Source organism: Epilithonimonas sp. (assembly GCF_032055105.1).
GTDB lineage: Bacteria > Bacteroidota > Bacteroidia > Flavobacteriales > Weeksellaceae > Epilithonimonas.
In genome coordinates this window covers 57,672-173,014 of sequence record NZ_DAMBRK010000001.1, presented here as the reverse complement: position 1 = coordinate 173,014, position 115,343 = coordinate 57,672, and the positions used below count along the sequence as shown (strand labels likewise).

The window sequence follows — 115,343 nt, the reverse complement described above, 5'->3', positions numbered from 1 at the left end:
ATCAGAATAACCGCCCATTACTACGGCTACATTTTTTTTGCTCATTTCAAATTTTTCTTAAAAACAAATGTAAAGATTTTATGAAAAAATCTATGATTAAATCTATCAAAATTTAAAGATGCGAAATGAATTGTAAAAATCAAAAAACACGAAGGCGCAAAAGACTATGAAAAATGTAGTTGTATTTAAGGCACAAAGTTTTAGAAAATCAAAGATTTTATAGTGCCTTAAAACATTTCAATCTTAAAAGAAAAACATTGTGTCTTTATGTTAAAGAAGTTAATATCAATAAAAGAATAATTTCAAATACGGCCAATAAATCAAAGCGCCAACACCAATTGAAACAATAACAGAAAGCAGAACCGCGCCGCCAGACAAATCCTTGATGATTCCAATTCTTTGGTCAAATTCAGATTGTATATAATCACAGATTTTTTCGATACAAGTATTAACGGATTCTGTAATTAAAACAACAAAACTTGTAATAAGAATCATGCAAGTTTCAAAAGGGTTAAGTCCAAAAAAAACAATCAAAAAAAGATTAATCATCAAACCAAAAACTTCGATTTGAAAATTGCGCTCGTTTCGCAAGATCCATATCAATCCTTTGATGGTGAATTGTACACTTTTATAAAATGGAGGTTTTTTCATTCTTGATTTTGTAAGATTAAATTTCAGATTTTGTTCTTAAATTCTTGGAGAATTTTGCGTTTAAAAATTCAGCAATTATCAAATTTTCACAAAGTTATTCAAACTTATTTTACTCCAATTCAAAAATTGTTAATAACTAAATAAAATCAACTTTTACAATCGAACCGAAATCATTATATTTGTGGAATTGAAATAAATACAGTTTATGAGATTTATTGTTGCCAGTGGCGATTTGCAAAAAGCTTTACAGACGGTGAGTGGCGTGATTTCAGGTTCACAATCCAGACCAATTTTGGAGAATTTTCTTTTCGAGTTAGACGAGAACTTATTGACAGTTACGGCTTCTGACGGTGAAACGACTTTGATTACTTCTCTTGAAGTGAAGTCTGATGACAAGGGAAAATTAGCAGTTCCAGGTAAGATTTTTCAGGATTTCTTGAAAACTTACGGAGAACAGCCTTTGACTTTAGCGGTTAAAGATTCCGAAGACGGAAACGGAAGCGTTTTGGAAATTTTGGATGAGAAAGACAACTTTGCAGTAGCTTTGGACAATGCGGATGATTATCCTGAGTTGCCGGAATTTGATGCATCTCAGAAAGTAACAATCGGTGGAGGGGTTTTGGCAGAAGCTTTGGCGAACACTTTGTTTGCTACAAGTAATGATTCTCTTCGTCCTGTGATGACTGGTGTTTTATTCCAATTCAAAGAAGATGAAACTAATTTTGTTTCCACAGATTCTCACAGATTGGTGGTTTACAAAAGAACAGATATCACGCATTCTGAAGCTTTGGAATTCATTATGCCAAAGAAACCTTTGTCAATTTTCAAAAATATCCTGAACAATTCCAACGAAGATGTTGTGATTGAATTCAGTGATAATATGGCGAAATTCACATTCGGAAATAACATCTGGATTTGTCGTTTAATTGATGGGAAATATCCAAATTACAACGCTGTAATCCCGAAAGAAAATCCAAACATTTTGACAATCAACAGAAGTTTGCTTTTGAGTTCTATCAGAAGAGCGTCTATTATGTCAAACAAATCTACAAATCAAGTAAGATTCAAATTGTCAGGCAATGTTCTTCACCTTCACGCAGAAGATACAGAGTACGCAAACAAAGCGGATATGCAGATTCCTTGTGATTATAATGGCGATGATATCAATATTGGTTTCAGTTCAAAATTCTTGACAGAGATGTTATCCGTTTTGGCTTCTGATGATATTACAATGAAAATGTCTCAGCCAAACAGACCAGGAATTGTAGAACCAGTTGATGGACTTGAAGACAACGAAAGTATCTTGATGCTGTCAATGCCTGTAATAGGTTTATAATTTTAAAATTAATCATATTTAAAATTTGAGATTTGAAATTCAGGTCTCAAATTTTAGTTTAAAAACTGATTATGATTTTACGCCTTTGTGAACTTAAAAGCAGTTTAATTAAAAAAAATCTTTGCGCACTTTGTGTTCAAAAAATTCAAATATAAAAAAGAATGAAAATTTCTAATAATTGGCTTAAAGATTATATCAAAACTGACCTTAACTCTGAAAAAATCAGTGCTTATCTTACCGATATCGGTTTGGAGGTAGAAGGTGTTGATAAATTCGAAAGCATAAAAGGAAGTCTGGAAGGGATTGTTGTAGGTAAAGTTTTGACTTGCGAAAAACACCCGAATGCCGATAAACTAAGCAAAACAACAGTGGATGTTGGAAACGGAAAAGTTTTGGAAATCGTTTGTGGCGCTCCTAATGTTGCTTCCGGACAAACTGTTCCTGTTGCTGTCGTTGGAACAAAAATCTACGCAAAAGATGGAAGTTCTTTCGAAATCAAAAAGGCTAAAATCCGAGGCGAAGTTTCTGAAGGAATGATTTGTGCCGAAGATGAATTAGGTTTGAGCGATGACCACGCGGGAATTATGGTTTTGGATGATACTAAATATGAAGTGGGGAAACCTTTCTCTGATTATTTTGAATTGACAAATGATGAGGTTTACGAAATCGGATTAACGCCAAACAGAACCGATGCGATGTCACATTATGGCGTTGCAAGAGATCTGCAAGCTTATCTATCTTCCAATAATTTCAAATCAGATTTCAATAAAATTAAATCAGATTCTTTAGAAATTGAAGGTTCTCACGATTTCAAATTAGAAGTTGAGGATTCTGAATTGACGCCAAGATATTTGGGCGCAGTTTTGGAAAACATAGAAATCAAAGCTTCTCCGGATTGGTTGAAAGATAGATTGAAAGCAATCGGACTTTCGCCAATTAATAATGTTGTAGATATTACCAATTATATTCTTCACGGGCTTGGGCAACCGCTTCACGCTTTTGATGCGGATAAAATTGCAGATAAAACAGTGAAAGTTGGAACTGTAGAAGCAGGAACCAAATTCAAAACTTTGGATCAAGTTGAGAGAACTTTGAACGGTTCCGAAATTATCATCAAAGACGGTAAAGATAATCCACTTTGCATTGCCGGAGTTTTCGGTGGAAGTGAGAGTGGTGTTTCGTCTGAAACGAAAACGATTTTCTTAGAAAGTGCTTATTTCAATCCGGTTGCAATCAGAAAAGCTTCTAAATCTCACGGTTTGAATACCGATGCATCTTTCCGTTTCGAAAGAGGTGTTGACCCTAACAATGCAAGAACAGCTTTGACACACGCGATTAATCTGATTCAGGAATTGGCTGGCGGGAAGTTGGTTGGAGAGATTTTGGAACATTATCCAGAGAAAATCAAAGACCATTATGTGGTTTTCAGATATTCTCAATTAGACCAGATTTTGGGGACTAAAATTCACAGAGAAAAAATTAAAGAAATTCTTAAATCTCTTGATATTCAGATTCTTAATGAGATTCAAAACGGTTTAGAATTGTCTGTTCCTGTTTACAGAGCAGATGTTACAAGAGAAATCGATGTGATTGAAGAAGTATTGAGAATCTACGGTTACAACAAAATCGATGCACCGAAGAAAATCTCTTTCACACCCGTGAAATTGAGTTTTGATGACCAAGATGCTTTAGAAAATTCTTGGGCAAGAACCTTGCAATCCAACGGTTTTAATGAAGTGATGAACAATTCACTTCGCTCTGAAAAAGACGAAACCAACGCTGTGAAATTGCTGAATCCTTTGAGTAATGATTTAGCATTTATGAGAAAGTCTTTGCTAGAAGGACTTTTGGAAAATGCGATTTACAATATCAACAGAAAATCTTCTGACATCAAGTTTTTCGAATTAGGGAAAATTTATCATAAAAAAGAAAAATACGAAGAAAGAAAGCAATTAGCGATTTTGACTTCAGGAAGAGAAGTTGCGGAAAACTGGCTTCAACCAAAAAGCGCAACAGATTTTTATTATCTGAAATCTTACGTCAAAGTTCTTTTGGAAAAACTGAATCTAGATTTACAAGAATCAGCATTGGTGGACGAGCGTTTTTCTGATGCTTTGGAAATCAAATCTGAAGGAAAAACTGTTGCAAGAATTGGAAAAGTAGCGCCTCAAATGTTGAAAGATTTCGATATCAGCCAAGAAGTTTTCTATGCTGAAATAGAGTTAGAGACTTGCCAAACACTTAGAACAAAAGAAAATTTGAAGTTCATCGATATTCCGAAATTCAACAAAATCAGACGAGATTTGGCTTTGTTGGTTGACAAGAAGATTACTTATGCAGAATTGTATGAGTTGGCAAAATCCAACAAATCTCCTTTCTTGAAACAAGTGAATTTATTTGATGTTTACGAAGGGAAAAACCTTCCGGAAGGCAAAAAATCTTATGCATTAAGTTTTGAACTTCTAAACGAAGAAAAAACCTTAGAAGACAAAGACATCACAGAAGTAATGAACTCTCTTATCAAATCTTTCGCAAAAGAATTCAATGCGGAGTTGAGATAAATTAAGAGGATTTCCCATACAAAACGCTTTCAGAGTTTCAAATCTCTGAAAGCGTTTCTCTTTTTCAGTCTGAGGTTCTCGAAGCTTCCTAGCATTGTCAGTCTTAGGCTCTCGAACATATATAAAAAATAAAACTCCTTATAAATTAAAACAAGATTTAAGTAAATGAGTCAAATTTTTAGGAGCTTAATCCCGCTATCCGCTATATCTTTTTGTCATTGCAAACGAAGAGAAGTAATTCTTAGATGTTTTCACTGCATTGGCAAAAGGGGACGACTCTACTATGGGCTATAAAATAAAAAATCTCAGAAATTTTTCTGAGGTTTTTTTGGTTAAAAATTGACCAAATTATTTTCTAAAAAAGTGTCCAATCCCAGCTGATTCAAAATTGAAATTAGAAGCATTCTCAGACTTGTCCAATTTTTTACTGATTGTCAAAGCCCAAAGAACCAATTCTTTGCAAAAGTTTTTATCGTTATCGTCTAATTCAGAAACGTTTTCTTCAATTAAAGTCGTTAGAGGTTTTATGCTGTCTAATTTCTTATAAAATTCTTTATCTGTATCAGAATAGTTCAGTTCCAGATGATTGTTGTTGAACCATTGGATGATATCGGTGTAAGGTGTTTTCAGACCTTCTTTTTCTAATTTAGAAATTCTTGGGAAAAGACTTTCAAACTGAACCATAATAGCATCATCAATCAAGATTTTTGCAACATAATCAGCACCTTCCTGTTCACCCTCATAAACCAACTCTATTTTACCGGTAATAGACGGAATAATCGACATAAAATCCAACAAACGAACTTGGGTTTTATCCGAATCAGATTCCAAAAGTCTCAATTTTGCAGCTGCAATAAGATTTTCCATTGCACTGATTGTCAATCTTGCACTCACGCCACTTTTCGCATCAACATATTCACTTTCTCTGGCGGCAAAAGCCACTTCTTCCAAAAGATTTCTTGCCAAATCTGGAACTTTGATTGTAGCTTTATCATCTTCAGAAATCAAAGCTTCTTGTTCCGTGATTTGTTTCGCCAACGCGATTGTTTTTGGATAATGTGTAAAAATCTGAGAACCAATTCTATCTTTTAAAGGCGTTACGATACTTCCTCTGTTGGTATAATCTTCAGGATTCGCAGTAAACACAAACTGAATATCCAAAGGCATTCTCAACTGGAAACCTCGGATTTGAACATCACCTTCCTGCAAAATATTAAACAAAGAAACCTGAATTCTCGCCTGCAAATCTGGTAATTCATTCAGAACGAAAATAGAACGGTTCGCTCTTGGAATCATTCCATAGTGCAAAACACGCTCGTCAGAATATGGTAATTTCAAAGTTGCTGCTTTGATTGGGTCGATATCTCCAATCAAATCTGCAACATTCACGTCTGGAGTTGCCAGTTTTTCAAAAAATCTTTCTGAACGATGAACCCAAGAAATTGGTGTTTCATCTCCTAATTCAGTAATCAAATCTCTAGCAAATTTAGAAATCGGCTGAAATGGACTGTCATTGATTTCCGAACCTTTCACAATCGGCATATATTCGTCCAAAAGATTGACCATATTTCTGGCGATTCTGGTTTTTGCCTGTCCACGCAAACCTAAAAGATTGATGTGATGTCCTGCCAAGATTGCTTTTTTTAATTGTGGAATCACGGTGTCTTCGTAACCCCAAAGTCCTTCGAAAACTGGTTCTTTAGCTTTGATTTTTGCAATCAGGTTCGCTTGGATTTCCTGATTGATTGTTTTATCTGTATATCCCGATTTTTTTAATTCTTTGAATGTTGTATCGTTCTTCATTTTATAAATGATAATTTTATTGATTGTCTTTTATCTATTAGTCTATAATCTTAAAGTCTAAATCCTTTTAATTCTGTTTTTCTCGTAATCTTCAAATATCATTTGTCCCAAACCAGAAAGTCCGGTTAAGAAAGCTTTTCCTTTGTTTTGAGCGGTGAAGGCTTTCACAAATTGTCTCAGGTATGGGTCTTGTGCAATCATAAAAGTCGTGATTGGGATTTTGAGTTTTCTGGCTTGTGCCGCTCTGTTGAGACATTCGGAGACTATTTTTTCATCCAATCCAACGCTGTTCATATAATATTCGCCGGTTGGAAGTTTTAGGCAACTTGGTTTTCCATCGGTAATCATAAAGATTTGCTTGTTCGTATTTCTTTTTCTTCGGAGAATATCCATTGCTAATTCTAATCCTGCAACCGTATTAGTATGATAAGGTCCAACTTGCAGATAAGGTAAATCTTTAATCTGGATTGGCCACGCATCGTTCCCAAAAACAATAATATCAATGGAATCTTTCGGATATTTTCTTTTGATGAGTTCCACCAAAGCCATCGCTACTTTTTTGGCAGGCGTGATTCGGTCTTCGCCGTACAAAATCATCGAGTGGCTGATGTCAATCATTAAAACCGTGCTCATCTGCGCTTTATGTTTGGTTTCTTCTACGATGAGGTCATTTTCTGTTAACCTCAAATCCGAAATTCCATTGTTGATTTGTGCGTTTTTGATGCTTTCCGTTAGATTGACGGTTGCTAAGTCATCACCAAATTGGAAATTTCGGTTTTCACCATCTTTTTCATCTCCCACACCGCTTTTGTTGGTTCTGTGATTTCCAACGCCGCTTTTTCTCAACTTTCCAAAGATTTGGTCCAATGCATAATCCCGCAAAGCAGCTTCCAGTTTTGCTGTCAGGATATTTTTACCATTTCCAGAACCAGTATTCCCATCTTCTGGTTTGATTTCTTCCATGATGTAACCTCGTTTTTTAAGGTCTTCGATAAAGTCATCTAAACCATATTCTTCATTGAAGATGTCGTATTCTTTATCCAACATATCCAGCCAATCAAAAGCCTCGTCCAAATCTCCCGAAGTGTGGATGAGCAAGTCTTTGAAAATTCCAAATACTCTGTCAAAATGTGAAACCTCTTCCGGAATATGCTTACTGAAAGTGAATCCCGTCTGGAAGTTTTTATTTTTATCTGTCATAGATTGATTTCAAATTTGAGATACAATTTAGGCATTATTAGCAAAATCTGAACCTTAAGGAAATAGAAAAAAGTAATGACAATGATAAACTTATACATTAAACACAAAGACACAAGGTTTTAATTTTACTCAATAATTCTTTTAAGGCACAAAAGTTTTCAACTTTCTTAAAGTTGAAAACTTTTGTGCCTTAAAAACGAATCGAAAAAAAATATTTTGTGCCTTTATGTTTAACTTAAAACTACGAAACTAAAATTTTATCTTTGCAAAAGATTTACCGCTATGAAAGACCTAATGGGACGCGCAATCTGGGATTATTATTACAACGATAATCCTGAAGATTTGCAGACTGAAACTTCGATTTCTGAACTGGATGAACTTCCAGTGGATTATCTTTTTCGAGATTTTGATGAGATGAATAAAATCGAACAAAAAGCTTTAAAATTAGCCAACGGAAAAGTTTTGGATATTGGAGCAGGAGCAGGTTCGCATTCTCTTTATCTTCAGAATGAAAAAAAACTCGAGGTTACAGCATTGGATATTTCACCAAAATCAATTGAAGTTTGTAAACTTAGAGGAATCAGGAATGCAATTACGGAAAATATGTTACATTTTTCAGAAGGCAATTTTGACACGATTCTATTATTAATGAATGGAACAGGGATTTTCCAAAGTTTGAATGTTATTGATATTTATCTTAAAAAACTTTATTCGTTATTGAGCTCAAAAGGACAAATCTTAATTGATAGCACCGATATTCTCTATATGTTTGACGAAGATGAAGATGGTGGTTTTTATATTCCTGCGGACGGTTATTATGGCGAACTAGATTATATTGTTCATTATAAAGGCGAATCTGAAGAACCAATAAAATGGTTATATCTTGATTTTGAGACTTTGAAAAATGCGGCTGAAAATAATGGTTTTAAAATTGAAAAAGTTCTTCAGGATGAAGATGCTTATCTGGCGATATTGACCAAGAAATAATAAAAAACCTCGGAGAAATTAACTCCGAGGTTTTTATTTTAGTCTTTAGATTTTCTTTTTCGATTTCTCCATTTTCTGAATAATATTATTAGAATCGGGATGATTAATAAGAATGGCCAATAAGATATCAATCCTAAAATGAAACCAACAAAATTGTTCCAACCTTCTGCCACCGAATCTACAAACTGGCTTCCAAAACCTATTTTAGAGGTGACAGAATTTCTCGGCTTGTTTTTGATTAAAGTTAATTCGATTGTGCTGTATTTTACCTTGTCATCTATGAATTTTAGTCTGCCTTTTGATGATTCTATTTCCTCTTCCAGATTACGGATATTCTCCTGAATTTCTAAAATATCCTTTGTGTTAGTACTTTTTTTTAGAAGGTCTCTATATTTTTCAAGATAGGTTAACTTGTTCTCTAGTCTTATGGAAACATCCGTGTATTCTTCTGTAACATCATCGGTGCCTACGTTTTTTGAAATGACATTTCCAAGTCCTTCATCCATTGATTGCAAAAGATTATCAAAATTCTCATTAGGAACTCTGATAGTCATTTTCAACATTTCTTGTTCTTCGCTATTGCTGAAAAATTCGGCTTGTTTGTAAGCATTTAATTTTTTGAGATTATCGATAATGATTTTTTGAGCTTTGTTGATATCGCCAACTTCAATTTCTATTCTGCCACTCTTGATTATTTTCTGAGCAATTTTTTGAGAATCATTGGAAGGTTCTTTTTCTTGAATTGAATTTGGAGGATTAGGAAGTGCTATCTCTGCTTCACTTTTTTCACTTATCACATTTGTTAAAGCTGCATCTACTGATATTGCTTCGTAGTTGTTATTTTGCTTTCCACAAGAAAGAATTGTTGCGAAAAGAAATAGAAAATATAATTTTTCTCATAAATAGGTTGAATTTTTTTTAAGTAGTATCAAAAATTATGCACAAAAAAAATCTTTTAGATAATTTCTAAAAGATTTTTTATTGATAAGGTTATTTCAATTTTTATCCAATCTCGATTCCGTTTTCCACCGTTTCATCAGGTGTTACGAAAGATAATTTTCCATCTGGTTTTGTGTCAATAATATTCTTGTCTGGTAATTCTCATTAATAAATATATAAACATCTAGAAGTTGTCATTTTAAGAAAATATGAATTTCAAATTTCTCCCAAAACTGAGTAGAAAATTAGTTGAAAACCATCCATTAGGATTGATTATTATCAAAGCAATCATTCCCAAAGAAATCACCAAAGGAATTATATAGGAAGCTGCTCTGTAGGGTAGCTTTTTTGGTACAAAGGCAACCCAGAGTAAAAATAGAACTAATGCTCCGACTGCGGAAACAAAGAATTCTGGACTTTTTTTGTAGGTATAAAAGTTTCTGGAATTCGAATCATACAAAAATGGAACAATCAAGTTTTGTAATAACAAGAATGAAAATCCAAAAATAAAAGTAAGTAAAGCTGGAAAATATTTCTTTAATTTAATGAAATTGAGACCTAAAAGAATACTTCCTGGGATTGTTCCTAACAATACAGCGATAATAACAATTAATTCTCGTGGAAATAGTCGTATAGCGTTCGGGTCTTCTGTAATGTAATCTTTCCAGACTTCTTGTTCTTTAATCTTTTTCTGTTCTTCAGTGTCTTTTTTCTTTATAATAATTTTTTGAATACGAAGTTTGTCTGCATCAGAAAAGTGTTTGCCTCTTTCTTCTAGTATTTCAAAAGCAATTTGGACTGCTTGGGGAACAAAGCGGTTATCTTCTTTCAGATATTTTTCAAGCTCGTTACCGGAGAGCTTTTTTAAGACGTTTCTATTAACCATTGTGTAAGAAAAATGGGCACTAAAAAATGCCCATTTGTATATTTGAAATTAAAAATTATCCAATCTCGATTCCGTTTTCCACCGTTTCGTCAGGTGTTACGAAAGATAATTTTCCGTCTGGTTTTGTGGTTAATAAAAACATTCCTTGAGATTCTATTCCACGGATTTTTCTTGGCGCAAGATTTAATAAAATCATTACTTGTTTTCCAATCAATTCTTCCGGAGAAAAGCTTTCTGCAACACCGGAAACAACCGTTCTGATATCAACGCCTGTATCTACTTTGAACTTCAATAATTTGTCTGCTTTCTCTACTTTTTCAGCTTCAAGAATGGTAGCAGTTCTAAGGTCGATTTTAGAAAAATCATCAAATTGAATTTCGTCTTTCATAGGATTGGCGTTAGGATTTGTTTTCTTGTTATTTTGTTTGGTGTTTTCTAATTTTTGGATTTGAACTTCAATCACGTCATCTTCGATTTTTGAGAAAAGAAGAGAGGCTTCATTGATTTGATGTCCGCTTTCAATCAGGATATTTTTGGTTTCAACATCGTTCCAGTCAGATTTTTGAACATTGAACATATTCAATAGTTTTTCTGAACTGAAAGGCATAAACGGTTCTGATAACTGAGCCAAAGCTACAGCAATCTGCGCTCCAATGAATAGAGAATTTGCAGCTTTTTCAGGATTGTCTTTAATCGTTTTCCAAGGTTCTTCTGTCTGAAGAAATTGATTCCCAAATCTTGCCAAATTCATCAACGCAGATAAAGCATTTCGGAATTCGAAGTTATCTAGGAAAGTTCCGATTTCTTTTGCTGCTTGTTTGATTTCGTTCAATTCCTCAGCGTTATTGTTTCCTTCTGGAACAATTCCGTTGTAATATTTGTGAATCAAAACCGCCACTCTGTTGATGAAATTTCCAAAAATTCCTACCAATTCTGAGTTGTTTTTGGTCTGGAAATCTTTCCAAGTAAAATTGTTATCCTTAGTTTCTGGAGCAGACGAAAGCAACGCATATCTCAAGACATCCTGCTGACCCGGGAAATCTTCAACATATTCGTGTGCCCAAACCGCCCAATTTCTTGAAGTTGAGATTTTTTCATTTTCAAGATTAAGGAATTCGAAAGCAGGAACATTTTTCGGCATAATATAATCGCCGTGAGCCTTCATCATACTTGGGAAAATAATACAGTGGAAAACAATATTATCCTTTCCAATGAAATGAATCAAATCAGAATTCTCATTTTGCCAATAATCTTTCCAATCTTTTCCGTTTTTTTCTGCCCATTCCTGAGTAAAAGAGATGTAACCGATTGGAGCATCAAACCATACATAAAGTACTTTTCCTTCTGCATTTGGAAGAGGAACAGGTACGCCCCAATTCAAATCTCTGGTCATTGCACGAGGTTTCAGTCCGTCATTCAGCCAAGATTTTACTTGTCCGTAAACGTTGGTTTTCCAGTCGTCTTTATGACCTTCGATAATCCATTCGTTTAGGAAATCTTCATATTCATTCAATGGAAGATACCAGTTTTTGGTTTCCTTTAGAACAGGAACATTTCCACTTAACATTGATTTTGGATTGATTAGCTCCGATGGAGAAAGGGTAGAACCACATTTCTCGCACTGGTCACCGTAAGCATTTTCGTTACCGCAATTCGGGCAAGTTCCAACGATGTATCTATCTGCCAAGAATTCGTTGGCTTGCTCGTCAAAATATTGTTCTGAAACTTCTTCCGTGAATTTTCCTTTATTATATAGTGTCTTGAAAAAATCCTGACTTACATCATAATGTTTTTTGGATGTTGTTCTAGAGTATTCGTCAAAAGAGATTCCTAAATCCGAGAAAGATTGTTTGATAATCCCGTGGTATTTGTCCACGATATCCTGCGGTGTTACGCCTTCTTTTTTTGCTCTGATGGTAATCGGAATCCCGTGTTCATCCGAACCGCAAATAAAAGCGACATCTTTTCCCGTTCTTCTCTGGAATCTTGCATAGACATCAGCCGGAATGTAAACACCCGCCAAATGCCCTATATGAACCGGTCCGTTGGCGTAAGGCAAAGCGGCGGTAATCATTTTTTTGTTTGACATTTTTTAATTGAAAATTTGAGATGCAAAATTACGATTTTTCATTTTAAAAATAAGATAGATGTTAAATATATATAGAGAGTTGTAATAGCTGTTTTTTCTTGACGTATTAGATTCTGTTTTTGTTTATAAATCGAAATATCGAAATTGTAATATTTCTATTAGACTTTATTAAGTCTTTCCTGTACTCTATGTTTATCCATTGTTGGATCAAATTAATATTGTTTTATTTTAATTGTTTTGATTGGATTGGTTTATAAAATTATTTAAATTAATCTCTTTGTAGAATATTTTTAGTTTTGTTAAAATCACGAAAATATTGAGGTTTTTGAGTTTTTAAAAAATTCGAAAAAAAATAAATTATTTCATTTTTGATTAATATAGGATTAATATTGGTTAATTTAGAAGAAGAAAAAGGGGTTAAAAATGTTCAAAAATAGGTTAAAACTGATAATTGTTACTAAAATTAACATTTGATTATGTTATTGATTATTAGTTTATTGTGTTTTTGTGGGTGCGTTTTTATAGTTAAAAATAGTACTAAATTAACCGTTTTTAAAAATTTTTTAACACAATGTTGTTTTTTTTATAAATTGCGAATCTAGATTAAGTGTTGTCTAGAAACAAATAAGAAAATAATATAAACCTTAAAAATTTATTTTTTGTGAGAAACTATAATGTATTAAAAATTGCTCCTGCGTTTCTATTGCTCGGATCAATGTTACATGCACAACAAAACGATACGGTGAAAAAAGAAACCGAGATTGAGCAAGTTGTGTTGATTGGTTATGGTAAGCAAAAGAAAACAGATCTTACTGGGTCTATTGCTTCTATTACTTCAAAAGATTTTAACGGGGGCTCTACTTCTGCGGATCAATTGATCCAAGGTAAGGCGCCTGGAGTTACTGTTACAGGTAATGGTGGAAATCCTGGCTCTGGTTCTACAATCCGTATTAGAGGAGGTGCTTCTCTTAATGCAAACAATGATCCTTTGATTGTTATTGATGGTATTCCAATGGACTTCGGTGGACTTTCTGGTGCGTCTAATGCTTTGGCATTAATTAATCCAAATGATATAGAATCTTTTGATGTACTTAAGGATGCTTCAGCTGCTGCAATTTATGGTAACAGAGCTTCAAATGGAGTTATTTTGATTACCACAAAAAAAGGTGCTGCAGGTAAGGTTAAGGTAAATTTCTCTACAGTGAGTTCTGTTTCTACAAAAATGGGAAACATGGATGTTTTGTCTGCTGATGCATTTAGAAATTATGTAATTAATAATGCTACTCAGCAAAAATATATTGATATGTTGGGTACCGCTAATACTAATTGGCAAGACAAAATTTATCAAGCAGCTTGGGGAACAGATAATAATGTATCTATCTCTGGTGGTATTAAAAAATTACCTTATCGTTTATCCTTAGGATACACAGAGCAAAATGGTATTGTGAAAACTAATGAATTTAGAAGGTCTTCTTTTGGATTAAATTTAACGCCTAAGTTTTTTGATAATCATTTAAGTGTTACTGCGAATCTAAAAGGATCAATGACGGAAAACAGATTTCCTGCAAGTGTAATTTCTGCAGCGCAATTTTTTGATCCTACAAAACCTGTTTATGATAATAGTGCGCAAGGTAATCTTGTAAATAATTATTGGGAGTGGTTCCTATATGATACTAGTGGTGCAAGAACCAATAATATCAACGTAAACGCAACACAAAACCCTTTAGCTTCTTTATATGGAAGAAGAGATGTTTCTACAGTTTTTAGAAGTATTGGTAATTTGCAATTAGATTATAAATTCCATTTTTTGCCAGATTTGCATTTTAATATCAATGGTGGTTTCGATTATCAAAAAGGCACAGGTGCAGTTACAGAATATCCAGGTTATGCACAAATGTTAGAAACAGGTAATGTAAGTTCCAGAAGAGATTATGAGCAAGAAAAATCTAATAGGTTATTAGAAGCTTATCTTAATTACACAAAAGATATAAAGGCGATAGATACAAAAGTAGATTTGATGGCAGGTTATTCTTATCAACAATTCAAAACTTTTACGCCGGCTGCAACAACTTATTACGGGAATCCAGACAGAGTGCCATTACCAACTAATAGATATGAAGGTAAATTAACCTTATTAGGTTTTTATGGTAGGGGTATTTTTACTATTGCGGATAAATATATCTTAACTGGATCTATAAGAAGAGATGGTACATCTAGGTTTTACAATGGTACCGAAGAGACTGGTAATATGTGGGGAACCTTCGTAGCTGCATCTGGTGCTTGGAAAATTAAAAATGAAAATTTCTTGAAAGATGTTAATTTCATTTCTGATTTAAAATTGAGAGGCGGTTGGGGACAAACTGGTCAACAAGAACTTGGAGATGCTAATAACAATCGTTGGTATAATTCTTTTCCTTCATACAATATTTCTGAGCAATCTGCACAATATGGATTTGCAGAGCAATACTATCTAATGTATCGTCCTACCCAATATAATCCAAATTTGACTTGGGAGACAACAGAAACAATCAATGCGGGATTGGATTTCGGTATTTTAAATAATAGAATAACAGGTTCATTTGATTGGTTTAAGAAAAAAACTAAAGATTTGTTGGGTGATGTTTCTGTACCAGCAGGGGAGTTCAGCAATAGAAATATAAAGAATGTTGGAGAAATGGAAACCAACGGGCTAGAGTTTCTAATTAATGTAAAAGCTATCAAACAAGAAAACTTTACTTGGGATTTTAGTTTCAATGTTGCTCATTATAATCCTGAGATTACTAAATTAAATGATGTTGCGGAAGGTTATAAGATACAAGTAGGAGGTATAGCTGGAGGTACAGCTAATACAGTACAAGCTCACACCGTAGGATATACTCCATATAGTTTTTATGTGTATCAACAAGCCTATGATTCTAATGGGAAGGCTCTAGAAGGTGTATATGTAGATAGAAATGGTGATGGTAAAATAAATACCGATGATAAATACCTTTATAAATCTACAACTCCCGATGCAACATTTGGTTTTTCTACCAATTTTAGATATAAAAATTGGGATTTGTCTACAACGTTGAGAGCTGTTATTGGTAATTATGTTTATAACAATTTTGCATCTCAGTCTAATGTGCAAAATATTGCAACTAATGATTATATCCAAAATATATCAAGCGTGGCTGCAAATTATGGTTTCAAAAATGTACAATATTGGAGTGATATTTTTGTAGAAGATGCTTCTTTCCTTAGAATGGATAATTTAACTTTAGGTTATACATTCAAAGATATTTTTGCAAAAGGGAGTAATCTAAGAGTTTACGGTATGGCACAAAATGTATTTGTAGTCACAGATTATTCTGGTGTAGATCCAGAAATTTTTGGAAATATCGATAATGGTTTTTATCAAAGACCAAAAATTTACTCTTTAGGTCTTAATTTTAATTTTTAATGATTGGTAATAATGAAAAAATTTAGAATAAAAAATATATCATTGGCATTAGTATTTTTAGGGGCTTCTTTTACAATACAATCTTGTACAGATGACCTAAAACAAGAGCCAATAACAGATGTAACTTCTGCTAGTTTATATAAAGATTTCTCAAAATATAAAGGCTTATTAGCAAAGTTATATGGAGGTCTTGCAGTGGGAGGACAATCTGGAGGTGATGGTAATGGAGATATTGCTGATATTGATGGTGGATTCTCAAACTACATGCGTTTGCTTTTTACGTTAAACGAGATTACGACAGACGAAGCTGTTATTGGATGGAATGATGGTACACTTCACGAGTTTCATAAAATGATTTGGACTCCTGCTAACGAATTCAATAATGCAATGTATTATAGATTATATACAGAAGTTGCTTATTGTAATGAGTTTATAAAAAATACTACAGACGAGATGCTCTCTAGCAATGGTATTACTGGATCTAATGTAGATGAAGCAAAAACGATGCGTGCAGAAGCAAGATTTTTAAGAGCTCAAGCTTATTTTCACCTATTAGATATGTATGGTAATGTTCCTTTTGTAGACGAAACAACTTTTGGAACCGTTCCTAAACAAATTAACCGTTCAGATTTATTTAATTATGTTGAATCAGAGTTGCTTGCTGCAGAGTCAGAATTAAAAGCGGCTCGTTCTAATGAATATGGTAGAGTAGATAAAGCAGCAGCTTGGACATTATTAGCAAGGTTATATCTTAATGCACAAGTTTATACAGGAACACAAAGAAACAGTGATGTAATTACTTACTGTGATAAAGTAATTGCTGCTGGTTATTCTCTAAATACAACATATGCTAATCTATTCTTAACAGATAATAATGTTAATAATCCGGAGAACATATTTTCAGTCGTTTACGAAGGAACATATACACAAACAAATGGTGGTACTACCTATCTTGTACATGCAGCTATTGGTGGTACTATGGATCCTCAAGATTTTGGTGTAAATGGAGGCTGGGGAGGTCTTAGAACTACCAAAGCTTTTGTAAACAAATTTGAAAACACTGATTTAAGAGGTCGCTTCTATAAAGATGGACAAACATTAGAAATTAACGATTTAGGAAACTTCAATGATGGTTATGCATTCATCAAGTACAAAAATATTAGTAGTACAGGAGCTGCAGGAGTGCATGATAATTTTGTAGATACGGATTTGCCAATATATAGGCTAGCAGATGTTTATCTAATGTATGCAGAGGCTGTTGTTAGAGGTGGCGGTGGTAGTATGAGTACAGCTTTAGGTTATGTTAATGCTATTAGAGCTAGAGCAAAAGCTTCATCTATCTCATCACTTAATTTAGATTTTATTCTTGATGAAAGATCTAGAGAGTTATCTTGGGAAATGACAAGAAGATCTGATCTTATTCGTTTTGGTAAGTTTACAACAGCAGCTTACCTATGGCCATGGAAAGGAAATGTAAAAGATGGAACATCCGTTGGAGAATACAGAAATCTTTTCCCAATTCCCAATAATGATTTGGTTGTGAATCCAAACCTGAAACAAAATCCTGGTTATTAATCCATTAATTTTAACAACAATGAAAAATAATATATTCAAACACTTTTTTCTTGCAGTCGGGTTGTTTTTAGGAATCACGTCCTGTGAGGATCGTGAGATTGTGAACATTGATAATCAAACTTCATCTGTAATTATTGATTTATCTAAAAATGATTTGATTCTGGATTCAAACTTTCCTTCAAATCCTGCTTTAACAATTAATTGGTCATCTGCTACCTATACTGTGCCTGTAGAAGTTAAGTACGAATTGCAAATGAGTGCCACGGAAACGTTTGAAACCTCAGAGGTTTTGGCTAATACAACACAATCTCAAACTGTAGCGACATTTACAACGCTTGAGATGAATAACGCAGCGAAAAAAGTGGGCTTGGTTCCGGATGTTGCACAAAAAATGTACTTTAGAGTAAAGTCTTTTGTTGGAGATAATAGTTTGTCTCAGTTTTCTAATGTTACGGCGCTTACTATTACACCATATATAGCAAAACCAGATTATGATTATACAGATCTATTCTTAATCGGAAGTGCAGCTATTGGAAATTGGGATAACTTGTTGACAAATAGTTCTTTGTTGCCGCTTCTTAAAACCTCTACAGTAGGTGTTTATACGCATACTGGTTTATTCAAAACTGGGACTGATGTTGGCTTTAAGATGATTCTAGTAAAAGGTTCTTGGGATGCTCAATTCGGAAAAGGAACTGTAGATGGTCAACTAAGTTCTGATGGAGGATCTGGCAACATTACTGTACCTTCAGAAGGATATTATAAGTTGACTGTTGACACAAACAATCTTACTTATACTTTGGTGAAAATTGATAATCCCGTTGCAACTTATGATGTTGTTTCTCTATATGGAACAGCAACAGGAGACACAGATATACAACTTACCAAATCTACTTTTGATTCACACTTGTGGATTGCTACAGGAGTTAGTTTGAAAACGGGTGTGTTTAAATTCAGAGCTAATAATGCTTGGGATGTGAACTGGGGAACTAACGCTGAATTTTTTGGCGTAGCAACCAGCAACGGTGCAGACATTCCGGTATCAGCAGATTGGAAATACGATGTTTATTTCAACGACGTAAGCGGTAATTATACACTTATTCCTATTGATTAATTTTTAATTAAAAAAAATCATGAAAAATATATTTAAATTTTTTCTGGCGTCATTAATTCTTTCAGCGATATTCATTGCTTGTGATAATGATGCAGACAGAGATTGGACAACTCCTGAAGCTAGTTTTACCCTTGCTGATACATCTTTGGGTGCAAATAATGTGTTGTATAAAACAATGGAATCCAATCCATTCACTTTGACTTGGGAGTCTGCAGGTGCTGGAGAATATTCAGTGGTTTTATCTGCTACCGAGGATTTTGCTTCAAAAACAGAGTTAGGAAAATCAAATGAAACAACTTTTACAACAACAATTGGAGAGCTTAATACCAAATTGTTACAAATAGGTTTTTCTCCATTTACATCTCAAACTGTTTATGTTAGAATAGAAAAAGGTTCAGAAGTTTCTAATACTATTAATTTTGGAGTTACTGTTTATCCTTTAGATGGTCCCGTTATTACAGCTCCTACAAGTGGAAGTGTACTTACGCTTAATTCTGCAGATCAGTTAGCTATTGCAACCACTGTTACTTGGACAGACTATACCAATTATGGATCTGATGTAGTTTACAAAGTAGAAATTGCTAAAAAAGGAGGTGCAACATTCCTATCTTTAGGAGAAGTTACCAATGTGAAATCCTTGGAAGTTAGCAACAAAGATTTAAACACTGCAGCTTTAAATGCAGGAGGAGTGGCTAATCAAGAAGATGAATTTGATTTTAGAGTGACTGCAATAACCAATTTTTCAACACCAGCTATTGAGTTGAAATCCGCAGTTTCTACTGCTAAGGTGACACCTTACAAAGTAGAATTTGTTAATTTATATTTAGTAGGAGATGCTACAGCAGGTGGTTGGGATAATCTTGCTACAAATGACAATATGTATCCATTGTTAGGGAATCATAATATCAATGCATCTTATACTTATATAGGATATTTCAAAGCTGGAGGATTTAAATTAATTAAAGTAAAAGGCAGCTGGGATACGCAATATGGAGCAGGGGCATCAGCAGGAACGTTAAGTGCTGATGGAGGTTCTGGAAATATCAATGTTGCTGAATCTGGTTATTATAAATTCACAGCAAATGTTGCTACTTTGACTTATACATTAGAGCCTGTTTCTCCTCCTACAATCACATATCCAACGGTAGGAATTATCGGAGATGCTACTCCTAATGCTTGGAACTCAAGTACAGCAATGGTAAAATCTACTTTTGATCCTCATGTTTGGTACATTACAAATGTAACACTTACCAATGGTGAACTAAAATTCAGAGCCAATGATGCTTGGGATGTAAATTGGGGAAGTGCTGATGCAGATTTTGGTACAGCTAGTTTAGGAGGTGCAAATATTCCTGTAACGGCTGGAACCTATAATATCTATTTCAATGATTACTCAGGAGATTATGTTTTGATTAAACTGTAATAAATCATATTTAATAAAGAATAACCAACGTAAAAGTTGGTTATTTTTTTGCTTGACGAGCACAATTTTTATTATCTTGTAACCAATATATAAACCTTAGAAAAAAATGAAAAAATTCACCATTGGAGCAGCTTTGCTTACTATGATGTTTAACGGAGTTTATGCTCAAAGTCTAAAGTCTCCGGACGGAAAATTCGAGATGAATTTCCAGCTGAAAAACGGAGTTCCTGTTTATAATCTGAAATATAACGGAAACGTAGTTGTAGAAGATTCTAAATTAGGATTAAGACTTTTCAAAGATTCTTCTATCAAGTTTGCTTCCGAGATTGCAAAACCAGAAGATGCAAGTTTTGACCTCAATAACGGCTTCACAAAAACAGCCGAAAAAAGAGATTCAAAAAATGAAACTTGGCAACCAATTCTTGGAGAAAAGAAAAACTATATCAACAATTACAACGAGTTAGCTTTAACACTTAATCAAACTTCTTCTGATAGAAGCATCGTTGTCAAATTCAGATTGTTCAATGATGGATTAGGATTCAGATATGAATTTCCTCAACAAAAAAATCTTAATTATTTCGTAATCAGAGAAGAGGATTCAGAAATCGACTTTCCAACTGATATGAAAGCTTGGTGGATTGTTGCCGATTATGATTCTCAGGAATATCAATACCAAACCACAAAAATTTCCGAAATTCCGACTAAATGGTCAAAAGCTTTTGATTCTAATGCTTCTCAAACACTTGTGAAAAATGCAGTTCAGTCACCTTTGATGCTCAAAAAAGAAGGTAAAGAACCTTTGTATGTTAACGTTGGTGAAGCGGCAGTTTTGGATTATCCAGCTTCACATTTGGAAGTTGATGCACAGAATTTCAAATTCAAAACGCATTTAACAACCGACAGACAAGGTGCGAAAGGTTACATCCAAACGCCTTCTGTAACACCTTGGAGAACAATTATTATTTCACCAAAAGCAGAAGTGGTAATGGATTCTAAAATGATGTTCAACCTAAACGAACCTACAAAATATAAAGACACTTCTTACATCAAACCAACCAAATATATGGGCGTTTGGTGGGAAATGATTATCGGAAAATCTCAATGGGCATATTCTACAGCAGAAAATGTTCACATCGGAAAAACTGATTTTTCAAAATTAACACCCAACGGAAAGCACGCTGCCAACAATACCAAAGTTAAAGAATACATAGACTTTGCTTCGGCAAACGGTTTCCAAGGTTTGTTAATCGAAGGTTGGAACATAGGTTGGGAAGATTGGTTTGGACATTCCAAAGAGTTTGTTTTTGATTTTATCACGCCTTACCCAGATTTTGATATCAAAATGTTGAATGAGTATGCGCATTCAAAAGGAGTTGATTTGATTATGCACCACGAGACTTCGGGTTCAGCAACCAACTATGAAAGATGGGCTGACAAAGCTTTTCAATTGATGCACAAGTACGGTTACAAATCGGTAAAAACCGGTTATGTTGGCGACATCATTCCAAGAGGAGAGCATCATTATTCCCAATGGACTATCAACCATTATTACAGAATTGCAGAAAAAGCGAATGATTATAAATTGATGGTCAATTCCCACGAAGCGGTTCGTCCGGGAGGAGAAAGTAGAACATATCCAAACTGGATTTCAGCAGAAGCAGCTCGTGGAACAGAATACGAAGCTTTCGGAGGAAACAAGCCAGACCATCAGACGATTCTTCCTTTCACAAGATGGATGGGCGGTTCTATGGATTACACGCCGGGGATTTTTCAAACCAAGTTAGACTACTATTTCCCAGGCGATAAGAGATTTGTTCAGACCACTTTGACAAAGCAACTTGCACTATATGTAACGATGTATATGCCATTGCAGATGGCAGCTGATTTACCAGAAAATTACGCAAAACATATGGATGCTTTCCAGTTTATCAAGGATGTAGCAGCAGATTGGGACGACACCAAAATCCTTTCCGCAGAACCGGGTGAATATGTTCACACCGCGAGAAAAGCTAAAGGAACCGATAACTGGTTTGTTGGAGGGATCACCGATGAGAATGCAAGAGATTTCACAGTAGATTTTTCTTTCTTGGACAAAGGTAGAAAATATGAAGCGACCATTTACGAAGATGGAAAAGATGCAGATTATGTGAACAATCCACAGAGTTATCATATTTACAAAAAGACCATTACTAACAAAACAAAATTGCCAGTTCATTTGGTAAGAAGTGGTGGTTACGCTATTTCTGTGAAGCCTGTTAAATAAATTTTTTAGGAGCTTAATCCCGCTATCCGCTATATCTTTTTCTTTTTTTGCAAAAAAGAAAAAGGATGCCGCTACTATCGGGGCTATGGGTTTCTCAATACAAACAACACTTTGTCAAAGATGTGATGCTTTGACAAAGTGTTTATTTAGTTTAACACTATCAACTATCAACGCTCAACCATCAACCAAAAATGAATTGGATTTCCAAGATTTTCAACAAACAAAACACATTTCTCTTTTTACTAATTTCTATGGTCATCTTGGCCAAAGTTATTCCTTTCCACGAGTCTTACAATCAGTATTTTAATCTTGCGGGATTTATAGATTGGGGAATTGCGGGAATTTTTCTGTTGTATGGATTGAAACTCAATCTCAAAGAAGTTATAAAAGATGTCTCCAACTGGAAACTGCATTTGCTGATTCAGTCGGGAACATTTGTTATTTTTCCTTTGTTGACATTGATGTTTTATCCTTTCTTGAAAGATACATCGTATTATAATATTTGGCTTTCGGTTTTCTTTTTAGCAAGTTTGCCTTCTACAGTTTCATCATCCGTTGTAATGGTTTCTATTGCAAAAGGAAATGTCACTTCGGCCATTTTCAATGCTTCAATTTCCGGAATTATAGGGATTGTGATGACGCCACTTTTGATGAGTTTTTTCCTTACAGCTAACGGAGAATCCGGCAATCAATCCGAGATTATTCAACAGTTGCTACTCAAAGTTTTATTGCCAATTATTTTAGGAATTATTCTCAATCCAATCTTCAAAAAATGGGTGACAAAATATGCAAACATCATTTCAGAATTTGACAGACTGATTATTTTGCTCATTGTTTACGAAAGTTTTTCAACTGCATTTATTGAGAACATTTTTGTAGCCGTGCCTTCATTTGTGTTTGTTGCATTGGCTTTTAGTGCGGTCTTTTTGTTTTTTGCAACCTATTATATCTTAAAATTCATAGCAGAAAAACTGAATTTTAAAAAGAAAGATGTCATCACGACAACCTTCTGCGGCTCAAAGAAATCCTTAGTTCACGGGAGTTTGTTTCTTTTGGTTTTAGGAATTCCGGATGACCAGAAAGTTTTGTTTCTGTTACCAGTAATGATTTACCATAGTTTTCAATTATTCTACGTAAGTTGGCTAGCTAATAAAATTGCAAAAAGACCAGATGCTGAAGTAGTTTGATATTGACAAATATTTGGAATTAATAATTCATTTTAAAAGTGATTATATGAATAAAATAATGACACTTCTGACTTTTTTTATTTTCATTTTTGGATTTTCACAGACGCATCGTTTCATCTATGAAGTGAATTACAAAAAAGATTCTACAGAGAATAATCTTACTAAAGAATATTATCATTTGGATATTAATCCCAAAGAAACTTTGTTTTATGATAGAACTTTTTTTGAATCAGATTCTATTATAAAATCCAATCCTAATGGAGGATTTCCTGCTCCAAATATGAATAATATTGTTCTTCATAAAAAAGGAACAAAACTTTTCGAAGATTATGAGTTTATCGGTTGGGATGTAATTAAAAGAGCATCAGAGCCTGAACAAAGTTGGACTCTTACTGATGAAAAAAAGAAGTTAGGTAATCTTGAGATTCAAAAAGCAGTCAGTAATTGGGGCGGAAGAAAATGGACAGCTTGGTTCGCAAAAGAAATACCTTTTTCCGAAGGTCCTCAAAAATTTCACGGATTGCCTGGACTTATTGTAATCTTGGAGGATGAACGTCACAATTATTCTTTTAAGTTGGTTAATTCGAGAAATTATTCCAAAACCAATTCCATAGACTTTTTTCAAAATATATTTCCTAGATCCTTATTTTTGGATGAAGCTAAGTATAAAAAATTTAAACTCAATTTTTATGAAGACCCCTTGGCATATGCTAAAAATGGAAGAATAGAAATCACCTCAGAAAATAAACTTGCTTTAGATGACGGAACTATTGTAACGCCGGATAATATAAGAGAAGTGACACTCATACAACAAAAACGAATCAAAAAATATTATAACCCAATTGAATTAGATAATGCGATTCATTATCCTTAATTTTTAAAAAGACCATTATTAATATATAGACCTTAAAAATTAACCTTATGAAAAAAATATTCACGATTTCTTCCATCGTATTTTCTTCTATTTACTATTCTCAAGTTCAGAAAGTAGAACCTGCATTTTGGTGGAGCGGAATGAAAAATCCTGAACTACAACTGTTAGTTTATGGAAAAGATATCCAAAATCTTCAACCTGAATTCTCAAACGGAATCAAAATCAAAGAAGTCATAAAAGTTGAAAATCCGAACTATCTTTTCGTAACAATCGACACCAACGGAGTTCAGCCACAAAAAGCAAAACTGAATTTCAAAAACGGAAACAAAACCGTTAAAACCATCGATTACGAATTCAAGCAAAGACAACAAAACTCGGCTAACAGAGATTCTTACACATCTTCTGATGTAATGTATCTGATAATGCCTGACAGATTTGCGAACGGTAATCCTAAAAATGATAATACGCCAGACACAGCGGAAAAAGCAGACAGGACCAAAACAGGAGGACGTCACGGTGGAGATATTGCCGGGATTGTAAAGAACTTGGATTATCTTCAGGAATTAGGAATTACAACGGTTTGGAACACACCTTTGTTAGAAGATAACGAACCTGGTTTTTCATACCACGGTTATGCGCAAAGTGATTACTACAAAATAGACCCTCGTTACGGAACCAATGATGATTATAAAAACTTGGCGGACGAACTTCACAAAAGAAAAATGAAACTTGTGATGGATTATGTGACCAATCATTGGGGTTCAAAAAGCTGGATTATCAAAGATTTGCCTTCGAAAGATTGGATCCATTATTGGGAAGGACAGGAAAATGGTTTCCAGAGAAGCAATTACAGAATGACAACGCAGTTTGATATCAATGCAGCCAAAGTGGATGAAGCGGCTTGTATGGACGGCTGGTTTGATACTACAATGCCGGATATGAATCAGAGCAATCCGATGGTTGTGACTTATATGGCGCAGAATGCGATTTGGTGGATAGAATATGCGGGTTTGGACGGTTTCCGTGTGGATACTTATTCTTACAATGACAAAAAAGGAATTGCAGATTGGACAAAACGAATCACCGACGAATATCCAAAATTCAATATCGTGGGAGAAGTCTGGATGCAAGATCCCGCTCATATGGCTTATTGGCAGAAAGATTCTAAAATTGGCGCAATAGAAAACTTTAATTCTTACTTGCCATCCGTAATGGATTTTTCACTTTATGATGCCATTGGTCAGGCTTTCAAAGAAGAGCCGGGTTGGAATTCGGGAATGCAGAGAGTTTATGGGAATTTTACTAATGATTTCCTTTATCCTGATATCAATAATATTTTGGTTTTTGCTGAGAATCACGACACGAATAGATTCAATCAAATCTATCCGAAAATCGAAGATTATAAATTAGCAATGAGTTTGATTCTGACAGTTCGAGGAATTCCTCAATTGTATTACGGTTCTGAAATCGGAATGGCTGGCGACAAAAACAACGGTGGCGATGGCGAGATTCGTAAAGATTTCCCAGGCGGCTGGGCTGGAGATTCAAATAATGCTTTCACAAAATCTGGAAGAACAGCTTCTCAAAACGAATATTTCGATTATACCAAAAAATTGCTGAATTGGAGAAAAACAAACGAAGCAGTTCACTCCGGAAAAACTTTGCATTACATCCCGAATAACAACGTTTATGTTTATTTCCGATACACAGATAGCAAAAGAGTAATGGTTGTAATTAATAACAACAAGGAAACTCAAAACTTAGATTTGAAACGTTTTTCTGAAGGTTTGAAAGATTTCACAAAAGGAAAAGACATCGTTTCTGATAAAGATTTTGATTTGAAAACTAATTTGTCTGTTCCTGCAAAATCTTCATTAATTTTAGAACTGAAATAAAATTAAAATGAAAAAAATAATTTCCATTGTCCTACTATCATTTTTAATCTTTTCGATTCCACTTTCTGCTCAAAAGAAAGGCTTTTACGAAAATGTTCAGAAAAAGAATATCAACAAATTGTTGGATGACCTCAATACGTTGGCTGCCAATGCTGACTTCGAAAAATACTTCGATTGTTTTGCCGAAGAATCTCAATACATCGGAACAGATGCAACGGAAGTTTGGCAAAAACAAGAGTTCAAAGATTGGGCAAAACCTTATTTTGACAAAAAAACAACTTGGAATTTCAAATCCCTGAAACGAAATATCTATTTCAGCAAAGACGGAAATTATGCTTGGTTCGATGAGGTTCTTGATACACAGATGAAAATCTGCAGAGGTTCGGGTGTTCTTCAGAAAATTGGTGGAAAATGGAAAATCAAACAATACGTTCTTTCCGCAACTATCCCAAATGAAGTGATAGATGAAGTCACCAAAATCAAAACACCAATCGAGGATGCTCTCATCCAGAAATTAAAAAACAACTAAAAAAATGAATTTAAATAAAAGAGATTTACCTTTCTCTCAACTATGGAATATCAGTTTTGGATTTTTCGGAGTTCAGATTGCTTATTCTTTGCAAAGTGCCAATATCAGTAGGATTTTTGCAACTTTGGGTGCAGATCCGCATAACCTCAGTTACTTCTGGATTTTACCACCTTTGATGGGAATGCTTGTCCAGCCAATTGTTGGCGTAATGAGTGATAAAACTTGGACGAAATTGGGGCGTAGAGTTCCTTATTTATTGATTGGTTCTATCATTTCGGTGATTGTAATGTGTTTACTTCCCAATGCAGGAAGCTTCAAACTAGCAGTTTCTGCAGCAATGATTTTTGGATTGATTGCATTGATGCTTTTGGACACGTCCATCAATATGGCAATGCAGCCATTCAAAATGATGGTGGGAGATATGGTAAACGAGAAACAGAAAGGAAAAGCTTATTCTATCCAGAGTTTCCTATGTAATGCAGGAAGTTTAGTTGGTTATCTTTTCCCGATTATTTTTACTTGGATTGGGATTTCAAATGTCGCAGATTCGGGTGTAGTGCCAGATTCTGTGATTTACTCTTTCTATGTAGGAGCAGCAATCCTTATTGGTTGTGTGTTGTACACGATTTTCAAAGTCAAAGAAATGCCTCCGAAAGAATATGCCGAATTCCACGGAATAGAAGGCGCTCCTGAAACTAAAAAATCAACCAATGTTTTCCAGTTATTAGCAAAAGCGCCATCAGCATTTTGGTCGGTAGGTTTAGTTCAGTTTTTCAGCTGGGCGGCGTTTATGTATATGTGGACTTACACCAATGCAGGAATTGCCGAAACAGTTTGGAATACAACAGATGTCAAATCCGCAGCATATCAGGAAGCAGGCAACTGGGTTGGTGTTGTGTTTGCAGTTCAGGCCATTGGTTCTTTGATTTGGGCTTTGGTGATTCCTCAGTTTAAGTCTTATAAAATGGCTTATTTTGTTAGTTTAATTTTAGGTGCAGTTGGTTTTATCTCAACAATGTTTATTCACGACCAATATCTGCTTTTCGTTCCTTATTTATTGATTGGATGTGCTTGGGCAGCTATTTTAGCTTTACCATTTACATTATTGACCAACGCTTTGAAGGGAAATAATATGGGCGCTTATCTAGGATTATTCAATGGAACGATTTGTTTGCCTCAGATTGTTGCAGCAGTTTTAGGCGGTGTTATATTTAAAACTATCGCGATGGAAAGTTCTATTGCAATGTTGGGAATCGCTGGAGCATTGCTTGTTTTAGGTGCATTCAGTGTTTTTATTATTAAGGATAAGAAAACAATTGATTAATTATAAGACCAAAATTATCACAAAAGATAAATTTAAAATCCACCAATTTCGGTGGATTTTTTTGTTTTTCTTATAATTGACTCTATAATATAAACATTTTTTAGATTGTTTTTAAATGATTTATATGGGTTAGATAATTTTTTATGCATCATTTTATAGTCTTAATTTTGATGTAGTTTTTTAAAGTAAAATACAATCCGATTAAAAAAAATTAGTAAAATGGAAAACCATGAACTTACCCGATTTGGAAATTTCAAATTACCGTTCCGTCTTATTCCAGCGATAATTTCCTTTGCAACTTTTGTTATTATTTTATTGATTCCTCATCCAGAATCGCTTACAAGCAAAGCATGGTTGATGCTGGCAATTTTTGTTGCATCTATTGTTGCTATTATTACCAAGACTTCTTCCGTGGGCGTTGTGTCTGTTATTGGGATGTGTCTTGTTGCGGTTCTCAGAGCTTCTACGCCGGTAAAGGGACCAGATGGAGAATTGGTTCCCGTTGGAGTAAAAGAGGCGATTCAAGCCACTCTTGCAAGTTTTTCAAATGATCTTATATGGCTTATTGTGATCGCGGTGATTCTTTCCCGGGGGATTATCAAAACGCACTTAGGCGAAAGAATTGGCTATTTTTTCATTACTCTTTTTGGAAAACGTTCCTTGGGGATTGGTTATGCGCTTGCTTTTTGCGAAACTATTTTAGCTCCTCTTACGCCTAGTAATACAGCCCGAGGTGGTGCTATTATCCATCCAATAATGAAATCTATTGCGCTTGCTTTTGGTAGTGATCCCGAAACAAAAACTGAAAATAAAATAGGAAAATATTTAGCTTTGGTTAATTATCACGCTAATCCTATTTCCTCTGCGATGTTTGTCACTGCAACAGCGCCTAATCCACTTGCTTTGGAATATATTAATCAGGTGGCAGGAACCTCGTTTCATCTTACTTGGGGAACTTGGGCACTTTCCCTCTTTCTACCTGCTTTTGTTGCCATGATGTTGATGCCTTTGGTTTTATACAAAATTTTCCCACCAGAAATTAAAGTAACGCCAGATGCGCAAAAATTTGCCAAATCCAAAATGCATGATTTAGGACCTATTTCTCTTAACGAAAAAATCATGATTAGCATCTTTATCCTTTTGCTTTTGCTGTGGGCAGACGTTCCTGGGATGCTGTTGGGAAGCATGTTTTCTTTCAATCCAACGACAGTTGCTTTAATTGGTTTAACGTTACTAATTCTTACGGGGATTCTCACTTGGGATGAGATTTTGGCTCAAAAAAGTGCTTGGGATACGCTAATTTGGTTTGGTGCGCTTGTTATGATGGCAGGAGAACTCAACAAGCATGGGGTTATTTCTTGGTTTTCGGATAGTTTTCAGGGTTGGCTAATTACCATGCATCTTAATAGTTTAGCCGTGTTTTTTATTTTAGTGTTGGTGTTTTTGTACTCACATTACTTTTTTGCCAGCACAACAGCCCACGTATCGGCCATGTTTTTAGCATTTTTAATGGTAGGAGTAAAAGTGGTAGAACCTGCTTTACTTATTCCATTTTATTTGATGATGGCAGGTGCTTCTACGTTGATGATGAGTTTAACCCACTATGCAACGGGAACCTCGCCAATAATTTTCGGTAGCGGTTTTGTAAGCATGGGAGAATGGTGGAAAGCTGGTTTCATCATGAGTGTTGTTAACATGATCGTATTTACAGTTGTTGGATTTTTGTGGTGGAAAGTCTTAGGGTACTATTAAATTGATTTTTTTGTTTTCTATTTTTAATTTTCATGATTTGATCTAATGATTGATGAACTTTTAGACATCGTAATTTCTCAAGCTTCCACAAATTGAAAATCAATACTTTATGACTGTTTTTTATTTTAATGAATATCGTATAAAAATCAAAATTTTGTAAATTTTTGATAGTGTTAAAAAGAATTTTTCATGAAAACATCAAGATTTATTGAAATTAGTTTATACATTTGTACCGTTCAAAACAAACAGATGCATAACTCAATAATTATTATTGTCATTCTTGTCATTATCGGATTCCGGTGGTGAGTGATGGCTTGTGATAGTTTTTGAAATTGAAATAATACAGACCATTCTCATCACGAGGATGGTTTTTTTATTTAAAAACAAAATATTTAATAAAATATAAAACCGATACAAAATGTATTACAATGACGACAGTGTTCTCTTCTTTGATGGGGAATATATGAAAGCAAAAGAAGCCAAGACCGACTTGTATGGTCAATCGTTACACTACGGATATGCTGTTTTCGAAGGAATTAAATCTTACAAAACAGCCAATGGAACTAAGATTTTCAAAGCAGAGGAACATTATGACAGATTAAGAAAATCTGCCGAAACAATGATGATGCCTTTCGATTATTCTACCGAAGAAATGGTGGAAGAAACCTACAAGCTTTTGGAAATTAATAATTTAAGTAACGCATACATTCGTCCATTGGTCATTTGTTCTCCAAATATGGCTTTATCAAAAGGTCAAAAAAGTTATCTCGTAATCGAAGTTTGGAATTGGGACAACGGTTATATGGCCAACAAAATGAGAATTATGACGTCGTCATTTGAACGTCCAAACCCGAAAGCGTTTAAAGTAGAAGCAAAAGTAAGCGGTCATTATGTTAACTCCATTTTGGCTTGTCAGGAAGCGAAAGATAAAGGTTTTGATGAAGCATTGGTTTTGGATGCCGATGGAAATGTAGCAGAAAGTTCAGGAGCCAATATCTTCTTCGAAAAAGGTGGAAAACTTTTCACACCGGCAAAAGGTAGCATACTTCCCGGAATTACCAGAGCTACAGTTTTTGAAATCTGCGAAAATCTTGGAATTCCTTACGAAGAAAAATTCTTCAATCCTGAAGAAATGCACGGCGCAGATGCAGGATTTTTCTGTGGAACAGCAGCTGAAATTGTAGCATTGGATTCTTTGGATAACATTTCTTTCAAACTGAATTGGGAAGAAAGTTTATCATCAAAAATTCAGACAGCTTATCGCCATCTCGTGTTAGAAGAAGATTACTCTTATTTAAAATCAGACTTACAATATGTGTAACGTAGAACTTAATAAATATTCCAAAACACTCACGAAAGACCCGACTCAACCTGCAACTCAGGCGATGTTTTATGGGATTGGATTTCAAAAAGAAGATTTCGACAAAGCACAGATTGGAATTGCAAGTATGGGCTACGACGGAAATACTTGTAATATGCACCTAAATGGTTTGGCTGAAATTGTAAAAAAAGGAGTCAAGGAACAAAACTTAGTTGGATTAATGTTCCATACCATCGGAATCAGTGACGGAATGACCAACGGAACCGACGGAATGCGTTATTCACTTGTCAGTCGCGACATCATTGCAGATTCCATCGAAGCGGTTTGTGCGGGACAATATTACGATGGATTAATTACAGTTCCGGGTTGTGACAAAAATATGCCTGGTTCTCTGATGGCGATGGCGCGTCTTGACCGACCTTCGATAATGGTTTATGGAGGAAGTATTGCACCTGGACATTACAAAGGTGAAGATTTGAATATCGTTTCTGCTTTCGAAGCGCTAGGAAACAAAATTGCAGGTAAAATTTCTGAAGAAGATTTTCAAGGTGTGATTCAAAATTCCTGTCCAAGCGCAGGCGCGTGTGGAGGTATGTATACAGCTAATACAATGGCTTCTGCAATTGAAGCTCTGGGAATGAGCTTGCCTTATTCTTCATCATATCCCGCACTTAGTAAAGAGAAAAAAGAAGAATGTCAGTTTGCAGGTCATTACGTTAAAATTCTTCTCGAAAAAAATATCAAACCATCTGATATTATGACGCCAAAAGCTTTCGAAAATGCTTTAAGACTGATTATGATTTTGGGTGGAAGTACCAATGCAGTTCTTCATTTTATTGCCATTGCAAAATCCATCGGATACGATTTGACTTTGGATGATTTCCAAAAAATCAGTGATGAAACACCATTTTTAGCCGACCTTAAACCAAGCGGAAAATACTTGATGGAAGACCTTCACAAAGTAGGTGGAGTTCCTGCGGTAATGAAATATTTGTTGGATTTAGGCTTGCTTCACGGCGATTGTTTAACGGTTACCGGAAAAACCATTGCGGAAAACTTAGAACACGTGACTTCAATTATCGACAGACAGCAAAATATCATTCACGATATCAAAAATCCAATCAAAGAAACCGGTCACATCAGAATTATGTACGGAAATCTTGCAGAAAAAGGTTCTGTTGCAAAAATTACAGGAAAAGAAGGCGCATATTTCAAAGGTACAGCAATAGTTTTTGACGGCGAAAAAGAATTTATCAAAGGCATCGAAGACAAAAAAATTCAGGAAGGAAATGTTGTGGTTATTAAAAACGAAGGTCCAAAAGGCGCACCCGGAATGCCGGAAATGTTGAAACCAACTTCTGCTTTGATGGGTTCAGGTTTAGGTAAAAATGTTGCCTTGATTACAGACGGAAGATTCTCAGGAGGAACACACGGTTTCGTCGTTGGTCATATAACACCTGAAGCTTTTTCCGGAGGATTGATTGGATTAATTAAAGATGGCGACGTGATTGAATTGGATGCCGAAAAAAATACTATCAACGCATTGTTGTCACACGAAGAAATTACTAAAAGAAAAGCCGAGTTCCAACAACCCGAATACAAAGTGAAAAGTGGCGTGTTGTACAAATACGCCAAATCTGTGGCAGACGCCTCACAAGGTTGTGTAACCGATTTATAATTAAAAAGTAAAATTGAAAATAATATGAGTACGCTTGAAGTAAAGGAAAATAAAGATGCAGAACAGCAGAAAGCGGTAGAAATCTCCGGTTCAAAAGCTGTTTTAGAAGCTCTGTTACAGGAAAATGTTGATACGATTTTCGGTTATCCCGGTGGAGCAATTATGCCGATTTATGATGCATTGTATGACTATTCCGAAAAACTGAAACATATTTTGGTTCGTCACGAGCAAGGTGCGATTCACGCTGCGCAGGGATTTGCGAGAACTTCCGGAAAAACCGGAGTTGTATTTGCAACCAGTGGTCCTGGTGCAACCAATTTGGTAACAGGTTTGGCAGATGCGATGATAGACAGCAACCCGATTGTCTGTATTACAGGTCAGGTTTTTGCCTCGCTTTTGGGAACCGATGCTTTTCAGGAAACTGATGTTATCAATATTACAACACCAGTTACAAAATGGAATTATCAGGTTACCGATGCAACAGAAATTCCCGAAGCTATTGCGAAAGCTTTTCATATTGCAAGCACAGGTCGTCCAGGCCCGGTTTTAATTGATATTACCAAAAATGCTCAATTACAATTATTCGAATATTTAGGCTATAAAAAGTGTAATCATATTAGAAGTTATCGTCCGGAACCAGAAATCCGAAACGAATATATCGAGCAAGCCGCAGTATTGATTAATCAGGCAAAAAAACCATTTGTTCTGTTTGGACAAGGTGTGATTCTAGGAAAAGCCGAGGAAGAGTTCAAAGCTTTTATTGAAAAAGTTAATCTTCCTGCTGGAGCTACAGTAATGGGGTTGAGTGCGCTTCCAACCAATCACAAGCTACACGTCGGAATGTTGGGAATGCACGGTAATTATGCACCAAACGTAATGACCAACGAATGCGATGTCTTGATTGCTGTAGGAATGCGTTTCGATGACAGAGTTACAGGTCGTTTGGACAAATATGCGAAACAAGCAAAAATAATTCATCTTGATATTGACCCTGCCGAAATCGATAAAAATGTGAAGACGACAGTTCCTGTTTGGGGAAATTGTAAGAAAACTTTACCAATGTTGACGGCACTTCTTAAAGAAAATGACCATTCAGCTTGGTTGGAAAAATTCCGAGAATTAGAAAAAGAAGAAATCAAAGAAGTCATTCAAAATGAACTTAATCCAACAACCGATGTAATGACAATGGGAGAGGTTATCAAAGTTCTAAATGAATTGACAAATGGCGACGCCATCATCACAACCGATGTCGGTCAGCATCAAATGGTTGCTTGTCGATATGCGAATTTCAATAACTCTAAATCCAGCGTAACATCAGGAGGATTGGGAACAATGGGATTTGGTTTGCCTGCAGCGATTGGAGCTTGGTATGGCGCACCTGAAAAAACGGTTGTCGCAATTATTGGTGATGGCGGATTTCAAATGACATTGCAGGAATTGGGAACGATTATGCAGTTTGGAGCAAAGGTTAAAATTTTGATTCTCAATAACGAATTCCTTGGGATGGTAAGACAATGGCAGCAGTTGTTCCACGACAGACGTTACTCTTTTGTGAACATTACAAGTCCTGATTTCGTAGCAGTTGCAAAAGGTTATTACATCGACGGACAAAAAATATCTGAAAGAAAAGACCTGAAGACTGCTTTGGAGACAATGATAAATCACGATGGCGCTTATCTTTTGGAAGTAATGGTTGGGAAAGAAAATAACGTTTTTCCAATGGTAGCACAAGGAACTTCGGTTTCAGAAATCAGACTTAAATAAAAGAAGAAAATGGAAAAACAAGAATTTACCATCACATTATACACAGAAAATTCGGTTGGATTAATCGGCAGAATTTCAGGGATTTTTTCACGAAGAAAAATCAATATCGAGAGTTTGAATACATCTCCTTCTGAGGTGGAAGGTATTCACAGATTCACAATTCTTATTAATGAAACCGAAGAGGTTGTAAGAAAACTTTGCAGTCAATTAGAAAAACAAATTGATATTCTGAAAGCTTATTTCAATACCGATGATGAGATTGTCTGGCAGGAACAGGCACTTTACAAAGTGCCTACAAAAGTAGTAACAGAAAAAGTTTACGTAGAACGTTTACTCCGCCAATATGGTGCATCTACGGTTGTTATTCGGGAAGATTATATTGTTTTTGAAACAGCAGGACATCGTGAAGAAATCGACCGATTAACAGAAGAACTCAACAAATACGGACTCATCGAATTTGTCCGTGGAGCAAGAATCGCAATCATTAAAAACAGCGCAGGAATCCACGAAAAAGTCCTTGAATTTGAAAAAAGAGAACCTTCTCCCGAAATTGTGGAAAACGAATACCTCGACAAACGCGACGATGTCTTCACAATGTAATTTTCAAATTCAAAATTCAAAATTCAAAATCAAAAACAATATTAATCACTAAAAAGTTAAGTAATACTTTTTACTTCATACTTTTTACTTTTTACTTAAAAATATGGCAAATTATTTCAATACCTTATCACTCAGAGACCAGTTGCATCAGTTAGGACAGGCGGAATTTATGGACAGTTCAGAGTTTTCTGATGGCGTTTCTGCGTTGAGAGGAAAGAAAATCGTGGTTGTAGGATGCGGAGCTCAAGGTCTGAATCAGGGTCTGAATCTTAGAGACAGCGGATTGGATGTTTCCTACGCATTACGTCAGGAAGCAATCGATCAAAAGAGAGATTCCTGGAAAAACGCAACCGAAAATAATTTCAAAGTCGGAACTTATGAAGAGCTCATTCCTACAGCAGATTTGGTGATTAATTTAACGCCCGACAAACAACATACTTCTGTGATTAATGCGGTTCAACCATTAATGAAACAGGGTGCGACCTTATCTTATTCTCACGGGTTTAATATTGTTGAAGAAGGGATGCAAATCCGTAAAGATTTGACGGTAATTATGGTGGCACCAAAATGCCCGGGTTCAGAAGTTAGAGCCGAATATCTTCGTGGTTTCGGTGTTCCCACGCTTATTGCCGTTCACCCAGAAAATGATCCTCAGGGAAAAGGCTGGGCAGAAGCAAAAGCCTACTGCGTGGGAACGGGTGGTCACAAAGCGGGTGTTTTGAAATCTTCTTTCGTTGCAGAAGTTAAATCAGATTTGATGGGAGAGCAAACTATTTTGTGCGGACTTTTACAAACGGGTTCTATTCTTTCATTCGATAAAATGGTAGAAAAAGGTATTGATGCAGGTTACGCTTCCAAGTTGGTTCAATACGGTGTTGAGGTCATCACAGAAGCCTTGAAACACGGCGGTGTAAGTGGAATGTTGGACAGACTTTCCAATCCTGCAAAACTAAAAGCATTTGAACTTTCAGAGGAATTGAAAGACATTATGCGTCCACTTTTCCAAAAACATCAGGATGATATTATCTCGGGAGAATTCTCCAAAACAATGATGGAAGACTGGGCAAATGGCGACGCAAACTTATTGAAATGGAGAGCAGAAACAGGTGAAACCGCTTTCGAAAAAACGCCTGCAGGTGATGTGAAAATCGATGAACAGGAATATTTTGACAATTATCTTTTGATGTCGGCGTTCATCCGAGCGGGCGTTGAATTGGCTTTCGAAACAATGGTTGAAGCTGGAATTAAACCAGAATCTGCTTACTATGAATCTCTTCACGAAACGCCTTTGATTGCCAACACCATCGCAAGAAAAAAACTGTTTGAGATGAATCGTGTAATTTCTGACACGGCAGAATACGGCTGTTATCTTTTCGACCAAGCTTGCAAACCTTTGTTGGCAGATTTTATGAAATCGGTGGATACAGAATTGGTTGGAAAAGATTTTAATGAAGGCAAAGACGCTTCGGTTGACAATGCTCAATTGGTTCACGTGAACGATGTTTTGAGAAATCATCCGGTAGAAATTGTTGGCAGAAAACTTCGTCAGGCAATGACGGCGATGAAATCCATCAAAACAGTTTAAAATAATAATGATTTGGGCAACTTAATCCGCCTTCCGCTCCCAATCTTTTCACTCCACTTCGTTGCGTAAAAAGGATTTCCGCTCAAGTCGGGTTGCAGATTCAGTGTAAAAGAAAAGTTGTCCAAAAATTCAAATTTTGTCATTCCATAGAAAACCTAGCGAATTGGTTTATAAATGCTGAGTTTCCTGCGGAATGACAAATTGAATGTTTATTCTTTGCAGAGCGAAGCGCCTTTATCTCAATACATTTATTGATTTTAAAGGAATCGATGAATCTTTGATTTGTGAACCTTAAAATATTTTCAATAAGATTATAAAAACCTTTGCGCCCTTTGCGTTCAAAATTGATTCAAAAAATAAAAATGTCAACCCCAATCATCCAAATTTCAAACCTCAATTTCCAATATAACAAACCAATATTGGAAAATTTAAACTGGGAAATATCTTCCGGAGAATGTTGGATGTTAGGCGGATTGAGCGGAAGCGGAAAAACAACTTTAGCCAAAATTATTTCTGGAGAAATCAAGAATTTCGAAGGGAAAGTTGAGGTCAATTTTAATGAAAATTCAGAATTGCCAAAGAAAGTTTTGTATGTTTCCAATTGGTTTCAATTCAGAAACCTCGAAGGCGACCGCAATTTTTATTATCAGCAACGATATAATCAATTTGCCAAAAATGATACACTAACTGTTTTTGCAGAACTGATTCATTTTGGAAAAGAAGAAAATCTGGATTTACGACTATTAGAATTGTATTTAGAACCTTTTGGATTTGAAAATTTTAAAAATCAGCAATTAATAGAATTGTCGAGTGGCGAACACAAGAAATTGCAATTACTGAAAGCACTTTGGTTAAAACCTCAAGTTTTGATTATAGACCAGCCTTACACAGGTTTAGATGTCAAATCGAGACAGTTTTTGAATCAGGCTTTTGATGATTTGATTCAGGAAAATGTCACTTTGATTTTAATTAATAATGATGAGGAATTTCCTGAAAGTATTCAGTATTTTGTTGAAATAGAAAATGGAAAATTAGTTCATAGAAATTCTCCAAAAGACTTTTCAAAAGGCGAAGAAAGAATTCCGAAATCGCTTCCTTTTTTCTTGCAAAATAATCAGAAAAACGAACAGGAAAGTCTTATCAAACTGGAAAATATCAATATTTCTTATGGTGAAAAGAAAGTCTTGAAAAACATCGATTGGAAAGTTAATTCCGGAGAACAATGGCTCTTGCAAGGACATAACGGTTCGGGAAAATCTACATTGTTGAGTTTGTTAAATGGCGACCATCCGCAAGCTTATGCCAATGAAATTCATCTTTTCGGACAAAAGCGGGGAAGTGGTGAAAGTATTTGGGATATCAAAGAAAAAATCGGAATGATTTCGCCCGAATTGCATTGGTATTTTGATATGAATGCGAATGTTGGACAAACCATTGCTTCCGGTTTTTTTGATTCGATGAGTTTGTATCAGAAACTAAGTTTTGACCAGCAACAAAAGTTGGAACAGATTCTATATTTCTTCGATTTAAAAGATGATAAAAACAAAAAGTTGAGCACACTTCCTTTAGGAAAACAACGTTTGGCTTTGCTTGCAAGAACATTGATTAAAAAACCAAAACTCCTGATTCTGGATGAACCTTGTCAGGGAATGGATAATGAGCAGACTAAATATTTTAATCAAGTTATTGATGATTTGGCAAGTCAGGGGCAATCGTTGATTTATGTTGGACATTTTGAATCTCAATTACCAAAAAAACTCAGTCACAAACTCGTTCTGGAAAACGGAACAACAAGAATTAAAGAAATGATTTGACCACAAATCGTAGATTCGACGAAGTCAAAAGGCACAAAAGTTTTTTTAAGCTTTAAAAAGATGTGTTTAAAGTTCACAAAAAGAATGTCGAAAATGATGAACATTTTGTGAGCTTCTTATTTTCAACTATTTAAACTTTAAGAAAAATAATATCTTTTGTGACTTTTGTGGTTTTAAAAAATAAAAATTATAAATGAAGATGAACGAAACGCTTATATTTCCAACCTTGGAAGCGGTTAAAGAAGCCCGAAAAAGTATAGAAAATGTCGTGAATTACACGCCTTTGCAATACAATGCGAGATTATCAGAAAAATTTGGAGCGAATATTTTCCTCAAAAGAGAGGATTTACAACCTGTAAGGTCTTACAAATTACGAGGCGCTTACAATAAAATCAAAAGTCTGTTCAATGAAGAAAAAGTTTCGCAAGGAATTGTTTGTGCCAGTGCGGGAAATCACGCGCAAGGTGTGGCTTTTTCCTGTAAACAACTCCAAATCAAAGGAACGATTTTTATGCCCGTGACGACTCCAAAACAAAAGTTGGAACAAGTAGAAATGTTTGGCGGAAAATTTGCCGAAATCAAGTTGGTTGGGGATACTTTTGATGCTTCAAAAAACGCGGCTTTGGAGTTTGCAAAAACTTCGGGAGCGGCTTTTATTCATCCTTTTGATGATGTTCAGATTATCGAAGGACAGGCAACTTTAGCTTTGGAAATTTTAGAACAACAAAAAGAAACTATTGATTTTGTTTTCGTTCCGATTGGCGGTGGCGGCTTGGCTTCTGGAATTTCAACAGTTTTTAAAGAATTGTCGAAAGAGACTCAATTAATTGGAGTTGAGCCAAAAGGTGCGCCTTCTATGAGAACTTCCATCGATAATAATCTTAATACAGAGCTTTCAGAAGTCGATGGTTTTGTTGACGGAGCGGCGGTGAAAAGGGTAGGAGATTTGACTTTTGAGATTTGTAAAAATTCACTTGCAGATTGTATTCCTGTGGATGAAGGGAAAATTTGTGACACGATTCTTCAATTATATAACAAAGATGCAATTGTTTTGGAACCAGCTGGGGCTTTATCTATTTCGGCTTTGGAACAATATCGAAATCAGATTAAAGGGAAAAACGTGGTTTGCATTGTAAGTGGTAGCAACAATGACATTACGAGAATGGAAGAAATCAAAGAGCGTGCTTTGCTTTACAATGGTTTGAAACATTATTTTATGGTGAAATTTCCGCAGCGTCCTGGTTCTTTGAAAGATTTTGTTCTCAATGTTTTAGGCGAAAATGACGACATTACGCATTTTGAATACACTAAAAAAAATTCACGGGAAACCGCTTTGGCAATCGTCGGAATTGAGCTTTCCAATATTTCTGATTTCAATGGTTTGAAACAGAGAATGCAAAACCTCGGTTATTTTGAATCTTATCTCAATGATAACCCTGATGTGCTAAGTATGCTTGTTTAAAATAAATTTTAACGAAGTTAAAAATCCTTGTGCCTTAAAAACTCCAGATTAACTAATAAATCTTTGTGCCTTTGTGTTAAAATATTTCTAACTCCGACACTCGTCGGAGTTTCTCGTTCTTACCGTATATCAATGCATAAGGATTTTGAAAGTTGGAAATTTGTGTTAATAAAAAAGCCTAAATTTTAAAATCAATTAAAATGAAAACAGTATATCATAAATCCGACAGCAGAGGTTACGCTAATCACGGTTGGTTGAAGAGTCATCATTCTTTTAGTTTTGCTAATTATCATAATCCAGAAAAAGTACATTTCGGCGTTCTTAGAGTGTTGAATGACGATTATGTAGAAGGCGGAATGGGATTCGGGAGACATCCGCACCGCGATATGGAAATTATTTCGATTCCTTTGGAAGGCGAATTGAGACACGGCGATAATATGGGGAATTCTGGAATCATCAAAAAAGGAGACATTCAAGTAATGTCTGCGGGTACTGGAATTATGCACAGTGAAGAAAATGCAACTGAGCTACCAGTAAAGTTTCTACAAATTTGGATTATCCCAAACAAAACAGATGTGACGCCAAGATATGACCAAATCAACATTGAGGAAAACTCAGTCAAAAATGATTTTCAGCAGATTCTTTCACCAAATCAAGATGATGCAGGCGTTTGGATTCATCAGGATGCTTGGTTCAACTTAGCAAGATTTGATAAAGGATTTTCCAAAGAATATAAAATGAAAAAAGAAGGAAACGGAGTCTATGTTTTCGTTATCAAAGGAAAAGCAAAAATTGGTGACCAAATCCTTAATGACAGAGACGGTTTCGGGATTTGGGATACAGAAAGTTTCGTATTGGAAGCTGAAGAAAATTCAGAAATATTATTGATGGAAGTTCCAATGGTGTTACCGAAATAAAAACTTTTTAATAAATTTTTAAGAAAAATACATTAAAATAGGTATAAGATTTGTCCTCAAAAAAACTTAAATTTGGCACTTTAAAAAGTAAAACTGAGAACAAGTGAAACTTAGGACTAAGGGTCTACAGAAATAGCAATATTCTGGCGTTTCATTTGATAAAAAAACATTAATATTTTACAGATGAGATTACTTATTGTAGGAAACGGTGGTCGTGCTTCAGCTCTAGCAACTAAACTAAGTGAAGACAGCAGAATTACAAAGATGTTTTTCGCACCCGGAAACGCTACTACTGAAAAATTAGGAGAAAATATCAACGAGACGGATATCATCGTACTTAGAGATTTTGCAATCAAGAACAAAGTGGATTTGACGATTGTCGGTCCAGAAGCACCTCTTGTAGAAGGAATCGTAGATGAGTTCAAAAAAGTTGACCTCAAAGTTTTTGGTCCTGCAAAAAAAGCGGCTTCATTAGAAGGAAGTAAAGCGTTTTCTAAGAAGTTTATGAAAACTTATGGAATCAAAACAGCTGAGTCTGTAACTTTTGATTCTTATGCAGATGCCAAAGAATATCTTCAAAACCAAACATTCCCAATTGTTATCAAAGCAAGCGGTCTGGCTGGTGGAAAAGGTGTAGTGATTGCGGAAGATTTGGAAGAAGCAGAAGGTACGATTCACGATTTTATGATTAAAAGAATTTTCGGCGATGCTGGGATTCAGGTGATTATAGAAGAGTTTTTAGAAGGTTTCGAAGCTTCAATCATTGCGGTTTCCAACGGAGATAAGATTTTCCCTTTTATTCCTGCGAAAGATTACAAAAAAGTAGGAAACGGAGACAAAGGATTGAATACTGGCGGAATGGGTTCTGCGGCGCCAAGTCCAGAATTCAAAGACGAGCATTTCCAGGATTTCGTTAATAATATTCTGAATCCAACAGTTCAAGGTCTTAAAACAGAAGGTCTTAGCTTCAAAGGGTTTATTTTCTTTGGATTGATGGTGACTGAAAAAGGCGCTTATCTGTTGGAATACAATATGAGATTAGGTGACCCGGAAACTCAGGTTCTTTTGCCACTTTTAGAAAACAATTTGGTAGATGTTATCGAGGATTGTCTTCACGGAAAAGAATTGGAATTGAAATTCAAAAATCAAAAAGCAGTTTGTTTGGTGGTTTGTTCAGGAGGTTATCCTCAGAATCACGAAACAGGCTATGAGATAACAGGAGCTGAAAAAGTTAAGAACAGCACATTGCTTTATGCAGGTGCAGATTACCGAGGAGAAAAAGTAGTTTCCACAGGCGGTCGAGTTCTGAATCTGGTAGCACTTGGAGACACGTTCGAGGAAGCTCGCAAGAAAGTTTACGAAGACGCTAATATTGTGGACTTTGACTACGGATTTTTCCGAGACGATATTGCGAAATTTTAAAATAACGAGAGATGTTGGGCGACCAATGTCTCTTTTTTTTTAGGAGCTTAATCCCGCTTTCCACTATATCTTTTTTGTCATTGCGAACGAAGTGAAGTAATCTGTAGAACCATTCAGCAATCGCAATAACAAAAAAGGATGCCGCTACAATCGAGGCTATGGGTTTCTACAAAAGTTGAAGATTTGTCAATCATTAGGAGATTTTTGAAAATAAGGATACTATAATTTAAACACCAAGTTTGTCATTCCGTAGGAAACCTAACGAAGTGGTTCGAAGAAGTCAATCTCAGTATCGTTTAGATTCCTACGGAATGACAAAAGTGAAAATAAAAAGACTTTACAAACTTTGATGAGCTTAAGTGCCTTTGTGAATCTTAAAATATTTTCAATAAAGTCAAAAAAATCTTTGTGAACTTTGTGTTCAAAAAAATAAAAAAATATTACAACATTATATGCAAAACGGAATTATCATTTTAGACTTCGGTTCACAGTACAACCAACTCATTGGAAGAAGAATCCGTGAAATGGAAGTCTATTCGGAAATAGTACCATTCAACACGCCATTATCAGAAATTCTGGAGAAAAAACCAAGAGGAATTATCCTTTCCGGAGGTCCAAGTTCTGTAAACGCCGAAAACGCGCACCTTGTAGAAAAAGAACTTTATGAGCAAGGAATTCCGGTTTTGGGAATCTGCTACGGAATGCAGTTAACTGCACATATTTTGGGCGGAAAAGTAGCAAAAGGTGAGAAAGGCGAATACGGAAAAGCACATTTGGAAATCGTTAAAGAAAACGAATTGTTGAAAGGTGTTTATCAAAATTCAATAGTTTGGATGAGCCATTTTGATGAGGTGGCAGAATTGCCGGAAGGTTTTGAATTGAATGCAAAATCAGGCGTTATCGCTTCGATTTCCAATCCTGAGAAAAAGATTTATGCTGTACAATTTCATCCGGAAGTTTCTCATTCAGAAGAAGGTGGAAAAATGTTGGAGAACTTCGTATTCGGAATTTGTAAGTCTGATAAAAACTGGAAACTGACTAATTATATTGAGAAAACTGTTGCTGAAATCAAAGAAAAAGTAGGAACTCAAAAAGTGATTCTTGGTCTTTCTGGCGGAGTAGATTCTTCTGTAGCGGCGGTTTTGATTCATAAAGCAATCGGTGATCAACTGAATTGCATCTTCGTGGATACCGGACTTTTGAGAAAAGACGAAGGCAAAAAAGTAATGGAAAATTACGGAAAGCATTTCGATATGAATATCAAAATGGTAGATGCTTCCGAAAGATTTCTTTCCAAATTAGCAGGAATCGGCGACCCTGAAGAAAAACGTAAAATCATCGGTAACGAGTTCGTTCACGTTTTTGATGAAGAATCTCATTCAATCGAAGGGGCAAAATTCCTTGCTCAAGGAACAATCTATCCAGATGTTATCGAATCTCAATCCGTAAAAGGGCCTTCAGCAGTTATCAAATCTCATCACAATGTAGGCGGACTTCCGGAAGAAATGGAGTTCGAACTTCTTGAGCCTTTGAGAGAATTGTTCAAAGATGAAGTGAGAAAAGTAGGAGAGGAATTGGGGATTCCGCACGAGTTAGTTTACAGACATCCGTTTCCAGGTCCAGGTTTAGGAATCAGAGTTTTGGGAGAAGTAGATGCAGAAAAAGTTAGAATACTTCAGGAAGCTGACGATATCTTCATCGAGGAATTATATAAAAATGATTTGTACGAAAAAGTTTCTCAGGCATTCGTGGTTCTTCTTCCAGTAAAATCTGTTGGTGTAATGGGAGACGAAAGAACTTACGAATACACTGCGGTTGTTCGTTCTGCCAATACAATTGACTTTATGACGGCAACTTGGAGCAGATTGCCTTACGAGTTTTTGGATACTGTTTCCAGCAGAATCATAAATGAAGTTCGTGGAATCAACAGAGTAGCTTACGATATCAGTTCAAAACCACCAGCAACGATTGAGTGGGAGTAATTATAATAAATAATAAAATATCAAAAATCCAGTAATTTATTGCTGGATTTTTTAATTCCCAACAAACAACTCCTCATATTGTTCTCCAAATCTTTTTCTTAGTCTTTGTTTAGATTTTTTTACAGCGTCAATAGTGATTCCTAATAAAGATGAAATTTCTTGGTTAGATAATTCCAGTTTCAAAAGTGTTATGATTCTTAAATTAGATTCTGTGAGATCCGAAAAATCGCTCATCAGTCCATTGTAATATTCTGGATATTCCTCTTGAAAAGCTTGTTTGAAATTGACCCAGTTTTCATCGGTCATCAGATGAGAATCCAACAATTTTTGTAACTTTTGTTTTTCTTTTTCTATAGAAGATAATGATGAATTTTTTATTTTTAGGAGTTCTTTATTCAACAGTTCGATCTGATCATTTTTTTCAGAAAGATATGTGCTGTAAGAAGACAATGTTTTGTGGGTTTCAGAAAGTTTTTGTTCAGACTTAAGTTTCTCCAATTCTAGTCTCAGAACCGTTTTATCGTATTTGTCTTTTCTGATTTTGAGCTGTTTTTTGTTGAAGATAATTAATAAAATAATTATGAAAAATAGTAAAATTGAAACAACTATAATAGCTCTGTTTTTCAGTTGCTCTTTTTCAAATTGTGCACTAGCCAAGTTTAATTTATTAGCATAACGCTCTTTTTGAGCGAGAATATTACTGCGTTCTAGATTTCGATCTCCATCGCTATCAGTTAGTTCTTTTTCTAATTGATTAAGTTTTCTTAAACAGAATAATTCCTGCTGTGTATCACCTTCTTTTTGAGCAATTTTCAATTTTAATTCTTCAATTTGAAAAACATTTTTTTTGAGATGAACTTTGGATTCTGCAAATTTTTCTGCTTCATTGAGCATTTTTTTAGCTTCCTCAATTTTGTTGTTTTCAATCAGGATTTTACTTAATAGGAATCTGGCGAAACTTGAGTTATGATCGCTATGAAGATTGGTAGAAATTTTAAGATCTTGCTTTAGATAAGTTTCCGCTTTGTAAAGATTACCTTTTTTTAATTCCAAAAAACCAAGATTCCCCAAAGTCTTTGCATAGCGGATTTGATCATTAATCTTCAGAGCAATATCTTTAGCTCCAATGATGTATTTTTCCGCATTATGTAGCTGATTAAGTTCCAAAAAATAATAACCAATATTATCCATTATCGCAGCTAATTCTTTGGAGTTGGGTACTGCATATTGTTCTGCTTTTTTTAAGTAATTGATTGCTTCATTTTTATCACCAATTGTCCCCATAAAATACCCAATCTTTTTGAAGCAATCGCTTGGAAGTATAATCTTGTTGGCTTCCGTATATCTAATTTTGTTGTCAGCATCCAAATAAACCTGAAGAGCTTCTGATGTTTTTTTGTAATCGTAGAGATAGAATGCATAATTACATAATGCCCAGATCTCTAATCCCGAATTTTTATTGGCTTTTGCAATTTCTATAGATTTAGCAAAAAATAGATCACTGCTCTGATTGAGTTTTTCATTAGCAGATGCAAAACCACTTCCCAAAAGGTTGTAATAAACCGCGTGTAGATTTTTATCACTGGATTTGATGAGCGGATCAAGATAGGATTTTAAAGCAATTGTGTCTTTGCCAAAATTTTTGTTTTGGAGAATTACAGATTCTATTTTTTTCTTATAATCTTTACTTCCATCAATCGTAATTTTCTGAGAAAATAGATTTTCGCAGAAAAGAAATAATAGAATTATAATGTAAAATTGTTTCAATTATATTTTTATAATTACGCAAATTACATAAAAAACAATGATTTTTGTTACTTATTATAAAATTACATTTCCATTGGTGTAATTTTAAAATACTCAATTGTTTGATTTTCAATTGTGTTTATTTGTAAAATAATTTGTCCACCCGATGTCCACCCCTGTTTTTTGCTTTGGGTTTTAGTAAACTATAAATTTGAATATTCAATAACCATAAGAGCTTAATCATTAATAAAGCAAAAGTAAATTTCCTTTAAAAACGAAAAAGACCTATTCATTTTTAGAATAAGTCTTTTGTTTTTATGACTTCTGATATTATTGATTAGAATAATTGATGTAATAATTCTTATCAAACTCAACAGGCTTATCGGATCTCAAAGTTGTTGTCTGTTCTTTTTCTGTAGGCTTCAACTCTTGACCATCAGCTAATCGGATTGGTAATTTCAAATCAGGAATTACATTCGTCCATTTATAAGTCAATTGATTACCGTTTTGCTTATATTCCAAAGTCGGGATTTTCACCGTTCTCAAATATTGATTGAAAATACTTGATAAATCAATTCCGGATTTTTCAGAAAAATACTTTTCTATTTGTTCTGTTGTTACAGTTTGATGATAAAAGTCTTTATTAATTCCTCTTAGGATTTGACGGAACTTCTCATCATTATTAATGACCTGACGAATTGTATGCAACATGTTCGCACCTTTTGGATACATATCACCACTACCTTCGTTTCGGATTCCGTATTTTCCGATAATTGGCTTATCATTAGAAATTACTTTTCGTACACCTTGGATGTAAGTTTCAGCAGAAGCTTTGTCCATATATCTTTCCACAAATAATGGTTCAGAATACATCGTAAATCCTTCGTGAACCCACATGTCGGCTTGGTCTTTTGCCGTGATATTGTTTGCAAACCACTCGTGTCCGGATTCGTGAACGATGATGTAATCCCATTTCAGACCAACACCTGTTCCTGATAAATCTCGTCCAAGATAGCCGTTTCCATAATTGTTTCCATAAGCTACGTTACTCTGATGTTCCATTCCAAGATGTGGAGATTCTACGATTTTGTAAGAATCTTCATAGAAAGGATAAGGACCGAACCAATATTCGAAAGCACTAAGCATTGGTTTCACTTGCTCAAATTGCTTTTTAGCTTTGTCAAGATTATAATCCAAAACCCAATAATCAAGGTCGAGTTTTCCTTTTTCACCGTCAAAAGTATCTTTGAAATTGACATATTTTCCAATCGATGGGATGATAGAATAATCATTGATCGGATTTTTAACTTCCCAAAGCCAAGACTTTTTATCGCCAAGATTTTCTTTTTTGATTAATCTTCCATTTCCAACACCTACAAGGTCTTTCGGTGTAATGATTTTGAAAGTAATTCCGTTATCAGGCTCATCACTCCAAATATCTTTTACAGGTAACCAAATACTTGCACCAATTCCTTCATCTGCGGCTGTCATCCAAGGATTTCCGTTTTTATCCTTAGTAAACATCCAACCGCCGTCCCAAGGTGCGCGTTTTGCGATTGTTGGATTTCCAGAATAATCGATGTCAATTGTATATTTTTCTCCTTTTTTGAAGTTCTTTTTCGTATTCAAGAAAATGAAATCTCCATCTACTTTTTTTTCAGTAATAGGAAAACTAGCCGTTATTTTATCAGCTTTCATCGGCTTTTGCAAATCGATTTGAAAAGTTGGATTTTTCACATCTTTCTCAATTGTCAAACTGATTTTATTACTTCCTTTGATGCTTTTCGCTTCAAAGTTCGGCTCCACTACGATATCATATTTCTTGATATCCCAAAAGTTCCTGAATTCTGTATTAGAACCTTTTAAGGTATCTATTTTTGTAGGTTTTGCATCCTCAAAAAACTGAGCTTGTGAAACTCCCGATATTAATATGGAGAGAAGTAATAATTTTTTACTCATTATAATTTTATTTTTTTTGGAATTCGTGAATTTCCAATTTCATTTTTTAATTTTTCTTTAGAATTAGTTTCACTTATTAAATGAAACGTTACAAAATTAATTAAAAGTATGTTACAAACCATTATTAGTAACTTAATCTCGCATGTCGAAGGACTATATCTTTTTTTTTGTCATTGCGAACAAATTGAAGCAATCTGTTGAATTCTTTGGTAATCATAATAACAAAAAGGATTCGTGGCTATGAAATTTGTCTTCAATAGAAATTTTGACATCTATTATAGAAACTACCAATCAAAAGTTATCCTAATTCAAAATCATTCCAAACATACTTTTCGTAACTTTGCAACAATGAATTCGTTAGTTGATAAATACAATATTCCAGGTCCACGTTATACATCTTATCCTACAGTTCCTTATTGGAATGAAGCCGATTTTACCGCAGATCTTTGGAAAAAATCAGTCATAAAATCCTTTTCAGAAAGCAATTCTGGAGAAGGGATTTCCATTTATATTCACTTGCCTTTTTGCGAGGCACTTTGTACATTTTGTGCTTGTCACAAGAGGATTACAAAGCAACATTCTGTAGAAGTTCCTTATTTGGAAAGTGTTTTGAAAGAATGGAAATTGTATCTCGAATTATTCGATGAAAAACCAAAACTGAAAGAGCTTCATCTGGGAGGAGGAACGCCAACTTTCTTTTCACCTGGAAACTTGAAAACACTTCTTCAAGGCATTTTTGATACAGTAGAGATTGCAGAAGAACAAGAATTTAGTTTTGAAGGTCATCCGAATAACACCACTCGTGAACATCTTCAAACTTTGTTTGATTTAGGTTTTAATAGAGTGAGCTTTGGCGTTCAGGATTATGACCCAAAAGTTCAAAAAGCGATTAATAGGATTCAGCCTTTCGAGAATGTGAAAAACGTGACTGAATGGGCTAGAGAAATTGGATATAAAGGAATCAGCCACGATTTGGTTTTCGGATTGCCTCACCAAACTTGGGAAGCCACCGAATTTACCATCAGAAAAACCTTGGAACTGAAACCAGACCGATTGGCTTTCTATTCTTATGCACACGTTCCTTGGGTAAAAGGGGTTGGTCAAAGAGGTTTTGACGAAAGTGATCTGCCAAGTGGTGATGAAAAAAGACGACTTTACGAAGACGGAAAAAAATTATTAGAAGAACTCGGTTACATCGAAATTGGAATGGACCATTTTTCTCTAGAGCACGATGACCTTTATCAATCCTTGACTCAGAAAAAATTACACCGTAATTTTATGGGTTACACATCCAGCAAAACTCAATTAATGGTAGGTTTGGGAATGTCGGCAATCTCTGATTCTTGGTATGCATTTGCTCAGAATGCAAAAACTGTTGAAGAATATCAGAAGATTGTAGAAGAGGGTGAGATTCCTGTTTTCCGTGGACATATTTTAGATGAAGAAGATTTAGTCATAAGAAAACATATTCTGAATCTAATGTGTCAATTGGAAACAAGTTGGGACTTGCAAACCTCTTTCCCAGAAATCGAAAATGCTATAGAGAAATTGAAAGAAATGGAAACGGACGGTTTGGTAGAAATCTCCGACAATCAAATAAAAATCACTGAAAAAGGAAGAGCTTTTACACGAAATGTAGCCATGGTTTTTGACCTTAGAATGATGAGAAATAAACCAGAAACTCGTATTTTTTCGATGACAATATAATTTAGACTTTTAGATAATAGAGAAAAGATAAAAAACTTTCAAGCATTTCGCGTTTTGTTCTTTGCTGAGTTTTACGCCTTTGCGAACCTTAAAATATTTTCAATAAGATTAAAAAATCTTTGCGGACTTTGAGTTTAAATAAAAGAATCAGAAATGAATTTAATCAAACAAAAAAATATCATTCTCAAAAGTTCAAGAGAATTTTTAACCGATGCGATTTTTCTAGAATCTGAAGAGAAATTGCCGTTGATTATTTTCGTTCACGGTTACAAAGGTTACAAAGATTGGGGCGCCTGGGAATTGATGGGAGAGAAGTTCGCAAAAGCTGGATTTTACTTTGTTAAATTCAATTTTTCTCATAACGGGACTACAATTGATAACCCAAATGATTTTGCGGATTTAGAAGCATTTGGACAAAATAATTATTCCAAAGAATTGGATGATTTGGAAATTGTTATCAATCATTTCAAAAATCAAAAAGAAGTTGACTCCAACAAAATAATTTTGCTTGCACACAGTAGAGGTGGAGGGATTTCTATAATCAAAGCTTCTGAAAATAAATCGATTTCAAAACTAATTACTTTAGCAAGTGTTTCTACTTTGGATAGATTCCCTAAAAATGAAGCTTTTGAAAATTGGGAAAAAGAGGGTATTTATTTCATAGAGAACGCAAGAACGAAACAAAAAATGCCACACTATTTTCAATTTTACCAAGACTTTGAAATTAATAAAGAAAGATTTGATGTTGAAAAAGCTTGTGAAAATCTGACAATTCCAACTTTATTCATTCACGGTTCTGATGATGAATCTGTTCCTTTAAATCATTCTAAAAATCTAAATGAATGGACAAAAGATTCTCAACTAGAAATAATCGAAAATGCTAATCATACGTTTGGCGCAAAAGAACCTTGGGGCAATGATTCTCTTCCAAAAGAACTGGATGAAGTTATAGAAGTTTGTATTGGATTTTAAAGAAAAATTAGAGATTCGGTTACAATTATTTAAAAACTTAATTCCATTAACTGGCAACTAAAAATTATCAACTAATTATTTCTTCTTTTTAATCAGATTGTTATTCTCAATCCAACGTTTGCTGTTGTTGATATCTTTCAAATACCAAACATCATTGGCATTCATAAGATACAGGCTGTAAACCAACGGAATTGGAATTTGTTTACCTTCCAAGAAATTGGCTCTTACAGAGATAGCATTTTTCTTTCTGATGTAATCTCCTGTGAAAATATTAGAAAAACTTTTTCCGGTAGATTTGTCATCAATCAATTCTATCATCGTCAAACTCCCATCTATATTGAATTCTAGGATATGACGTTCTCCATGATCTTCAAAATCTTCTACCAAAACAAATTTTTTTCCTTTGAGATCGTAGTTGGTCGCGTCTTTCATTTTTTTCCCTTTTTCCTCAATTTTTTCAAGGATTTTGTTGATGCTGGAAAAGTCTTGGGAATAAAAATAGACAGATAAGATTAGGCTGAGGAAGAGGAATGTTTTTTTCATTATAATATTTGTGTCTTTACTTAACAAAAATAGACATTCCAATACACGACAACAAATCTTTAACTAAATTTATAAAAACAGATTTTTAATTATCTTTGCACCATGATAAGAATTACCAAGATTTTCACTTTCGAAACCGCTCACGTCCTTTATAATTATGATGGTAAATGCAAAAATATGCACGGCCATTCCTATAAGTTATTTGTTACGGTAAAAGGAAATCCCATCAACGACCTCGATAATCATAAGAACGGAATGGTGGTAGACTTTGGTGACATCAAAAAAATCGTAAAGGAAGAAGTTGTGGATGTTTGGGATCACGCTGTTTTGGTTAATGGCGCTTCTCCGCACAAGATTTTAGGAGAAAATTTACAAAATGAAGGTCATAAAGTAATTTTTTGTGATTATCAGCCAACTTGTGAAAATATGCTTTACGATATTGCTTCAAAAATAAAATCCAAACTTCCAAACCATGTTCAGTTGGCTTACCTTAAACTTCACGAAACCGAAAACTCTTACGGAGAATGGTTTGCTGAAGATAACTAATGATGTAGTTTTTTATTGTTTTGAAGTTTGTTAAAATTTTCTTAAAATTGCAGGCTTAAAATTATAAACTATGAAAAAACTATTTTTAGTTGGTGCTTTGGCACTTTTTGGAGCTATGAATGCTCAAACAGAAAAAGGGTCTTGGGTTATAAGTGGATCCACAACAATAGGATTTAATAATACTTCTAGTAAAGTTAAATATAATGGTAACTCAGTTGATGGTCCAAAAACTACTTCTTTTAATATTAAGCCTTCAGCAGGATATTTTGTAGCTAACAATATTGCAGTTGGTGTTGACTTGTCATTTACAAGTACAAAAAATGAAAGTACACAATATTTCTTTGATCAAGAACTTAATTTTGAAAGCAAAAGCAATACAGTTGTAGTAATGCCTAATGCAACATATTATTTTAAGTCGGCTTCGAAAGTAATGCCGTACTTGGGTGCAGGTATTGGATATTTTTCTAACACCATTAAATATCCGTCTGATTTTTCTAGTAACGAAGAAGTTAAAGAAACTATTGATGGATTGGCGTGGGGAGCAAAAGGTGGAGTTGTTTTTCTTGTAACTCCTTCTATTGGAATCGACCTTGGTTTGGCTTATGTTAATACTTCAAACAAAGAAAATGATGTTAAAAATGTAACTAACTCATTTGGAGTGAACGCAGGTTTTTCTTTTTTCTTTAAATAATAAGCACTTTACTTAAAACAAAAACCTCGCAATTGCGAGGTTTTTTTAGTTCGGATAGACAATATATTTCTGTCTTATTTTTTCAAAATTCTCAAGATCTTTTTCCCAGCTATCTTTAATTTCTTTTTCGGATTTTCCAGCGATGATTTGTTTTCTGAGTTCATCACTCCCGGCTAATTTATCAAAGAAGAGATTTTTCAGAAAGAAATCCTGCTGAGGATTTTTATAATTTTTATATGCTTTCAAAAGCCATTCTAGATTCAGTTCTATTAAGTCTTCAGAATAATTACTAAGATTTTCTCCGTAACACAACTTCCCATTTAAAAAAGGATCTTTTGCACCATCAGTTGGTTTCGGGGTGAATTGATAATTTAAATCTTTTGTCCAAGGCGAACCATAGATTTGAAATGGCAAATCTGTTCCTCTTCCCACAGAAACTTGAGTGCCTTCAAAGAAACAAAGACTTGGATAAAGATTAATGGATTTATCATTAGGAAGATTGGGAGATGGTTTATCAGAGACACCATAGCGTTTTTGCTTGTGATAATTCAGCATTGGAATCAAAGTGTATTTTGCCTGAATTTTATTTTTTAGCCATTTTTCTCCATTTACCATTTTACCATATTCGCCGATTGTGAGTCCATAAACAACCGGAACATTATGTAATCCTACAAAGCTTTTCCATTGATTTTTCATCATTGGTCCATCTGTATAGCCATCGTGAGGATTTGGTCTGTCGAGAACAATCACTTCAATATTATTCTCAGCTGCGGCTTCCATAATATAAGAAAGCGTAGATATATAAGTATAAAATCTCACGCCAACATCCTGTATATCAAACAAAATAATATCTGCACCTTTCAGGTATTCCGCTTTTGGTTTTTTGTTGTCTCCATAAAGGGAAACAATCGGCAAACCTGTTTTTTTATCAATACCACTTTTTACATGTTCACCAGCATCAGCAGTTCCTCGGAAACCGTGTTCTGGAGCAAAAATGGATTTGATTTTAACATTGTTTTCAACCAAAAAATCAACCAGATGTTTTTTATTTTTTAAAAGACTGGTTTGATTAGCAGCAACAATGACGTTTTTATTTTTAAGTAAAGGAAGATACAGTTTTGGTCTGTCAGCTGCAGTTTCAAAACAATCTGATGAGCTACTCTGAGTTTTAAAAAAAGTGATTGAACTAAAATAAATTAGCAGGATAAAAACTAAAGTTTTATTTTTGAAGCCTAATATCATTGATTTGAATTTTCCGTTATATTTCTCGAAAAAAATAGCGTTTTCCAAAGATAACAAAAATAATCTCTCCAAGGTGATTGTCTATATTGGTAGGCTTTCTGTGGCTTTGGGGATTATAGTTTCTTTGATTACGATTTCTACAGGTATAGGTTCCAAAGAAGCGATAGAAGACAGGATTTCTAATTTTAGCGGTGATATTTCCGTGAGATCTACACGTTCCAATTCTTCTTACAATTCCTCTGTTTTAGAAACGAATGGTTTAGATACAAAAAAAATTAATTCTATTGATGGTGTTGCTGGTTTGCAATCTTATGCTACAGTTAGTGGGATTTTGCGAACAGAAAATAATTTTGCAGGTGTTATCTTAAAAGGTGTTGGGAAAGATTTTGACAAAGCACGCTTCCAGCCTTTTATGATTTCGGGTTCTATTCCGGATTATAATGAAGATGGTTATAATAACGAAATCATCTTGTCTGAGAAAATTGCCAATGATCTTTCTCTGAAAGCGAGTGATAGTATTGTGGCGATTTTTTCAAAGGAAGATCAAAAGCCAATTTACAGGAAGTTTTTGATTAAAGGGATTTATAAAACGGATATCAAACTTGTGGATGATCTTTATATGATTGGCGATATCAACCACGTTCGCAAAGTGATGAATATGGATGAAAAACAAATTGGCGGACTAGATATTTTTTTAGATGATACAGATAAAATCGATGAAGCTTTTCCTCAAATCGAAAAATATATTGGTTATAAGAATTACGCCGAAAAAGTAACCGAAAAATACCCGCAGATTTTGGATTGGATTAATATATTCAATCAAAATATTTCGTTGATTATCACAATTATGCTAATTGTCGTGGTTATTAATATCATTATGGTTCTCCTTATTTTAATCATCGAAAGAACCAATTCCATCGGACTTTTGAAAACAATGGGAGCTTCCAACGCACAAATTAGGTCTATTTTTATTAATTATACATTAATGATTATGATTCCGGGACTTTTGGCAGGAAATGTGATAGGCATTGGACTGTTGCTTATTCAGAAATATACAGGAATCATCAAGCTGGATCCAGAAAATTATTTCATCAGTACAGTTCCGGTAGATCTTAATCCGTTATATTTTATTTCCGTATCGGTTGGGATTTTTATCGTATCGGGAATTGCGATGATTCTTCCAAGTTATTTGATTAGTAAGATTTCACCTGTAAAATCGATTAAGTACAGTTAAGTAATTTTTAGATAATCAAACAAACTAATATGATATTAAAAAACCTCAACTATCCGCTTGATTTTAAATTCAAAATCACAACATTGGCCAGCGACTTTAATATTACCGACAGAAATGGTAATTATGTGGCGTATGTGCGTCAAAAAATGTTTAAGCTAAAAGAAGATGTGATCGTTTTTAATGACGAAAGCAAATCTCAGGAATTGTTTAATATTAAGGCTAATCAGTGGATAGATTTCAATGCATCATATATGATGACAGATCTTGTGAATGGTAAAAAGTTCGGGAGGTTGGCTAGAAAAGGGGTGCGTTCTATCTGGAAATCGCGATACGATATTATTGATGAAAATGACCAACCAAAGTATCAGATTAATGAAGATAATGGCTGGATAAAAGTATGGGATTCTTTTATTGGAGAGATTCCTATTATAGGATTATTTACAGGTTATTTTCTTAATCCTTCTTATACTGTGAAAGATTCTGAAGGAAAAGAGTATTTTAGACTCAAGAAAATGCCTTCATTGATTGGCAGAAGATTCCAGCTGGAAAGATTAATTGATATTGATGATGAAGATGAATCTTTGGTGGTGTTGAGCTTTCTGATGATGGTACTATTGGAAAGAGCAAGAGGGTAAACGCCTTAAAAATAAAATTAAAACATTTGTTTTATAACAATACGATATGAAATATTATAATAATATTATAGAAACGATTGGTAATACACCTTTGGTAAAACTAAATAAAGTTTTGGGAGATGATTTTCCAGCTTTGGTTTTAGCGAAGGTAGAAACGACTAATCCTGGAAACTCTGTTAAGGACAGAATGGCTCTTAAGATGATTGAAGATGCAGAAAAAGACGGACGTCTGAAACCTGGAGGAACAATCATCGAAGGAACTTCCGGAAATACAGGAATGGGGCTGGCATTGGTAGCCATCCAAAAAGGTTACAAATGTATTTTTGTTACCAACTCAAAACAATCCAAAGAAAAATGTGACATTCTACGTGCTGTTGGTGCAGAAGTCATTGTTTGTCCAACGGATGTAAAACCAACTGATCCGCGTTCTTATTATTCAACTGCTAAAAGATTGACACAAGAAACCGAAAATGCTTGGTATGTGAATCAATATGATAATTTGTCCAACCGACAAGCGCATTACGAAAGTACAGCGCCTGAAATCTGGGAACAGACAGAAGGAAAACTAACACACTTTGTAGTTGGAGCTGGAACTGGCGGAACTATCACGGGTTGTGGAACTTTTTTCAAAGAAAAAAATCCTGAGATCAAAGTGATTGGTGTAGATACTTACGGCTCAATCTTAAAAGAAATCCACGAGACGGGAGAGATTCATTTGGACCACGCTTATACTTATATCACAGAAGGGATTGGCGAAGATATTCTTCCTGAGAATTACGATATGAGCGTCATCGACCATTTCGAAAAAGTGACCGATAAAGACGGTGCAATCTACGCTAGAAAATTGGCAAAAGAAGAAGGGATTTTCTGTGGTTATTCTGCGGGAAGTGCAATTTCTTCTTTGGTTCAGATGAAAGATCAGTTTACAAAAGATGACATTATTGTCGTTTTGCTTCACGACCACGGTTCTCGTTATGTAGGAAAAATCTACAACGATGAATGGATGAAGGAAATGGGTTGGCTGGACTAATAATGAACTGTTATTGATAAATTATAAATTACCGTTTTGTTTGAAAAAATAAGACGGTTTTTTATTTAATGAAAATTAATACAGATAAATTGACTCTGTAACTAATTGATTTTTAATAAAATGTACTTTATTGCCTCGGGTAAGTAATTGATTGCCTCAACTAAATGGTTGATTGTTTCAACGAACCGGTTGATTCTCTCTACAGAATTGTTGGATGGTATTACTTAATGATAAAATGGGATAACAAAGCAGTTTTCTGTATTGAATAAATAATTGAATTATTAGTTTGAAATTATTGTTGGTGCTTTTTTGTAGCTATCCATTTGGTTTTTATTTCCAATAATTTGAACATTTTCATCAATGTAAAGAATATTCATTTTTAAATTTATATTTTTTCTTATATCAACTTTATTGATGTGATTCTTATTGATTGTGATTTGTATTAATTCGGGATTTTTTGTCAAATCGATGCTAGTAAGTTTATTATTGTCAACAACTAAGTATTTTAATTTAGTAAAATTTTTCAAATCAATATCCGAAATTTGATTATCCATTAAATTTAGAGATTCAATTTTGGGACAATTTTTAATAATTACTTTATTAATTTGATTTCTACCGCAACCTAATTCTTCCAATTTTGGAAGGTTTGAAATTTGTAATGTTTTGAGATTGTTTCTAGCACAATAAAATTTAGTGAGATTGGAGAGGTTCTCGATTTTAAGTTTTTCAATTTTATTGTTTGTTAATACTATATATTCAAGGTTTTTAAATAGAGTTATATCGTTAGCATTTGTAATATTTTGTCCCATTAAATCTAACTCTTTTACTTTTTCAGCCTCATTTTTATCAATTTTCCCATTGTGATTTGAATCTATTTCTGGGTATTTTTTTAAGACAGCTTTTTCGAAGTCAGGATTTTCAAATTTTAAATCTTGAGAACAAGCAAGTGTAGTAAAAACTATGAATATTAAGAAATATATTTTTTTCATTTTCAAATCAAATTTTCTACCCAAAAACCTCAAAATCAACCCCATCAAAACTTGTAAAAACCATTGTTGGATAAGAATCCTGATGAAAAATATTTCCTTCAGAATCAATTCCAATTGCGCCTGCAAAACCGTCAATTTCTTTTAGTTCTTCAAAAGTTCTGTCAAAAGCATTTTCTATGCTTAATCCATCTGTAACTCTGGTCACGATTTTAGTTGCAGTTGCATTGCTTACGATATCTTCACCAACACCTGTACAACTTACTGCGCAAAATTGATTGGCGTAATTTCCTGCAACAGTCGCCGAATCAGAAATTCTTCCGGGGATTTCAAAACCTTTTCCACCGGTTGAAGTAGCAACAGCTAGTTTTCCGTGTTTGTCAATGGCGACTGCACCAACAGTTCCTTTTCCTCCGTTTTTCAGTTTTTCTTCGTATTCTTTTCTTCGTTGCGGGATTTCTGTCGAGAAATCTTCGAAACCATTTTCTGTAGCATAAATTTTTGCACCATTTCCACCGAGAACACGGTCGTTTTCTTTCATCAATTCCTTAGCAACAAAAATCGGATTCTTCACATCTTGAATATTAATCACACCGCTCATTTTCTGAGTTTCGCTATTCATAATTGCAGCGCTCATTCGGATTACACCGTCACTTTGGATTTGAGAACCAATTCCGGCATTGTACAGTTCATCATCTTCCAAAAGCGAAACCGCATAAGCAACTGTATCGAAAGCTGAATTGTCTTTTAGAAATTCATAAGATTTTTTCGCAATGTCTTTCAGTGAGTTTTGTTTTGCCAATTTCACTTCATTGCTTTGACTGCTTTCGGAGAAAAATCCGCCGTGGATGATTATTTTCATAGATTTATTTTTAATGGAATAATTGAAAATAAACCACATAGTCACATAGTTTTATTGAAATTTTAAGGATAAATAGATTTGATTCTATGTTTCCTTTTTATAGAGATTTTTCTATGTGTCTATGTGGTTGAAAAAGTTTTAGTTATTCAGAACTTACCTGCGGAATCGGATTATACTGAGAATTAACAATTGTCATCTCTCTAGTTTTCAAATCGAAAGTATCATTCATAGAAAGCACATCCACAATTAGATTTTTAATAGAAATTGGTTGACCCAATTCTACATTTGTTAAGTTGGTATCTTTAATCTGAAGTCCATCTACCAAAATCACAAGACCAGATCCAATTGCGGTCATCGTATCACCTTCAATGAATAAACCGGTGTCTTCACCAAGACCAATTCCCAAAGTTCTCGGATTATTCACAACAGCTTGAAACAATCTTCCAATTCTCCCTCTTTGAACAAAATGTGTATCAATAATGACATTTTCTATGAATCCAAGACCTTGAGTCGTTTTGATTTCACCTTTCAAAAGGGCTTCCGAGCTGGAACCTTGATAAATCATATTTTCCGATGCAGCAGCAGCTCCGGCAGAAGTTCCTGCGTAGATAAAATCTTCGGTTTGATATTTAGTTAAAATCGCATCGTGGAATCTAGTTCCCCCAAGAATTGAGGTCAGGCGGAGTTGATCGCCACCAGTAAACATTACAACATCTGCGGCATTAGCTCTTGCAACAATCGCATCACTATTTGCTTGTTCACGATTCTGAATATCAAGAATATTGCAATGTTTTGCACCCAGATATTCGAATGCTTTTTTATATTCAGGGCCCACGATGTCTGGGATTTGTGATGCAGTCGTGATAACTTCTATAACAGAGTTTTCTTTATGTTTGGACTCATCGATTATTTTTCTGAGGATTCCTCGTTCAAAAAAGTTGAGGTTTTTTTCTACATTTTGGTCAAACTCGATTTCTGTAAAACTTCCTTTGTTTACAGCGCCTCCGATGATGACTAATTTTCCATTTAACTTCATAGATAACAAAAATAATAAATCATTATAGAATAAACATAATCTTAACAGTGTAAAAATCCTTAAATAAGATTTAAACTTTTAATAATTAATGACTTATTTGAATTGTTTTGTGTTTTAAAATTAACGATTTGTTAATTGTTTTTACAAATTGATGAAAAATTCATTTTATGTTAAAATAATTATTTCTGATTTTTATTGATTTTGAAGCTTTTCCGTTATCTTTGATAAAATAGAAATGTGATATAGCGAAAAAAGGATATGAAAATAGAAAAAATACAAGTCTTGAGAGGTCCCAACATCTGGAGCATCACAAGAAAAAAATTAATACAAATGCGCTTGGATTTGGAAGAAACCGAGCATTTTCCAACCAACAAAATTGAAGGTTTCCGAGAAAGAATCGAACAGCTTTTACCATCGTTGATTTCTCACAGATGTTCCGAAGGGGTTGAAGGTGGTTTTTTCAAAAGAGTAGAAATGGGAACGTGGATGGGACACGTTATAGAACATATTGCTTTGGAAATTCAGACTTTAGCAGGAATGGATGTTGGGTTTGGAAGGACTAGAGAAACCAAAACACCAGGTGTTTACAATGTCGTTTTCAATTATCTTGAAGAAAGTGCAGGCGTTTTTGCAGCAGAAGAAGCGGTAAAAATTGCCGAAGCATTGATGAACTCCACAGAATATGATATTGAAAAATGTATTCATAATCTTAAAGAAATCCGAGAGAGAGAAAGATTGGGACCTTCTACAGGAAGTATTGTGGAAGAAGCTGCCTCGAGAAGAATTCCTTGGATAAGATTAGGGAAAAATTCGCTAGTTCAGCTGGGTTATGGAATTAATCAACAAAGATTTCAAGCGACTATTACAGGAAATACAAGCAGTATTGCGGTTGATATTGCCTGCAACAAGGAACTGACAAAAAAGATGCTGGAAGATGCAGCGATTCCTGTTCCGTCAGGAGATTTGGTTGTTGACGAAGAAGATTTGCAATATGTCATCAAAAAAATCGGTTATCCTTTGGTTCTGAAACCGTTGGATGGGAATCACGGTAAAGGCGCTTCCATCAATGTCAAGGATTACGAAACGGCGGTTATTGGTTTAGAACACGCTCAGAAATATTCAAGAAAAGTCATTGTTGAAAAATATATTACAGGTTTTGATTTCCGAGTTTTGGTCATCAATCACAAGATGGTTGCAGCGGCGAGAAGAGTTCCTGCTCACGTAGTCGGCGATGGCGAACTGAATATCCAGCAATTAATTGATAAAGAAAATCTAGACCCAAGAAGAGGTTACGGACACGAGAATGTTCTGACGGAAATTGATGTTGATAAAGACACCAACGAACTTCTTGAGAAATTAAATTATACTCTTGAAACTGTTCCACAAAAAGGAGAAATCGTTTATTTAAAATCAACAGCGAATCTCTCAACTGGAGGAACGTCGATTGATGTGACAGATATGATTCATCCCGAAAATGTTCAAATGACTGAACGTGTTTCAAGAATTATCGGATTGGATGTCTGCGGAATCGATATTATGGCAGAAAATCTAACTCAGCCTTTGAAAGAAAGTGGCGGCGCTATCTTGGAAGTTAATGCCGCTCCGGGATTCAGAATGCATCTTGCGCCGAGTGAAGGTCTGCCGAGAAACGTAGCTGCGCCGGTTGTTGATATGCTTTATCCTCAAGGAAAAGAATTTAGAATTCCGATTATTGCGGTGACTGGAACTAACGGAAAAACGACAACGACCAGACTATTGGCTCACATTGTTAAAAATAATGGGAAAAGAGTTGGCTTTACTACATCAGACGGGATTTACATTCAGAATACATTATTGGAGAAAGGAGATACAACAGGACCGATGTCAGCTGAATTTATTCTGAAAGACCCAACTGTTGAATTTGCAGTTTTAGAAACAGCTAGAGGCGGAATTCTGCGTTCAGGACTTGGTTTTGGAAGCTGTGATATTGGTGTCTTGACTAATATCAAGGAAGACCATTTAGGATTGAGTGATATTCATAATCTTAAAGATTTGACCAGAGTTAAACGGGTGGTTTTGGACAGCGTTAAAAAAGATGGTTGGTGTATTTTGAATGCTGATGACGAATATTCGATGAGATTAGCGGATGATTTGCGTCCAAAAGTGGCACTTTTTAGTTTGGATGAAAATAATCCTCATATCAAGAAATTTGCTAAAGAAGGAAAAATTACCTGCGTTTATGAAGATGGATTTGTGACGATTAAAAAAGGAGAGTGGAAAATCAGAATCGAGCGTGTTAAGAATATTCCGATTACGATGGAAGGCAAAGCGAAGTTTATGATTGCGAATGTTCTTGCAGCGTCTCTTGCAGCCTATGTTTACGGTTTCGAAATTCCGAATATCGCTTTGGCTTTGACAACGTTTATTCCAAGTGCACAATTGACTCCGGGCAGACTGAATGTCTTCAAATTCAAAAACTTCAAAGTGATGATTGATTTTGCGCACAATCCAGCAAGTTATGAAGCAATTGAAGATTATCTGAAAAATGTAGAATCCAACAAAAAAATCGGAATCATTTCCGGTGTGGGTGACAGACGTGATAATGACATCCGAGAATGTGGAAAAATTGCTGCGAGAATGTTTGACCATATTATCATTAGAAATGAAAAACATCTGCGAGGGAGAACCGAAGACGAAATCAACGGGTTGATTATAGACGGAATTCAAAGCGTAGATAAAAATGTGAGTTACGAAATCATTCCAAAAGAAATTGATGCGTTGAAACATGCTATGAGCTTGGCAGAAGAAGGTACTTTTATTACAGCACTCAGTGATGTCATACATAATGCGATTGAATTGGTTCAGGATTATCAGAACAAAGAATTGCAAGACGAAGGGAATTATTAAACTTCAAATATTTCAATCGAAACCGCTCAACTTCGAGCGGTTTTTATTTAACATAATTGAGACAATAATCCTTAAATTGCATTCTTTAAAACGGATTCAATGCAAAGCTTTAAAATCATAACTTCAATTCTTGTTCTAAGTTCAACCTTATTATTTTCACAGAATTATAAAACCTCTTCAACTGCAAAAGCAGGAAAAGAGTTTCCGAAAATAAATAAAGATAGAAAAGCTTTGTTCAAAGTTAATTTTCCAGATGCTAAATCTGTGATTTTGGAAGGCGGAGATGGAATGCAGAAATTGGCTTCAACTTCCTCAAAAGATAAATATGGGAATTGGCAAATCACTACTTCATCTTTAGAAATTGGCTTTCCTTATTATTGGTTCAATGTGGATGGAAAAAGAACTAATGACCCAAACACAGAACTTTATTTCGGTTATGGACAGCCCACAAGCGGAATTGAAGTTCCTTCCGGTGAAGATTTCTTTTTTGAGAAAAATGTAAAACACGGAAAGATTGTTGATGATAGTTTAGATTCTGAAATTACAAAAGGAAAAAGAAACTTCAAAGTTTATCTGCCACCAAATTATGGAACAAAGAAATTTCCTGTTCTATATCTCTATCACGGAACCGGTGAAGATATCACAGGCTGGGAAAAGCAAGGTTACATCGGTAATATTTTAGATAATCTTTTTTCAGATAAAAAAGCAGAAGAAATGATTGTCGTATTGGATTACGGCGTTGCTCTGAATCCTGAACAAGAAAAATTACCCGATGATTATCCAAGAACAGTTCTCTCAACAAAAAATCTTGAGAAGATTGTGGTGGATGAACTGATTCCTTACATCAATAAGAAATATAAGACTAATAAAAAACAAGCAATTGCGGGACTTTCCCGAGGAAGTTATCAGGCGATGTTCATCGGGGTAGATTATCCAGAATTGTTTTCTGCCATTGGTTCTTTCAGTCCGGTGATTTATGAAGGAACGGAAAGTCAGCCTTTCAAAGAATTGCCTATTGATAATCTTTTGAAATCGAAATCAAAACCTTTTTTTTTTTATGGGAATTGGTGAAAAAGAAGACCAGCGTTTCATTAATTATAATAATTTATTGAATGATTATTTAATTCAAAATAAATATCCTTTTGTACAATATAATTCCGTCGGAACTTACCACGAATGGCTGACTTGGAGACGTTGTCTTTATGAATTTGTGCAGAAGATTTTTTAATAATAAATTGATGATAAAGAAAGAGATTCGTTATTCGCTTTTTCATTTGGTATATTTGCATTCAAACTCACGGTTGTGAAGATTCATACTAGAAAAAAATACCTTAGCTTTTTAAAATTCAAAAGAGACTTTCAACAGTTTGGTCTGGAAAAAGCACGCAGTTATGAATTGATTCTGCATTGGCTCAACACCCGTTTGAGCAGAAATCAGTTTCTACTTTTGTCAGGTATTTTGGTGGGACTTACAGCAGGAATGGCAGGCGTGATTCTGAAAACATTGGTTCATAATATCCATTATTTCATCACGCACAAAGTTCATTTCGAATATCAGATTCTGTTCTACATTGTATTTCCGTTTTTAGGAATCGTTTTAACAACTATGGTTGTTCAAGCTATTTTCAAAGGACAGGATAGGAAAGGAATCAGTGCAATTTTATATGAGATTGCGCAAAATTCTAGTATTGTTTCTTCTGTAAAAATGTATTCTCAGATTGTTCAGAGTGCAATTACTGTAGGTTTAGGTGGTTCAGCTGGTTTGGAAAGTCCAATTGCTGTAACCGGAGCTGCGATTGGTTCCAACTACGCACAGACTTACAGACTGAGTTACAAAGAAAGAACATTACTTTTGGCGGCAGGTGCAACTGCGGGGATTGCTTCGGCTTTCAATGCGCCGATTGCGGGGATGATGTTTGCCTTCGAGATTCTGCTGACTGGTGTGGTTTTTACAGATTTTATTCCTTTGGTTGTAGCTGCGGTTTGTGGAAGTTTGCTGTCCAGGATATTATTGCAGGAAGATATATTATTTAGGTTTTATACAAGAGAAGCTTTTGATTATAAGAATATACCGTATTATCTTCTTTTAGGTGTTGTTACAGGGTTATATGCACGATATTTTGTTATTGTTTCTCAGAAAGTAGAACATTTTATTCAGAAACTCAAGATGTCTCCAATTAGGAGAGCGATGTTTGGTGGAGCGGTTTTATCTTTATTATGTGTATTATTTCCACCATTGTTTGGTGAAGGTTATGATACGATTAAAGCTTTTACGAATGGCGATACACTTGAGATTATCGAAAACAGTTTGTTCCGATATTTTGAATTCAAGAATTTTACGATTATTATCTTTTTGATTTTAGTCTTAATTCTGAAAGCTTTCGCTACACCTTTCACGATTTTCAGTGGGGGGAATGGGGGGAATTTTGCACCCTCGCTTTTTGCGGGCGGAACTGCAGGTTTTCTGTTTGCGGTAGTTTGTCAACAATTGGGTTTCAAAGATGTTCCTTTGACCAATCTTGTTTTGGTAGGAATGGCAGGAGCAATGAGCGGAATTCTGTACGCACCATTGACAGCGATTTTCCTAATTGCCGAATCCAGTTTTGGATATGACCTTTTCATTCCGTTAATGATTGTCTCGGTAATTTCTTATCTAATGGCAAAACGTTTCTCTCCAATTTCTCCGGAACTAAAATCTCTTGCAGACCAAGGAAAAATCTTCACCAACAAGCACGATAAAAACCTTTTGTTTTCTCTACGTACCAAAGATTATATTGATTTTCAATCTCAAACGATTAATGTCAATGCATCCATTACAGAGTTATTCGAAATGATAAAAAACGGTAACAAAAATACCTTTGCCGTTATTGATGATCTTGGTAAACTCAAAGGAATTCTTAATCTGGATGATATCAGACCTTATCTTTTTTCAAAAGAAACTGACTCACTATCAATTGTTAAAATTATGAAAGCGCCGCCTGCTATTATTCATCAGGAGAATAAAGCTCTGGAAATACTTCAGATTTTTGATGATACAGGCTATTGGAATCTGCCGGTTGTAGATGAGAATAACAAATTCATTGGTTTTATCTCAAAATCAGCAATCCTCATCGGGTATAGACAATTACTGAAATTATATTCTGAATAATTAATAAAACAAAAACCGTTCTGCTGAAGAACGTTTTTTTTTATGTAAATAGATTGATTGTTATTTCTCAGTCTTTTTGGTGTAATGTCTTATCAAAACCCCGACAGCAAATATAAAAGTCACAGCATAAAGAGCCGATAAAGCCTGCTTTTCCACTGTAAAGGTTTTAAAATCGATTTGCTTGTATAACGCAGCTCCCACAATCAGAGCTACAATCCACATTGTGAATACGGGTGCTTTTCCTTTTTCCATAGAATTTAGTTTTTAATGAGTTATTGTTGCTAAAATAAGAATTTGTTTCTTCAAATCATCAATGATTGTTGTGAGTTCTCTTTTTATAATTAATAAGATACTGACCTTTTGAAGAATTCTTAGAAAAATTACCACTCAATTCCCAAAGATAACGCGCATTAGCTCTCGCATCTTCATTAGAAAAATTCTCATACTCTATTCGGTAAATAGAACTGAAAAAACGCGAACGTCCCACACTGTGATGATAATGGATGAGAGTAGGATAATTGGCTTTGTTATCAATTGTTTACCTTATTTTCAATACCTTGAAAGTCACGTGCATTTTCGTAGAATGTGTTGTTACGTATTTGTTGGTTTTGATCTGTTACTAACTCAAGATAATTAGCAAAATCAAGATAACCAATATATGAGCCTGAAATATCTTTAATTGAATCTAATTCTAGCTTTTTATCAAATTTTATTTTTACAGTGTAGTTATTTGCTAAATCGTCGTATGTACCATTTATGCAGTCACTTCCAAATAGATTGCATTTAATTTCTGCTATATCAGTAATTGAGGACTTTATATTTTTTCTATTTGTTTTGCCACCCTACTGGTAACTTCATCTGGTTGATGGCTTGATGTAGTCATAAAAATTCAAATCAAGCTCTGGAAATTTCTTTCTATCTATGAATCTTATATTATTAGGTTCAAGGACTGTGTTGTATAAAGCTTTTAAATCAATTAATTCTTGGCTAAGTGCAATTGAAGAAGTTTCTTTAAAAAAAAATTGAACAGCGCTTCCAAACTTTGAAATATCTCCAGAGTTAAAACTAGCAGATGTTTTTGATTGATTAAAAACAATTATTACCTCAAGTTTTCTAGATTTAGAATATAGTTCTATATCTGATGGGTTACTTAATAAATTTCCATTTATTAATATTGCACCTCCATCTATTCCATAGTTTGAGCCTGAGTTCATATCAACGCTTTCAAATACTTCAATCGAATCAAATGCTTCAGGATGATGTTTTGAAATAGTTAAATAATTACTTAAATGCTCAAACTTTTTTAAATTCTTCTAAGTTCTCTAGACCATTGTTTTCTGAAAACTCTTGAAGAATTGACTCAATAAATTTATTCGATATTTTCTTATGTGTCATATCATTATTTTATTAGGGATTAGTTATTAAAGTTAAACGTATTACAAAGTATTATACTTGCTTTCTGATATCGAGGATTTATTATCCGCGACTATCAATTTTCTTTACTGATAAACATATTGAAAAATTCCTATCTGGTAGAATCGGGTATAGGATATCTCTGCAAGATATTCCTTTTCTGGGCAGTTGTTTAGAAGTTCGTGTGTATAGCTAAAAGATAAGATTGCTAATAGAAATCTAGTAAATAGAAATTTAATCATTTGTTTTCAGTAGAAGATTAGTTTGAAACCAAATTTAAAGAATATCCTCATATTCAATAAATTAATGATTACTATTTAAAATCATTTTCAGTCAAAATATTTACTTAACTTTACAATACAAACATTGCTCAATATCTCCAATTCTACAAGAGCAAGTCCAATACAAGTCCAATAGAGTCCAATAAAACAATGGACTAGTAATAGACCAGTACTGGAACAAAATTAGAGTTAGATACTACAATGGGTACAGAAAGAGTACACAAGCGCTACTCAAATAACTCCAACTCTCTCTTCAATTGATTTTTTATTAAAACATCCTATAAAAAATGTATCTTTAATCTTAGAAATATCCCGTAAGTCCGAATGATTTTTCGCGGCCCAGCGGAGAAAAATTGTATCGATAATCTTAGTAACCTCAAACCCCAACTTCTCTATATGATGGATCACTTCAAGTGACAAATTGGTACATTGAAAATGACAAAGACCATCCGATTTTGGATGGTCTTTGCTTTATAATTTAAGGTCTAAAGTCATTGTCAGGCTGAGGCTCTCGAAGCCCAAAAATATAAAACTCAGCTCCAAGCCCACAGATTAGTAATGCCTATCATCTCTCATCTATCCGTCTCCCATCTGAAATTAGATTCTCTCATTCTTAATCTCATCCACAATCTCTGGATTCAGTAGAGTAGAAGTATCTCCAAAGTTAGAGTAATCGCCTTCCGCAATCTTTCTCAGTATTCTACGCATAATCTTTCCGGAACGGGTTTTCGGCAACCCAGACACAAACTGGATTTTATCCAACTTCGCAATAGGACCTATCTGGTCAGAAATCAACTGGTTGATTTCTTTTGTCAAGTTCTCTTTGTTTCTTACCTCTCCGGATTCTTTCAGAATCACGAAACCATACAAGGCGTTTCCTTTAACGTCGTGCGGGTAACCCACAATTGCAGATTCAGCCACCGCAGGATGTTCGTTGATGCTGTCTTCAATAGGAGCAGTTCCAAGATTGTGACCGGAAACAATCACCACATCATCCACACGACCCGTGATTCTGTAATAACCCACCTCGTCTCTCAAAGCACCATCCCCTGTGAAATATTTCCCAGGGAAAGCCGAGAAGTAAGTCTCCTTGTAACGTTGATGATCTCCCCAAATCGTTCTCGCGATCCCCGGCCAAGGAAAACGGATACAAAGATTTCCGGTTACCTGATTTCCTGTGATTTCGTTACGCTTATCATCCATCAAAACCGGCTGAATACCCGGTAATGGAAGTGTCGCATAAGTTGGTTTGGTAGGCGTAGCAAATGGAATTGGAGAAATCAGGATTCCACCAGTTTCGGTTTGCCACCAAGTATCTACGATAGGGCATTTCTTCTTTCCAACGTGGTCGTTGTACCAATGCCAAGCTTCATCATTGATAGGCTCTCCAACCGAACCAATGACTTTCAAAGAACTAAGGTCGTGCTTCTCTACCCATTCCACACTTTCTTTCGCCAAAGAACGGATAGCAGTTGGAGCAGTATAGAACTGAGTCACTTTATGCTTCTCAATCACTTCCCAGAATCTCCCTGCATCAGGAAAAGTCGGTATCCCTTCGAAGATAACAGTCGTTGCGCCATTCAATAATGGACCATAAAGAATATAAGAGTGTCCCGTAATCCAACCAATATCCGCCGTACACCAATAGATGTCATTCTCTTTGTAATTAAAAACATTTTTGAACGTGTAAGCCGTGTAAACCATATAACCGGCGTTGGTGTGAAGCATTCCTTTTGGTTTCCCTGTAGAACCTGATGTATAAAGAATAAACAACGGGTCTTCCGCATCCATAATTACCGTAACAAAATCCGAAGAAGCCTTGTCATAATACTCCGACATCCAGTGGTCTCTGCCTTCTTTCATCTTCACATCGTTGTGGGTTCTTTTCACCACCAAAACAGATTCTACGGTTGGTGTTTTTTCCAAAGCTTCATCCACAATGCTTTTCAGGTCAAGAACTTTATTTCCTCTGTAACTTCCGTCTGAAGTGATGACCATTTTCGCTCCACAGTCATTCACTCTGGATGCCACAGCAGAAGCAGAAAATCCAGCAAATATCACCGAGTGAACAGCTCCTAATTTAGCACAAGCCAACATTGTGACAGCCAGTTCAGGAATCATCGGCAGATAGATACAAACTCTGTCTCCTTTCTGGATGCCCATTTCCCTTAGAACATTCGCGGTTTTATTAACTCTTTCGTAAAGTTCGTTGAAGCTGATATGTTGTGCTTCTTCTTTCGGGTCGTTGGGTTCCCAGATGATAGCGGTTTTGTCACTTCTTACGGAAAGATGTCTGTCTAAGCAGTTTTTGGTGATATTAAGTTTAGCATTCTTGAACCATTTGATGTTGGCTTCCTCCATATTGTAATCCACGACTTTGGACCAACGTTGATACCACACAAAATTCTCATCCGCTACTTTATCCCAAAACTTCTTGGGATTCTTGATTGACTTTTTGTACTCCTTGAAATAATCCTGTAAATTCTGAATGTGATAATTTCTCATATTATTAATATTTTTAATTTTAAATCTTTATTACTGTCAGGCTGAGGCACTCGAAGCCTTCTTTATCTTTTCTCTTTCTTCTTGTGTCTTTTTACTTTTGCCTTGTATCTTTTTACCCAAGCATCTCTTCAATCTGCTGAATCAATTTCTTGATAGAGTAAGGCTTTGTGACATAGGCATCTACACCTAATTCTAAACCTTTTTCGATGTCTTTCGGATTGGTTTTCGCACTTAGGAAAATCACTTTGGTGTGGTTGAGGTTTTCCATTGTTTTGATTTCGTTCAGTGTGCTGTAACCGTCGAGATTTGGCATCATAATATCGAGTAAAATGACATCTGGAGTTATGGTTTTTAATAAGTCCAAAACTTCGGTTCCGTCTCTTGCGATGAAGACTTCGTAACCTTGTTTCCTAAAGCTGTATTCCAAAGACATCAGGATTTTGTGTTCGTCGTCTGCTATTAATATCTTTTTCATTGTTGTTTTTGTTTGTTTAAAGGGAGTTTCAATACAAAACTTACTCCTAAACCATTGTTTTCAGCAGAAATATTCCCTTTATGCGCTTGCATTATTTTTCTACAAATCGCCAATCCCAATCCGCTTCCCAAAGGTTTTCTGATATTCTGATTTCTGGATTGATAAAATTTATCGAATATCAGATTGAGGTCATCTTCTGGGATTTGTTTTCCTGTATTGAAAATTCTTATGATCAATTGATTATCTTTTTCCTGAAACTTTGCCTGGATTGTTCCTTGCTCATCCGTGAATTTCAAAGCATTTCCTAAAATATTCTGAAAAACCTGAATCAATCGCGCTTCATCATATTCGAATTTTGTTTCTGTTAAAAGATTGACTTCGCTCAGATGAATATTCTTTTGATGTAAAAGATGGCTGATTGGATTCAGGGCTTTTTGGTAGGTTTCAATGATGTCATTGGTTTCGATATTCAAAGTGATTTCTCCGTGTTCAAGCTTGTCGAGGTAAAGAATATCATTGATGATTTCATTCAATCGGTCAGATTCTGTAATGATATTATTGAGGAATTCTCTCTTGATGTCTAACGGAATATCATCGTCGTCAGCCAAAATCTCACCAGCAGATCGGATGGCTGTTAGAGGTGTTCTGAGTTCGTGTGCAACAGAATCCAAGAAATCATCTTTCTGTTTATCCTTGAAGATAAGGTTTTCGTTGGCAGAGCTTAATTCATCAGAAAGTTGTTTCAGTTCTCTGCTTTGTTCTGTCAGTTTTTTATTAAGACTGATATTTTCTTTGGATTCTTCTAGGATTTCCAAAACTTCCTTCAAAGAGATTTTGTCTTCATAAGTCACACCTTCAATCAAGATTTTTGCAGAAGCGGTTCCAATTCTTCCCGATAAAAGATTCTCTGAAAACTTAATAAATCTCGCATCAGCAGTTTCAGTTCTAGTATCAATGTTATATTTGAGATTGAAAATCCGCATTGCCTGTTCGGTTTTCTTTTCGCCTAGGAATTTGACTAAGATATTTCGAATATCAGAAACATAAGCTTTCCCTCTCCAGATAAAAGCGTTCTCGTGATTTTGAATATATCTGTCAACGTCAACATAGATTTCGGCAAAATTTCTTTCTCGATAATCGCCTTTTTGACTCAAGGAAATCACTGTAAATAAAATCATATTGATCAAAATCGACCAAAAGAAAATCTGAGAAATACTATCTAAATAAGGAATGTTGAAAAAGCTGAACCAATCGTACATTTCGATCAAAAATCCTTTGAATTCCTGATTGTAAGAGAAGTAATACTGCGGAATAATTAATCCGAAATAACAAATAATCAATCCGCCAATCAATCCGAAAACAGCTCCTTTGTAACTTCCTCGTCTCCAAAAAATCGCTCCGAAAAATGAAGGTCCTAGTTGAGAAATCACAACAAAAGAAATCAATCCTACAGAATATAAACTGTTCTGTAAAATGAAAAATTTATAAAAAATAAAAGCGGTTACAATCAGAATGAAAATACTTATTTTTCTAATGTTAGTAATACTTTTGGTGTTTTTTATATCATTATCGGATTTGAATTTATCCAGCCAACCATAAGGAATAATAAGGTTGTTGGATAACATAATTGATAAAGTAATACTTGAAATAATAACCATCGAAATTGATGAACTCAATCCGCCAAGAAAAACCAAAACAGTAATCAATTGATTACCGAAATGCTGAGGAATCAATATCGAATAAAACTCAGGATTGACCGAATGTCCATCAAAAATAATTCGTCCACCCCAAGCAATCGGAAATACAAAAACATTGAAAATCAAAAGATATAGAGGGAAAAACCAAATCGCTGTTTTCAAATGTTTTTCCTGTCTGTTTTCAACAATAGTCGTGTGAAATTGTCTCGGTAAAAGGAAAATCGCTGAAGCTGAAATTAGACTTAAAATAATCCAATTAATACTTCCTTCCAATCCCGAAAAAGTGTTTTTAGCTTTAAAATCTGAAAATTGACTTGCTTTTTGATAGATGTCAGAAAATCCGTCAAAAACAAAAAACGTAACGAAGATTCCAAGAACAATTAGGAAAATTAATTTTAGAAAACTTTCTAGCGCAACAGCAGAAATTATTCCTAATCTTTTCTCGGATGCGTCAACATAACGCGTTCCGTAGTAAGACGAAAATAATGCTAATAAAACTACTACATAAGTCGCATTATCTGAAAACAAATCCTTCGAAATAGGAGTTTTTGTGACCAAATGAAATGTCTCGGAAATGGCTTTAATCTGAAGTCCGATGTAAGGAATAATCCCAAAAATGCAAACCAAAGTAATAATCGCTCCAAACGAACGACTGTTCCCGTAGCGCAGAGAAATAAAATCCGCAATACTGCTGACTTTGTTGATTCGCGCAATTCGGATAATTTTTCTATTGATATAAATCCAAGCAGGAATAATGATAATCGGACCAACATATATCGGAAGATAATCAAGTCCATCATTCACCGCAACGCCAATACTTCCGTAGTATGTCCAAGCCGTACAATAAACCGCCAGCGACAATGCGTAGATGTAAGGATTGTTCACCCAAATCTTGCTCTTCTTTTTTTCTGCGTGATGTGCGACCAAGAAAAGAAGGGCGAGATAGAGAATTACAACTGCAAATAAGGCGTAGCTATTCATCGTATTTTTTGAAAATGACAAACGAAATGATAATCGAAAGCATCCACACTCCAAAGATGTAGATATAAATCATCGGAAAACCGAATAATTCTTTCTCGCTGTTGAACAAAAGAATCATCGGAGCGCTGAATAAAATAAATAATCCAAAGCTCAAGAGAATCAGTTTTTGTTCGTGTCTCTTTTTCATTGTTAATTTTAAAACCACACAAAACAAAATTTGAAATGTGTGGTTTTTGTAATTATAATTTAGTGATTTGTTTACAATTTTTCTTCGGAATAATCGCCACTCAAAGCATAATACCCGAATACACCCAATCCTCCGGAAACAATTGGTAATAGGATAAATACAATAATAATCCCGAATACCAAATCTTCCTGTTTTCCTGATGTAAGTTTAGGAATTCCCATTATTGTCAGTCCGAAGTATAGAACTACCAATGCAAGTAGAATCCAAACGATGCCTAATATTTTTTTTAATCCGTCCATTTTTTTGTTTGATTTAAAGTTAATTAATAATTCTGGATTTAATCGTGAATACTATTGTTTTTATGTTTCAAATAGATTAATCCGATGATGAGACAGACTGCAGCAACGCCAATCGGGTACCAAAGTCCTTCCAAATACCAGCTCACGTGTCCTGCATCTTTTGCGGTTGTCACGAGATAAGTCGCAACTGCAGGTAGCAATCCACCGAAGACTCCATTTCCAATGTGATAAGGTAAAGACATAGATGTATAACGGATTCTGACAGGGAACATCTCAACCAAGAATGCTGCAATAGGACCGTAAACCATCGTTACAAAAATCACCTGAATGAAAACTAAGAATACCAAATACCATCTCGTATCATCACTTATTTTGATTGATTTTGAAAGTTTTGGTTCCTCAATTTTTCCATCTTTCATTACAGGTCCGGCTGCTGACCAATGAACTACGCTGTCTTTTTTCATAAAGGTTCCATCTGTATAAGCAATTTCTTTATGGAAAGTAATCAAGCTGTCTGTTGCTACTTTATCGTGAATTTTGGAGCTTCTGGTTTCTGTGATTCCGCCTGCTGCAACTTCTTTTTTAGAAAGATCAACAGAATTAAACATTGCGCTGTAGATAGGTCTATAGGCAAAAATGGCGATTACCATTCCTGTCATCATCACGGCTTTTCTTCCGATTTTATCAGACAGCCATCCGAAGAATACAAAGAAAGGTGTTCCAAGGAACAATGCTAATGCCATTAATGAGTCGACTTGAGTTCCATCGATGTTCATTACTTTTTGCATAAAACTCATCGAGTAAAATTGTCCAGTGTACCAGATGACACCTTGTCCCATCGCAGCTCCGAAAAGTGCAAGCAAAACAAATTTGAAATTGAATCTATTTCCAAAACTTTCTTTCAGTGGGTTGGTAGAAGTTTTTCCTTCGCTTTTAGCTTTGGCAAAAAGAGGGGATTCTTTCATGTTCTTTCTGATGAAATAAGAAACAACAACCATCAATATTGAAATCCAAAACGGAACTCTCCATCCCCAAGTGTCAAATTCCTCGGCGGAAAGTGATGTTTTTGTAATCAGGATAACAATTAATGAAATAAATAAACCTGCCGTTGCTGTTGTTTGGATCCAAGATGTCCAGTAACCGCGTCTTCCTGGTTGTGCATATTCTGCAACATAAGTCGCTGCTCCTCCATATTCTCCTCCAAGTGCTAAACCTTGTAAAAGTCTAAGGATTAAAACTAAAAGCGGAGCCATAAAACCAATCGTCTCATAACTCGGGATACATCCGATAAGGAATGTCGAGAATCCCATAATCAAAAGCGTTACAAGAAAAGTGTATTTTCTTCCAATGATATCGCCTAATCTTCCAAAGAACAGCGCTCCGAAGGGTCTCACTACGAAACCTGCTGCAAATGTTGCTAAAGTTGATAAGAATGCTGCGGTTGGATTATCAGCTGGGAAGAATTTTGTGGCTAAAACAACTGCCAAGCTTCCGAAGATATAGAAATCATACCATTCGATAAGGGTTCCAAGTGACGAAGCCATAATCACGCTCCAAATGGTGCGGTCTTTCTGCTTGTCGCTCAGGTTTTCGTACTGTTCGTGATGTGAATCGCTCATTTTATATTAAGATTTGATGTTAAACATTTTTATAAATAAATCTGGAATTGAAGAATGAATTCGCCTTTAGATTTTGGTTCAGCAGAAGCGCTTGTGTAAGTTGGTCTTGTGGAGTATTGAGTTGTCAATTTTGCATGATGACCGTCAATGAACCAATTCGCTCCGATATCAAACTGCGAAGAAGAATTTTCCAAAGCTTTGAAGTTCTTATTCGTATAAGCTGCAAAAGGCTGAATTCTGATTTTCGGTTTATCAGCATTACTTGGTAAAAGTAAACCTGCTTGAACATAGTAGATGTTTCCACTTCCAATCATTGGCTGAAGATTTCCTGCGCCTGCAATGGCTTTGTCTCCAATGAAATTCGGATCGTTGGAGCCAACGTTCATAATTCCTAAATTTCTCAGATAATTTGGTCCGAAGTTGTAATTGTAGAATCCTGCGTAAGCGGAAAGTGCCATTTTGTTTTTCACATTTCCTAAAGGTAAATCTGCAAAGGCATCAATCGCATAAAGAGCAATGTCGTGTTTCTCGATTTGAGAATTAACAGAAGTTCTCGTTCCATCTTTCTGATGATAAAAACCTGCTCCTAGATTGAAAACTCTTTTAGTCCCCAAATAAGAACCAACTTTAAAAGGGAGTAGATTAGATTCCGAATCCAAGAATTGATATTCCACATAACCCGCTTTTGAGAATTCGGGATTTCCGTTGTTGTCAACTGCAGCTCTCGCTGCAGGATTTGTAACATCAACAGGAGCAAGATTGGTTGAGAAAGGTTTGTTTAAACTAAAACGATATTCGAATTTTCCGTATTTTCCTTTGGCGAACATTCCCATTTGTCTTGCGAATTGGTCAGAATTGTCAATCAATGGCCAAGTGAAAATAGGAGAATCAACAGTCAGGAAATTAAGTGTCGAAGCCATTGTCATTCTGGAAAGTCCCATATAATAATGAAGACCTGCTCCCAAACTCAAACTGAATTTTCCCGCTTCTCCAGGTAAAACCACCGCATATTCGTTCCAAGCATCGTGAAAAAACATCTGAGGTTTTTTACCGTTTCCATAACCTCCGGTTCCAGTTGTTCCTGAACCGCCACCGTTGATAAAAGTTTGATTATTAATTCCGAAATGCATCAAAACCATATATCTTTTGGTGATTTGTGCATAAGCGAGTGCTCTCAATCGTCGGTTTCCGATGTTCCAGGAATTTTTGGTAGCTTCATCAGAAACCATCGTTCCGGGATTCATTTCTGTATTTCTTAACCAGATTTGGTTCCAAAGTATAAATCTTACATACTTATCGCCTTCCGGAGTTAGATTTAATTTTAATCCATTCCCATAATCAGGCGAACCTTGCGAATATAGGCTGGTGCTTAAAAGCGCTAATCCTATAAAAGTGAGAATTTTCTTCATAAATTAATAATAATTTGGTGTTTATTTTGTGATTGCCAAATTGTTATTAATATTTTGTTTACAAAAATTTAATATATATTAATGCTAATAGTATAGTTATGAATTATGAGTGAATAATTGATAGTTTAATTTTAAATAAATTATAACTCATAACTTATAATTCATCACTGAAAAGTTTACTTTTTAAATCTTTCCCACTTAATCAGCATATATTTATCAGCGAATTGAGTGATAATCAATCCTGAATTTTCAAGATTATTTTCTTGTGAAATATATTCAATCAATTCATTTTGTTTCAATACTTTATATACAGGATGGAATTCTGAATGTGGGGGTCTTGTAATATTGTATTTCTTAATCCAAGAACTGATACTCACGTGAGAAACACCGATAATTCTTTCTATTTCACGATAACTTAATCCTTCAAGATAGAGTTGTAAAGCTTTAGTTACATAATAGTCATCAATTTGTTTTCCTAATTTTTTAACTGTGAAATAATAGTTGCAATTCTTGCAGTAGAATCTTTGTTTTCCTTTGATAATTCCACTTTTTGAAACATTTTGATTATTGCATTTAGGACACTGATTTTCCATAACTATACCTTTTTAGCAAATGTATAATAAATTAGCAATATTGTAATTTTGATTAAAGATAATATTATTGTTAAAAATTATTTAACAGATAAAATTATCTTTTTAATTTGGTTTATAAAGATAATTATTTTTAGTTTTGCACCTTAATTTAGATAATATCAATGAAATTAGAAGTTTCTTCAGAGAAACATTTGGTTTATGTAGAAGAAATCAGAAACGAAATGGAGGATTCTGCGAAAAAACGCGGAACAGGTATCGCAAAACGTTCTTCGGAATATCTGGGCAAAAAAATCTCAGAAGGAAATTCCATTATTGCAATTGACGAAAATGGAACTTGGGCGGGCTTCTGTTATATAGAAACTTGGACAAATGGAGAATATGTAGCCAATTCAGGATTGATAGTTTCGCCTCAATTTAGAAATGCTGGTTTGGCGACTCAGATTAAGGAAAGGATTTTCCAATTATCACGAGAGAAATATCCAAATGCTAAAATTTTTGGATTAACAACAGGAATGGCGGTGATGAAAATCAACAGCAGTTTAGGTTATAAACCAGTCATTTATTCCGAGTTGACTCAGGACGAGCAATTCTGGAATGGTTGCAAAAACTGCGTTAATTATGATATTCTGATGATGAAAGAACGTAAAAATTGCCTTTGTACAGCAATGCTTTTCGTTCCCGAAAATCTGAATAAAGAGAAAGAGAAAAATTTTGAATCAATAAATAACAACAATGAGTAAGAAAGTAGTTTTGGCATTTAGCGGAGGTTTAGACACGTCTTATTGCGCAAAATATCTAAGTGAAACTTTGGGTTACGAAGTTCACGCAGTCACGATTAATACAGGAGGTTTTGATAAGGAAGATGAGGTTTCGCTTAAGGAAAAAGCGGAAAAATTAGGCGTGGCTTCTTACAGGTTTGTTGATGCTTCGGAAAAATATTATAATGATTGTGTTAAATATTTGATTTTTGGTAACGTTCTGAAAAACAATACTTATCCGTTGTCGGTAAGTGCAGAAAGAACGATTCAGGCGCAGACGATTGCGGAAGTTGCTTTGGAAATTAGAGCGGATGCGATTGCTCACGGTAGTACAGGTGCGGGAAATGACCAGGTTCGTTTTGATTTGATGTTCCAGGTGATGTGTCCGAAAATAGAAATTATTACACCGATTCGTGATTTGAGTTTGTCGCGTGAAGACGAGATTCAATTCCTGAAAAATCATAATTACGAAATGGATTTTGATAAGGCAAAATATTCGATTAATAAAGGACTTTGGGGGACTTCGGTTGGAGGAAAAGAAACTTTGACTTCGCAGAATTACCTTCCTGAAGAAGCGTTTCCGTCGCAAATAGAGAAAACGGAACCTTCTCAATTGGAAATCGAATTTAAAAATGGAGAGCTATTTTCTGTGAACGGCGAGACGTTTTCGCATCCGGTTTTGGCGATTCAGAAGATTGAGGAATTGGCTTCACCTTACGGGATCGGTCGTGATATCCACGTTGGAGACACGATTGTTGGAATCAAAGGTCGTGTAGGTTTCGAAGCTGCAGCTGCGTCAATCATCATCAAAGCGCATCATTTGCTGGAGAAACATACATTGTCAAAATACCAGCAGACGATAAAATCGCAGTTGTCAGATTGGTACGGAAACTGGCTTCACGAAGCACTTTTCCTTGACCCAGTGATGAGAAATATCGAGTCGTTTTTACAGGATTCTCAGAAAACTGTGAATGGCAAAGTTTTCATCACGCTTCATCCGTATCGTTTCATTTTGAATGGGATTGAGTCTGCCAACGATTTGATGTCTTCAAAATTCGGAAGTTACGGTGAAGAGAATCTGGCTTGGAGTGGGGAAGATGTGAAAGGTTTTACCAAAATCCTCAGCAACTCGCTCAATATATATCATCAGGTCAACAAATTGAATTAGAATCAAAGAACTCGAAGAGTTCAATATCAGTAGCCGTAGGTGAAATCGAGGAATGAGATTCGGCGAAGCCAAACCTACGGAAAGAAAGGAATTAGAGATAACAGAATCCGAAGGATTTAATGTTTAACCAAACTTTTGCTGAGCGTAAGCGCCTTTGCGAACTTAAAATATTTTCAATAAGAATAAAAAACTTTGCGCTCTCTGCGTTCAAAATATTAAAAAATGAAAAAATCAGTCGGAATCATCGGAGCCAACGGTTACACAGGAAGCGAACTTGTTCGATTGCTGGCTTTTCATCCGAATATAGAATTAAAATTTTTGTACAGTCGTTCCAATTCCGGCGTTAAGATTTCGGATTTGTATCCGGATTTAGATTCCGTTTGCGATTTGGTTTTAGAAAATACATTGCGTCCGGTTGATATTCTTTTTCTTTGCTTGCCTCACACAGAAAGTGCAAAATGGCTTGCAGAAAGACCAGCAGACGATGAGGTATTAATAATAGATTTAGGAAACGATTTCCGACTTTCTACCCATTTTGGAAGCAGAGATTTTGTTTATGGTTTGCCAGAGATTCATTTCGATCAAATCAAAAAAGCAAATAGTATTGCCAATCCGGGATGTTTTGCGACGGCAATTCAGTTAGGTTTGTTGCCGTTGGCGAAAGAAAATTTGCTAGATGAAGTTTACACAACAGGAATCACTGGTTCAACTGGAGCTGGGCAATCGTTGCAGCCAACAACACATTTCACTTGGCGAAATGATAATATTTCGGCTTACAAAACTTTGAATCATCAGCACGTAGACGAGGTTGTTAAGCAACTTAATCTACTTAATAAAAACGAAGTGGAGCTTAATTTTGTTCCTTGGCGGGGCGATTTTTCCAGAGGAATTTTTACGACATCAGTTATCAAAACAGATTTAAGTTTGGAAGCGGTTTATGATTTATATGAGCAATTTTATAAAAACTCACCATTTGTCAAGATTTCTAAAAAAGCAATCGATATGAAACAAGTTGTAAATACCAATTTTTGTACGATTCAAATAGAAAAGAAAGGAAATAAAATAGCAATCCATTCTACAATTGACAACCTTTTGAAAGGCGCATCGGGACAAGCTGTTCAAAATATGAATATCGCAAATGGCTGGGAACAAAATTTAGGTTTGAACTTAAAACCCTTGGCATTTTAAAAATTAATAGGCTTCAACAACCTCAGACTGATAATGTTTACCATTTAGAATTGTCACGCTGAGCGGAGTCGAAGCGTTTGTGAAATATAACTAATTGATGATTTAATCTTATCTAAGCGAAGCGGCTTAGTGAACTTAATACATTTATTAAAATAAAAACCTTTGTGGACTTAGTGTTCAAAATGAAGTTTAATCAATAATCATTTATCGATTATCAATTATTAGAAATATGAATTTATTCAACGTATATCCACTCTTCAACATCAATCCTATAAAAGCTCAAGGTTCTTTTCTTTGGGACGAAAACGGACAGCAATACCTTGATTTTTATGGCGGTCACGCTGTGATTTCAATTGGACACAATCATCCACATTATGTTGAAAAACTGAAGAATCAACTGGATAAAATCAGTTTTTATTCCAATTCTGTGGAAAACAAAATTCAGGAAGAATTAGCTGAAAAATTAGGGGAGTTGTCGGGTTACGAAGATTATTCTTTGTTCTTATGCAATTCCGGAGCGGAAGCGAATGAAAATGCTTTGAAATTAGCTTCATTCCATAATAATAAAAAGAAAGTCGTTTATTTTTCTGAGTCTTTTCACGGAAGAACTTCGGCTGCAGTTGCGGTAACAGATAATCCAAAAATTGTAGCACCAGTTAATGAATCTGAGAATTTCATCAAATGTGAATTCAATAATTCAGAAGAACTGAAAAAGATTTTTGCTGAAAATCGGGATGAGATTTCAGCAGTGATTGTGGAAGGAATTCAAGGTGTTGGAGGAATCAATTTGTTGGAAAAAGATTTCGTTTTAATGATTGAAAAATTGTGCAAAGAAAATAATACAGTTTTGATTTTAGACGAAGTTCAGTCTGGTTATGGACGTTCAGGGAAATTCTTTGCGCATCAGGAATTCGACATCAAACCGGATTTGATTACGGTTGCAAAAGGAATGGGAAATGGCTTTCCGATTGGTGGTGTTTTGATTAGTCCAAAATTCCAAGCGAGTTACGGATTGTTGGGAACAACGTTTGGCGGAAACCATTTGGCTTGTGTCGCTGGATTAGCTGTTTTGGAAGTGATTAAAAATGAGGATTTAATTGAAAATTCTGAAAAAATCGGAGCTTATATCGAGGAAAAAATTAAAAATTTTCCTCATATACAAAATATCAAAAGGCGTGGTTTGATGATTGGAATTGAGCTCGACCAAGCTTGCGCAGATGTAAGGAAAGAATTGTTATTTGAACATTTTATTTTCACAGGAAATGCGAATGATAAAAACGTTCTTCGGATTTTACCTGCGCTTAATATTTCGGAAAAAGAATCCGATTTATTTATCGATGCTTTAGAAAAAACTTTGAAAGCAATTGATGAGAAAAAGGAAGTTTTAACAGAAAATTAAAAACTTGCTTAGCTGAGCGTAAGCGCCTTTATCTCAGTTTATTATTTGATTTTAAAGGGATCGATGAATCTTCGATTTGCGAACCTTAAAATATTTTCAATAATTAGTAAAAATCTTTGCGCGCTTTGCGTTCAAAAAATCTTCAAAATGAAAAATTTCACTTCGGTTTACGATATAGATAATTTGCAAAATATCATTGCAAAAGCTTTAAAAATAAAAGAAAATCCGTTAGAAAATCCAACCAAAGGGAAAGGAAAAACAATTGGTTTGGTTTTCCTTAATTCAAGTCTCAGAACTAGATTGAGTTCACAAATCGCAGCTCAGAATTTAGGACTGAATGTTTTAGTTCTCAACGCTGCACAAGAAGCTTGGAACTTAGAATTCGCTGATGGAACAGTGATGAACGGCGATACGGTTGAACATATCAAAGATGCGATAGAAGTTCTGAATCAATATTGTGATATCATTGCTGTTAGATGTTTTGCGGGAATGAAAAGCAAAGAAGATGACGTGAATGAGAGTATTCTTAGTCAATTTCTGAAACACGCTAAAGTTCCTGTGGTTTCGCTAGAATCTGCGACTCGACATCCGTTGCAAAGTTTGGCGGATTGCATCACGATTACAGAAAACTGGAAAGAAAATAGAAAACCTAAAGTAGTTTTGACTTGGGCACCTCATATCAAACCGATTGCACAGGCTGTTGGTAATTCTTTCACAGAATGGATGCAGGAAATGGATGTTGATTTTGTGATTGCCAATCCTGAAGGTTATGATTTGGACAAAAATTTCACCAAAGACACGCCTGTGATTCACAATCAGGATGAAGCTCTGAAAGATGCAGATTTTATTTATGTGAAAAACTGGTCATCATTTGATGATTATGCGAATATGCCGAAAGTTGAAGGCGATTGGATGTTGACGAATGAAAAATTAGAATTGACCAATCAAGCGAAAGTAATGCATTGTCTGCCGGTTCGTAGAAATCTCGAATTAAGTGATGAAGTAATGGACGGAGAAAACTCAATCATTTATCAGCAGGCAAAAAACAGAATATTTTCTGCTCAAACAGTTTTCAGCGAAATTTTGGATGAATTAAAATAAAAATTAGAATAAATATTTGTTGAGCGTAAGCGCCTTTATCTCAATTTGCTATTTGATTTTAAAGGAATCGATGAATCTTCGATTTGCGAACCTTAAAATATTTTCAATAATTAATAAAAACCCTTGCGGACTTTGCGTTCAAAAAACAAAAAATGCAAAAACTACACATCATAAAAATCGGCGGAACTCTTATCGATGACAAAAAAGCATTGAAAGCTTTTCTTGCTCAATTTTCTGAAATTGAAGGCGCTAAAATCCTGATTCACGGTGGTGGAAAAATTGCTGAAACTTTAGCCGAAAAGCTAAAAATAAGGCAAACAATGATTGAAGGACGAAGAATCACGAATAAGAAAACGTTGAAAATTGTAACGATGGTTTATGCCGGAAGAATCAATAAAAATTTGGTGGCAAAACTTCAAAGTTTCGATTGTAATGCGATTGGATTTTCCGGAGCGGACGGTAATGTTATCAAAGCTGAAAAAAGACAACATCCGGAAATTGATTTTGGATTTGTTGGCGACATCAATGAAAAAAGTATCAATCACGAATTGATTATAAATATGATAAATCTGGGTTTGGTTCCGGTGTTTTCTGCAATCACTCACGATAAAAAAGGAAATCTGTTCAACACCAACGCAGACACGATTGCCGGAACTATCGCTCAGGCTTTATCAAAACATTTCGATACAGAATTGTTGTTCTGTTTCGATAAAAATGGTGTTTTGGAAAATATTGAGGACGAAAATTCAAATTTGAAAACACTTAACAAACAAGGATTTTTAGAATTAAAATCAGAAGGAAAACTTCACAAAGGAATTTTGCCAAAACTTGAAAATGCTTTCCGAGCCAAAGAAAATGGCGTTCAGAAAGTGGCATTAATCAAAGAAGAAAAATTATCAGACCAAATAAAACTAGGAAATGAAGGAACTGAAATCTGTCTTTAGCAGAGAAGAATTAACGGAAAACGCAGTCAAATTACTGAAAAAACTTATCGCTACGCCGTCTATGAGCCGGGACGAATATAACGTTTCGCTCATCATAGAAGGATTTTTCAATGAACATCAGTTGACTGTGAACCGATTCAAAAATAACATTTGGGCAACCAACAAATATTTTGATGCAGGCAAACCTTCGATTCTTCTAAACACGCATCACGACACGGTAAAACCGAACAAAGCTTATACTTTGGACCCGTTTATTCCTGTGGAAAAAGACGGGAAATTATTTGGTTTGGGAAGCAACGATGCAGGTGCGTCTTTGGTGGCAATGGCGCAAACGTTTCTTTATTTTTATGAAGCCGAAGATTTGACTCATAATTTGGTAATTGCTTTGACAGCTGAAGAAGAAATCTCTGGTTTGGACGGAATTGAAGCTTTATTTCCTCAACTTCCAAATGTAGAATTAGCAATTGTTGGCGAACCAACCAAAATGAATCTTGCAATTGCAGAAAAAGGTTTGCTTGTTATTGATGGTGAAATGACGGGAACGCCTTCTCACGCAGCGCATCCGAACAACGATAATGCGATTGTGAAATGTATGCAGGATTTGCAGAATATTTTGAACTTCAAATTTCCAAAAGTCTCGGATTATCTGGGCGAAGTGAAAGTGACTTTGTCGGTTATTAATGCGGGAACTCAGCATAATGTGGTTCCTGAAAAATGCAATTTCACTCTGGATGTGCGTGTCACAGACGAGTACACGAATCGGGAAGTTTTCGAAATCATCCAATCTCAGATGAAATCGAAACTCACGCCGAGGTCATTCCGTCTCAATTCCTCAAAAATCGAGGTCAATCATCCGTTTGTTCAGGCTGGATTGGCTTTGGGAAGGACAACTTACGGTTCGCCGACATCTTCCGACCAAGCGATTATTCCGTGCACGTCGGTCAAGTTGGGCGTTGGCGACAGTTTGCGTTCTCACACAGCGGACGAGTTTGTTTATATCGACGAAATCCGAGAAGGAATTGATATTTACATCAAGATTTTAGAAAAAATTCTTTAACAGAAGCTAGAATTGAGATTTTAGAAATTAGACAACCAATTGGAATCTAACTTCTAATCTCTAAAATCTAATTTCTAAAAATTATTAAAATGAAAAAAATTTGGCAAAAAGATAATACGAAAACCAATGATTTGGTTAACAAATTCACAGTTGGGAAAGACTTGGATTTTGATGACAGATTAGCAAAATACGATGTGTTGGGTTCTATTGCTCACGCAAAAATGTTGGCGGAAGTTGGTTTGATTCGTTTGGATGAAGAGCAGGCAATTGTTGCGGTTTTAGAAGAAGTTCTTTCTGACATCGAAAAAGGAAGCTTCGAAATCGATAAAACAGCAGAAGACATCCATTCACAAATCGAAACGATTCTTATCGAGAAACTTGGCGAAACAGGAAAAAAAATCCATACAGCAAGGTCAAGAAACGACCAAGTTTTAACGGATATCAAATTATATCTTTTAGACGAAATCAGAGAAATTACTGAACGAACAGATTCATTTTTTCAAATATTGAAAGACAAAGCGAATCAGCATAAAAACGTTTTATTGCCTGGTTATACACATTTTCAGGTTGCAATGCCTTCGTCTTTTGGACTGTGGTTTGGCGCGTATGCAGAATCTTTGGTTGATGATTTGGAATTGTTGTTTGCAACTAAGAATATCATTAATAAAAATCCACTCGGTTCTGCTGCTGGTTACGGTTCCTCTTTCCCGATTGACAGAGAAAGCACAACTTATAAATTAGATTTCAGAACCCTGAATTATAACGTTGTTTATGCGCAAATGACACGTGGAAAATCCGAAAAATTGTTGGCTAATTCGCTTTCGGTTTTGGCTGGAACCTTGAGCAAGTTTTCTTATGATGTTTGTCTTTATTTGAGTCAGAATTTTGATTTCATAAGCTTTCCGAAAGAATTCACAACGGGAAGCAGTATTATGCCTCACAAAAAAAATCCTGATATTTTCGAATTGGTGAGAGCGAGATGTAACAGAATTCAAGGTTTGCCAAACGAATTGATTTTGTTGACCAATAATCTGCCTTCAGGTTATCATAGAGATTTGCAGTTGACAAAAGAAATCCTTTTCCCTGCAATCGATTCTTTGAAAGAATGTTTGGAAATATTGATTTACACGCTTCCAAATATCGAAGTGAAAGACAATATTCTGGACGATGAGAAATATAAATACATCTTTAGCGTAGAAAAAATCAACGAAGAAGTAAAGAATGGAAAATCATTCCGCGATGCTTATATCCAAATCGGTCAGGAAATTGAAAATAATGTTTTTGAATACGATTACAAAGAGCTCAATCATTCTCACCAGGGCAGTTTAGGGAATCTTTGTCTCGATGAAATCGAATATCAATTCAATAAAGTTAGAGATAAATTGTTGGGTTAAATATTCTCGCTGATTACGCTGATTTTGTAGATAATTTAAATCTGTTGAATTTGCTAAATCTGCGAGTGATTTGAAAATTAATCCAACTTAAATTTAGTCGTCTTTTTGACTTCGGCAAGAACAATAGAACTGTGATATTGCCCAATGTGAGGACTGTTTGAAATGACTTTCACGGCAAATTCGTTGTAAGAATTGATATCATTAGCCAGAATTTTTATCATATAGTCGTATTCGCCGGAAAGACTTGTAATTTCCTGAATTTCATCATATTTGGAAATGTAATCTTCAAATTCTTTCAATGTTTTTTGAGATTGCTCTTTGAGGCGGACATTACAATAAACAACGATGTTGATTCCGAGTTTTTCTCGGTTTAAGATAGCAACATATTTTTCTACAACACCTTGTTTTTCAAGGTTTTTGATGCGTTCGTAAGTTGGCGTAAAAGTTAGTCCGATTTTTTCGGAAATTTCTTTTACAGATAGCGTAGAATCCTCTTGTAGAAGCGAAAGAATTAATTTGTCTTTTTTATCCAAACTCATAATGGGTAATCATTGTTTCAAATGTAAAGAAAAAAAATGAAGACAACAATTCGAGAAAAGAAGTTCATTGATTTAATAAAAAATATTTTGAATAAGATTTCATAATTTCAAAAATATTGGTATCTTTGCACCCAATGAATCTGGTACAGAATTTAGCGATAACAACAATTGGCAAATTTGCCGACAACAACAATATTTTTTATATTTAACGAAGTCTTTTAGGCTTCGTTTTTTTTATTTAAAAATTTGAATTATGATTAAGCTTTCACGCGTTTCTACGGACAGTATAGAGAAAATTTTAAAAGAAGCTCAGGCGTTTTCGGAAGGGAAGATTAGCAAGATTGAAGGCGATGTTTTCGCCGCGAACCTGTTTTTTGAGAACAGCACGAGAACCAAAACAAGTTTTGAAGTTGCAGAAAAGAAATTGGGACTTAAAGTTATCGATTTCGAAGCGGATAAAAGTTCAATTGCAAAAGGAGAAACACTTTTGGATACCATCAAAACTCTGGAAGCGATTGGAGTAGAAGTAGCAGTTATCAGACATTCTGAAAAACGTTATTACGATGCACTGAAAGATGCTAAGCTGAGTATCATCAATGCAGGCGATGGTGTAGGAAGTCACCCTTCACAAGCTATTTTGGATGCTTTGACAATTACTCAGGAATTCGGAAAGATTGAAGGTCTTAAAATAGGAATCGTTGGTGATGTAAAACACAGTCGAGTTGCAAATTCTGATGCAGGCTTATTCAGAAGATTGGGAGCGAAAGTTTATTTCTCTGGACCAGAATTTTGGTTCGATGAAGGAATGTTGGTGAACGGAACTTATATGCAGTTTGATGATTTGGTGAAGGAAGTTGACGTTTTGATTTTATTAAGAATCCAGCACGAGCGTCACGAGAAAAGCTTCAATTTCAAATCGGAAGATTATCTGAAGAAATTTGGTTTGACAAAAGAGCGTGAAGCGAAAATGAAACCAACATCCATCATTATGCATCCTGCGCCAATCAATAGAGGTGTGGAAATTGATTCAGAATTAGTTGAATGTGAAAGGTCGAAAATCTTCAAGCAAATGCAGAACGGCGTTTTTGCGAGAATGGCAATCCTTAAATATGATTTGGAAAACAAAGGATTCAAATTCATCGATTCCAAAAATTAAAATATTGATTCACGCTTTCGGGCGTGTTTTTTTTGAGATAAAAAGTCCAATGTCAGAAGTCTGATGACCGATGATAGAAGATGAAATAAATAATAATAAAACTTCGGACTTCGGACTTCCGTTTTCCGACTTAAAAGTAAAAATGAAAAAGAAGTTAATATTAGAATCCGGCGAAGTTTTTTACGGAACGGGATTCGGAGCAGAGCAGGACACTGCGGGAGAAGTAGTTTTCAACACGGGAATGACGGGTTATCAGGAATTGATTTCCGACCCAAGTTATTGCGGACAAATCGTTTGTATGACTTATCCTTTGATTGGAAATTATGGAATTAATCGTGACGATTACGAAAGCATCGAGCCTGCAATCAAAGGTTTGATCGTGAAAGAATTGTGTGATTTGCCTTCCAATTTCAGAACTCAAATCACCTTGGACGAATTATTCCAAAAGAAAAACTTGTCAGGAATCTCTGGAATTGATACTAGAAGATTGACAAGAATCCTTAGAAACAAAGGAGTTGAAAAAGGAAAAATCGTCAACGCAGATGCAGATGAAAAAGCTGTAATTGAAGAACTAAAAGCTACTAGTTTCCCTACAAATCAAGTAGAACAGGTTTCCACAAAAACATCTTACGCAAGTCCGGGAAGAGGTTTCAAAGTGGTTTTGGTAGATTTCGGTTCCAAATTGGGAATCATCCGAGAATTGTCTCAAAGAAATTGTGACATCATCGTAGTTTCTCACGACACAACTGCAGAAGAAATTCTATTAATGGACCCGGACGGAATTATGCTTTCCAACGGTCCCGGCGACCCTGAAGATAATGCGGAGGCTTTGGTAATGATTCAGAAATTACTGGGAAAAGTTCCAATTTTTGGAATTTGTTTGGGGCATCAGCTGATTGGTTTGGCTTGTGGCGCAAAAACTTACAAACTAAAATTCGGACACAGAGGTGGAAATCATCCGGTTTTGGATTTGGAGAAAAATAAAGTCGCTATCACTTCACAGAATCACGGTTATGCCATTGACCAAGAATCTTTGAAAAATACAGATTTAGTAGAAACTCATATCGCTCTGAATGACCGAACAAACGAAGGTGTAAAACATAAGATTCATCCTTGTTTCTCAGTTCAATATCACCCGGAAGCAAGTCCAGGTCCGGAAGATGCGAATTATCTTTTTGATAATTTCATCACTTTGATGGAAGATTTCAAAAAATAGAATTTTAAAGTAAAATTTGTCATTCCGGAGGAATCTAAACATAGAATTAAATTCAATAATGGAGTTTAAAATACAAGAATATAGAACAAAATTAAAATCAGAAAATCCATTTGTAAATTTTCTGACGCAATATGTTTTATTTCCAATTCTAATAATTGTATTTGTAATCGTTGCTATTTTATTCTGTTTGATTATCCTACCAATTTTATATTTGAAAAATTTATTTACAAAAAAAGATAAAATTGAAAAGATTGAAAATGAGTTTGAGAAAGTATTTGAATCTAAGAATTTGATTATTGAAACTAAGTTTTTATACTATTATGTAAGAGAAATTGAAGATTTAAAACTTGATGTTCAATTATGTGATTTTGTATATAAATTCAGAACTGTTCCAAGAATTAAAGAAATTGAAGAGCTCTTTTTTGATATGAATTTTTTTGAAACAGAGATTGGATTTTTCCTTATTTCAATTAATCAAATTCCAAATGGAATGTCATTATGGTTTTTAGATAAAAACAAAATTGAATTTAAAAAAGTGAGAGATTTAGTTTCATCAGATTGGGATTTTAAAAAGGAAAATGATAACGTAATATTGTTTACGAAAACTGAAAAAGAAGAAATTAATTTAGAAATTCAAATATAGTTTTTGTCATAGAATCCGTCAAATTTCTGCAGAAATCTAAATTGTTGAGATTCCTACGGAATGACAAAGCAACGTAAAAAATAAAAATAAAAAATCATCCGACTTCCGTCATCGGATTTCGGACAAAAAAGTAAAAATGAAAAGAACAGATATACAAACAATTTTAGTAATCGGCTCAGGTCCAATCATTATTGGTCAGGCTGCGGAATTTGATTATTCGGGAACACAAGCTTGTCTTTCTTTGAAGGAAGAAGGTTACAAAGTGATTTTGATTAATTCCAATCCAGCAACCATAATGACGGATGTGGAGATTGCCGACAAAGTTTATATTGAACCGATTTCTTTGGAATTCGTTTCCAGAATCATCCGCAAAGAACGTCCGGATGCGCTTCTTCCAACTTTAGGAGGACAAACCGGACTGAATATGGCAGTTGAATTACAGAAATCCGGAATTCTTGAAGAATGTAAAGTGGAAGTTTTAGGAACGAAACTTTCTGCCATCAATCAAGCAGAAGACAGAGACCTTTTCCGCGAATTGATGCGCGAATTGAACGAGCCTGTTCCAGAATCCGATATTGTAAACACAGTTCAAGGAGCTTTGGATTTTGCCGACAGAATTGGTTATCCTGTGATTGTTCGTCCTGCTTTTACAATGGGAGGAACCGGTGGAGGAATAGCTTCTACCGAAGCAGAACTTAAAGAAATTGCAGAATTAGGACTAAAATATTCTCCTGTAACACAATGTTTGATTGAGAAATCTATCGCAGGTTTCAAAGAAATCGAATATGAAGTAATGCGAGATTCCAACGACAACGCTATCGTTGTTTGTAATATGGAAAATATCGATCCAGTTGGAGTTCATACGGGAGATTCCATTGTAGTTGCGCCTTCACAGACACTTTCTGACAGAGAATATCAATTGTTGAGAAATGCTTCTCTTAAAATCATAAGAGCTTTAGGAATCGAAGGTGGATGTAATGTTCAGTTGGCATTAGACCCGCATTCATTCAATTATTATATCATCGAAGTGAATCCTAGAGTTTCGCGTTCATCGGCTTTGGCAAGTAAAGCAACAGGTTATCCGATTGCAAAAATCGCTGCAAAAATCGCCGTTGGTTTGACATTGGACGAAATTAAAAATCCAGTTACAGGAACTTCTTACGCTTGTTTCGAACCGGCTTTGGATTATGTTGTGACTAAGTTCCCAAGATTCCCTTTCGATAAATTTGAAACTGCTGACAGAAGATTGTCAACGCAGATGAAAGCAACAGGCGAAGTAATGGCAATCGGAAGAAATTTCGAAGAGTCTTTGCAGAAAGCGATTCGTTCTTTGGAAACAGGAATCCGTCATTTAGGATTAAAGAAAAAACAAGCCGAAGCTTTAACAGCAGAAGAAATTGAAAGAAGAATCCGAGTTTGTGATGACGAAAGATTATTCATCATCGGTGATGCTTTACGAAGAGGTTACGATTGGGAACAGATTGTAGAATGGAGTAAAATTGATAAATTCTTCATCTGGAAAATCAAAAAACTGATTGATTTCGAAACGACAATCAAAGAAAATAAATTCGACAAAGAAATTCTTCTCGAAGCTAAGAAATTAGGTTTCGCAGATTTGAATATTGCTCATCTTTGGGAAACGACTCAGAAAGAAGTGTTCCAGTTCAGAAAAGACAACGGAATAATGCCGGTTTACAAAATGGTGGACACTTGCGCTGCTGAATTTGAATCGGAAACGCCTTATTTCTACGGAACTTATGAAGAAGAAAACGAAAGTGTAGTTTCTGAAAAAGAAAAAATCATCGTTTTGGGTTCAGGTCCAATCAGAATTGGTCAAGGAGTCGAGTTCGATTATGCAACCGTACATTCGGTTTGGGCGATTCAACAGATGGGTTACGAGGCGATTATCATCAATTCAAATCCTGAAACAGTTTCTACAGACTTCTCGATTTCGGATAAATTATACTTCGAACCTTTGGCGGAAGAAGATGTGATGAACATCATCGAACTTGAAAAACCAAAAGGAGTTGTGGTTCAGTTCGGAGGACAAACTGCGATTAATTTAGCAGATAAATTAGCAGCTCACGGTGTTCAGATTTTGGGAACTTCCCTTGAAGATTTGGACAGAGCTGAGAACAGAGATAAATTCGAAAAGGCACTTCAAGATTTAGGAATTCCACAACCGTTGGGGAAAACTTCGACTTCAAAAGAAGAAGCAATTGTGATTGCTAATGAAATTGGTTATCCGGTTTTGGTTCGTCCGAGTTATGTTTTGGGAGGAAGAGCGATGGAAATCGTTTACTCAGAAAAAGAACTCGCTCATTATATGGAAAATGCGGTAGATGCAAGTCCGGAACATCCGGTTCTGATTGACCGTTATTTAACCGGAAAAGAAGTGGAAGTGGATGCGATTTGCGATGGTGAAACAACGATAATTCCGGGGATTATGGAACATATCGAAAGAGCAGGTGTTCACTCTGGAGATTCGATTGCAGTTTATCCGCCTCAGACTTTGACGGAAACTCAAATCAAAACATTAGAAGATTATACTCAGAGACTAGCAAAAGGATTGAATGTTATTGGATTAATGAATATTCAATACGTGATTTCAGGCGGAGAAGTTTTCGTAATCGAAGTGAATCCGCGTTCGTCCAGAACTGTTCCTTTCTTATCGAAAATCACTGATGTTCCAATGGCAAATCTGGCAACAAAAGCGATTCTTGGAACAAAACTGAAAGATCTTGGTTACCAATCAGGATTGGTTCCGAATAAAGATGGAATCTTCGTGAAAGTTCCAGTTTTCTCTTTCAGTAAATTGACGAAAGTTGACATCCAATTAGGACCTGAAATGAAATCAACAGGAGAAGTGATGGGGAAAGATTCAACCTTTGAAAAAGCTTTATACAAAGGATTAATCGGAGCAGGAAGAAAAGTTCCAACGCACGGTTCTATCTTGTTTACAGTTTCAGATTCAGATAAAGAAGAAGCTTCTTTGTTGGCCAAAAGATTTCAGGAAGCCGGTTTCAGAATCTGGGCAACAGAAGGAACGGCGAAATACTTTGAGGAAAAAGGAATTCATACGAAAATCGGATATAAAATCGGAGAGGAAGATGTTAACCTTATTGATTTGATTCAAAAAGGAAAAGTTCAATACGTTGTGAATACGACTACGAAAGGAAAACAAGCCGAAAGAGACGGTTTCCAAATCCGAAGAATGTCGGTAGAAAACGGTGTTCCTTGTTTGACTTCAATGGACACAGTTGAAGCAATTTTGAAAGTGATTGAAAGTATGAGTTTCAAGATGGAGACGATGTAGTTTCGAATTCAGATAAATAAAAACGCATCTTAATTTTAAGGTGCGTTTTTATTTTATATCTTTAATTCAAATAAATTTTAGAAATGAAATCAACAAACATTTTATTATTAGGACTTTTCTCAACACTACTATTTTCCTGCGCCACTGTTCACGACAGATTACAAACAGGAACCATTGTAAGAGACTGCACCGGAACTTACCTCAGAGTTGGAGAAAACGAAGATTATCTGGTTTGTAATTACGACATTCTGGAATCTAAAAAAGAGGGCGAAAAAGTATCACTTGTTTATGACTATACCAAAGAATGCAAAGAACGCGATGGTAAAATTATGTGTATGATGTATCACGAAAACAAAGGAATGATAAGAGTCAAAAGTGTAAAATAAAACAAAAACTCCTCATCAATCGATAAGGAGTTTTTTATTGATTCTAGTAAATTCTACTTCTACAATAGGAAATATTTTGGAGGGATTTTCAAAAAAAAAAAAAATTATAAAAAAAGAGCACTCTTCAAAAGAAGAAATGCCCTTTAAAAATAAAAACCTTAAAATTCAAAAAAATTATAATGACACTCCTCGTTTCCAAGGAATAAATACATCCTGTTTCAGTTGGTCAGCTTTTGTTTCTACGTTTCCGCTTGCCAATTCGATAATATAGTCTACGATTTCTTCGCCTACTTCTTGGATGCTTTTTTCGCCTGTGATCACAGTTCCAGCATTCACATCGATGATGTCTGTCATTCTGTTGATAAGCGCTGTATTAGAAGATATTTTCACAACAGGTGCGATTGGATTTCCCATCGGATTTCCTAAACCTGTCGTAAACAAAACTACTGTTGCTCCAGCTCCGACTAATCCTGTTGTACATTCGGCGTCGTTTCCTGGTGTGTTCAAGAGGTTCAAACCCGGTTTCGAAATGTATTCGCCATAATCCAAAACATCTACAATTGGTGCTGTTCCACCTTTTTTGGAAGCGCCTGCAGATTTCATTGCATCGGTAATCAAACCGTCTTTGATATTTCCTGGCGAAGGATTCATATCAAACCCTGAACCTGCATCTACAACGGATTTTTCAAAAGCTTTCATTAATGATAAGAACTTATCCGCTTTTTCCTCATCTACGCATCGGTTCATCAATTCTTGTTCTACACCGCACAATTCAGGAAATTCTGCCAAAATCGTTTTTCCGCCCAATGCTGCAAAAATATCCGAAACAACACCTAAAGCTGGATTGGCCGAAATACCCGAAAAACCATCAGAACCACCACATTCTAAACCAATGCTAAGTTTAGAAATAGGCGCAGGTTTACGTTCAATTTTGTTGGCTCTTTTGATGGCTTCAAAAGAATCTTTGATGACCATTTGGAACATTTTATCCGTAGTTCCTATTTTCTGCTGTTCAAAAATTAAAATTTCTTTATCGCTATTCGGGCTCATCTCTTTCAAAGCATTTTGAAAAATATCAACCTGAAGATTCTGACATCCTAAACTCAAAACTGTTGCACCGGCTACATTCGGATTATTCACATAACCAGCAAGCAATTTTGCCAATAGCTCCGAATCTTGACGGATTCCGCCACAACCACCTTGATGATTGATGAATTTCACTTCGATATTATCCAGAAGATTTTCGTTTCTGGATTTATCTTCAATTTCTTCCACACTTTTTTCTTCAATCAAAGAACGTAAGAAATTCTTGTAAGAAACTTCTTTCTTCGGTAACAATTCGTTTTCGAAAATATCTTTCAGTTTCTCGATATTCTTGTTTTCACAAAACACCAATGGGAAAAACAACCAGACATTTTTGGTTCCCACTTGTCCGTCAGCACGATGATAACCATTGAATGTTTTATCCTTCCATTTATCCACATTCGGCGGAGTCCAACCCAAATCTCCTGTCTTTTTGAAAACCTCTTCACTCTCGTGTTTTACGTTTTCAGTCGTAATAACTTCGCCCTTTTGGATAGGCTGATTCGCTTTTCCAACGATTACGCCGTACATAATGATATGGTCGCCAACCGCAAAATCTTCCGCCGCGAATTTATGTTTTGCTTTCGTATCTTTCAGAACCGTGTAATCTGCACCGTCAAGATGCACAATTTCTCCGGCAGGCAAATCCGTCAGCGCAACAATGATGTTGTCTTTCGGGTTTACTTTTAATACTTTTTTTTGCATAATTTTCAGATTATAACTTTATTCTTTATAATAGTTTGACTTTGTCGAACCACTTTGTTAGGTTTGGGCAGCTTAATCCGCCTGTAGTTTATCCTGAGCTTGTCGAAGGGCTCCCAATCTTTTTTGCAGACGATTTCAGTCTAAATAGAACTTGAAGGTTGGCAAAAAAGGATTTCCGCTCAAGTCGGGCTGCAATTTTATTTGTTAATCTTTTGAACTATTTAGATTAACAACAATTTATCAACTTTGTCAGGCTGAGGTTCTCGAAGCCAAATAAATACTATTGAATGAAACTTTTATACCCTTCCTTAATTCCATTGGAATCGATTGCACGCAAAGCTTTAGTTACAGATTCAGTTAGTCCATTAATCTGAGTCAAATCTGTATCCCAGAAACTCACTTCGGATAAGGCATTTTTCGCCACTTCTCCAAGGTCGTTAGTTAACCAGATTTCTTTGAATCTCTCCAAAACCGGTGCATCATCGCTCACAGGAAGTTGTTTTCCGTCGAATTCACCTTGATAAAATCTAATCAACGCTGCTAACGCAAAAGTCAAATTAGTTGGTAATTCGTTCTTGATTTCAACATATTTCAACAAGCTTGGTAACACTCTCACTTTGAACTTTGAAACAGAGTTTAAAGCTATACTGGAAAGCAAATGTTTCAAGAACGGGTTTCTGAATCTGTCAAAAACTTCATCCGAAAAAGCTGTCAATTCTTCTGTTGATAAATCAAGGGTAGAGATGATTTCGTTATAAACCGTTTCTGAAATCCATTTTCCTGCAAAGTCTGCGTCAATGGCTTCTTTCACAGTTTCTTTTCCGTCAAGGATAGAGAACGCTAACATTGCTGTATGAGCACCGTTCAGGATTCTCACTTTTCTGGTTCTGTAAGGCGTGATATCATTCACGACCAAAACTTGGTCATCGATTTTATCAAACGGAATCAATGCTTTCAATTTCTCATCACCTTCGATAACCCAAAGTAGGAACGCTTCACAAACTACCATTAGATTATCATCATAATCCAATTTAGCTTCGTACTCGTCTTTTTCTTCTCTCGGGTAACCCGGAACAATTCTGTCCACCAAAGTATTGTGGAAATAGTTGCTGTTTTCTATCCAATTAGAAAACTCTGAACCTAGATTCCAAAGCAAAGCATATTTTAGAATATATTTTTTTAGAGTCAATGCATTGTTTTCAATCAATTCACAAGGAATGATGTGAAGACCTTTCTCTGAATCTCCTTTAAAATGTTTGAATCTTTCGTAAAGGAAAGCCGTCACTTTCGCAGGAAAATTCTTATGAGGACCTGAATCTAAAGAAGTTTCAGAATCATCAAAAGCAATTCCCGCTTCTGTTGTATTAGATAAAATGAATTGTAAATCTTCACCTTTTGCCAATTCTAGATATTCAGCATAATTTTCATAAGGACTGAATGAACGCTGGATTGCAGAAATCACTCTCTGGTCATCCACGATTTGTCCTTTTTTCACACCTCTTATGAAAAGCGTGTAAAGATTATCTTGCTCTTCCAACATATCAACAAGACCACCAACAGTTGGCTGAACAACAGCTACACCAGCATTGAAGTCAGCTTCTTTGTTCATCTTGTCGATAAGGTAATCTACAAATGCACGAAGGAAATTACCTTCCCCGAACTGTAAAAATTTGATTGGCAGTTTCTCAGTCAATCCCGAGTTTTCACGGTTAAGTTTTTGTTTAGTTTGATATTCCATTGTTTTATTCTTTAATAATTTTATATTTCGGAACTAATGATTTCATCACGAACCACGCAATCAGATAGGCTACTGCGCAGATTGAGAAAATAATCATATATCCTTTGTCGATACCGTCTGAAACTACAGCTCCGGACGCTTTTAATTGTTCAAATAATCCATCGGGAAGACGCTCTTCTGCATATTGTGGGAATTTTTCCAAAAGAGGAACGCCGTCAACAGTTGTCCAAGCTTTGTGTGCGTGGTCAAATAATAATCCTGAACCTTTATTAATAAGGAAAGAACCTATTCCGCCAGCCATTCCGCCAATACCTGTAATAGTTGCAATGGCTTTTTTCGGGAACATATCGCCAACTGTAGAGAAAATATTAGCAGACCAAGCCTGATGCGCTGCTCCTGCAACCCCGATAATCAAAACCGGAATCCAATAACTGATACTTCCCGCAGGTTGCGCTACCAAAGCTAACAATGGAAAGAAGGCGAAAATCAGCATTGCACGCATTCTTCCTGCGTAAGGATTCATTCCTTTTTTGTCCACGAAATATTTTGGAAGCCAGCCTCCGACAATTGAAACTAAGGTTAACATATACAAAACGAACAATGGTAATGCACTTTGCGTGCTGTCCATTCCGTAAACTGAACTTAAGTAGGCCGGAGTCCAGAAAAGATAAAACCACCAAACGCCGTCTGTCATAAATTTACCAAAAATAAAAGCCCAAGTCTGTCTGTATCCGAAAGCTTGTTTCAAAGACATTTTTTTCTGAGGTTCATCAGACGTAGTTTCTACAACATCATCTTGGTCTTGTTGGATATAAGCTAATTCGTGCTCGTTAACTTTTGGATGTTGATGAGGTTTTTTGTAATAGAAAATCCAAAGCCCCATCCAAACAAATCCAAGTGCACCAATGATGATAAAAGCCATTTCCCAACCCATCGATTTGGCGATGAAAGGAATCGTAACTGGCGCTGCTAAAGCTCCAACAGTCGCTCCCGCATTGAAAATACTTGTGGATAATGCTCTGTCTTTTTTAGGGAAATATTCTGCAGTGGTTTTAATTGCTGCAGGGAAGTTTCCTGCTTCACCAACCGCTAAAACAAATCTCGCAAAGATAAAAAGCGTTACACTTGTGCTTGTAACCAAGGAAATATTATTAATAGTTCCAATGATTTCTTTTGATTCTGCAAATCCTACAAACCAGTTTCCTGTTAAGATTCCAGAAGTTGCAATACCACAAAATGCGTGTAAAATAGCTCCAATCGACCAAATGAAAATTGCCCAAAGAAATCCTTTTTTCGTATCCATCCAATCCACAAATTTCCCAGCGAATAACATACTTACCGCATAGAAAATCGAGAACAACGCCGTGATGTTTCCGTAATCATTATTATTCCAATGGAACTCCGGCTGGATAAAGTCTTTCCAAGTCAAAGAAAGAACTTGTCTATCAAGATAATTGATAGTCGTAGCAATGAACAAAAGCCCACAGATGGACCATCTGAAATTACTAGGTTTAAAGGATTTAACTGAACTCATATTGGTTTTAGGAATTTAGTTTTCAATGATTATTTAATAGATTGGATGATTTCCAATACTTTTTTAGTTTCGTTTTCGATGATTGCATAATCTTTGGAAGCCATCAATTCTTTGCTGATTAATTTGCTTCCCATTCCAACTGCTGAAACACCAGCTTTGAACCAGCTTTCTATGTTTTCTTTGGTTGTGTCAACTCCGCCTGTTGGCATAAATTTCAGATTTGGAAATACATCTTTGATGGCGCTCATAAATCCTGTTCCGAGTGCATTTCCAGGGAATAACTTTACGAAAGTCACACCTGCATTTTCAGCTTCGATGATTTCTGTCGGTGTCATACAGCCTGGACTGTAAAGGACATCTTTTGGAATCAGGAATTCCGCAACTTCTGCCACAAATCCGGGACTGATGAAAAAATCAGCGCCAACTTTGTAGTATTCTTCCGCTTGTTTTTGATTCTTAATTGTTCCGATTCCAAGTAGCATATCCGGCATTTCTGCATTTCGGATTTCTACCATTTTTGTGAAATTGCTCAATGCAGATTCTCCTCGGCTTGTATATTCTACTGCTCGGATTCCTGCTCTGTAAAGCGATTTCAGTATTTCTAAAGTTACAGTTTCATCAGCATTATAATACAAAGGCAAAAGTCCTTGCTTGATGATGGCGTTCGTAACTAATTGAATCTTTGTCATTTTTTTAAAATTTTACTTTAAAAACTATCTTTCTAATGAAGTCATTTCCAATCATTGGTGCGTGGACATCATTTGGATAAAAAATAGCAAACTGATTTTCGTTTAATTGGAAAAACATATCCGGATTATCATTGTAAAAAAGAACATCTTTTTCTGCATTGTATTCTCCGATTGGGTTTGTGCATTTTTGCCTTGATTTCCAACCAATATTTTCTATTCCCTTCAGACAAATTTGAATATCAATATTTTGATTATGACACTCGAATTTGGAAAGACTTTCTTCTTTTGTTTTGGCCATTTCATCAAAAACAATCATTCGAAGACCTTCTTCAATCTCTGTAACTCCAACTTCTAAAGAATCTAAATTCTTGTCTTTTAAATAGTCGAAAGCTTTTTCAAATAATGGATTTAACAAAGAATATTGAGAAGCATTTTCTAATGTGTCTATAATCATTTTTTCTAAATTATCTTTTAATTCTTCCTCCAGAATTGCCGTTCATTACTTCCAGAATATCGTTCGCGCTACTTAAATTAACATCGCCCAAAATCGTATGTTTGATGGCGCAGGCTGCATTCGCAAACTTCAAAGCTTTCTCATCATCGAAGTTGATTAATCCATAAATCAGTCCTGCTGCAAAAGCATCTCCTGTTCCTATTCTGTCCACAACGGGATTCACTTCCAGACTTTCTGTTTCGAAATATTGTCCGTTGACCAAAGCTCTTCCCTGAGTTGCCTGATTACTTGCTGTAACTCCGATTCTGGTTTTATCAAATACTTTTTTGATAGAAGGAATTTCTTTCATTAATGTTTCTGCAGCTTGGATAAAACTGTCTTTATCATATCCGAAAGATGTTCCTAGGATTTCATTGATTTCGTTTACACCGCCGATGAAAATCGTAGAGTAGGAGATGAGTTCCTTAAGAACCGTGAATCCTTCTTTTCCATATTTCCAAAGATTGGAACGGTAAGCAGGGTCAGCTGTGATTTCGATTCCTTTTGAATAGGCTAATTGTAAACCTTGCTTCAAAGTCTCGTAAGCACCTTCCGAAATTCCCGGAGAAATTCCTGTCCAGTGGAAATATTCAGCACCTTTCAATGCTTTTTCCCAATCCACTTGTTCGGGTTTGATGTTGGAAAAAGAACCATTTAATCTATTGTAAGAAATACGACTGGCACGCATCGCAGAACCAACTTCCAAAAAGTATAATCCAATCGGATGTTCTGTTCTATTGACGAATTGTGTATCAATCCCGTAACTTTTCATTGTTGCAATGGCTGATTCTCCGATGAAACAATCGGAAACATTCGTGATATGTCTGGTCTCGCATCCCATAATGGCTAAAGACGCACCGACGTTCATTTCTGTTCCCCCGAAGAAGAATTCCATTTCACGGCTTTGTCTCAGCATTTTGCTGTCGGACGGAAACAATCTCATCAATACTTCGCCAAAGGTTACAACTTTGCTCATTAATCTATCTTTTTGTTTTAGAATCAGGATTTAAAAATCGAGATTCTTGATTTTTATTTTTTTCTGAACGCAAAGAGCGCAAAGATTTTTTATTTAATTCTATGTTTTTAAGTTCACAAAGGCGTAAAACTTAACAATGTTCACAGAGAGAAACTAATTACTTTATAAAATCTTCTCTAAATGGACTGAAAACATCTACCAAAATCCCATCTTCTAGACATTCGACGCCGTGAAGAACATTGGAAGGAACGAAGAACGAATCGCCTTTTTTCAAAATTGAAATATCTTCTCCGATGTTGACTTCAAATTTTCCTTCCGCAACATAAGTCACCTGAATATGAGGATGTTTGTGTTTGTATCCAATTCCGCCTTTTTTGAAACGGACGTTTACCATCATTACAGATTCGTCGTAGCCGACGATTTGGCGGTCGATATAGTCATCTATTTTCTCCCATTCTGTTGAATCGGATTTGTAATATATTTTGGATGTTTGTTTTGTTTCCATTTTATTTATAATTGCATAGGTTTTTGTCCTATTGTCCATAGGTTTCACCTACGGCTACTAATATTCAACCCTTCGGGTTTCCTAAAAAGTGAAATAGTCTTTTGCGTTTTGATAACAGATGTCCGAAACTATTTTTCCTACCAAATCCAAATCTTCAGGAAGTTCGCCAGACTCGATTTCGTTTCCTAAAAGGTTGCACAATACACGTCTGAAATACTCGTGTCTTGGGAACGAAAGGAAGCTTCTGGAATCGGTCAACATCCCAACAAATGTGCTTATGAGTCCCATATTGGAAAGCGCATTCATCTGTTTTTCCATTCCGTCTTTTTGGTCCAAAAACCACCAGCCAGAACCGAATTGTACTTTTCCTTTTACTGAACCGTCGTTGAAATTTCCAATCATTGTTGCCATAATTTCGTTATCGGCAGGATTCAGATTGTAGATGATTGTTTTTGTCAATTTATCTTTAGAATCCAATGTATTAAGGAATCTTGAAAGGTTCGCAGCCTGACTGAAATCGCCGATGGAATCCCAACCTGTGTCTGGTCCAAGAACTTTCAACATTCTTGCATTGTTGTTTCTCAATGCGCCCAAGTGATATTGCTGAACCCACCCAAATGAATGGTAAGTCTCACCCAAAAACAACAAAATTGCTGTTTTGAACTGCTCAATCTGATGTGGCGTCAAAGTTTCTCCTTTTCTTTTAGTTTCAAAAATTGAGTTGATTTCTGAATCTGTGAACGTTTCAAAAGAAATGTTATTCAATCCGTGGTCACACAATCTGCATCCGTTGGCGTGAAAGTATTCAATCCTTTTAATTAGCGCATCCTGTACATCCTTGTAAGAGTTGATTTCGATTCCTGCAGATTCGCCTAATTTATCGATGTAAGAATTATAATCCTCGTTATCAATCAAAATGGCTTTGTCAGGACGGAAAGCTGTACTAACTTTGATTCCGAAATCATCATTTTTAAGAGCCTGATGATATTCTAAAGTGTCAATTGGGTCTTCTGTGGTACAAATCGTTTCCACGTTTCTCATTTTCAACAATCCGTGAACAGATTTCTCCGGCTTTTGAAGTTGAGCTGAAACATTTTCGTAAACTTCATCAGCATTTTTTTCGCTTAATAAATCATAAACGTCAAAATATCTAGCCAATTCCAAATGTGTCCAATGGAACAAAGGATTTCTCAACGTATTCGGAACTGTTTTTGCCCAAGCTGCAAATTTTTCTTTGTCAGAAGCGTCTCCAGTAATGAATTTTTCGTTCACTCCCATTGTTCTCATCGCTCTCCATTTGTAATGGTCGCCACCAATCCAAACCTGAGTAATATTCTCAAACTGACGGTTTTCTGCAATCTCTTTCGGAGGCAAGTGGTTATGATAATCGATAATCGGTTGGTTTTCAGCAAATCTGAAATACAACTCTTCAGCGAATTTGTTCTTTAATAGAAATGTATCTGTGATAAATGGTTTTGTACTCATAAGACTAATAGATAATAGACTGATAGATGATAGACTTAATTATTCGTTTGAAGGTTTTCCGATCGTTGCTAAAATTCCGCCGTCAACATAAATAATTTGTCCGTTGATGAACTGACTTGCTTCGGAAGCTAAAAATATTGCTGCTCCTGCCAAATCTTCAGGATTTCCCCAACGACCTTCCGGTGTTCTGCTGATAATGAACTCGTTGAAAGGATTTCCGTCAACTCTGATTGGTTCTGTCTGAGACGTTGCAAAATATCCGGGACCGATTCCGTTCACTTGGATGTTATGTTTTGCCCATTCTGTCGCTAGGTTTTTAGTCAACATTTTTAATCCGCCTTTTGCAGAAGCGTAGGCTACCACATTGTCGCGACCTAACTCACTCATCATAGAACAAATGTTAATGATTTTACCTGATTTTCTGGCAATCATACTTTTTGCAACTAACTGGGACATAATAAAAGGTCCTGTTAAATCCACATCAATTACTTTTCGGAAATCGGAAACTTCCATTTCCAAAGCCGGGATTCTTTTGATGATTCCTGCATTGTTAATAAGTATATCGATTTGTTTGTGATTCGCTTCGATTTCTGCAACTTTTTCAGCCGCAATTTTTTCATCCGTTACATCAAAAATATATCCTGTTGCTTTGTATCCTTTTGACTGGTAATAAGCAATTGCATCTTCCAATTTGGATGGAGTAGTGCTGGTTACGACCAATTCTGCTCCTGCCGAAGCCAAACCTTCTGCCATTGCCAAACCTAAACCGTGTGTTCCACCAGTTACAAGAGCTACTTTTCCAGTTAAGTCAAATAAATTTTTCATTTAAATATCTTTATATAGAATATTTCAAATATTTTGTTTCTCGCTGATTTTGCTGATTTAGCAGATTTGAAATTCGCGTAATTTGCTAAATCTGCGAGACTTTGTATATTTATTAAGTTTTACTTTAATTCGTCAGTTTTTACAGCATCCATATCTCCGTAATCCATATTTTCTCCTGCCATTCCCCAGATAAAGGTATAATTGGAAGTTCCAACACCGGAGTGAATAGACCATTCCGGAGAAATTACAGCATCTCTGTTTTTAAGGAAAATGTGTCTCGTTTCCTGAGGTTGTCCCATAAAATGTGAAATCGATTGTCCTTCTTCCAAATCGAAATAGAAATAAGCTTCCATTCTTCGGGTATGCGTATGAGAAGGCATTGTGTTCCAAACGCTTCCTTCGTGCAACTCTGTCATTCCCATTTGAAGCTGGCAAGTTTCTAAAACGCTGTTTACTAATAACTTATTGATAGTTCTTCTATTAGCATATTTAGAATCCCCTAATTCTACGATTTCAGCTTCAGCTTTTGTAATTTTTTTTGTTGGAAAAGTGTGGTGAGCTGGCGCAGAATTGATATAAAAATATGGTTGTTCGCCATTCGAAGCTTCGAAAGTCACTTCCTTATTTCCTTTTCCTATATATAAAGCTTCCTTATTATTAAGTTCGTAAAAAGTTCCGTCAACCGTTACTTTTCCTTTTCCACCAACGTTGATGATTCCGATTTCTCTTCTGTCTAGGAAGTTTTCGGCTTTTAATTCATCAATTGTTTCAAGCGTTAAAGCTTTGTCAGTAGGCATTGCTCCACCAACAATTAATCTATCATACATTGTATAGACTAATTTGATTTGTCCTGCTTGAAATAAATTGTTGATTAGAAATTCTTCTCTAAGTTTTTCTGTAGTGTAATTTTTGACATCGTTCGGGTGATGCGCATATCTGAATTCTGATTGGGTCATTATATCTATATATGTTAACTTAAAATTAATTTTGCGTAATCGATTGCATTAAAAAATGCTCTTTTTGAGACAAAAAATAATCTTTGTAAATATATATATAAATATTAACCAAGAAAGAAAAAATTTAAATATTTTTTAAATTAAAGAAAAACAGTTGGTTATGCTTGTCCTGTAAACCTTTTTTATGTTTTTTTTATAAGATTTTTATGCAATATTTTGCTTTTGAAACTCAAAATTTCTATAGATTTCAAAATTTCTTTGTTTCTAGTAGTTTAGTATTATTATTTTTAATTGTTATTATTAATATATTGATTAATAACTTGTTATGGTTTTGTCTCTTATTGTTTTTTTTGATTTCAATTCTGTGTTTAGAAATTAATGATTTGAACTTAAAAAAATCCAATTTTGAAAAAAAATTGAATCTTAAGTTAATTTTTGGTTAATTGAATTTTGAAGAAAATAACTTTTTGAGCTAAAAGTGAATAGTTATAAATGTTAAAATTATGTTAATTTGGTTAATGTTGTCTATTTTTGCTTTTTATTTAATTATCAGTTATTCAAGGCTTTGTGTTTATTTTTGGTTTTAATTTATTATGTGTGTTAAATTAATATTAATGAAAAAAAAGAATCTGCATTTGTCAATTGAAAAATATTGCTAGTTTAGTCGAGTTGAGAAAATCTAAAAAAAATAAGTGCAATCGATTGCATTTTTTAATGAGAAATCAACATATTTATTAAGTAAAGAATAAATTACTAATTATAAAAACTAACAAATATCAATGAGTGGTTTAAAACTAGGAATTCATAGTGCTTTTATTAAAACGACAATTGCATCTGTTTTTTTATTACCAGCATTTGGATTAGCTCAAGAATTAATCAAAGTTTCCGGAACTATTACTTCTGATCAAAAGAAGGCTGTTCCGAATGTGGAAATCACTGTGAAGGATTCCAAATTCTCTACAGTGACAGACAAGTCTGGAAGATATGAACTGAATGTTCCTAAAAATGCAACTTTGCTTGTCCGTGCAAAAGGCTATGAAGAAGAAGACATAGCTGTCAACGGAAATAGTGTTATCAATATCACTTTGACTAAGCATGATGCAAGTAAAGAGAAATCGATTGACGAAGTTGTTTTGGTTGGTTATACAACTGTTTCTAAAAAAGATGTTACCAATTCTATCTCCTCTGTAAAAGGAGATCAGCTGAATGATATGCCGGTGAATAGTGCGGCAGAAGCTATCCAGGGAAGAATGGCGGGGGTTCAGGTGACTTTTGGAGAAGGTTCTCCTGGTTCTGATCCAGAAATTAAAGTAAGAGGTGGAACATCTATCACTCAGGATAACGCTCCGCTTTACATTGTTGATGGGATCCAAATGGATAATGCATTGTCATTAATCTCACCAAAAGAAATTGAATCTATAGAAGTTCTTAAAGATGCTTCGTCTACATCTATCTATGGGGCGAGAGGAGCTAATGGTGTAGTTTTGATAACGACAAAAAGTGGTAGAAAAAATGCAAAAACGACTGTTAATTATAACGGATATACGGGTGTAAGATCTATTGCAAAGAAATTGGATGTCATGAGTCCTTATGATTTTGTCCTTTATCAATATGAACTTTATAATAGAGATGGTTATTCGGATTTGCATGATAAATTTATTAGTTTATATGGTAATTACGAGGAAATAAGAGATAATAATGGAACTATTATTGATCCAGGTATCAACCGTTATAAAACAATCCAGACAAGAGATTGGCAAGAAGAGGTGTTCGGAAAAGAAGCTTTCAACTTTACTCATAACTTGAACATCTCTGGTGGTAATTCTAATTCTGCCTTCACATTGTCCTTAAACCATGTTGAGGAAGATGGGATTATGATTAATTCGGGTTATAAAAGAAATATGGCTAACTTCAAGTATGATTTTGATATTAGTAAAAAATTGAAAGTTGGAGTCACAGCAAGATATAGCCAAACTTTTATTAATGGTGCAGGAACTACAACTGCCGGTTCTCAAAGTACAAACAGACTTAGAAACGTTATCCGATACAGACCTTTTGAAAATGGAATAACTACAGGAGCTGGTTCTGACGAGTTTGATACAGATGATTTTGCAGCAACTAATCTAGTAAATCCTGTATTGCTGTCTAATAATGAAATCAAATATAATAATACAGATAACTTATTCTTAAACGGAGTTATTACATATAACATTATTAAAGATTTGACTTTCAAAAGTACAATTGGATATGTACAAAATGATCAAGAGATTAAACAATTTTCTGGCCCTAAAACATACTTGTCCAGAATCAATTCTGATATGTCTGTTGTACAGTTGACAAATAATCAAACTAGAAGAATAACTAATACCAATACACTAGCTTATAAAAAGAAATTTGGTAATCATAAGATGGATTTCCTTTTAGGACAAGAGATTGTGCAGACAGATGGTGATAAAACAGATATGACTATCAGATGGTTACCGACTTCTATGGATGCCAATCAAGCTTTTGCCAACATTATTCTTGCTGCCCCACCAGCAGGAATGGTACAAGATGCTCCTTATGTAGGTGTTTTGCCTCCATATAGATTGGCATCATTCTTTGCAAGAGCAAATTATATCTATAATAATAAATATATTGCAACATTCTCTTTCAGAAGAGATGGATCTAGCTCTTTTGGACCAAGAAACAATTGGGCAAACTTCCCATCGGCTTCATTGGCTTGGAAAATAGGTGAAGAGAATTTTTTGAAAGATTCTAAAATTGTGAATGATCTTAAGTTGCGTGTAGGTTACGGACAGTCTGGTAATGATAGAATTGCATCATTCCTATTCGATACATTCTATAATCCTTCCAGTACATACGGGTATACAGGCGGAGTTGGGATTATTACAGGTTCAGCACCTGGAAATATAATGGCAAATCCTAATATTAAATGGGAAGCAACAGTTTCAAAAAATGCAGGTCTTGATTTTACACTTTTCAATAAGAGAGTTTATGGAGCTATTGATGCTTATGTAACAGATACAAAAGATTTGTTACTGTTAGCAAAAATTCCTCAGACTTCTGGATATGAATATCAATTTCAGAATTCCGGGAAAACTCAAAACAAAGGTTTAGAATTTAGTTTAGGGGCAATTATCGTGGGTAATGAAAACTTCACGTGGAAAACAGACTTCAACCTTGCTGCTAACAGAAACATGATTAAAAGCTTGGGTTCTGTGACAGAATCTGGAACAGATTTTTATCTGCAGCCCTCAGGATGGGTTAATAACTTATTTGATTTCAAAGTTCAAATTAATCAGCCTGTTGGGATGTTCTACGGTTATGTAACAGAAGGCAGATATGAGGTTAGTGATTTTGATTTTAATCCAGCTAACAATACTTATAAATTAAAAGATGGGATCCCATCAACTAGTTCTGTAGCTTTAGGAAACAGAGCAGCTCAACCGGGAGATCTTAAACTAAGAGATATCAACGGAGATGGAGTAATCGATACTAACGATCAAACAGTTCTTGGAAATGCGCAACCAAAATTCTATGGAGGTTTCAACCAAACTTTCAAGTATAAAAATTTTGATATGAGTTTGTTCTTCAACTTCTCCGTTGGAAACAAAGTTTATAATGCTAATAAAATTGAATTCACGACCAAGTATCAGTACACAGATCAGAATATGTTAGGAGATATGGCTAACAGATGGAGATGGTTCAATGACGAAGGTGTAAAAGTTACAGATCCTACAGCTTTGGCAGCTCTTAACGCTGGTACTACAATGTGGACACCAACTGCTGGTAACTATTTCCTACATTCTTATGCGATAGAAGATGGATCTTTCTTGAGATTAAATAACGTAACTATCGGTTATTCATTAAGTAAAGATGCTCTTAAAGCGATTGGTATTACCAATTTGAGATTATATGCTACGGCAAATAATGTATTTACAATTACCGGTTACTCGGGATATGATCCAGAGGTAAGTACTAGAAAAAGTACACTTACTCCAGCTGTAGATTATGCAGCATTTCCACGAAGCAGATTTTTCTTAACAGGTATTGATATAACTTTTTAATTCGAAAAAATGAAAAAACATAGACTTTTAATTGCAATATTAAGTTGTACACTTACTTTATCTACAGTTACATCTTGTAATGACTTTTTAGATGCAGAAAACATTTCTAATGCTAATGAAGAACAACAATTTGACAGTACTGCAGATACCTTTACAGCTTTGATTGGTGTTTATAATCAGATCATTGGTGATGACGGTTACGGACAAAGACTGAGCTTATACTTTCCTCAATCAGGAGATGATTTTAAAACATCTGGTGACTACAATTGTAATGACAGAAGAGGACTCAGTACTTATGGCGCTTGTACTTCTAATCCAGATCTTAACAAACCTTTTCTTAAATTATATTCTGGGATAGAAAGAGCTAATCTTGTTATCAAAAATATCCCGTTATCAAAAGTAATGCAAACTGGTTCTGATGCTGATAAAAAGCTAATGAACCGTTATTTAGGAGAAGCTTACACGTTGAGAGCTCTTTTTTATTATGACTTGATCAAAAACTGGGGAGATGTTCCTATGCAAATGGTACCATCGTCAGATTTAGAGTCGGTGTATTTGCCAAAAACAGATAGAGATGTAATCTACGATAAAGTTATAGCTGATTTGGAAACGGCGTCTGCTTTGGTTCCTTGGAGATCAGAGGCTAATAGTAGTAATACAAGAATTACGAAGGCTGTTGTGAAAGGACTTAGAGCAAGAATAGCTTTGGCTAGAGCAGGTTACTCTTTGAGAAGAGATCCAAGAACGATGGCAAAAGGGTCTAACCCAGAAGTGTATTATAAAATTGCTTATGATGAGTGCAAATCAATCATTACAGCAGGTCAACATGGTTTAAATGGAAGCTTTGAAGCTGCTTTCAGAGCATTACACGATAATACAGAAGATGCAGCACACGAAGTAATTTTCGCAGTTGGAGCTTTTGGAGGTAATGCGGCAACAGATAGTAAGATAGGTTACTACAACGGGATGAGACACAGTGATGGGTCTAACTGGAAAAGTAGTGGAGGTATCAACGCTATCGCAACTTATTTCTATGAGTTTGGAAAATATGATGTTAGAAGAGACGTTACTATAGCGTCTATGCAAATTAATGATGCAAACCAAGCAATTCTTTCAACTGGAGTTTTGTGTACAGATGGAAAGTTCAGAAAATCGTGGACCAGTATTACAGGAACAGCTCAAAACCTTGCAATAGACTGGCCTTTGTTAAGATACTCAGATATCCTATTGATGTATGCAGAAGCTGATAACGAACTGAATGGCTCACCATCAGCAGATGCTGTAAATGCTGTAAAACTTGTAAGAAATCGTGCTTATGTAGGTCACTTAGATCAAGTAGGAACTATCCCAACCGATAAAACTGGATTCTTCAACTATATCGTAAAAGAAAGATTGTTGGAGTTTGGAGGCGAAGGACTTAGAAAGTATGACCTTATCCGTTGGAATCTTTTAGCTACAAAAATTGCAGAAACCAAACAGAAACTTTCTGATTTGTTGAACGGAACTGGCCAGTACGCAAACGTTCCTTCGTATTTATATTACAAAGCTTCACCTTATGACAGAACCAAAACAGCGCAAGCTGCACTTCAAGGTGTAGATGTTTACGTTCAGCCTGGTACAACTAGGGAAGATGTTTATTACACACCATCAGTGGCAACTACTCCTGCAGGCTATACAAGACTCAACTGGAGAGCGGCTATGACGGCTACTTATATCAATGATCCGGCAAAAGGTTATGCTCAGTATTTTGAGGCAAACAGAAAAGAATTGTTCCCGATCTATGATGATATTATCTTATCTAATTACAATCTGAAACAAGATTACGGATACTAGAAAATCAAATTCTCTTTCCTAAGGATTTTTAAGTTATTATATTTTTAATTTTTTTTGAAGACTCACTTTGTCAGGATTTTATATCCTGGCAAAGCTGAATCTAAGGATTCTTTTGGCTTTATTCCAAGAAAAAATAAAGCATGTTATTTAAAATTAGTTAATGAAAAATAGGTTTGTAGAAGACGCACTAATTAAATACTATTTACCAAACAATTAACTCAATTAAATAAATTATAGATGAACAAAATTAAATTACTTTATGTTTTACTAATGCTTGTCTTCATACAAGTATCAGGACAATCCGTGACTTTCAACGATGCGAAAGGATGGATCGAAACTGCTTTTGTAAAATGGCAACCAGTTGTTAATGCTGGGAGATATAATGTTTACTATTCTGGAGAAGGCGTTGTAAATAAACAGATTGACGATTATTTGATTCGTAGTTACGGATCATATTTCAGAGCTGATGTTTTAGGACTGAAAGCTGGAAACTATACAATTACTGTAAAGCCTGTAGTTTTAGGAGTAGAAGGAGCTGGCTCTACAACAAGTACCTTAACTGTGCTTCCTCAAGATAGAACAGGTTTTGCTTTTCACGGAGATAGAGTTCCTGGAGGTTACAAAGCGGATGGTACACCAAAGGATAATGCCGTTATTCTTTATATCACTCAAAAATCTAAAGATTCGGTCTCATTCAATGTGATTACAAAAAGTAATGGTGGAACAACTGCTTATGTAGGATTTCAGAACATCTTATCTGGTATCAAAAAAGGATACGACACTAGACCTTATATTTTTCGTTTTGTAGGTAATGTTACAGATGCTACAACTATGGAAAATGGAGATTTTGTTGTAGAAAATGATAACAATGTAAATAGTTATATCACTGTAGAAGGAGTCGGCGATGATGCAACAGCAAACGGTTGGGGAATCCGTATCAAAAATGGAACTAATATCGAGATCAATAATCTTGGTTTTATGAACTGTGATAGCGGAGAAGGCGATAATATTGGAATGCAGCAAAACAATTCTTACATCTGGGTTCATAATAATGATCTTTTCTATGGACATGCAGGTGGTGATGCAGATCAAATCAAAGGAGATGGAGCTCTTGATAACAAAGGAACTTCTTATGCAACTTATTCTTACAATCACTTTTGGGATTCTGGGAAAGCAAGTTTGCTAGGTCTTAGTGAGAACACAACGTCTGGTCTTTATGTCTCTTATCACCACAATTGGTTTGATCATTCAGATTCTAGACATCCTAGAGTGAGATTCTATTCTGCTCATATTTATAATAATTATTTTGATGGAATTGCAAAATACGGCTCTGGTTCTACAGAAGGTTCATCTCTTTTTTTAGAAGCTAATTATTTCCGTAATGCAAAAAATCCAATGATGATTTCTTTACAAGGAACAGACGTTTGGAGTCCTTCAAAACAAATGAATGATCCTGCTAACCAAGGGACTTTTTCAGGTGAAGTTGGCGGAATAATCAAAGCTTTTAATAATACTTTTGACGCGGATATTGCGACTAATTCTATGCGGTTTGTAGCTTATAACGATCCAAATCCAGATTTTAATATTCCTGGAAAGATCAGTTCTTTAACAGATTTTGATGCTTATTTAGCAACAACTCGTGGAGAAACAGTTCCTGCAACGGTAAAGTCAAAAGTTGGAGCAAAAACTTACAATAATTTTGATACAGATGCAGCACTGTATATTAAAAATTTAGTAGTAGAGAATCCAACTGTTGCTAGAGATAGAGTGAAATTATTTTCTGGAAGAGTAGAAGGTGGAGATTTCAATTGGACTTTTGATAACGCTGTTGATGATAAATCTTATACAGTTATCACGGCTCTTAAGTCTTTGCTAACTAACTATGAGACCAATATGGTTTACATTCAGGCAGAAGGAAGTTCTCAGACGTTGGTTAATACTTCTGGTAACAAAGATCAAACAGTAACTTCAGGTGTTGCTATTGCTCCAATCGTATTTACATGGGGTGGAGATGCAACAGATGTTACATTAACGGGTGTTACAAACGGATTGTCTTTCGCAAAAGATACAACTGCCAAAATAGTAACAATTACAGGAACGCCAACTCAGACTACAGCTTATACAGTTACAACAGTTGGTGCTGCTGGAACTTCTGCTTCTATCAACGGAACTATTACCGTTGGAAATACGGGAAATCCTGGTTCTACAGACGTATTGATTCACAACTTTACAACTTCTGAAAAACTAAGTACATTCTATACTATTACAGGTAATATGAATTCTACAGACGGTTCTCAGACTTATGATGGATTGTCGTTGACTAAGCGTTTCAAGATGGAATCTGCTACAAGTATCAATTATACAACAACAGACGTATCTACTCTTACTTTAGTTTTTGATGCAGATTTTGCTAAGAAGGTTAAGTTTGATGGGGTAAACTATACTGCTGTAAACGGAGTTGTGACAATTCCAAATGTTGCTGCTGGAGCTCATAGTATTACAAAAGGAGATACGACTAATTTATATTATATCAAAACTGCTTATGCAACAACATTGGCAACAAGAGATATCAATAAGTCAGAAGTAAGTCTATATCCTAATCCAGTTTCAGACTATCTTTATTTCAATGTTAATGGTCAGAAAATAATAAACATTAAAGTTTACAATTTTGCTGGATCTCTTGTGAAAAATAATGCTCTTGTGAATGGTAATTCAATTGATTTGAGAAGCTTAAACACAGGTAACTACATTGTCAGCATTACCACTGAAAATGGAACGGTAACCAAAAAGATTATTAAGAAATAATCAATAAAATATAATTAAGTTTTCTAATTTTATTTAGATAACATTATATAATTAATTAAATACAAGTTTTCATCTCGAATGGGATGGAAACTTGTATATTTAAAAAAGATAAAAAAAATATTTGACGAAGTCAAAACGCTGGTGACCTTAAACATTAATTATTAAAATAAAACTTAGTGACCTTTGTATTGAAAATAAGTTCAAAAATTTAAAATGAAGATGCCAAAATTCAAAAACCTTATATCGTTTTTTTCTTTTATTCTGGTTTTAATTTGTATCAATTCTTTCAGTGTTAATGATATTAATTCTGAAAAAGTTTATACAGTTTCTCAGGATGGAAAAGGAGATTTTAAAACAATTCAGGAAGCAGTTAATGCAGTTGAAGATGATTTAAACTCTAAAACAAAAATCATTATAAAAGAAGGAATATATAGAGAAAAAATCATAATTCCCGTTACAAAAGGAGCTATTTATTTTGAAGGTGAGAGTGCAAATAAAACAATTATTGTAAACAATGACTTTGCTTCTAAAAAAAATGCTGACGGAAAAGAAATGGGAACAACAGGTTCTTCTACGATTTTCATTTTTTCCGATAATTTCTCAGCAAAAAATATCACGTTTCAGAATGATGCAGGAAAAGTTGGACAAGCGGTTGCAGTTCTAATTACAGGTGATAAAGCCATTTTTGAAAATTGTAAATTTCTTGGATTTCAAGATACACTTTATCTGAAAGGTGAACAGGATGTTCCAACTACTAAAAGAGAAATTCGCCATTATTTCAAAAATTGTTACATCGAGGGAACTACAGATTTTATCTTCGGGGCAGCAACTGCAGTTTTCGAAGATTGTACAATCTTCGCGAAAGAAAGTGCAACTTATCTTACAGCAGCTTCAACGCCAGAAAAGAAAAAATTTGGTTTTGTTTTTATTAATTGTAAAATTAAAGGAAATGCTAAACCAGAATCAGTTTATCTAGGAAGACCTTGGCGATCTTTTGCAAAAACTGTTTTTATTAATTGTGCAATCGATAACACGATTAAAGCAGAAGGTTGGCACAATTGGAATAAACCTGATGCTGAGAGGACAACTTTCTATGCCGAATATAATTCTAAAGGAATTGGAGCAAATTCAGAGAAGCGAGTTTCTTGGTCTCATCAGTTGACTAAAGAGCAAAGTAAGGAATATACCATTAGAAAAATCCTTTCCGGAGAAGACCAATGGAATTTAAAAACCAATTAAGTCTAAACTTTTTTTGAAATCGCAAATCCAATTTAATCATATAATTATGAAGTTGATTAATCATAAAATGAATTCCGTCCTGTCGGTAGCCTTGGTTGCAGGACTCTTTTTTTCTTGTTCTCAGCAGAACAAATCCGTGGCAAATTCAACAGAAGTTGCTACATCAAAAACCAATATTTCTACCCAATTACCATGGTCAGAAAGAATGATGCAATCTGAGATGAAGCGTTTTCCTGAAGCTTGGCAACTAGATTTTTTCAAAACACCAAAATGGAGTTATCCAAATGGTTTGGTTTTGAAATGTGCAGAATTGTTGTTCAAGAAAACCGGAAAAAAAGAATACTACGATTATATCAAAGGTTATGCAGATGAACTGGTAAACGAAGACGGAACAATCAAGACTTATGATATCAAAAAGTATAATCTTGATATGTTGAATTCCGGAAATGTTTTAATTTATCTCTATTCGGTTGATAAGAAGGAAAAATATTTCAAAGCTTTACAGTTATTAAGGTCACAGATTGATGACCAGCCAAGAACTTCAGAAGGCGGATTTTGGCACAAAAAAATCTATCCAAACCAAATGTGGTTGGACGGTTTATATATGGGTGAACCTTTCTACGCGAATTATACAAAGCTGTTTTCAACGGGAGCGGAAGCTGATAAAGCTTACAACGATATTGTTAATCAGTTTGATGTGATTCAGAAACATATGGTAGATTCTAAAACGGGATTGTTATATCACGGTTGGGATGAAAGTAAAGAACAACAATGGGCTGACAAACAAACAGGACTTTCTCCTAATTTCTGGGGAAGAGCAATGGGCTGGTACGGAATGGCAATCGTAGATGTTTTGGATTTTTTGCCTGAAAATCATCCGGGAAGAGCAAAATTGATTGATTATCTTAAATCTTATTCCGAAGCTTTGGTAAAAGTTCAGGATTCGAAAACCGGAATTTGGTATCAGGTTTTAGACAAAGGCGGAGAAAAAGGAAATTATCTGGAAGCTTCTGCGTCATCTATGTTTGTTTACACATTTGCAAAAGCTGCGAGAAAAGCTTATTTGCCAGATTTTTACAAGGCAA

The 115,343-nt window shown here is 35.1% G+C and carries 89 protein-coding genes (2 of these 89 cut by a window edge); 53 read left to right on the top strand and 36 right to left on the bottom strand.

What is annotated here, in order from left to right:
- Window positions 1–45, bottom strand: partial view of a D-alanine--D-alanine ligase gene (locus RTY06_RS00700; RefSeq protein ID WP_312822067.1) — the 5' portion only. Its footprint begins 939 nt before the window's first position; 45 of the gene's 984 nt are visible here — the first part of the coding sequence; its start codon is at window positions 43–45; its stop codon lies off the left edge, out of view.
- Between the two features lie 240 nt (window positions 46–285).
- Complete coding sequence (locus RTY06_RS00695; protein WP_312822066.1) at window positions 286–651, bottom strand: diacylglycerol kinase; 366 nt, start codon at window positions 649–651, stop codon at window positions 286–288.
- Window positions 652–856: 205 nt separating this feature from the next.
- Between RTY06_RS00695 and dnaN the strand changes: the two genes are divergently transcribed.
- Together dnaN and pheT are read left to right on the top strand one after the other, a co-directional pair.
- Entirely contained in the window at window positions 857–1,987 is a 1,131-nt protein-coding gene (gene dnaN, locus RTY06_RS00690; RefSeq protein WP_312822065.1) for a DNA polymerase III subunit beta, read from the top strand.
- Window positions 1,988–2,148: 161 nt separating this feature from the next.
- Entirely contained in the window at window positions 2,149–4,548 is a 2,400-nt protein-coding gene (pheT, locus tag RTY06_RS00685; protein WP_312822063.1) for a phenylalanine--tRNA ligase subunit beta, read from the top strand.
- Between the two features lie 348 nt (window positions 4,549–4,896).
- On the opposite strand, the gene RTY06_RS00680 is transcribed toward pheT, so the two are convergent.
- Window positions 4,897–6,351 carry a sigma 54-interacting transcriptional regulator gene (locus tag RTY06_RS00680; protein WP_312822061.1) on the bottom strand — a complete coding sequence of 485 codons (1,455 nt, stop codon included), beginning with the start codon at window positions 6,349–6,351 and terminating at the stop codon, window positions 4,897–4,899.
- A 57-nt stretch (window positions 6,352–6,408) separates the two neighbouring features.
- Complete coding sequence (locus RTY06_RS00675; protein WP_312822059.1) at window positions 6,409–7,551, bottom strand: VWA domain-containing protein; 1,143 nt, start codon at window positions 7,549–7,551, stop codon at window positions 6,409–6,411.
- 282 nt (window positions 7,552–7,833) lie between these two features.
- On the opposite strand from RTY06_RS00675, the gene RTY06_RS00670 reads away from it, so the two are divergent.
- Entirely contained in the window at window positions 7,834–8,538 is a 705-nt protein-coding gene (locus RTY06_RS00670; RefSeq protein ID WP_312822057.1) for a class I SAM-dependent methyltransferase, read from the top strand.
- A 38-nt stretch (window positions 8,539–8,576) separates the two neighbouring features.
- Here the strand turns inward: RTY06_RS00670 and RTY06_RS00665 are convergent, their stop codons facing one another.
- The 3 genes from RTY06_RS00665 to metG form a co-directional block, all read right to left on the bottom strand.
- Window positions 8,577–9,335, bottom strand: coding sequence for a DUF4349 domain-containing protein (locus RTY06_RS00665; RefSeq protein WP_312822055.1), 759 nt, complete (start codon window positions 9,333–9,335; stop codon window positions 8,577–8,579).
- A 341-nt stretch (window positions 9,336–9,676) separates the two neighbouring features.
- A complete protein-coding gene (locus tag RTY06_RS00660) occupies window positions 9,677–10,363 on the bottom strand; it encodes a hypothetical protein (RefSeq protein WP_312822053.1) in 687 nt (228 codons plus the stop codon).
- A gap of 55 nt (window positions 10,364–10,418) precedes the next feature.
- Entirely contained in the window at window positions 10,419–12,452 is a 2,034-nt protein-coding gene (metG, locus tag RTY06_RS00655) for a methionine--tRNA ligase (protein ID WP_312822051.1), read from the bottom strand.
- A 661-nt stretch (window positions 12,453–13,113) separates the two neighbouring features.
- Between metG and RTY06_RS00650 the strand changes: the two genes are divergently transcribed.
- The 21 genes from RTY06_RS00650 to guaA all read left to right on the top strand — a co-directional run bounded on the left by RTY06_RS00650 (window position 13,114) and on the right by guaA (window position 44,375).
- A complete protein-coding gene (locus RTY06_RS00650; RefSeq protein WP_312822049.1) occupies window positions 13,114–15,894 on the top strand; it encodes a SusC/RagA family TonB-linked outer membrane protein in 2,781 nt (926 codons plus the stop codon).
- A gap of 12 nt (window positions 15,895–15,906) precedes the next feature.
- A complete protein-coding gene (locus tag RTY06_RS00645) occupies window positions 15,907–17,469 on the top strand; it encodes a RagB/SusD family nutrient uptake outer membrane protein (RefSeq protein ID WP_312822047.1) in 1,563 nt (520 codons plus the stop codon).
- A 19-nt stretch (window positions 17,470–17,488) separates the two neighbouring features.
- Window positions 17,489–18,583, top strand: coding sequence for a SusE domain-containing protein (locus tag RTY06_RS00640; RefSeq protein WP_312822045.1), 1,095 nt, complete (start codon window positions 17,489–17,491; stop codon window positions 18,581–18,583).
- A 19-nt stretch (window positions 18,584–18,602) separates the two neighbouring features.
- Entirely contained in the window at window positions 18,603–20,006 is a 1,404-nt protein-coding gene (locus RTY06_RS00635) for a SusE domain-containing protein (RefSeq protein WP_312822043.1), read from the top strand.
- Window positions 20,007–20,112: 106 nt separating this feature from the next.
- A complete protein-coding gene (locus RTY06_RS00630) occupies window positions 20,113–22,269 on the top strand; it encodes a glycoside hydrolase family 97 protein (protein WP_312822041.1) in 2,157 nt (718 codons plus the stop codon).
- Between the two features lie 191 nt (window positions 22,270–22,460).
- On the top strand, window positions 22,461–23,456 hold the full coding sequence (locus tag RTY06_RS00625) for a bile acid:sodium symporter (protein ID WP_312822039.1): 996 nt from the start codon (window positions 22,461–22,463) through the stop codon (window positions 23,454–23,456).
- A gap of 46 nt (window positions 23,457–23,502) precedes the next feature.
- Window positions 23,503–24,330 carry a GLPGLI family protein gene (locus RTY06_RS00620; protein ID WP_312822037.1) on the top strand — a complete coding sequence of 276 codons (828 nt, stop codon included), beginning with the start codon at window positions 23,503–23,505 and terminating at the stop codon, window positions 24,328–24,330.
- Window positions 24,331–24,377: 47 nt separating this feature from the next.
- Entirely contained in the window at window positions 24,378–26,225 is a 1,848-nt protein-coding gene (locus RTY06_RS00615) for a glycoside hydrolase family 13 protein (protein WP_312822035.1), read from the top strand.
- Window positions 26,226–26,232: 7 nt separating this feature from the next.
- On the top strand, window positions 26,233–26,754 hold the full coding sequence (locus RTY06_RS00610) for a nuclear transport factor 2 family protein (RefSeq protein ID WP_312822033.1): 522 nt from the start codon (window positions 26,233–26,235) through the stop codon (window positions 26,752–26,754).
- A 4-nt stretch (window positions 26,755–26,758) separates the two neighbouring features.
- Window positions 26,759–28,078 carry an MFS transporter gene (locus RTY06_RS00605; RefSeq protein WP_312822031.1) on the top strand — a complete coding sequence of 440 codons (1,320 nt, stop codon included), beginning with the start codon at window positions 26,759–26,761 and terminating at the stop codon, window positions 28,076–28,078.
- A gap of 219 nt (window positions 28,079–28,297) precedes the next feature.
- The gene (locus RTY06_RS00600; RefSeq protein ID WP_312822029.1) at window positions 28,298–29,830 is read left to right on the top strand and encodes a DASS family sodium-coupled anion symporter; all 1,533 of its coding nucleotides are present in this window, start codon (window positions 28,298–28,300) and stop codon (window positions 29,828–29,830) included.
- 418 nt (window positions 29,831–30,248) lie between these two features.
- Complete coding sequence (gene ilvE, locus RTY06_RS00595) at window positions 30,249–31,151, top strand: branched-chain-amino-acid transaminase (RefSeq protein ID WP_312822027.1); 903 nt, start codon at window positions 30,249–30,251, stop codon at window positions 31,149–31,151.
- Window positions 31,144–32,829, top strand: coding sequence for a dihydroxy-acid dehydratase (ilvD, locus tag RTY06_RS00590; protein WP_312822025.1), 1,686 nt, complete (start codon window positions 31,144–31,146; stop codon window positions 32,827–32,829). The genes ilvE and ilvD overlap by 8 nt, the downstream gene beginning before the upstream one ends.
- A gap of 24 nt (window positions 32,830–32,853) precedes the next feature.
- Window positions 32,854–34,593, top strand: a complete 1,740-nt coding sequence (ilvB, locus tag RTY06_RS00585; RefSeq protein WP_312822023.1) for a biosynthetic-type acetolactate synthase large subunit — start codon at window positions 32,854–32,856, stop codon at window positions 34,591–34,593.
- A 9-nt stretch (window positions 34,594–34,602) separates the two neighbouring features.
- On the top strand, window positions 34,603–35,193 hold the full coding sequence (ilvN, locus tag RTY06_RS00580) for an acetolactate synthase small subunit (protein WP_312822021.1): 591 nt from the start codon (window positions 34,603–34,605) through the stop codon (window positions 35,191–35,193).
- A gap of 103 nt (window positions 35,194–35,296) precedes the next feature.
- Entirely contained in the window at window positions 35,297–36,778 is a 1,482-nt protein-coding gene (gene ilvC, locus RTY06_RS00575) for a ketol-acid reductoisomerase (protein ID WP_312822019.1), read from the top strand.
- Window positions 36,779–37,140: 362 nt separating this feature from the next.
- The gene (locus tag RTY06_RS00570; RefSeq protein WP_312822017.1) at window positions 37,141–38,592 is read left to right on the top strand and encodes an ATP-binding cassette domain-containing protein; all 1,452 of its coding nucleotides are present in this window, start codon (window positions 37,141–37,143) and stop codon (window positions 38,590–38,592) included.
- Between the two features lie 193 nt (window positions 38,593–38,785).
- On the top strand, window positions 38,786–40,054 hold the full coding sequence (ilvA, locus tag RTY06_RS00565) for a threonine ammonia-lyase IlvA (protein WP_312822015.1): 1,269 nt from the start codon (window positions 38,786–38,788) through the stop codon (window positions 40,052–40,054).
- Window positions 40,055–40,254: 200 nt separating this feature from the next.
- Window positions 40,255–40,971: a pirin family protein gene (locus RTY06_RS00560; protein ID WP_312822013.1), complete on the top strand. Its 717-nt coding sequence runs from the start codon at window positions 40,255–40,257 to the stop codon at window positions 40,969–40,971.
- A 183-nt stretch (window positions 40,972–41,154) separates the two neighbouring features.
- Window positions 41,155–42,393: a phosphoribosylamine--glycine ligase gene (gene purD / locus RTY06_RS00555; RefSeq protein ID WP_312822011.1), complete on the top strand. Its 1,239-nt coding sequence runs from the start codon at window positions 41,155–41,157 to the stop codon at window positions 42,391–42,393.
- 452 nt (window positions 42,394–42,845) lie between these two features.
- Window positions 42,846–44,375: a glutamine-hydrolyzing GMP synthase gene (gene guaA, locus RTY06_RS00550; RefSeq protein WP_312822009.1), complete on the top strand. Its 1,530-nt coding sequence runs from the start codon at window positions 42,846–42,848 to the stop codon at window positions 44,373–44,375.
- Window positions 44,376–44,426: 51 nt separating this feature from the next.
- Here the strand turns inward: guaA and RTY06_RS00545 are convergent, their stop codons facing one another.
- On the bottom strand, window positions 44,427–46,142 hold the full coding sequence (locus RTY06_RS00545; RefSeq protein WP_312822007.1) for a tetratricopeptide repeat protein: 1,716 nt from the start codon (window positions 46,140–46,142) through the stop codon (window positions 44,427–44,429).
- 309 nt (window positions 46,143–46,451) lie between these two features.
- Complete coding sequence (locus RTY06_RS00540; protein ID WP_312822005.1) at window positions 46,452–48,080, bottom strand: M1 family metallopeptidase; 1,629 nt, start codon at window positions 48,078–48,080, stop codon at window positions 46,452–46,454.
- 348 nt (window positions 48,081–48,428) lie between these two features.
- On the opposite strand from RTY06_RS00540, the gene hemN reads away from it, so the two are divergent.
- Together hemN and RTY06_RS00530 are read left to right on the top strand one after the other, a co-directional pair.
- Window positions 48,429–49,787, top strand: coding sequence for an oxygen-independent coproporphyrinogen III oxidase (hemN, locus tag RTY06_RS00535; protein WP_312822002.1), 1,359 nt, complete (start codon window positions 48,429–48,431; stop codon window positions 49,785–49,787).
- A 153-nt stretch (window positions 49,788–49,940) separates the two neighbouring features.
- A complete protein-coding gene (locus tag RTY06_RS00530; protein WP_312822000.1) occupies window positions 49,941–50,759 on the top strand; it encodes an alpha/beta fold hydrolase in 819 nt (272 codons plus the stop codon).
- A gap of 75 nt (window positions 50,760–50,834) precedes the next feature.
- On the opposite strand, the gene RTY06_RS00525 is transcribed toward RTY06_RS00530, so the two are convergent.
- Window positions 50,835–51,302, bottom strand: coding sequence for a hypothetical protein (locus RTY06_RS00525; protein WP_312821998.1), 468 nt, complete (start codon window positions 51,300–51,302; stop codon window positions 50,835–50,837).
- Window positions 51,303–51,404: 102 nt separating this feature from the next.
- Here RTY06_RS00525 and queD point away from each other — a divergent pair, with 102 nt between their 5' ends.
- On the top strand, window positions 51,405–51,848 hold the full coding sequence (queD, locus tag RTY06_RS00520) for a 6-carboxytetrahydropterin synthase QueD (protein WP_312821997.1): 444 nt from the start codon (window positions 51,405–51,407) through the stop codon (window positions 51,846–51,848).
- Window positions 51,849–51,918: 70 nt separating this feature from the next.
- Window positions 51,919–52,539, top strand: coding sequence for an OmpW family outer membrane protein (locus RTY06_RS00515; RefSeq protein WP_312821996.1), 621 nt, complete (start codon window positions 51,919–51,921; stop codon window positions 52,537–52,539).
- 45 nt (window positions 52,540–52,584) lie between these two features.
- Here the strand turns inward: RTY06_RS00515 and RTY06_RS00510 are convergent, their stop codons facing one another.
- The gene (locus tag RTY06_RS00510) at window positions 52,585–53,781 is read right to left on the bottom strand and encodes a DUF1343 domain-containing protein (protein ID WP_312821995.1); all 1,197 of its coding nucleotides are present in this window, start codon (window positions 53,779–53,781) and stop codon (window positions 52,585–52,587) included.
- Window positions 53,782–53,785: 4 nt separating this feature from the next.
- On the opposite strand from RTY06_RS00510, the gene RTY06_RS00505 reads away from it, so the two are divergent.
- From RTY06_RS00505 to RTY06_RS00495, 3 genes are read left to right on the top strand one after another with little or no spacing between them, the layout of a single operon-like run.
- Complete coding sequence (locus RTY06_RS00505) at window positions 53,786–55,015, top strand: FtsX-like permease family protein (protein ID WP_312822263.1); 1,230 nt, start codon at window positions 53,786–53,788, stop codon at window positions 55,013–55,015.
- Window positions 55,016–55,044: 29 nt separating this feature from the next.
- Complete coding sequence (locus RTY06_RS00500) at window positions 55,045–55,650, top strand: hypothetical protein (RefSeq protein ID WP_312821993.1); 606 nt, start codon at window positions 55,045–55,047, stop codon at window positions 55,648–55,650.
- Window positions 55,651–55,696: 46 nt separating this feature from the next.
- Window positions 55,697–56,680 carry a pyridoxal-phosphate dependent enzyme gene (locus tag RTY06_RS00495; RefSeq protein ID WP_312821991.1) on the top strand — a complete coding sequence of 328 codons (984 nt, stop codon included), beginning with the start codon at window positions 55,697–55,699 and terminating at the stop codon, window positions 56,678–56,680.
- Between the two features lie 281 nt (window positions 56,681–56,961).
- Here RTY06_RS00495 and RTY06_RS00490 read toward each other — a convergent pair whose 3' ends face one another.
- From RTY06_RS00490 to RTY06_RS00480, 3 genes are all read right to left on the bottom strand, one after another.
- Window positions 56,962–57,669: a leucine-rich repeat domain-containing protein gene (locus RTY06_RS00490; protein WP_312821989.1), complete on the bottom strand. Its 708-nt coding sequence runs from the start codon at window positions 57,667–57,669 to the stop codon at window positions 56,962–56,964.
- 16 nt (window positions 57,670–57,685) lie between these two features.
- A complete protein-coding gene (locus RTY06_RS00485; protein WP_312821987.1) occupies window positions 57,686–58,528 on the bottom strand; it encodes an isoaspartyl peptidase/L-asparaginase in 843 nt (280 codons plus the stop codon).
- Window positions 58,529–58,670: 142 nt separating this feature from the next.
- Window positions 58,671–59,564, bottom strand: coding sequence for a cyanophycinase (locus RTY06_RS00480; RefSeq protein WP_116034811.1), 894 nt, complete (start codon window positions 59,562–59,564; stop codon window positions 58,671–58,673).
- Window positions 59,565–59,822: 258 nt separating this feature from the next.
- Between RTY06_RS00480 and cphA the strand changes: the two genes are divergently transcribed.
- The 4 genes from cphA (at window position 59,823) to RTY06_RS00460 (ending at window position 65,598) form a co-directional block, all read left to right on the top strand.
- Window positions 59,823–62,450 (top strand): cyanophycin synthetase, encoded by a 2,628-nt coding sequence (gene cphA, locus RTY06_RS00475; protein WP_312821983.1) that lies wholly within the window; start codon window positions 59,823–59,825, stop codon window positions 62,448–62,450.
- Window positions 62,451–62,549: 99 nt separating this feature from the next.
- On the top strand, window positions 62,550–63,521 hold the full coding sequence (locus tag RTY06_RS00470) for an alpha/beta hydrolase-fold protein (protein ID WP_312821981.1): 972 nt from the start codon (window positions 62,550–62,552) through the stop codon (window positions 63,519–63,521).
- On the top strand, window positions 63,508–63,678 hold the full coding sequence (locus RTY06_RS00465) for a hypothetical protein (RefSeq protein WP_312821980.1): 171 nt from the start codon (window positions 63,508–63,510) through the stop codon (window positions 63,676–63,678). Before RTY06_RS00470 ends, RTY06_RS00465 begins: the two co-directional genes overlap by 14 nt.
- Before the next feature lie 75 nt (window positions 63,679–63,753).
- A complete protein-coding gene (locus RTY06_RS00460; RefSeq protein ID WP_312821979.1) occupies window positions 63,754–65,598 on the top strand; it encodes a chloride channel protein in 1,845 nt (614 codons plus the stop codon).
- A 60-nt stretch (window positions 65,599–65,658) separates the two neighbouring features.
- Here RTY06_RS00460 and RTY06_RS00455 read toward each other — a convergent pair whose 3' ends face one another.
- From RTY06_RS00455 to RTY06_RS00405, 11 genes are all read right to left on the bottom strand, one after another.
- Window positions 65,659–65,850 carry a hypothetical protein gene (locus RTY06_RS00455; protein ID WP_312821978.1) on the bottom strand — a complete coding sequence of 64 codons (192 nt, stop codon included), beginning with the start codon at window positions 65,848–65,850 and terminating at the stop codon, window positions 65,659–65,661.
- 58 nt (window positions 65,851–65,908) lie between these two features.
- The gene (locus RTY06_RS00450) at window positions 65,909–66,085 is read right to left on the bottom strand and encodes a hypothetical protein (protein ID WP_312821977.1); all 177 of its coding nucleotides are present in this window, start codon (window positions 66,083–66,085) and stop codon (window positions 65,909–65,911) included.
- Between the two features lie 367 nt (window positions 66,086–66,452).
- Window positions 66,453–66,812, bottom strand: a complete 360-nt coding sequence (locus tag RTY06_RS00445; RefSeq protein WP_312821976.1) for a hypothetical protein — start codon at window positions 66,810–66,812, stop codon at window positions 66,453–66,455.
- Between the two features lie 1,077 nt (window positions 66,813–67,889).
- Entirely contained in the window at window positions 67,890–69,797 is a 1,908-nt protein-coding gene (gene acs, locus RTY06_RS00440) for an acetate--CoA ligase (RefSeq protein ID WP_312821975.1), read from the bottom strand.
- A 112-nt stretch (window positions 69,798–69,909) separates the two neighbouring features.
- Window positions 69,910–70,272 (bottom strand): response regulator, encoded by a 363-nt coding sequence (locus RTY06_RS00435; RefSeq protein WP_312821973.1) that lies wholly within the window; start codon window positions 70,270–70,272, stop codon window positions 69,910–69,912.
- Complete coding sequence (locus RTY06_RS00430) at window positions 70,269–72,950, bottom strand: ATP-binding protein (protein ID WP_312821972.1); 2,682 nt, start codon at window positions 72,948–72,950, stop codon at window positions 70,269–70,271. Before RTY06_RS00430 ends, RTY06_RS00435 begins: the two co-directional genes overlap by 4 nt.
- On the bottom strand, window positions 72,943–73,137 hold the full coding sequence (locus tag RTY06_RS00425; RefSeq protein ID WP_312821970.1) for a hypothetical protein: 195 nt from the start codon (window positions 73,135–73,137) through the stop codon (window positions 72,943–72,945). The genes RTY06_RS00430 and RTY06_RS00425 overlap by 8 nt, the downstream gene beginning before the upstream one ends.
- Window positions 73,138–73,208: 71 nt before the next feature.
- A complete protein-coding gene (locus RTY06_RS00420) occupies window positions 73,209–73,436 on the bottom strand; it encodes a DUF6814 family protein (protein ID WP_312821968.1) in 228 nt (75 codons plus the stop codon).
- 38 nt (window positions 73,437–73,474) lie between these two features.
- A complete protein-coding gene (locus RTY06_RS00415; protein WP_312821966.1) occupies window positions 73,475–75,055 on the bottom strand; it encodes an MFS transporter in 1,581 nt (526 codons plus the stop codon).
- Between the two features lie 29 nt (window positions 75,056–75,084).
- Window positions 75,085–76,464, bottom strand: coding sequence for a porin (locus tag RTY06_RS00410; protein WP_312821965.1), 1,380 nt, complete (start codon window positions 76,462–76,464; stop codon window positions 75,085–75,087).
- Between the two features lie 176 nt (window positions 76,465–76,640).
- The gene (locus RTY06_RS00405; protein ID WP_312821963.1) at window positions 76,641–77,057 is read right to left on the bottom strand and encodes a helix-turn-helix domain-containing protein; all 417 of its coding nucleotides are present in this window, start codon (window positions 77,055–77,057) and stop codon (window positions 76,641–76,643) included.
- Between the two features lie 161 nt (window positions 77,058–77,218).
- On the opposite strand from RTY06_RS00405, the gene RTY06_RS00400 reads away from it, so the two are divergent.
- The 8 genes from RTY06_RS00400 (at window position 77,219) to argH (ending at window position 86,066) form a co-directional block, all read left to right on the top strand.
- Complete coding sequence (locus tag RTY06_RS00400; protein WP_312821961.1) at window positions 77,219–77,797, top strand: GNAT family N-acetyltransferase; 579 nt, start codon at window positions 77,219–77,221, stop codon at window positions 77,795–77,797.
- Complete coding sequence (locus RTY06_RS00395; RefSeq protein WP_312821959.1) at window positions 77,790–78,983, top strand: argininosuccinate synthase; 1,194 nt, start codon at window positions 77,790–77,792, stop codon at window positions 78,981–78,983. The genes RTY06_RS00400 and RTY06_RS00395 overlap by 8 nt, the downstream gene beginning before the upstream one ends.
- A 222-nt stretch (window positions 78,984–79,205) precedes the next feature.
- Complete coding sequence (gene argC / locus RTY06_RS00390; protein ID WP_312821957.1) at window positions 79,206–80,171, top strand: N-acetyl-gamma-glutamyl-phosphate reductase; 966 nt, start codon at window positions 79,206–79,208, stop codon at window positions 80,169–80,171.
- A gap of 229 nt (window positions 80,172–80,400) precedes the next feature.
- Complete coding sequence (locus RTY06_RS00385) at window positions 80,401–81,570, top strand: aminotransferase class III-fold pyridoxal phosphate-dependent enzyme (RefSeq protein WP_312821955.1); 1,170 nt, start codon at window positions 80,401–80,403, stop codon at window positions 81,568–81,570.
- Window positions 81,571–81,717: 147 nt separating this feature from the next.
- Complete coding sequence (locus tag RTY06_RS00380) at window positions 81,718–82,671, top strand: acetylornithine carbamoyltransferase (protein ID WP_312821953.1); 954 nt, start codon at window positions 81,718–81,720, stop codon at window positions 82,669–82,671.
- A 152-nt stretch (window positions 82,672–82,823) separates the two neighbouring features.
- Window positions 82,824–83,615, top strand: coding sequence for an acetylglutamate kinase (argB, locus tag RTY06_RS00375; protein WP_312821952.1), 792 nt, complete (start codon window positions 82,824–82,826; stop codon window positions 83,613–83,615).
- The gene (locus tag RTY06_RS00370) at window positions 83,590–84,672 is read left to right on the top strand and encodes a M20 family metallo-hydrolase (RefSeq protein WP_312821951.1); all 1,083 of its coding nucleotides are present in this window, start codon (window positions 83,590–83,592) and stop codon (window positions 84,670–84,672) included. The genes argB and RTY06_RS00370 overlap by 26 nt, the downstream gene beginning before the upstream one ends.
- Before the next feature lie 89 nt (window positions 84,673–84,761).
- Window positions 84,762–86,066, top strand: a complete 1,305-nt coding sequence (gene argH, locus RTY06_RS00365; protein WP_312821950.1) for an argininosuccinate lyase — start codon at window positions 84,762–84,764, stop codon at window positions 86,064–86,066.
- A 77-nt stretch (window positions 86,067–86,143) separates the two neighbouring features.
- On the opposite strand, the gene RTY06_RS00360 is transcribed toward argH, so the two are convergent.
- Window positions 86,144–86,605, bottom strand: coding sequence for an Lrp/AsnC family transcriptional regulator (locus RTY06_RS00360; protein WP_312821949.1), 462 nt, complete (start codon window positions 86,603–86,605; stop codon window positions 86,144–86,146).
- 253 nt (window positions 86,606–86,858) lie between these two features.
- Between RTY06_RS00360 and RTY06_RS00355 the strand changes: the two genes are divergently transcribed.
- The 5 genes from RTY06_RS00355 (at window position 86,859) to RTY06_RS00335 (ending at window position 93,322) form a co-directional block, all read left to right on the top strand.
- On the top strand, window positions 86,859–87,761 hold the full coding sequence (locus RTY06_RS00355; protein ID WP_312821948.1) for an aspartate carbamoyltransferase catalytic subunit: 903 nt from the start codon (window positions 86,859–86,861) through the stop codon (window positions 87,759–87,761).
- Window positions 87,762–87,903: 142 nt separating this feature from the next.
- Window positions 87,904–88,977 (top strand): carbamoyl phosphate synthase small subunit, encoded by a 1,074-nt coding sequence (locus RTY06_RS00350; RefSeq protein WP_312821947.1) that lies wholly within the window; start codon window positions 87,904–87,906, stop codon window positions 88,975–88,977.
- Window positions 88,978–89,035: 58 nt separating this feature from the next.
- Complete coding sequence (locus RTY06_RS00345) at window positions 89,036–89,620, top strand: hypothetical protein (protein WP_312821946.1); 585 nt, start codon at window positions 89,036–89,038, stop codon at window positions 89,618–89,620.
- Window positions 89,621–89,756: 136 nt separating this feature from the next.
- Window positions 89,757–92,936: a carbamoyl-phosphate synthase large subunit gene (carB, locus tag RTY06_RS00340; protein ID WP_312821944.1), complete on the top strand. Its 3,180-nt coding sequence runs from the start codon at window positions 89,757–89,759 to the stop codon at window positions 92,934–92,936.
- Window positions 92,937–93,019: 83 nt separating this feature from the next.
- Entirely contained in the window at window positions 93,020–93,322 is a 303-nt protein-coding gene (locus RTY06_RS00335) for a hypothetical protein (RefSeq protein ID WP_312821943.1), read from the top strand.
- A 174-nt stretch (window positions 93,323–93,496) separates the two neighbouring features.
- Here the strand turns inward: RTY06_RS00335 and RTY06_RS00330 are convergent, their stop codons facing one another.
- The 10 genes from RTY06_RS00330 to kduI form a co-directional block, all read right to left on the bottom strand.
- Window positions 93,497–95,110: an altronate dehydratase family protein gene (locus tag RTY06_RS00330; protein WP_312821942.1), complete on the bottom strand. Its 1,614-nt coding sequence runs from the start codon at window positions 95,108–95,110 to the stop codon at window positions 93,497–93,499.
- A 280-nt stretch (window positions 95,111–95,390) separates the two neighbouring features.
- Entirely contained in the window at window positions 95,391–96,848 is a 1,458-nt protein-coding gene (locus tag RTY06_RS00325; RefSeq protein ID WP_312821941.1) for a tagaturonate reductase, read from the bottom strand.
- Window positions 96,849–96,852: 4 nt separating this feature from the next.
- The gene (locus tag RTY06_RS00320; protein ID WP_312821940.1) at window positions 96,853–98,382 is read right to left on the bottom strand and encodes an MFS transporter; all 1,530 of its coding nucleotides are present in this window, start codon (window positions 98,380–98,382) and stop codon (window positions 96,853–96,855) included.
- 29 nt (window positions 98,383–98,411) lie between these two features.
- Entirely contained in the window at window positions 98,412–99,071 is a 660-nt protein-coding gene (locus RTY06_RS00315) for a bifunctional 4-hydroxy-2-oxoglutarate aldolase/2-dehydro-3-deoxy-phosphogluconate aldolase (protein ID WP_312821939.1), read from the bottom strand.
- 4 nt (window positions 99,072–99,075) lie between these two features.
- Window positions 99,076–99,525: a YhcH/YjgK/YiaL family protein gene (locus RTY06_RS00310; protein ID WP_312821938.1), complete on the bottom strand. Its 450-nt coding sequence runs from the start codon at window positions 99,523–99,525 to the stop codon at window positions 99,076–99,078.
- Window positions 99,526–99,535: 10 nt separating this feature from the next.
- A complete protein-coding gene (locus tag RTY06_RS00305; RefSeq protein ID WP_312821936.1) occupies window positions 99,536–100,540 on the bottom strand; it encodes a sugar kinase in 1,005 nt (334 codons plus the stop codon).
- A gap of 157 nt (window positions 100,541–100,697) precedes the next feature.
- Entirely contained in the window at window positions 100,698–101,045 is a 348-nt protein-coding gene (locus tag RTY06_RS00300; RefSeq protein ID WP_307306081.1) for a cupin domain-containing protein, read from the bottom strand.
- An 81-nt stretch (window positions 101,046–101,126) separates the two neighbouring features.
- Entirely contained in the window at window positions 101,127–102,530 is a 1,404-nt protein-coding gene (gene uxaC, locus RTY06_RS00295; RefSeq protein WP_312821932.1) for a glucuronate isomerase, read from the bottom strand.
- A gap of 39 nt (window positions 102,531–102,569) precedes the next feature.
- Window positions 102,570–103,355 carry a gluconate 5-dehydrogenase gene (locus tag RTY06_RS00290; RefSeq protein ID WP_312821931.1) on the bottom strand — a complete coding sequence of 262 codons (786 nt, stop codon included), beginning with the start codon at window positions 103,353–103,355 and terminating at the stop codon, window positions 102,570–102,572.
- 119 nt (window positions 103,356–103,474) lie between these two features.
- Window positions 103,475–104,311 carry a 5-dehydro-4-deoxy-D-glucuronate isomerase gene (gene kduI, locus RTY06_RS00285; protein WP_312821930.1) on the bottom strand — a complete coding sequence of 279 codons (837 nt, stop codon included), beginning with the start codon at window positions 104,309–104,311 and terminating at the stop codon, window positions 103,475–103,477.
- Between the two features lie 779 nt (window positions 104,312–105,090).
- Between kduI and RTY06_RS00280 the strand changes: the two genes are divergently transcribed.
- From RTY06_RS00280 to RTY06_RS00260, 5 genes are all read left to right on the top strand, one after another.
- The gene (locus RTY06_RS00280) at window positions 105,091–108,381 is read left to right on the top strand and encodes a TonB-dependent receptor (RefSeq protein WP_312821928.1); all 3,291 of its coding nucleotides are present in this window, start codon (window positions 105,091–105,093) and stop codon (window positions 108,379–108,381) included.
- A gap of 9 nt (window positions 108,382–108,390) precedes the next feature.
- Entirely contained in the window at window positions 108,391–110,214 is a 1,824-nt protein-coding gene (locus tag RTY06_RS00275) for a RagB/SusD family nutrient uptake outer membrane protein (protein WP_312821926.1), read from the top strand.
- Window positions 110,215–110,451: 237 nt separating this feature from the next.
- A complete protein-coding gene (locus RTY06_RS00270) occupies window positions 110,452–113,019 on the top strand; it encodes a T9SS type A sorting domain-containing protein (protein WP_312821924.1) in 2,568 nt (855 codons plus the stop codon).
- A gap of 213 nt (window positions 113,020–113,232) precedes the next feature.
- A complete protein-coding gene (locus tag RTY06_RS00265; protein WP_312821923.1) occupies window positions 113,233–114,258 on the top strand; it encodes a pectinesterase family protein in 1,026 nt (341 codons plus the stop codon).
- A 67-nt stretch (window positions 114,259–114,325) separates the two neighbouring features.
- Window positions 114,326–115,343, top strand: the 5' portion of a protein-coding gene (locus RTY06_RS00260) for a glycoside hydrolase family 88 protein (protein ID WP_312821922.1). Its footprint extends 215 nt past the window's final position; only the first 1,018 of its 1,233 coding nucleotides appear in the window; it begins with the start codon at window positions 114,326–114,328; its stop codon lies off the right edge, out of view.

Bases quoted from the DNA above. Each gene is read 5' to 3' on its own strand.
- RTY06_RS00355 (WP_312821948.1), top strand. From the start codon at position 86,859: ATGATTAAGCTTTCACGCGTTTCTACGGACAGTATAGAGAAAATTTTA.
- RTY06_RS00470 (WP_312821981.1), top strand. From the start codon at position 62,550: ATGCAAAGCTTTAAAATCATAACTTCAATTCTTGTTCTAAGTTCAACC.
- RTY06_RS00635 (WP_312822043.1), top strand. From the start codon at position 18,603: ATGAAAAATATATTTAAATTTTTTCTGGCGTCATTAATTCTTTCAGCG.
- argC (WP_312821957.1), top strand. From the start codon at position 79,206: ATGAAAAAATCAGTCGGAATCATCGGAGCCAACGGTTACACAGGAAGC.
- RTY06_RS00420 (WP_312821968.1), bottom strand. From the start codon at position 73,436: ATGGACGGATTAAAAAAAATATTAGGCATCGTTTGGATTCTACTTGCA.
- RTY06_RS00675 (WP_312822059.1), bottom strand. From the start codon at position 7,551: ATGACAGATAAAAATAAAAACTTCCAGACGGGATTCACTTTCAGTAAG.
- RTY06_RS00515 (WP_312821996.1), top strand. From the start codon at position 51,919: ATGAAAAAACTATTTTTAGTTGGTGCTTTGGCACTTTTTGGAGCTATG.
- RTY06_RS00290 (WP_312821931.1), bottom strand. From the start codon at position 103,355: ATGAAAAATTTATTTGACTTAACTGGAAAAGTAGCTCTTGTAACTGGT.
- RTY06_RS00620 (WP_312822037.1), top strand. From the start codon at position 23,503: ATGAATAAAATAATGACACTTCTGACTTTTTTTATTTTCATTTTTGGA.
- ilvD (WP_312822025.1), top strand. From the start codon at position 31,144: ATGTGTAACGTAGAACTTAATAAATATTCCAAAACACTCACGAAAGAC.
- RTY06_RS00500 (WP_312821993.1), top strand. From the start codon at position 55,045: ATGATATTAAAAAACCTCAACTATCCGCTTGATTTTAAATTCAAAATC.
- RTY06_RS00570 (WP_312822017.1), top strand. From the start codon at position 37,141: ATGTCAACCCCAATCATCCAAATTTCAAACCTCAATTTCCAATATAAC.
- RTY06_RS00540 (WP_312822005.1), bottom strand. From the start codon at position 48,080: ATGAGTAAAAAATTATTACTTCTCTCCATATTAATATCGGGAGTTTCA.
- RTY06_RS00485 (WP_312821987.1), bottom strand. From the start codon at position 58,528: ATGAAAATAATCATCCACGGCGGATTTTTCTCCGAAAGCAGTCAAAGC.
- RTY06_RS00310 (WP_312821938.1), bottom strand. From the start codon at position 99,525: ATGATTATAGACACATTAGAAAATGCTTCTCAATATTCTTTGTTAAAT.
- RTY06_RS00610 (WP_312822033.1), top strand. From the start codon at position 26,233: ATGAAAAAAATAATTTCCATTGTCCTACTATCATTTTTAATCTTTTCG.
- RTY06_RS00560 (WP_312822013.1), top strand. From the start codon at position 40,255: ATGAAAACAGTATATCATAAATCCGACAGCAGAGGTTACGCTAATCAC.
- RTY06_RS00415 (WP_312821966.1), bottom strand. From the start codon at position 75,055: ATGAGCGATTCACATCACGAACAGTACGAAAACCTGAGCGACAAGCAG.
- RTY06_RS00335 (WP_312821943.1), top strand. From the start codon at position 93,020: ATGAAATCAACAAACATTTTATTATTAGGACTTTTCTCAACACTACTA.
- RTY06_RS00605 (WP_312822031.1), top strand. From the start codon at position 26,759: ATGAATTTAAATAAAAGAGATTTACCTTTCTCTCAACTATGGAATATC.
- ilvB (WP_312822023.1), top strand. From the start codon at position 32,854: ATGAGTACGCTTGAAGTAAAGGAAAATAAAGATGCAGAACAGCAGAAA.
- RTY06_RS00510 (WP_312821995.1), bottom strand. From the start codon at position 53,781: ATGATATTAGGCTTCAAAAATAAAACTTTAGTTTTTATCCTGCTAATT.
- RTY06_RS00495 (WP_312821991.1), top strand. From the start codon at position 55,697: ATGAAATATTATAATAATATTATAGAAACGATTGGTAATACACCTTTG.
- RTY06_RS00330 (WP_312821942.1), bottom strand. From the start codon at position 95,110: ATGCAAAAAAAAGTATTAAAAGTAAACCCGAAAGACAACATCATTGTT.
- RTY06_RS00630 (WP_312822041.1), top strand. From the start codon at position 20,113: ATGAAAAAATTCACCATTGGAGCAGCTTTGCTTACTATGATGTTTAAC.
- RTY06_RS00445 (WP_312821976.1), bottom strand. From the start codon at position 66,812: ATGAACTCAGGCTCAAACTATGGAATAGATGGAGGTGCAATATTAATA.
- RTY06_RS00345 (WP_312821946.1), top strand. From the start codon at position 89,036: ATGGAGTTTAAAATACAAGAATATAGAACAAAATTAAAATCAGAAAAT.
- RTY06_RS00270 (WP_312821924.1), top strand. From the start codon at position 110,452: ATGAACAAAATTAAATTACTTTATGTTTTACTAATGCTTGTCTTCATA.
- RTY06_RS00480 (WP_116034811.1), bottom strand. From the start codon at position 59,564: ATGAAGTTAAATGGAAAATTAGTCATCATCGGAGGCGCTGTAAACAAA.
- ilvA (WP_312822015.1), top strand. From the start codon at position 38,786: ATGAAGATGAACGAAACGCTTATATTTCCAACCTTGGAAGCGGTTAAA.
- RTY06_RS00600 (WP_312822029.1), top strand. From the start codon at position 28,298: ATGGAAAACCATGAACTTACCCGATTTGGAAATTTCAAATTACCGTTC.
- hemN (WP_312822002.1), top strand. From the start codon at position 48,429: ATGAATTCGTTAGTTGATAAATACAATATTCCAGGTCCACGTTATACA.
- RTY06_RS00615 (WP_312822035.1), top strand. From the start codon at position 24,378: ATGAAAAAAATATTCACGATTTCTTCCATCGTATTTTCTTCTATTTAC.
- RTY06_RS00380 (WP_312821953.1), top strand. From the start codon at position 81,718: ATGAAAAATTTCACTTCGGTTTACGATATAGATAATTTGCAAAATATC.
- uxaC (WP_312821932.1), bottom strand. From the start codon at position 102,530: ATGAGTACAAAACCATTTATCACAGATACATTTCTATTAAAGAACAAA.
- RTY06_RS00625 (WP_312822039.1), top strand. From the start codon at position 22,461: ATGAATTGGATTTCCAAGATTTTCAACAAACAAAACACATTTCTCTTT.
- RTY06_RS00425 (WP_312821970.1), bottom strand. From the start codon at position 73,137: ATGAAAAAGAGACACGAACAAAAACTGATTCTCTTGAGCTTTGGATTA.
- RTY06_RS00455 (WP_312821978.1), bottom strand. From the start codon at position 65,850: ATGGAAAAAGGAAAAGCACCCGTATTCACAATGTGGATTGTAGCTCTG.
- RTY06_RS00695 (WP_312822066.1), bottom strand. From the start codon at position 651: ATGAAAAAACCTCCATTTTATAAAAGTGTACAATTCACCATCAAAGGA.
- metG (WP_312822051.1), bottom strand. From the start codon at position 12,452: ATGTCAAACAAAAAAATGATTACCGCCGCTTTGCCTTACGCCAACGGA.
- RTY06_RS00320 (WP_312821940.1), bottom strand. From the start codon at position 98,382: ATGAGTTCAGTTAAATCCTTTAAACCTAGTAATTTCAGATGGTCCATC.
- RTY06_RS00405 (WP_312821963.1), bottom strand. From the start codon at position 77,057: ATGGAAAATCAGTGTCCTAAATGCAATAATCAAAATGTTTCAAAAAGT.
- RTY06_RS00680 (WP_312822061.1), bottom strand. From the start codon at position 6,351: ATGAAGAACGATACAACATTCAAAGAATTAAAAAAATCGGGATATACA.
- kduI (WP_312821930.1), bottom strand. From the start codon at position 104,311: ATGACCCAATCAGAATTCAGATATGCGCATCACCCGAACGATGTCAAA.
- dnaN (WP_312822065.1), top strand. From the start codon at position 857: ATGAGATTTATTGTTGCCAGTGGCGATTTGCAAAAAGCTTTACAGACG.
- argB (WP_312821952.1), top strand. From the start codon at position 82,824: ATGCAAAAACTACACATCATAAAAATCGGCGGAACTCTTATCGATGAC.
- RTY06_RS00670 (WP_312822057.1), top strand. From the start codon at position 7,834: ATGAAAGACCTAATGGGACGCGCAATCTGGGATTATTATTACAACGAT.
- RTY06_RS00280 (WP_312821928.1), top strand. From the start codon at position 105,091: ATGAGTGGTTTAAAACTAGGAATTCATAGTGCTTTTATTAAAACGACA.
- RTY06_RS00395 (WP_312821959.1), top strand. From the start codon at position 77,790: ATGAGTAAGAAAGTAGTTTTGGCATTTAGCGGAGGTTTAGACACGTCT.
- RTY06_RS00265 (WP_312821923.1), top strand. From the start codon at position 113,233: ATGAAGATGCCAAAATTCAAAAACCTTATATCGTTTTTTTCTTTTATT.
- RTY06_RS00430 (WP_312821972.1), bottom strand. From the start codon at position 72,950: ATGAATAGCTACGCCTTATTTGCAGTTGTAATTCTCTATCTCGCCCTT.
- RTY06_RS00315 (WP_312821939.1), bottom strand. From the start codon at position 99,071: ATGACAAAGATTCAATTAGTTACGAACGCCATCATCAAGCAAGGACTT.
- queD (WP_312821997.1), top strand. From the start codon at position 51,405: ATGATAAGAATTACCAAGATTTTCACTTTCGAAACCGCTCACGTCCTT.
- RTY06_RS00400 (WP_312821961.1), top strand. From the start codon at position 77,219: ATGAAATTAGAAGTTTCTTCAGAGAAACATTTGGTTTATGTAGAAGAA.
- guaA (WP_312822009.1), top strand. From the start codon at position 42,846: ATGCAAAACGGAATTATCATTTTAGACTTCGGTTCACAGTACAACCAA.
- acs (WP_312821975.1), bottom strand. From the start codon at position 69,797: ATGAGAAATTATCACATTCAGAATTTACAGGATTATTTCAAGGAGTAC.
- RTY06_RS00660 (WP_312822053.1), bottom strand. From the start codon at position 10,363: ATGGTTAATAGAAACGTCTTAAAAAAGCTCTCCGGTAACGAGCTTGAA.
- RTY06_RS00490 (WP_312821989.1), bottom strand. From the start codon at position 57,669: ATGAAAAAAATATATTTCTTAATATTCATAGTTTTTACTACACTTGCT.
- RTY06_RS00410 (WP_312821965.1), bottom strand. From the start codon at position 76,464: ATGAAGAAAATTCTCACTTTTATAGGATTAGCGCTTTTAAGCACCAGC.
- RTY06_RS00525 (WP_312821998.1), bottom strand. From the start codon at position 51,302: ATGAAAAAAACATTCCTCTTCCTCAGCCTAATCTTATCTGTCTATTTT.
- RTY06_RS00435 (WP_312821973.1), bottom strand. From the start codon at position 70,272: ATGAAAAAGATATTAATAGCAGACGACGAACACAAAATCCTGATGTCT.
- carB (WP_312821944.1), top strand. From the start codon at position 89,757: ATGAAAAGAACAGATATACAAACAATTTTAGTAATCGGCTCAGGTCCA.
- RTY06_RS00350 (WP_312821947.1), top strand. From the start codon at position 87,904: ATGAAAAAGAAGTTAATATTAGAATCCGGCGAAGTTTTTTACGGAACG.
- RTY06_RS00300 (WP_307306081.1), bottom strand. From the start codon at position 101,045: ATGGAAACAAAACAAACATCCAAAATATATTACAAATCCGATTCAACA.
- ilvE (WP_312822027.1), top strand. From the start codon at position 30,249: ATGTATTACAATGACGACAGTGTTCTCTTCTTTGATGGGGAATATATG.
- purD (WP_312822011.1), top strand. From the start codon at position 41,155: ATGAGATTACTTATTGTAGGAAACGGTGGTCGTGCTTCAGCTCTAGCA.
- pheT (WP_312822063.1), top strand. From the start codon at position 2,149: ATGAAAATTTCTAATAATTGGCTTAAAGATTATATCAAAACTGACCTT.
- ilvC (WP_312822019.1), top strand. From the start codon at position 35,297: ATGGCAAATTATTTCAATACCTTATCACTCAGAGACCAGTTGCATCAG.
- RTY06_RS00275 (WP_312821926.1), top strand. From the start codon at position 108,391: ATGAAAAAACATAGACTTTTAATTGCAATATTAAGTTGTACACTTACT.
- RTY06_RS00385 (WP_312821955.1), top strand. From the start codon at position 80,401: ATGAATTTATTCAACGTATATCCACTCTTCAACATCAATCCTATAAAA.
- RTY06_RS00370 (WP_312821951.1), top strand. From the start codon at position 83,590: ATGAAGGAACTGAAATCTGTCTTTAGCAGAGAAGAATTAACGGAAAAC.
- RTY06_RS00645 (WP_312822047.1), top strand. From the start codon at position 15,907: ATGAAAAAATTTAGAATAAAAAATATATCATTGGCATTAGTATTTTTA.
- ilvN (WP_312822021.1), top strand. From the start codon at position 34,603: ATGGAAAAACAAGAATTTACCATCACATTATACACAGAAAATTCGGTT.
- RTY06_RS00305 (WP_312821936.1), bottom strand. From the start codon at position 100,540: ATGAGCAAAGTTGTAACCTTTGGCGAAGTATTGATGAGATTGTTTCCG.
- RTY06_RS00530 (WP_312822000.1), top strand. From the start codon at position 49,941: ATGAATTTAATCAAACAAAAAAATATCATTCTCAAAAGTTCAAGAGAA.
- cphA (WP_312821983.1), top strand. From the start codon at position 59,823: ATGAAAATAGAAAAAATACAAGTCTTGAGAGGTCCCAACATCTGGAGC.
- RTY06_RS00640 (WP_312822045.1), top strand. From the start codon at position 17,489: ATGAAAAATAATATATTCAAACACTTTTTTCTTGCAGTCGGGTTGTTT.
- RTY06_RS00360 (WP_312821949.1), bottom strand. From the start codon at position 86,605: ATGAGTTTGGATAAAAAAGACAAATTAATTCTTTCGCTTCTACAAGAG.
- RTY06_RS00325 (WP_312821941.1), bottom strand. From the start codon at position 96,848: ATGGAATATCAAACTAAACAAAAACTTAACCGTGAAAACTCGGGATTG.
- RTY06_RS00465 (WP_312821980.1), top strand. From the start codon at position 63,508: ATGGGAATTGGTGAAAAAGAAGACCAGCGTTTCATTAATTATAATAAT.
- argH (WP_312821950.1), top strand. From the start codon at position 84,762: ATGAAAAAAATTTGGCAAAAAGATAATACGAAAACCAATGATTTGGTT.